Genomic DNA, 112,591 nt, shown 5'->3' with positions numbered 1-112,591 from the left:
GGGAATGAACTGATCCTCGTCGCCGGCCGCGCGCGAATCGGCGATGGCATCCAGCTTGGCGTAACCGCCGATGCGGATCACCGTATCAGTGCCGGGTATGGCAAAGAACCCCTTCAGATCCGGATCGGTCGGGCCCGCCGCACTGTCCGGTCGCGATGCCGCAGTGGACGGATCAGCGACGGAATCGCGCTGCGGCAGTACCGGCTGCGCCACACCCGGCACCTGGGTGCGATGGATCACGTCGGAAGGGGCGGCAGAGGCCATCGGCGCCATTGCAGGCGCGGCTGTTCCCTGCACAGGCGCAGCATCGCGCTGCTCAAGCCGGTCCAGCCGTTGCTGCATGCCTTCCAGCGCCTGGCGCATTGCGGCCATCTCGCGCCGCAATGCCTGCGCATCCTCTGCATCACCCTGTTGAGCGTACGCCGGCGTGATCGCCAGTGCCCCCAGGCATGCCAGACTCAGTACGGCCAAACGCATTGCATCCTCCCCTGACGAACACTCGCATCACGGTTCCGGAGCGCATGCATGCGCCGCCCTGGCTTCGCGTTGCCGTTGCTGGAAATGCGGGTACTGCGTCGACGACATCGGCCAGCCTGCGCACGGCAGGCAACAGGACGATGACACTGCCCCGCCTGCACCCATGTCGACTCCATCAAGGCCGCGCTGCCAGAGAGGTGGCGACCGCAGCGGTCTGGGTAACAAGCACAGAGTGAGAGTGTCGTGAATGGCTGTGCCGGCCAACCCTGATCAGGGCGTGGCGAGCGCGGCATCCATCGCGCATTGACGCTGTATTCCATGCGTCAAAGGCTAGTCCGTTTGTCGCTTTTGGCCTTGATTGGAATCAAGGCACGATGCTTGATCTCAGTCACGATTCAGACGTGACGACGAACAGACAATGCGCAAGCGGTTGTGTTCGCCTGGGGCAGGAACGCAACAGGCCCGCATGTCACCATGCGGGCCTGTGGTCTACATCATCATGCAGGCGTGGATCAGCGCGGACCAAGCACCGTCTGCAGGTCGTCGCCCTGCGGCAATCCGGCCCGGCGCTGCACCTGGCCCTGTGCATCCTGGAACAGGATGCCCGGGGTGCCCTGGAACCCCATCTCCAGCATCAACACCTGGTTGGCGTCGAGCTTGCCGGCGATCTCGCGGCTGATGTTCGGCAGCGCTTTGATGCCGCCACGGTCGAACTGGTGTTCGTTCTCCAGCAGCGCCGCGCTCGGATCACGTGCGGAGAGGATGGCTGCGGCCTTGGCCGGACTGTCCTCGCGGATCACACCCACCATGATGTGGCGCAGCTGTACCTTGCCGGCGTCGACCCACGGACGGGCCGCCTCCCAGAACTTGTGGCAATACGGGCAGTTGGCATCGCTGAAGGTATAGACCACGCGGGGCGCGTCGGCCTTGCCATCACGCACCCAGGCGCTGGCTTCGAGCTTGGTCCACATTTTGGCCGACATCGGTGCGGCAACCAGCTTCTCGACCGCTTCGGCAGCCACATCATTACCTTCGGCATCGAACAGGCTGCCCACCAGTACGTGCTTGCCATCGGCCGTGACATAGGCCGCTGCAGGCTGCTGCCCTCCCACCACGCCAGCAAAACCGCGCAGGCCGTCCGGCGCATCGAATTCGGCAACGACCTCGAAGCCGTGCTTCTCGATGCCCTTCAGCACGGCTGGACGGTCGCCCTTGGCGGCAGATGCCGGAGCAGTCGTCGCCGAAGCCGTAGCGGCCTTGCCCGGCGGCGTCTGTGCCTGGCTGCAGGCGGCCAATGCCAGCATGACCGGCAGCAGGAGCACCGCCGGGGCGGTGCGCAGGGAAATCGACAACATGGGAACTCCGTAGTGAGATGCCCGCGCAGGCTACCGCAGCCGGCGCAGTTTGTGTTCAAGGCCGGCCGCAGTCAGTTCGCCCAGGTGCAGTTCACGCAGGCGCCCATCGGCGTCGAAAAAGAGCGTGGAAGGATATGCCTGAACGCCGAGCACGGTGGAAGCAGCAGCGTCATCATCCAGCAGCACGTTGCCCAGCATCAGTCGTTCGCCGGCCAGGAAACCCTGGACCTCATCCAGGGTTTCAGCCTGGTTGAGGAATACGAACTGCACGTCATCATGTGCCTGTTGTGCCGTCGCCAGCACCGGCATCTCACGCCGGCAGGGCCCGCACCATGTGGCCCACAGATTCAGCACCAGCGGCTTGCCGCGGAACTGCTGCAGATCGATACGATCGCCTTGAAGGTCCGCCACCTGCAGCGCCGGCAACGGCATCTGCCGCTCCTGCCATGCCGACAGCAACTGGCCACCAGCGACCCAGAACAACACGCCTACCAGTGCGCTCGTCAGCACCGGTGCACGCAACTGACGCCACGGCCGCAGACGCCATAATCCCCACGACAGCCCGGCCACCAGCACCACCATCAGGTGATAGCCACCATCGGTGACCTGCAGAATGCTCCAGGGCTCCGAACGATAGAGCGCGAAATTCAGCACAACAAAACTGACACGACCACACAGCAGGCCGATCAGCAGCATGTCCAGCACGATGCCTGCTGCCGACGGCAGCGGCATTCCCACTGCCCTGCGCGGCCAAAGACGGGCAACGGTCATGGCCAGCAACGTGCACATCAGGATCAACACCACCGGCATCGGTACCGGTCCAACACTCGACATCAGCCCACCTGTTCAAGTTCCACTGCCTGCATGGTCAAAGCGTCACGCCCAGCTTGCAAGCGCTCGCCCGCCCCCCATGGTCAGGCCGCACTGCGCCCCAACTGCATTCCGGGGGACGCCTGCAGGCCGCGCAGACTTCCGGCCACCGACGGCATCAACGGTCGCTCCCGCCGCTTGCAGTTGACGTGGCGGCGATAGTTGGCCGGTGTCATGCCCACGATGCGGAGGAACAGTCGCCGGAATGCGCTCTGATCAGCGTAGCCCACCCCCCAGGCCACCTCCTCGATGCCTGCGCCCTGCTGCAGCAGGGTCTGCGCCTTGGCAATGCGCAGCCGTTGGCAGTATTCGATCGGCCGCAGACCGGTCGCTCGGAGGAAGCGCCGCTGCAGGGTGCGCGGTTCCAATCCGGAAACCTCGCAGATTGCGGCCAGAGTGGCTCCTCGTGCGGCAGTGGTATGCAGCCAGCGCTGGGCCTTCAGTACATCGCGGTCACCGTGGGCGAAGTTGGCACTGAAACGCTCAAGATCCTGCTGGATCCCTGCGGGCACGACGATCCCGAGCTGTTGCGCGACCGCGCTCGCCACGCCCTGCCCGTGCAGCCGGTACAGCAAACGCAGCCCGAGGAAACGCCAAGCCTGCGATCCGCCAACCGTCAGCAGATCGCCATCGTCGACCAGCGCCCGCTCACTGGGCACCCAGCTCACCGCCTGCGCCTGCAACCCTGGATGTCGCCCCAGATCGGGGCCGCTGACCGTTCTTCCGGCCAGCAGTCCCGCACGGGCCAGTACACCGACCCCGTCGCTGGCAGCAGCCAGCAGGCTGCCCCCGTCGTAGTGGGCCCGCAACCAGTCCAGCAGGACCTCTTCGGCGCGCAGACAGGCTCCGGGGCTGATCTGGCCGGGAACCGCGATCACCGCGGGAATGGCGGCGTCGAGCATTTCAGCACCCGCGATGCGGTGTACACCGGTCTGGCTGGCGGGAACGATCCAGCGGGTGACAAGCACACGCTTGAAGGGTCGGCGCTGCTGTTGGGCCAGGCGGTTGGCGACGTGGGCCATTTCGGCCAGCACAGAGGCGGCGGAGGGGTCCCCTCCCGGATATTCGACCACCGCAACCTCTACGAATGCTTCGTTCCTGACTCCCTCCACAGACCACCTCCTCGGTTCGTTGCAGGCCATCGAACGGCCGGTTCAGGCGAAGGGTAGGAACAGGCCCATCTGCGGGGCTATGAAGAAAGTTGCAAAGTGGGCTGAATGCGCGCACCGAGCTGAAGCCTTGACTCTCGACCAGACTCCAGGCTTCACAATGGCCGGCAGGATCCGCAGGAAAGCTGCCATGAACATTGGACAACTGGCCCGTCAGGCGGGCGTGCCGATCGATACGGTCCGCTATTACGAACGGCAGCAGCTGCTGCCGACGGCGGCGCGCTCGGCCGGGGGTTACCGCATCTTCGGCGAGCCGGATCTGCGCCGGCTGCGCTTCATCCGCCGCGCCAAGGCACTGGGCTTCAGCCTGGAGGAAATCGGAGAACTGCTCGCGCTCAGTGATCACCACCAGCAGGACATGGGCAGCGTGCGTGACACCGCGCAGGCCCGCCTGCAGGACATCGCACAACGGATGGCCGAACTGCAGCGCATGCACATCGCGCTGTCGCAGCTGGTCGACGCCTGCCCCGGCCATGGCGCGCTGGACCAGTGCCCGATCCTGGCCGCTCTGACCGACGACACCACGGCCGCAGGCGACTGACATCGGCTTCGCAACACGCGTGAAGAAAAGTGCAACAAATGCTTGCCAACCCCCTGGGGCAAGGCTATTATTTCGCTCCTCAGCGACGTGGGGCCATAGCTCAGCTGGGAGAGCGCCTGCATGGCATGCAGGAGGTCAGCGGTTCGATCCCGCTTGGCTCCACCAATCTTTCGGCATTAGGCCGTCGAAAGGTCGCTAAAGAACATTGATGAGAATTGCGTCCCCATCGTCTAGAGGCCTAGGACATCACCCTTTCACGGTGGCGACCGGGGTTCGAATCCCCGTGGGGACGCCACTCATCACGAACAACGAGGACCCGGCCGATAACCGGGTCTTTTTTGTTCACCGCCTACCGGTATTCAGGGTGTGGCGTTGCGGTTCCCCTGCCCTCGTGGCTGCGGTTGAACCGGAACGAAAAAAGTTCAAAAAAGACTTCCACAAACGTGAACACGCAGGTATGATAGGCGGCTCGGTAACACGGGGCCATAGCTCAGCTGGGAGAGCGCCTGCATGGCATGCAGGAGGTCAGCGGTTCGATCCCGCTTGGCTCCACCACTTTCGACATTAGGCCGTCGAAGGTTCTACAACTTGAAGTTTTTCGTGCGTCCCCATCGTCTAGAGGCCTAGGACATCACCCTTTCACGGTGGCGACCGGGGTTCGAATCCCCGTGGGGACGCCAGTTTCAAAACGGACTCTGCTCCCGGCAGATCATCCGGAGTTTCATGGGGCCATAGCTCAGCTGGGAGAGCGCCTGCATGGCATGCAGGAGGTCAGCGGTTCGATCCCGCTTGGCTCCACCACTTCGACATTAGGCCGTCGAAGGATCTACAACTTGAAGTTTTCGTGCGTCCCCATCGTCTAGAGGCCTAGGACATCACCCTTTCACGGTGGCGACCGGGGTTCGAATCCCCGTGGGGACGCCAATTCTTGAAAACCCTGGCTTCGGCCGGGGTTTTTCTTTGCCTGAGATTCCCGGGAAAGCCCTGTCCACGCATGGCGTGGATCTACTGCAGGGCCGGGATGGATCCGGCGGCCGGTTGGCCCAGTAGATCCATGCCACGCATGGATGGCCTCAGCCTGAACACACCTCAGAACCGGCGATACATCCCGATCGATGCAGGTGCGGTGGGTGCGAAACCAAACTGCGCGTACAACCGGTGCGCTTCACCATCGGCCAGAAGGCTGACGTATGCAGACGGCGGCAGGTTCGCCTGCATCCAGCCATCCAGGCGACGCATCACTTCCTTGCCCAGGCCCTGCCCCTGCAGGCGCGGCAGCACGGCGATATCACAGACCTGCAGGTGGCACCCACCATCGCCGACGATGCGGCCCATCGCTACCAGCTCATTGCCCTGGTAGGCGCACACGCCATACAGGGTATTGGGCAGCGCGCGTGCCGCCGCCTCCTGGCTCTTGGCACTGAGGCCCGCCAGCACACGCAGCTGGCAATAGTCTTCGACCGTGGGGACAGCCTCGCGGAACTGGCAGCTGACGGAATCATTCATGCGGTATCTCCCTGTAGGTCGGGCTATCCTGCCGCATCCACGTCGCAACGACTGCGACCCAGGCCTGCAGAGTTCCCATGTGCTATTCCGCCCTGATCCGCGCTGACTACGCCAAGCTGGTCCGCGAGTTCGGTGCCATCCTGTCGCTGGAGGAGTTCGCCGAACTGTACGCGCACGATCCCGGCAAGAAGCGGCCGAAAACCCCCAAGGCCATGGACGACGGCTTTGCCGGCGCGCGCACCGAACAGGGTCGCGACATCGTCGCGAAGATCCAGCAGTGGCATGCGCAGGAACGCCAGGCTCTGGAGGCGGAGCTGGCCCGCCAACGCGAGCGCCGCGATATCGCCCACGCGACGCTCGCCACCCGCCCCACCCAGAAGGCACGCAACGACCTGCGCGTGGCCGGCAACCGCATCGAGCGCGCCCAGGCCCGGCTTGAGGACCTCCACCGGGTACAACTACTGCCGCGCGACAACCGCATTTTTCCCGGCACCTACGCGCCGGTGATGGTCAGCGAGAGCGGCCGACGGGTGATCAAGCCGATGCGCTACCAATGCCGGCTGCCGGACAAGCCGGCACGCAACGACGTGCTCTACCCCGGCACCTACAACGCACGACGCGACAGCCTGGAAGGCTATTGGCGCGGCGCGTTCGGCCTTCGCCACGGCGTTGTCGTGGTGCAGGCGTTCTATGAGCACGTACCACGCCACGCGATCGCAGGGCGCGCGCTTGGCGCCAGTGAAAAGGAACAGGATGTGGTGCTGGAGTTTCGCCCGGACCCGCCCCGCGACCTGCTTCTGGCCTGCCTTTGGGCGGAATGGGAGGGACCGGAAGGACGCCTGCTCTCATTCGCCACGATCACCGACACCCCGCCACGCGATGTCGCCGCGGCAGGTCACGATCGAGGCGTGATACCGATCCGCAGGGAGCATCTCGATGCGTGGCTCAACCCCGATCCGGACAACCTGGCCGGGCAGTACAGCATCCTCGACGACCGCGAGGACATCCGTTACCTGTACGAAGAGGCCGGCTGAAGCGCCGTTCTCACGCCGTTGCGCTGGAACGGCCCACCGCACGGCTCAGCGCCCGGGTCAGGTCCGCCGACAGATACGGCTTGACCAGCAGTACTCCGGACAGCATAGACTCGGGCAGCTGCTCAGCCAGCATTCCGGTGGCAAGCACGAACGGTACGCCTCGCGCCGACAATGCTGCCGCCACCGGCTCGCTGGTCTCGTTGCGGGCCAGGCGATAGTCCAGCAGGGCCACATCGGGAACCGAGTCTTCCAGCACGCGCAATGCTTCAGCCACGCTCGCCGCCAACCCGACCACGGTCGCGCCGGCATGCACCAGCTGCATCTGCAGCAAGGCTGCGCTCATCTCGTCGTTCTCGACCACCAGCACCCTCAGGTCCTGCAACACTGTCATCGGCTATGGCTCCTGGAGGCATTCAAGCCGGCGCAGTATAGCCATCGCAGAGCCGATGCCGACAGGAAACGCCTCGATCTGCCTTGCCCCTATGAAAGCCCTGCCCTCCTCGGTTACACTCACACGCTGCCTGCCGGTGTGGCGGAATGGTATACGCAGCTGACTCAAAATCAGCCGGGGGTGACCCCATGAAGGTTCGAGTCCTTTCACCGGCACCACAGCATCAAAGGCCAGGTCCATGACCTGGCCTTTTGCTTTTCAGGCGATGCAGGCCCATGTAGCCGCTCCGGTGTCACTGTGCTGACGCAGAACTGCGACCGTTGACAGGGTTGCCGCAAGACGTAGTGCACACTTTTCTTGCCAGCCTCACGTACATCTGCCTATCGTGATCCCGCCGGATCCGGGGGTGGGGGACTGCATGACGTTGCGTGCTGCACTGTTTTTTCTCGTCACGCACGCGCTCGTCATTGCCTTTGTCGGCCCGCAGGACCCGGTCGGCTCCTACCTGATGCTGATCACCGCCCCGCTGCTGGCTGCACTGGCCTGCGTACGGCGTGCACGTGTCAGCCAGGCGGCCTGCCAGTGGCGACTGCTCGGCGCGGCCGTCGGCCTGTTCTCTCTCGCGCTGCTGGCCCTGCTGTACCGCAATGTGGCCGGCCTCGCCCCTGCGCAGATGACCGCCTCAACACTGATCCTGTACGTGTTCTACCGGATCCCCCTGACCTACGTCGCTGCAAGCCCGGGCGGCGGGAACCGCTACATCCGTGCGGTGGACCTCGGGATCATTGCCCTGCTTTGGCTGCTGTACTACCTGCATGCGCGGGCGATGGCGCCGCTGAACACCGCCTTGTGGACGCAGTGCCTGAACACCATGAGCGGCGTGCAGAACAGCCTTGTGTTCTGCTTCGCACTGATCCGTTTCCTGGCCGAGGACGATCCGGACCGCCGCGATTTTTTCCGGACGCTGACGATCTACGCGCTGGGCTACTTCCTGCTGGCCTTCTACATCAATACCTATCAGCCGCAGGTGCCCGACGGCAATTGGGGCGACCTGCTGATCAGTGGACTGTTCGTGCTGCTGGCCATCCTGGCGGGCAGCCATCGTCGCTGCCCGGCAGTGGAGGTATCCCGCAGCCTGCGGCGCATCGTCGATGCCGGCGTACCACTGATGCTGCCCTTGCTGCTGATGCTGGTGGCGCTTCTGGTCGCGCGCCTGCAGCCGACCCTGGCCACGGTCGGCTTCATCGGCTCCCTGCTCGGCTATGCGCTGCGCAGCGTGCTGAGCCAGATCGAGATCCAGCGCCAGCGCGATGAACTGGAAACGCTGGCGCGGCGCGATCCGCTGACCGGACTGGGCAACCGGCGCAGCTTCGATGAGTCGCTGGATCGGGCCCACCGCCGCGCGCGCCGCCAGGGCCAGGGCCTGGCGGTACTGATGATCGACATCGACCACTTCAAACGGCTGAACGACACCTACGGCCACCCGGAAGGTGATCGGCGCCTGCGTGCCGTCGCCGGCATCCTCGATGGCTGCCTGCAACGGGGCGACGATCTGCTGGCCCGCTATGGCGGCGAAGAGTTCATCGCCGCCCTGCCCTCGCCCGATGCCACCCACGCCCTGGGCCTGGGCGAACGGCTGCGCGCTTCGGTCGAAGCCGCAGCCCTGCCCGCCCCCGTGGCCACCGTCACCATCAGCATCGGCGTGGCCTGGCAGGCACCCGGCGAAGACGGCGATCCGCGCGGCCTGGTCGAACGCGCCGACCAGGCCCTGTATCGCGCCAAGCATGCCGGTCGCAACTGCGTACGCGGCGACACCGAAACCAAGGAAGAACAGTCCGGTCGCCGCGCCTAGACCGCATGCAGCGCCGCCGCTCCGTGCCGGTGCCCGGCGCCGCCCTGCAAGCGGAAGCTGGCCACCGTCTGCAGCAGCTGCGCCGACTGCTCTTCCATGCTGCGTGCCGCCGCCGACGCCTCCTCGACCAGGGCCGCGTTCTGCTGGGTGCCCTGGTCGATCAGATCGACGGCATGGTTCATCTGCTGGATGTCGTCGCTCTGCTGCTGCGAGGCAGTGCTGATTTCGGTCATCAGGTCGCTCACCCGGCGCACGTTGGTCACGATCTCGTCCATGGTGCGGCCCGCGCTCTCAACCTGCGCCGTACCGGCACCCACATTGGCAACCGACTCATCGATCAGGTGCTTGATCTCCTTCGCTGCGCTGGCCGAACGCTGCGACAGCTCGCGGATCTCGGTGGCAACCACGGCAAATCCACGGCCGTGTTCACCGGCACGCGCCGCCTCCACCGCTGCGTTCAGCGCGAGAATGTTGGTCTGGAAGGCGATGCCGTCGATCACCCCGATGATGTCGACGATGCGCCGCGACGAGGCATTGATCACCGCCATCGTCTCGACCACCTCATGCACCACACTGCCGCCGCGCGCAGCGACATCGGCGGCTCCACCGGCCAGCTGGCTCGCCTGGCGCGCGTTGGTGGCGGTGCGCTGCACGGTCTCGGCCAGGCCCTTCATCGACACCGCGGTTTCCTCGAGCGAAGCCGCCTGCTGCTCGGTGCGCTGCGAGAGGTCGCTGTTGCCCTGTGCGATTTCAGTCGCGCCGACTGCGATGGTGTCCGCGGCGAACTTGATCTGGCCGATGATCGCGGCCATCGCCTCGACCAGCGAATTCACGCCTTCGCACAGTTCGGCGATCGAGCCATTCTTGTCGGCGGTGGCCACGCGCTGGGTCAGATCGCCCTGCTTGGCCGCGGCCACCACCTCGCGGGTCTGCGCCACCGCGCGCTGCATGGCCTGGTTTTCATGCACCTGCACGGTGATGTCGGTGGCGTACTTGACGACCTTGAACGGCTTGCCATTGAGGTCCAGGATCGGGTTGTAGGATGCCTGGATCCAGACCTCACGCCCGCCTTTGCCAAGGCGCCGATACTGGCCGGCGTCGTATTCGCCGCGCCCCAGTTTCTCCCAGAACTGGCGATATTCGATGCTGCTGCGATGCTCGGGCTCGACAAATAACGAATGGTGCTGCCCGCGCACTTCGTCCAGGCTGTAGCCGGTGGCGGCCAGGAAATTGTCGTTGGCCAACAGGATGCGGCCATCCATGCTGAACTCGATCACCGCCTGCGACTTGGCGATCGCGGCCAGTTGCCCCGCCGAGTCGGCCGCCTGCAGCTTCTGCGCGGTGATGTCGGTCGCGAACTTGACCACCTTGTACGGCCGCCCCTGGCGGTCCAGTACCGGGTTGTACGAGGCCTGGATCCAGATCTCGCGCTGGCCCTTGCCGAAGCGGCGGTACTGTCCGGCGTCGTATTCGCCGCGCCCCAAGCGCGCCCAGAAGTCGCGGTATTCGGCGCTGCGCGCCAGCTCGGGGTCGACGAACAGGGAATGATGCTTGCCCTGGATCTCCTCCAGCCGGTAGCCCATCGCCTGCAGGAAATTGTCATTGGCCTGCAGGATGGTGCCGTCGAGCGCGAACTCGATGACGGCCTGCACGCGATGCAGCGCGGCCACCTGCGCTTCCAGCTCGGTGCGGTCGGTCATCGCCTTCTCTGTGCCGGTGCGTTGCTGCGGCGCCAGTACGCCAAGCAGCGCACGCCACGGCGACCAACGGGTGTGCAGCTCGGCCGGCGCCTGCGCGCCTGCCGTGAAGCCTGGAATGAGCATTGTCTGATCCTCGGTGTCCGGTAAGCGGTTGTGACCCGACGGGCGGGATGCCCGGCGGCAACATCAGTTGCCAGGGACTACAGGTGCCAACGGCACCTCTCGAGCGACTGCCAAGAACGTCTGCTGCGGGTGCGATCGGCATCTGGGAGCGGCGGAACACACTGCGCGGACCGCCCATCGGGGGCAGCCTGGGGTCCTGCGGCGGGTGACTGGAGCGGGATCCAGAGGGAGTATCGGCGATGCCGTCGGCCGCTTTAGCGGGATTCCGCGACGTCCGTCGCAACTCCGTGCATTGCAGCCGGAATGCGGTAGACGATTGCCGTGTACTTCACGCCCTGCTCACGTGCTACAGGAAGTCCGCCGAGGGACTCAGCGAGGGAACGGCTGGACCGGTTCTGCTCGGCCACCGGATAGCGGAACGCAGCACAGCGCAGGCGCCCTGAGGCCGCCGACCACACCGCCGCCACGGCTTCGCGACCATAGCCGTGCCCATGCATCATTTCTGCGATCCAGATGCCCAGTTCGGGTTCTGCGTCACGGGCTCGATGCAGGCCTGCCAGGCCAAGGAATACACCGGGGCGTGAATGGCCGGACGTGCAGCCGCGGACTGTCGATGGTCCAGTCGTCGGACGTCATGTTCTGCATTGCCTGGGCGCTGGGTACAGCATCGCTCAGCAGAAGGATGCAGCTCAAGGCAAAAAGGTTTACATGACCAATGCGGGATTCCGCGGCAGGAGAATATGACCAGCATGAAGGTCCCGCAGGATGCTCATCGACATGGAGATCGCATGTTCCCTCGCTTTGCCAGCCTTCTCTTCCTGGCCGTGTGCAGCAGCAGCGCGCTGGCCAACGACACCGCCTATCGACCCGCCTTCCACCCGGACCAGCTGAAGGGACCGCCCGCAGGGCGCCCGAACGAAGTGCTGGTGCTGGGCAGCCCGCACCTGTCCAGCCTGCCGGAGACCTTCATGCCGGCGATGCTGGAACCTCTGCTGCAGCGCCTGGAAGCCTGGCGGCCCACCGCGATCGCGGTAGAGAACCTGTCCGGCCTGCAGTGTGACTTCATGCGCCGCAATCCGGCCCGATACGCCGAGAGCGTAGCGGACTACTGCGTCGATCCGGCACCAGCGCAGGCCGCCACCGGCCTGGACGTGCCAAGCGCCAACGTGGAGATGGAACGCCTGCTTGCGGATTGGCCGAAGGCGCCAACCGCCGCCCAGCGACGCCGACTGGCCGCAGTGTTCCTGGCTGCGGGCGAGAGCAGCTCGGCAGTCGTCCAATGGCTGCGGCTGCCCAGGGAAGAGCGACGTGCCTCGGACAGCCTGACACCGGAGCTGGTGCAGTTCCTCGACACGCGCATGGCACGCCGCAACGAGGCCGGCCTGGTGGCCGGCGTCCTCGCCGCGCGCCTGGGGCTGGAGCGGCTGTGGGCGGTCGACGACCACACTGCGGATTCGCCTACACCGGAATCGCAGCAGAAGGCCTACGCTGCCGCCATACGCGGTGCCTGGGACAATTCCTTCGTCAAAGCGCGCAGGGCGGCCGATGAACGACTGAAAGCCAATCTTGCTCAACCGGATGGGTTGCTCGCGATGTATCGCGCCTACAACGCACCCGAGGCCGCGATGCTGGCCTTCAACAGCGATTTCGGCGCGACGCTCGTCGAACCCTCGCCGGAAGGCTTCGGCCGCAACTACGTGGGCTACTGGGAAACCCGCAACCTGCGCATGGTCGCCAACATGCGCCACGTGCTCGGCCAGCACCCGGGCACCCGCATGCTGACCATCGTCGGTGCCTCGCACAAGGGCTACTACGAGGCCTACCTCAACCAGATGCACGATGTGCAGCTGGTCAGTGCGGACGCAGTATTGCGTTGACGGGATGGGTGCCGGCCACCCGCCGGCACTATCCTGCAGGGCCCCATCCAGAGGTGCCTGCATGCTCAAGGTCATCGCCGAAGACTTCATCCATCCCGATGCCGTGGACACCGTGCTTCCGCTGTACCGGGAACTGGTCGCGTGCACGCAGCGCGAGCCGCTCTGCCTCGGCTATGAACTGTTCGTGGACCAGAAGGATCCCGGGCACTTCGTCTTCATCGAGCAATGGCCGGACCGCGCCGCCCTGGACATCCACTGCGCCAGCGAACATTTCCAGCGGCTGGTGCCGCAGATCAATGCCTTCCAGCGCGCGCCATGCCGGTTCCTGCTGATGGATGCTGCGCCTCTGTAGTACCGGCATCAACGCGACGGTGATCCCGGCGCCTGTGCCGCCACAGCACCAGGCTGGCCGCCACCGTGCACGCCAGGGTGAGGGCCAGCAGCGCCACCACGCTCGCCTGCAGCACCGGCAACATTGCCTGGGCGAGACGGTCCTCACGCACCTCCTCCAGCCGGAGCCCGGCCGCCAGCGCGAGGCACCAGCCGACCAGGGCCGGGGCGAAGGCACGCACCGCCATCGGGTTGCAGACATTCATGGGATCACCTGTAAGAGAGGAGGTGCGCGGAGTATTTGCGCCCGCCCTCTCACAGGCTGAGATCAGCCCTCGACGACCTCGGAATCATCGCCCGGCAGCTCACTGGCCTCGCCCTGCACCTGCACGTTGTTGCGACCCATCGCCTTGGCCCGGTAACACTGGGCATCGGCCGCGGCCACCGCCTGATCCACGCTCATCCCCCCGGCCAGCGGCGCGATGCCGATGCTGGCCCCTACCCGCAACCGGTCCTGGTCCCACGGAATCGACAGCGACGCCAGGGTGTGCAGCAGCTCGCCGCCAATGCGCGCTGCACGACGCGGCGTGCAACCGGACAGGATCACCGCGAACTCATCGCCGCCCAGCCGCGCCACCACATCCGAATCGCGCACCCCGTGACGCAGAACGCTGGCCACCGCCCAGAGCACCGCATCGCCAGCCAGATGGCCCCAGGTATCGTTGATCGGCTTGAACCGGTCCAGATCGATGTACATCAGCGACGCGGCCTGGCCGGTACGTTCGACACGGGTGATCGCCTGCTGCAGATGCACCTCGAAGCCACGGCGGTTGCTCAGTTCGGTCAGCGGATCGATCTCGGCCAGATGACGCGCCTCGCGCTGGCGGGCACGCTGCTGGGTATCGTCGCGCAGCACCCAGACCGCGCCTCGCACGTGGCCCTCGTCATCGCGCAACCAGGCGCGGGTCAGGTCCACCGGCACCGTGGCGGCACCCAGGCGCAGCAGCAGGTCGGCATGCAGGTCGACCGCATTGCTGTCCGGATCCAGCAGTACCGACACGTCCAGCACCGAACCCGGCGCGTATTCGGTAGTCAGCGCCAGCACATCCTGCACCTTGTGTCCGGCCAGCGACAACGCGCCATCGCCGGCCAACATGCGTACTGCAGCGGCATTGGCGTAATCGATACGGCCATCGAGGCTGACGCTCAGCACCAGGTCGGCCACGGCATCCAGGGTGATGCGGCTGCGCTGTTCGCTCTCGAACAGCCGCTGCTCGCTGCTGCGCTGGGCGGTGATGTCCTGGATCTGCGACACGAAATGCAACGGCTCGCCATGCTCGTTGCGCACCAGCGAGACCGACAATCGGGCCCAGATGACCTTGCCATCGCGATCGAGATAGCGCTTTTCCAGGTGGTAGTGGCTGCGACGCCCGGCCAGCAGGTCCTGCACCAGGGCCAGGTCGGTCTGCAGGTCATCAGGATGGGTGAGACGCTGGAAATCCACCTGCAGCAGCTCTTCCCGCGGATAGCCGAGGATCCGGCACAGCGCATCGTTGACGTCCAGCCATCGCCCTTCCAGTGACACCAGCGCCATGCCCAGCGCAGCCGAGGTGAACGCACCGGCGAACTTCTCCGCGGACAAGCGCGCTTCGGCCCTCGCCTGCAGGATCTCGGTGATGTCGATGGCCATCCCGACATAGCCGATGCGTACACCGTCGGCACCGTCCATGCGGCTGATCGAGAGGCGTACCTGGCGTGGCTGGCCGTCCTTGCGCAGCAGCGTCCATTGCCGCGAATAGGTCTGGCCATCGGCACGCGCACTGAGTGCCTCGAACACATCTGGCAGTTGGCCATCGGCATCGGCCAGCGGTCGCAGCCAGGCATTCAGTTCCTGCGGATCGTGGAAGGCATCCAGCCGACGCTGGCCGACCACATCCGCCGCGCTGTAGCCCAGCAGGCGTTGCGCGCCCGTGTTGAACAGGGTGATGGTGCCATCGATATCGGTGGCGATCACCGCCACCTCGTCGGAGGCATCGACCACGGCCTGCAGGCGTTGCCGTGTTTCGGCCGCATCCTGTCGGGCCTGCTGCAGCTCGGTCACGTCGGCATGCGCACCGGCCATCCACAATGGTTTGCCCTGCGCGTCCCATTCGAAGACGCGGCCACGGTCCTGGATCCATATCCACTGGCCATTCTTGTGGCGCATCCGCAGCAGGCACGCGTAGTTGTCGGTGCGCCCCTCGAAATGCTCGTCCAGTGCCGCGTCCGACAGCGCTATGTCATCGGGATGGACCAGCTTCAGGAAGGTCTTCTGGCAGACCGGCTCCAGCTCTTCCAGGCGGTAACCGACAATCTCGGCCCAGCGCGCGTTGACCCGCATCTCGCCGTTCTGCACGTTCCATTCCCAGGTGCCCGCGGCGGTGCCATCGATGATCATCGCCAGCCGCCGACGCTCTTCGGCCAGCGCCTGCAGGCGGCGCTCCAGCAACCCGTTGCCGTTGGTGCCCTGGCCCGCCATCACCGCTGCCCCCGGCCCGCGCAGGCAGGCAGCGGCCGCAGCGCGACGCTGCAGACCTCAACGAAGACGACGGGTCCTGCTGGCGTCATGGCCCTCCCCAGCGACAGCGGGGTGGCCGGACGCCTCCCCTCAAGCGCAAGTGTGCGCAATCACGGGGAAAATCGACAAGTCCCCCGCCACGAATCAAGCGTGACGGGGAACACGGTCCTCAACTACGCTTGGCGCGGGCGAAGGCCTCGGCCAGGGCGTTGTTGGCCGGGGGCGCGGACGCGGCGGGACGGCCGCCATTGCCCTGGCCCCGGATCGGCCCGCGGTTCTGGCCGCCTGCATCCCGGCGCGGACCCTGCCCATGGCCGCGCTCATCACGCTGGCCCGGGCGGCTGGTGGCCTGCCCGGGGGTATCGTCCAGACGCCGGGTCAGGGCAATGCGCTTGCGCGCCACGTCCACCTCCAGCACCTTCACCTTGACGATATCGCCAGCCTTGACCACGTCACGCGGGTCGTTCACGAAGGTGTCGGACAGCGCCGAAATGTGGATCAGGCCGTCCTGGTGCACGCCGATATCGACGAAGGCACCGAAGGCCGCCACGTTGCTCACCACGCCTTCCAGCACCATGCCTTCGCGCAGGTCCTTGATGTCCTCCACGCCTTCGGCGAAGCGCGCAGCCTTGAACTCCGGACGCGGGTCGCGGCCCGGCTTCTCCAGTTCCTTCAGGATGTCGCGCACGGTCGGCAAGCCGAAGGTGTCATCGGTGAACTGCTCGGCCTTCAGGCCACGCAGGAAGCTGCCATCACCGATCAGCGCCTTGATCGGGCGTGCGGTGCTGGCCACGATGCGCTCGACCACCGGATAGGCTTCGGGGTGCACCGCCGAAGCATCCAGCGGCTGGTCGCCGTCGGCGATGCGCAGGAAGCCGGCGCACTGTTCGAAGGTCTTCTCGCCCAGGCGCGCGACCTTCAGCAGATCCTTGCGGCGCTTGAACGGGCCGTTCTCGTCACGATGGCGCACGATGTTCTCGGCCACCGTGGCCGACAGGCCGGACACCCGCGACAGCAGCGCGGCCGATGCGGTGTTCACGTACACGCCCACAGCGTTCACGCAGTCCTCCACGCGCGCATCCAGCGCCCGCGCCAGCCGGTACTGGTCCACATCGTGCTGGTACTGGCCGACACCGATCGCCTTGGGTTCGATCTTGACCAGTTCGGCCAGCGGGTCCTGCAGGCGACGCGCGATCGACACCGCGCCACGCAGCGACACGTCCAGCCCCGGAAACTCCTTGGCCGCGAACTCGGAGGCCGAGTACACCGAGGCGCCCGCCTCGCTGACCACGACCTTCTGCAGCTTCGGATTGGCGGCAGCCTTGATCGCTTCGCCGGCCAGCTTGTCGGTTTCGCGGCTGGCGGTGCCGTTGCCGATCGCGATCAGTTCAACGTTGTGCTTGGCGCACAGTTGCTTGATCGTCTGCACCGACTGGTCCCACTGGCGACGTGGCTCATGCGGGTAGATGGTGTCGGTGGCCACCAGCTTGCCTGTGGCATCGACCACGGCGATCTTGCAGCCGGTGCGGATGCCCGGGTCCAGCCCAAGCACGGTCTTCGGGCCCGCCGGTGCGGCCAGCAGCAGATCCTTCAGGTTGTCGCCAAACACCGCGATGGCCTCGGCCTCGGCCTTCTCGCGGGCCTGGTTGAACAGGTCCAGCAGCAGATGGGTGTGCAGCTTGGCGCGCCAGGTCAGGCGGCAGCCGTCCAGCAGCCAGCGATCGGCGGCGCGGCCCCGGTCGGCGATCCCGGCCCTGCGCGCCACGCGGCCTTCGGCGTACTGGTGGCCGGCCTCGGCATCGCTGCCCGGGTCCAGTTCCAGGAACAGGATCTCTTCGCGGCGCGCGCGGAACAGCGCCAGCAACCGGTGCGAAGGAATCTTCGCCAGAGATTCGGCATGTTCGAAATAGTCGCGGTACTTGGCGCCTTCGGTTTCCTTGCCCTCGGCCACGCGGGCACGGATCACGCCGTTCTCTCCCAGCCAGGTGCGCAGCTCGCCCACCAGCGCGGCGTCCTCGCCCCAGCGCTCCATCAGGATCGCGCGCGCACCTTCCAGCGCGGCCTTGGTGTCGGCCACGCCCTTGTCGGTGTTGACGAAGGCGGCCGCGAAGGCCTGCGGGTCCTGCGTGGGATCGGCTAGAAGGCCATCGGCCAGCGGCTCCAGACCGGCCTCGCGGGCGATCTGGGCGCGGGTACGGCGCTTGGGCTTGTACGGCAGGTACAGGTCTTCCAGCCGGCTCTTGGTGTCGGCGGCCAGGATGTCGTTGCGCAGCTCGTCGCTGAGCTTGCCCTGCTCGCCGATGCTGGCCAGCACCGCCGCACGGCGCTCCTCCAGCTCGCGCAGGTAGGTCAGCCGGGTTTCCAGATTGCGCAGCTGGGTGTCGTCCAGGCCCCCGGTCACTTCCTTGCGGTAGCGCGCGATGAACGGAACGCTGGCGCCCTCGTCGAGCAGGCCGACGGCGGCGCGCACCTGGGCGGACTGGGCACCGATCTCGTCGGCGATGGTCTGGGCGATCTGCTGGGCGAGCGCGCTCTGGGCGTTCTTGGCGTCGTGCATTGCTTCAGGTCTGTGCCGCGGTACGGGAAGATCCCATTCTGGCAATCCACGACGGAGCCGGACAAGGCATTGACAGGGGGCGAGGTTCAGCGGCGGGGCCGGAGTGGACGCCGGCATCCTGGCGGAGAGAGGGCTCGGACTGGCCCTGGGCTGGGATGCCGGCGCGGGCGCGCGATGGTGGGCGCGCCCTGCCGCGTGTTGCGAAGGTCAGCGGTAGTGGCGGGCGGCGCGCTGCATGACGATCTCGTCACGCATGCCTTCCAGGGCCATCAGGCGGACCTTGCCGACACCCTGCAGTTCCATGAACCGCTCCGTGTAGAACTCCGGCCCCAGCGCGGTGTCGGCGCGGGATTTGCTGAAGCCGTAGGGCACCACGCCCTTCTCGCCATCCTTGCTACCACCGACATAAAGAACGATTGCCATGTGATGTATTCCTCCAAATTGCTACTGCGTACTGCACTCGATGAACGATGCTGCGAGCTCATCGAGGGAGAGCTTACCGCGTCGGACCTGACTGGAACGTCAAAAAGGCTAATGACGATCGGTTGCATGCAGATGACTGCGGGATCGCAGCAGAATGCTTACGGATCTTTAACTTCCGACTAACGAATCCGTGGGGGGATTCCCGCCAACGGCGCAGCCCCTCGTGGGTGGTCGTGTAACGCGTTTCATGTGATTGGGCCGGGCGGGGTGGGTGCGCAGGACACGCCGTGAACCCGTCCCTGGGGGCTCGATGGCGCCATCCATGGCGCCAACGGTCCCGCGCACCCACCCCGCCCGGCCCCTGACAGTTTTTCGGGCACGTTCACCCACGGAAAAGAAAAAAGAAGATCAAAAGCAAAAACAGCCTGGCCGGCTGATTTGTTGCTTCCTGTAGAGCCAAGCCAAGCCATGCGCCGCTCGCGAGCAAGCGCAGCGCGCGACCCGCTTCTGCTGTTCTATTTCTTCTCCGTGGCTGGACGCGCACGGAAACTGTCAGGGGCCGGGCGGGGTGGATTCGCGGGACCGTTGGCGCCATGGATGGCGCCATCGAGCCCCCAGGGACGGGTTCACGGCGTGTCCCGCGAACCCACCCCGCCCGGCCCAATCACATGAAACGCATTCCGCGACCACCCACGAGGGGCTGCGCCGTTGGCTGGAAACTACGGCCACCAGCCACGCCCGAACCGGGCGAAATGATCGGCCGCCCGTTCGAACGGATTGCGCGCACTCACCCCGCCGCACAGCAGGTACACCGGCAGGTACAGCGGGCCCAGCACCATGTACTGGTACACGTGCGCCCGTTCGTGATCATCCAGCCGGATCAGCGGCTCCGCGCCCCACCCTGCCTGATGCGCATAGGTGCGGCAGGAAATGCCCAGGTCATGGCCGGTATGCAGGATCACGTTTCCCAGAGTGATCGCCCCACCTGGCCCCCACGGCCAGCGGTCGAACACCAGCGCGCAGTCACGGCCGCTCCACCGCAATGTCGCGCCGCCGAGCATGCCGGCCAGGCCGCCGATCACGCCGAGCAGGGAATTGGGTGACGTCCACACCGCGCCCAGCACCTGCAGCGCGCGCAGCCAGATCGGCCAGGGCGTTGCTCCAGTCTTCAATCGGCCTCGTTGGGGATCAGGAGCCACAGGATCAGGTAGACCAGGATGCCAGGAAAGGCGGCGGAGGCCAGCGAAACCAGCACGTAGATCACCCGCAGCAGGGTTGCATTCCAGCCGAAGCGATGGGCAATGCCGCCCATCACGCCGGCAATCATGCGGTCGTTCAATGAACGCGACAGCGTTTTGGGCGTGGTGTTCATGGCGGCAGCTCCGGGAAACGGACAAGGCAGTCGAACATGGCTCGACTCTACACCGCCCCCATGTCTACGGCGTGCGGTGGCGCAGGGCCTGCAGGCGTGCGCCGAACCAGGCGGCTGCGGTCTGTTCAGGCTGCCCCGGACACTGGATGCGGTAGGGTTTGCCACTCATGCTGCTCTGGCTGGCAGCGCGCTCGATGAACTGCTCGGCGCTGTCCACCATGCCCTTTTTCAGCAGGTAATCGTACTTGCGCTGCAGGTGCGCGCGCGCGTCGCTGCCGTCGTACCAGCTGCCATTGCGCTGGAAACGGCACTGGGAGCCGTCCAGGCTGGCGATCAGCTGGGCGATCTCCCGGCGTGCATCCGTACTGGGTGCGGCGTGGGCAAGTGGTGCTGTCAGCAGTGCCACAAGAATCAACAAAATCCGGTACATCATCACCCCCAAGTCAGTCGAGCATGGCTCGACTCTACAGATCGCGCGCCTTCAACCAGCCATCGATCGTGGCCGGTACTTCGCGCTGCGCGCGGCCGGAAACGTAGATACCAATATGCCCACCACGGAAACTGGACTCGGTGTAGTCGTCCGTGCCCAAACGCCCGCGCATCGCGCGCGAGGCATCCGGCGGCACCAGATGGTCCTGCTCGGCATAGATGTTCAGCACCGGCAGCGTCACCTGCGACAGATCCACCGCTTCCTCGCCGATCCGCACCGTGCCGTTCACCAGCCCATTGCCCTGGTAGAACTGCTTGATGAAATCGCGGAACGCCTCGCCCGCCAGGTCCGGTGAATCGAAGATCCACTTCTCCATGCGCAGGAAATCCTCCAGCGCGGCCTTGTCATCGAGGATGTCGAGCAGGCCGACGTACTTCTGCACGTTCAGGCGGAATGGCTTGAGCATCAGGTAACTGGCATTCATCAGGTCGGCCGGGATGTTGCCCAGCGTGTCGACCAGCAGGTCCACGTCCACCTGCCGCGCCCAATGCGAGAGCATGTTGTCAGCCGTCTGGAAGTCGACCGGGGTGACCATGGTGATCAGCTTGCCCAGCTTCTGCCGGCGCAGCGCGGCGTAGCAGAGTGCGAACACGCCGCCCTGGCAGATACCCAGCAGGTCCACCGGGCCACCACTGCGCGCACGCAGCGCATCGACCGCGCCGTCGATGTAGCGCAGCAGGTAGTCCTCCAGGGTCTGGAAGCGTTCGGACCGGTCCGGGTAGCCCCAGTCCAGCACGTACACGTCCTGGCCCAGCGCCAGCAGCTTCTGCACCAGCGAACGGTCGGCCTGCAGGTCGACCATGTACGGCCGGTTGACCAGCGCGTAGACGATCAGCAGCGGCGTGCGCCGGGTCGGTGCCTGTTCGCCGACGAAGCGGTACAGCACCACCTTGCCGTCACGCCAGACTTCCTCGCGCGCGGTCACGCCATAGTCCACGTCTTCCACCTGCGGCAGCAGCTTCAGCCCTTCCATCAGCTTGCGCTGCATGGCCAGGGTTTCCTGCATCAGGTCATCGGCGTTGAAGCCCAGCGGTCCTTTCATCGGTCACGCGCCCGAGTGGAAGCGCGAGACGCAGCCTTCTTCGCAGACACCTTCTTTGCAGGCGCCTTCTTCGCCGGCGCGGCCTTCTTCGCGGCTTTGCGCGCGGCCGGCTTCACCTTCGCCGGTGCCGGCTGCGACACCGGATCGACCGCGGCGGTCCCCGCCAGCACCGCCACCTGCGCCTGCAGGCGACGCAGGCTGCGCTCCAGTTCGGCAATACGGCGATGCGCGGCGTCCATCTCGCTGCGGGTCGGCAGGCCGATACGCTCACTCATCTGTTCCACCTCGCGCTGCAGGCCGGCGCGCAGGCGCATCTGCGCGTTGCCCAGCGAGGCGTACACCTGCTGGAACGGTTCGGACATGGCGACCTTGGCGTAGGCCTCCTCGGCCACTTCGATCCACAGGTCGAACATCGCGCGGGCGCTGGTCAACTGGCTGCCGGGCTGTTCGTGCTCGGCCAGACGCTGCTCGAACAACGCGAAGGCCTCGTCCAACGCCTGCCTGATCTGATCAACGTAGGCGCGCGAATGCTGCTGGTACTCCTCCTGCGCCCGCAGCAGGGCCTGCCAGCGCGCCTGGTGCTCGCGGCCGGGGCCGAACGCCGGGCTCTGCAGCCACGGGCCCGCCTGCAGCTGGAACTGCTGCAGCCATGCGGCGAAGTCGGGCACGGTGGCGCCGGCGTGGGTGCTGCCACGGGCGCCCTGCAGCATCCACTGCAGCATACCGTCGCCTTGCCCCTGCACCGCCTCGCGCCAGGCCTGGGCCACCTCGGCGCTGCTGGCATCGCGGCCGGCGAAACGCGCGGCCACTTCCTGCATGGTGCCGTACCAGCTGCCGGCCTGTTCGCGGAAACGGCGCACGGCATCTTCCGGCGCGCCCTGCCCCTGTTCGGGCAACAGTTGGCTCCACCAGTCGAACAGCCGTTGCCAGCTGCCGGGGTCGCCGCCGGCCGGTGCACCGGGCGTGCTCGCGTGGCGCAGGGCATCGCCCCAGGCACCGAAGTACTGCCGCGCCAGCGTTTCGAAATCGCTGCTGCCGGCGTCGTGGGCCGAGCTGGTCATCGCAGGCCTCCGCAGGGCTGGCTCATGGCTTGGGGATACGCAGGGTCTTGCTGATCATCAGCGACCCGGACAGGGCGAACAACAGCACCATCGGGTGCAGCTGCCACGGGCCGATCTGCCACTGGCCGAACCAGATGTTCTGGCCGATGGCATCGGTACCGGCGGCAATCGCCAGTACGATCACCAGCACCAGGCTGGTCGGGATCGGGGTGCCCTCGAAATACGTGACCTTGCCCTCGTCGCCGGCCAGCGCCTCGGCAGTGACGTTGTAGCGTGCCAGGCGGCTGACACCGCAGCAGACGAAGTAGCTCAGCACCAGCCAGTCCCAGCCGCCCTGCATGCCGCAGGCATAGGCCAGCGCCGCCGGCGCCACGCCGAAGGAGATCACGTCCGACAGCGAGTCCAGCTCGCGGCCCAGGGTGGAACTGGACTTGCGCCAGCGCGCGATGCGCCCGTCGAGCGCGTCGAAGATGAAGGCCAGCGGGATCAAGGCCATGCCGAACAGCAGGTAGCCACGCTCGCCGTCCTGCAGGAAGCGCATCGCGGCAAAGACCGCACCGGTGCCGCAGAAAGCATTGGCCAGGGTGAACCAGTCGGCCAGCTGGAATTCGCGCAGCATCGAGAAGTGACGTTTCATGGGGTCTCACGGAGCATCAAGGCCCACAGGTTACCGCGAGCGCCGCCGCTGGCGACAGCACTGGCAGGACCCGCCTTCACCGCTCCCTCACCTGCCCTCACCAGCGGTGAATTTTTCGCCACCCATCTTGACAGCCTAGGGGGGTGGCGCCTGTCGCGGCTTATCCACAAAGTTGCCCACGCGTAATCCACACCCCCTGTGGACAACCAGATCTCACCGACTGCGACGCTGGACATTTCCTCATCACCCGGAAGCGGGGTTTCCCTACTTCCCAAGCCACAGGGTCGGCGCTATGGTCACCGGCGGACCCGCCGCCGCCACGTCCGATTCCTGGTGACGGGCGGCGATGGCGCAGCGGCCCTGAAGTGGTAGAGCCGGCCGCTGGCCGGCTGCTCCGGCCATTGCGGATTGCCGGCCAGCGGCCGGCACTACCCGGCCTGCACGCGGCGCCGCCAATGCGCGAAACAGAACACCTGCATCACCAGCATGGCCAGCAACCCCAGCGGCCATGCCCACCACAGCCCGGCCAGACCGTGCCGGGATTGCAGCCACATCGCCAACGGCAGCTCCAGCAGCAACACGGCAGCCATGCCCAGCAACGCCGGCAACAGCACCGTGCCGCTGCCGCGCATCACTCCGACCAGCACCGCACTGCCTCCCATCGCCAGCACGCCCCACACCACGGTGCGCAACTGCAACGCGGCCAGTTCGCGCACGTCGGTCGCCGCCAGGATCAGGCCGGTCAGCCAGGGCGCCAGCGCCACAACCAGCACCACCACCCCGCTCAGCATCGCCAGTCCAAGCAGCACGCCTGTGCGTGCGATGGCCGGCAGCCGTGCCGTACGCCCCGCGCCCATCGCATGCGCCGCGAGGATGGTGGCAGTGATGCCCAGCGACATCGCCGGCAGCTGCACCCAGCTCATCAACTGGTTGACCGCACCGTAGGCGGCCGTGGCCGTGTAGCCATAGCGGTTGATCCAGCCCAGCAGCACGATTTCGGCAATGGCCAGGCTGAGCATCTGCAACGAAGACGGTATGCCGATGTGCAGCATCGAACGGATCAGCGCTCCATCAAAGCGGATGGCTTGCAGCAACTCATGCCCCGGGGCCAACGGGTGCCCCATGCGCTGCCACCGCCACATCAGCCAGGCCAGGGCCAGCAGCGAGGCGAGCGCCGCCGAGACTGCCGCACTGGCCGCGCCCAGCTGCGGCAGGCCGGCCCAGCCCAGGATCAGCAGCGGCGTGCACAGCAGGCCGACCACCGTGGCCAGCAGCAGCGCATGCAGCGGCGTTTTGGCATCGCCCACCGCACGGCTCACCGCAGTGGCCAGCCACAGCAGGAAGAACGCCGGTGCCGCCAGCAGCAGAACACGGGCATAGACGATGGATTCGCCGAGGATCGGCGCTGGCGTGCCCAGTGCCGCCAGCAGCTGTGGCGCGAAACCGCCGCCCACCGCCATCACAAGCACTGACAACAGCAGAATCAGTGCCACCGCACTGCCGGCGACCGCGCGAGCCTGTTGCGGCCGGCCCGCGCCCCAGGCCTGGCCGATCAGCACCATCGCACCGGTGGCCAGACCCATTACCAGGGCCAGCAGCAGGAAGAAGACAGGGAAGAACGCAGCGGCGGCGGCCACCGCCTGCGTACCCAGCAGATGGCCGAGGTAGACGTTGTCCAGCGTGCCTGCAGCCAGCTGCAATGCGTTGGTCAGCAGCATCGGCAGGAGCAGGGTCAGATAGGTGCGCCAGAGGGGCGGCGCGACCGGGGGGATGGGATGTGCGGGGGTGTCCATGGGGTTCTCTGGGCAAGGCGCTGCCCTGCCCGGCGTTTCCGCCAGCAAAGCAAGCACAGGGGAGCGGGCCGTGGCCCGCGATCAGGTGGCGCCGCCGCTCAGTAGCGGCGCGGTGGCTCAGCCGTCTGCGTGGTCCGAAGAATCATCGAAGGCCAGGCGCAGGGCGTGATTGCGCACATCCTCGGGCCAGCTGCGTAACGCCATTTCCAGGCCCGCCCGGTCGTGCGCGAACAGGACACGGATCGCTTCCTCGAAACCCGGCAGGTCTCCGGCGACGGTCTGCAGGAAGTGATAGGCACGCTCGCTGTGGCGGCGCTGCCGGTCCTTGTCGGCACCAGCACGGCTGGCCGCCTCCACCAGCTTGCGCAGCACTACCGAGGCCCCGCCGGGCTGCTCGGCCAGCCACGCCCAGTGGCGCGGCAGCAGGGTCACTTCGCGTGCGACCACGCCCAGCTTGGGGCGGCCGCGGCCACGCGGAGTTGCCGGCGCCTCTTCGGCAGTAACGTCGGCATCCGCCTCGACGGCGGCGGGAAAGGCTTCGACGACCCGCGCCAGCAGTTCTGCGTCACTGCCGCGCGTATCGAAATCACGGGTGCGGCCGGTAGCGTTGTCGAACACAAGCAGCGGACCGGCAGCGTTGCCGGCACGCAGCTGCTTCAGCGCCAGCGCAGCCACTTCCGGGGTACCGGAGGCGACCAGCCGGTGGCCGTCGAAGCAACTGAAGGGAGGGAGTCGGGACGCAGGCATGGCAATGGCATCGGAGGTGATGCGCGAATATTGCCCGGGTAATTTGCGTTCGTCAATATTGCCCGGACATTAATGAACCGGAAGAGCGTGCCAACCAAGGTTGGCACCCACCTGGAAGGTTGATCCCCACTCGAAAGATCGCCCCCCTCCCGATTCGCCGGCTTACAGCCGGCTGTAGGACCAGCTGACCATGCGGCCGTCCTGGTACGGCATCACGCCGTGGAAGGGGCGCGGGTCGGCGTCGAACACCAGTGGCAGGAAGTTGCGGTCGCCCTCCCACATCGGCAGCGTGTCCAGCTTGTCCAGGTCCACCCACTCCAGCGTGCCTTCATGGTTGCCGCCGTGCGGGGTGCCTTCGAAACTGTCGATGACGAACACGAAGCCCAGCCAGTCCTCGCCATGCTTGCCGAATCCCGGCCAGCTGATGGTGCCGCGCAGCCGCATGCCGGTGCAGTCGATGCCGGCTTCCTCGGCGATTTCGCGGCGCATGCCTGCCGCAACGTCTTCGGTCGGTTCGATCTTGCCGCCCAGCCCGTTGTACTTGCCCAGGTGGTGGTCACCGGGCCGGGTGTTGCGGTGGATCATCAGCACCTGGCGACGATCGGGCGACAGCACGTAGCCCAGGGTGGCGACGATCGGGGTGTACGGCATGGGCAGCATCCAGCGGCAGGTCAGCCGTGGATTATGGCCGATCAGCGCACCAGCGACAGGCGGCGTTCGGCAGCCGCAGTGGCGCCATCAGGATCGCGGCGCAGGGTGGCCACGCCGTGGCCGCGCTCGGCGAGGTATTCCAGCCACTTGCCGAGGAAGGTGTTCACGCGCATGCGGTGGCTGATCAGTTCCGCCGGCGGCGGGTACAGGCCCATGGTGTCCTGCCAGCGGCGGCCGACATAGCAATGGGTGGTCTCGGCCTGGCGCGCGTCACGGTACAGGCGCACGTAGGCCGACGGATCAGGCTCGCCGGTGACCGGGTCGGCCAGGTCGTAGGTCAGGCGAAGTTCCACCGTGTAGCGGTGGCACTCGATCACGTCCAGGCGGACATCCAGGCCGTCGCCGATCGAGGAAATGTAGCTGCCCGCCGCCAGTCCGGCCGGTTCGAACAGGCGCACCAGATGGCGATAGTTCTCCGCGTACAGGCCCATGAGCCAGCTCAACCGGCTCAGGCGGGGAATGCGTTCGGTACGGGGCAAGGCTCGGGCCATGGGTCGATCCTACACGTTGGTGCTTCAACGTGGGGGCGGGATCACCCCGACCAAAGGGCTCGGTATCGACCAACGGTCGATACCCACCGTGCAGGAGGGTCGATACCCACCGTGCAGGAGGGTCGATGCCCCCGCGCAGGAGGGGTATTGCCCCGGGAGGTAGGCCACGACCGTTGGTCGTGGCGCACGGATCAATACAACTCGCGCTGCAGCCCCAGCGTGGCCAGCACCTTGCTGGAAATCTCCTCGATCGAGGTATGCGTGGTGCTCAGCGTCGGGATCCGCTCCATCTGGAACATCACCTCGGCCGCGGCCACCTCGCGCTTGCAGGTCTCCAGGTTGGCGTAGCGCGAGTTCGGGCGGCGCTCCTGGCGGATCTGCTGCAGGCGGTCCGGGTCGATGGTCAGGCCGAACAGCTTGCGCCGGTAGTTGCGCAGGCGCGGCGGCAGGCGGTCGCTTTCCAGGTCCTCGTCGGTCAGCGGGTAGTTGGCCGCACGCACGCCGTAATGCAGGGCCAGGTAGATGCAGGTGGGCGTCTTGCCGGCGCGCGACACCGCCACCAGGATCACGTCGGCATCGTCGTAGTTCACCGCGATACCGTCATCGTGGGTCAGGGCGAAGTTCATCGCGTTGATGCGGCGGTGGTAGGTGTCGAAGTCGACCATGCCGTGGGCCTGGCCGACCCGGGCCAGGCGCGGGCTGGCAAGTTCACGCTCCAGCGGCTCGATGAACGGCGCGAACACATCCAGCATCAGCGCCCCGCTGTCGGCCAGGATCAGGCTCAGGCTCTGGTCCACGCAGGAGTTCACCACGATCGGCCGGACCTGGTACCGCTCCCCCGCCGCCTGGATCCGGGCACAGGCTTCACGCGCTTTTTCGGGGTCGTCGACAAACGACATGCGGTCGGTAATGAAGCTGAACCCGGAGAACTGGGTGAGCAGGCTATGCCCAATGGTTTCAGCGGTGATACCGGTTCCATCGGAAACGTAGAACACCGGGCGGATGGTCGACATGCGCGCTTTTACCCCCTACGAAGCTTAAAAAGGCCGCCAGCACAAGCTTGTGCCGACAGTGGTCTGCCCGGCATCATATCGGCTTCTTCCTACGGACGCGGCCACTCAGCCCGCCTCGGGCGATGGCCAAACGGAGCATCGCGCTTGAACGAGAACATCCTGTGGTTGCACGAACTGCGTCTGGCCGATCTGGCCCGCGTAGGCGGCAAGAATTCGTCCCTGGGCGAGATGATCGGCAACCTGGCCGGTCTGGGCGTTTCGGTGCCGGGCGGTTATGCCACCACCGCTGAAGCCTTCAAGGACTTCATCGCGCACAACGATCTGTCCAAGCGCATCTTCGACAAGCTGGCCACGCTGGACGTCGAGGACGTCAACGCGCTGACCGCCGCCGGCAAGGAAATCCGCAGCTGGGTGATCGATGCCCCGCTGCAGCCGCAGCTGGACCAGGACATCCGCACCGCCTACGCCAAGCTCAGCGCCGACAACGGCGGCGGCGACGTGGCTGTGGCCGTGCGTTCCTCGGCCACCGCCGAGGATCTGCCGGATGCCTCCTTCGCCGGCCAGCAGGAAACCTTCCTCAACGTCACCGGTGCCGACGACGTCGTGCACAAGGTCAAGGAAGTGTTCGCCTCGTTGTACAACGACCGTGCCATCGCCTACCGCGTGCACCACGGCTTCAAGCACGAGGACGTGTTCCTGTCCGCCGGCGTGCAGCTGATGGTGCGTTCGGGCGTCGGTTCCTCCGGCGTGCTGTTCACCCTGGACACCGAGTCCGGCTTCCGCGACGTGGTGTTCGTCACCTCCTCGTTCGGCCTGGGCGAAATGGTCGTGCAGGGTGCGGTGAACCCGGACGAGTACTACGTCTACAAGCCCACCCTGCAGGCCGGCAAGCCGGCGATCCTGCGCCGCTCGCTCGGCAGCAAGGCGATCCGCATGGTGTATTCGGATGTCCCCGGTGAGCGCGTGAAGATCGAGGACACCCCGGTCGAACTGCGCAACACCTTCTCGATCAGCGACGAGGACGTGCAGGAACTGTCCAAGCAGGCGCTGGTCATCGAAAAGCACTACGGCCGCCCGATGGACATCGAGTGGGCCAAGGACGGTGTCAGCGGCAAGCTGTTCATCGTGCAGGCACGCCCGGAAACGGTGAAGTCGCGCAGCCACGCCACCCAGATCGAGCGCTTCGCGCTGACCGAAAAGGGCGGCAACGTGCTGGCCGAAGGTCGTGCCGTCGGCGCCAAGATCGGTTCGGGCGTGGCCCGCGTGGTCAAGACGCTGGACGACATGAACCGCGTGCAGCCGGGCGACGTGCTGATCGCCGACATGACCGACCCGGACTGGGAACCGGTGATGAAGCGCGCCTCGGCCATCGTCACCAATCGTGGTGGCCGCACCTGCCACGCCGCGATCATCGCGCGCGAGCTGGGCGTGCCCGCCGTGGTCGGTTCGGGCAATGCCACCAAGGTCATTGAAGATGGCCAGCTGGTCACCGTCAGCTGCGCTGAAGGCGATACCGGCTTCATCTACGAAGGCAAGCTCGGCGTCGAGCGCACCACCACCGATCTGGGCAACATGCCGCCGGCCCCGCTGAAGATCATGATGAACGTGGCCAACCCGGAACGTGCCTTCGACTTCGGCCAGCTGCCGAACGCCGGCATCGGCCTGGCCCGCCTGGAAATGATCATCGCCAGCCACATCGGCATCCACCCGAACGCACTGCTGGAATACGACCGCCAGGACGCGGCGACCAAGAAGAAGATCGATGAGAAGATCGCCGGCTACGGTGATCCGGTCAGCTTCTACGTCGACCGCCTGGCCGAAGGCATCGCCACCCTCACCGCCTCGGTTGCACCGAACCCGGTGATCGTGCGCCTGTCGGACTTCAAGTCCAACGAGTACGCCAACCTGATCGGCGGCAGCAACTACGAGCCGCACGAAGAGAACCCGATGATCGGCTTCCGCGGCGCCAGCCGTTACGTCGACCCGAGCTTCTCGGCCGCCTTCGCGCTGGAGTGCAAGGCCGTGCTGCGCGTGCGCAACGAAATGGGCCTGGACAACCTGTGGGTCATGATTCCGTTCGTGCGCACCCTGGAAGAAGGCCGCAAGGTCGTCGAGGTGCTGGAACAGAACGGCCTGAAGCAGGGCGAGAACGGCCTGAAGATCATCATGATGTGCGAAGTGCCGTCCAACGCACTGCTCGCCGATGAGTTCCTGGAGATCTTCGACGGCTTCTCGATCGGCTCCAACGACCTGACCCAGCTGAGCCTGGGCCTGGACCGCGACTCTTCGATCGTTGCGCACCTGTTCGACGAGCGGAACCCGGCAGTGAAGAAGCTGCTGTCGATGGCGATCAAGGCAGCGCGTGCCAAGGGCAAGTACGTCGGCATCTGCGGCCAGGGCCCGTCCGATCACCCGGATCTGGCCGAATGGCTGATGCAGGAAGGCATCGAGTCGGTGTCGCTGAACCCGGACACCGTGGTCGATACCTGGCTGCGCCTGGCCAAGCTGAAGGCCAACGGCTGATGCCGTGATGGCCACGGGCTGACGTCGTGTTCATCGGCGTCGGCCGATACTGCTGCTGCATGCAAGCCCCGCCTCTGCGGGGCTTCGTGTTTCTGGCGTGCACGCACGCCCTGCCCCACGCAGACACCGTTTCTCAGCAAAGGACTTCCGCATGATCGCCGCAGCAGCACCCGCCGCCCCCGCCGCAACGCCCTGGTTCCACTCGCTCGACTGGGAACGCCTGCTGGAAACCTACGGCGTGCCGTTGCTGGCCGCGATCGTGGTGCTGCTGGTGGGCCTGTGGGTGGCACGTCGCTTGTCCAATGCAATGCCGCGCGCCACTGCGCGCATGGGTGTGGACCCGATGCTGGGAAGCTTCCTGCGCAACGTGGTGTATGCCGCCTCACTGGTGATCGTGGTGGTGCTGGCCATCGGCACGCTGGGCGTGCAGATCACCCCGCTGCTGGCCGTGCTCGGCACCGCTGGCCTGGCGGTCGGTCTGGCATTGAAGGATTCGCTGTCCAACATCGCCTCGGGCGTGATGCTGGTGACGCTGCGTCCGTTCCGCGTGGGCGATGTGGTCACCGTGGCCGGCCAGACCGGCACGGTGCGCGAAGTGCGCATCTTCCAGACCGTGCTTACCGGCGCCGACAACCAGCACACCACCATTCCGAACACGCTGATCACCGCCGCGCCGATCATCAACCTCACCGCCGAGCCGACGCGCCGCGTCGAACTGGTGATCGGCATCGGCTACGAAGACAACATCCAGCTGGCACGCGACACCGCGCTGGCGCTGATGAAGGCCGATCCGCGTGTGCTGCAGACCCCCGCACCGGACGTGGTGGTCTACGAACTGGGCGCACACGCCATCAACCTCGGCATCCGCTGCTACGTGAAGTCGGCCGACTGGTTCGGCACCAAGGTCACGCTACTGGAGCAGCTGAAGCTGGGCTATGACAAGGCCGGCATCAACATTCCGTATCCGCAGCAGGACATGCACCTTTACCTGCATGGCAAGGATGGTGGCGTGGTTGAGGCCGACGCGCTGGTGCGCGACAAGCCGTGATCCGGCAGTGGAATGCCGGCCAGCGGCCGGCACTACCCCTCGCCGCCTGACTGAAATGCCGGCCAGCGGCCGGCACTACCCCCCTCGCCGCCTGACTGAAATGCCGGCCAGCGGCCGGCACTACCCCCCTCGCCGCCTGACTGAAATGCCGGCCAGCGGCCGGCACTACCCCTCGCCCACTGGTAGTGCCGGCCGCTGGCCGGCAGCCTCCAGAATCAGGCAGCGACGCTCTCTTCCAGCGCCGGGTAATCAGTGAAACCCTCCGCACCACCGCCAAAGAACGTGGCGCGATCCGGCGGATTCAGCGTCGCACCCGTACGCAGGCGCTCGGGCAGATCCGGGTTGGCGATGAACGGCCGGCCGAAGCCGATCAGGTCAGCCCAGCCTTCGGCCAGTGCCTGCTCGGCGCGCTCGGCGGTGTACTTGCCGGCGTAGATCAGCGTACCCGGGTAGACCATGCGCAGCGCCTGCTTGAACGCCACCGGCATCGGCGGTGCATCGTCCCAGTCGGCCTCGGCAATGTGCAGGTAGCCCACCCCCATCTCACCGAGCAGGTGTGCGGCAGCCAGATAGGTCGCCTGCGGCGTATCGTCCACCGCCCCCTGCAGCGTAGTCAGCGGCGCCAGGCGCACGCCCACACGCTCGCCACCGGCAACCTCGACCACCGCCTGCACCACCTCGCGCAGGAAACGCAGGCGATTCTGCAGTGAGCCGCCGTAGGCATCGGTGCGCTGGTTGGCCTGCGAATCGATGAACTGGTTGATCAGGTAGCCGTTGGCGCCGTGCAGTTCCACACCATCAAATCCCGCGGCCAGCGCATTGCGCGCAGCCTGCGCGTAATCGGCGACGATGCCCGGAATCTCGTCCTCGCGCAGCGCGCGCGGCATCGAGTGCTGGATCATCTCGCCCACACCGGCTTCGGGACCCGCCCCAGTCGGGTCGACGAACACTTTCACGCCTTCGGCGAGCAATGCCGAGGAAGACACCGGCGCCGCGCCATCGGGCTGCAGGGCCACATGCGAGACACGGCCGACGTGCCACAGCTGGGCGTAGATGCGGCCACCGGCGGCGTGCACCGCATCGGTCACCTGCCGCCAGCCCTGCACCTGCTCGGCACTGTGGATGCCCGGGGTCCAGGCATAGCCCTGGCCCTGCTGGCTGATCTGGGTACCTTCGCTGACGATCAGGCCGGCGCTGGCGCGTTGCGCATAGTAGGCGGCCATTTCCGCGGTGGCGACGTTGCCATCGGCGGCGCGCGAGCGGGTCATCGGCGGCATCACGATGCGGTTGGGCAGCGTCAACGCGCCCAGGCGGTGGGGGGTGAACATCATGGCGGCAATCTCTTGCGGGGGGAGTGCCGCAAAGGATGGGGATGCCGGCTGCCAGGCAACAGGCATGCACTGGCAAAACAATTGTTCCCTCGAGGCAAGGATCACCCGCCACGAGGGCTCATCCACGCATGGCGTGGCTCTACTCCAGCCTTGGCTCGATCCTTACCGCACCATGCGCCACGCGGTCATAGCAGGCGCGCACCACATCCTCACCGTACTTGCGCTCCAGCCGGCGCACGATGAAGTGGCCGCGCGCCATGTCCTGGTAGTAGTCGGTGAACATGGTATTGAGTGTTGCACCGGCGGCAGCACCGACGATCGGCACCGCCTGTGCGGCGAATTTCTCGGTGACCACCACGCCGAAGCGCGCCGCCACCTTTTCCACCATCTTCGCCAGCAGCTTTCCAGCTTCCTTCGGTGCCACGCCCAGGGTCAGGTCGCGGCCGGTCACCACACGCCCAGCCAGTTCGGCCGAAAGATGCCGCATCACGTCGGTGGTGAAGCCTCGGGCCAGGTAGTAGCCGGTCTCGCTGGCGTCGTCGCGCGGCGAGTTGCCACCGAGCGCGAACACCTCCAGGCACGCCTGCCGGGTGCTGAACTCGGACAGGTCGAAGCCCTCGCTGCGGGCCACGTCGGCCACGGCGCGCATCATGATGGTGGTCGACACCGGCAGTTCGATGAACAAGGCCGCGAAACCAAAGGCCCCGCCGACCGCGCCCGAGGTGGCTGCCGCCAGCTTGTGCCAACGGGTCGACGCTCCCTTGCCGGGCGAGTTGTCCATGCTCCACAGCGCCGCCTGTGCGGACTTGGACAGCGCCGCCTGCACCGCACCGTGTATGCGGCCGGAGACCGCCTTGGGCAGCGCCTTCACCGCGAACTCCAGCGGCGTGCCGACCAGATTGGCCATGCGCGCGGTGAGGGTCGGCGCTTCCAGCAGGGCCACCGCCCGCTGCAGGTCGGACCAGTCGCGGGCGTCGTGGGCAATGTCGCGGGGAAGCAGGATGGGCTCGTTCATGGCGCCGATCTTAGCGCCGGGGAGTTGAACGGTTCGTCGCGAGGCACGACAGAGGGGTCAGAGCCCTTGCCGCGGGAAGGGGTTCGGCCCCGACGCCTTGCCGGCCAGCGGCCGGCACTACCAGTTCGCGTGTCACCCGGTAGCGCCGGGCCTTGCCCGGCGTTGTTGTTCAGGCCGTGGGCAAGCCCGACAGCGCGCCCATGAACTGGCGGTAATGGCGCAGCTCGGCGATCGAGTCGTGCACGTCGCTCAGCGCGGTGTGGTTGCTGTTCTTGCCGACGCCGGCGGCCACGCTCGGCGCCCAGCGCTTGGCCAGTTCCTTCACCGTGGACACGTCCAGGTTGCGGTAATGGAAGTACTTCTCCAGGCGCGGCATCTGGCGGTGCAGGAAGCGGCGATCCTGGCAGATCGAGTTGCCGCACATCGGCGAAAGGCCGGCCGGGATCCACTGCGCCAGGAAGTTTACCGTCTGCGCCTCGGCCTGGCCGAGGGTGGTGGTGCTGCCCACCACGCGCTGCCACAGGCCCGAACGACGATGCTGGTTGCGGTTCCACTCGTCCATCGCCTCCAGCGTTTCCAGCGGATGATGGATGGCGAATTCCGGTCCTTCGGCCAGTACGTTCAGCTGGGCGTCGGTGACCACGGTGGCGATCTCGATGATCGAATCGTTGTCGGTGTCCAACCCGGTCATTTCCAGGTCGATCCAGATCAGTCGTTCGTTGGCCGCGCCGGTGTCCGCCATTGTGTCGCCTCGTTGCTGGGCAGGCGCGCGGCCTACCGGTGAAGGAAAGAGGCGCCCATCATACCCGTTCGCCCTTCAGCCCTCGCCGACGTGGTCTTCCAGCAGCAGCGGCGGCTTGCCACGCTTGGCGCGGAAATAATTGGTCAGGCGCGTACTGGCTTCCTTGGCCAGCACCCCGCCGTGGATCTCGACCCGGTGGTTGTGGCGGGCATCGCCGAGCAGGTCGAACACGCTGCCGCACGCACCGGTCTTGGGGTCGCTGGCGCCGTAGACCAGGCGCGAAACGCGCGCATGCACGATCGCCATCGCGCACATCGCGCACGGCTCCAAGGTCACGTACAGCGTGCTGCCAAGCAGGCGATGGTTGGCCAGCAGCTTTCCACCGGCCCGCATGGCCACGATCTCGGCATGCGCACTGGGGTCATGCGAGGCAATGTTGAGGTTCCAGCCCTCGCCCAGCAGCTGGCCGTCGGCGCCCACCAGCACCGCCCCGACCGGAATCTCGTCGAACTCACGCTGCGCGCGCTCGGCCAGGGCTAGTGCATGGCGCATCCAGTGTTCATCGGCGTCGTGCACCGGTACACCCAAGACATCGGTCATGGCGGTTCTCGCTTTTCAACTGGGCCAGGATGGCCGCCGGGGGCGCATTGTACGCCCGGGACCGTGCAGGCGCCGCTAGCGCGCGTCGAAGCGCTCGCGGGCCGCATCGAGCGCCGGGAAGTTGTGCTCGGCCCAGCGATCCAGGGCGGACAGCGTCTCGACCAGGCCGCGCGCGACCTCGGTCAGGCGGTACTCCACATGCAGTGGTTTGCTGCCCCGGTCACACCGCTCGACCAGCCCATTGCGCTCCAGCTGGCGCAGGGTCTGGGTCAGCACCTTCTGCGAGATGCCTTCGATCTTCCGCAGCAACGCGCCGTTGCGAAGCGGGCCCTGCGCCAATGCCGGCAGCAGCAGCATCACCCACTTGCCTGAAATCAGCGCAAGCGCATCGCGTGCCGAACAGTCGGCGGCATAGACATCCCCGGGAAAGGCCATGCTTACCTCAAGGTGCGTAATTGCCGGCGCATGCCGGCACCGCGAGGATGGTCGCACACTCGTCGAACACCTCGCCCCATGCGCGCCCTGATCCTGCTTGCCCACCCCGAGCCCCGCTCCTTCAATGCACATCTGGCCGCTCAGGCCGCCGAGCAGCTGCGGCATGACGCGCTGCAGGTGGACGTGGTCGACCTGTATGCGGAGGGCTTCGATCCGCTGGAAGCGGCTGAACACCATCCGCATCGCCTGCATCCCGGCCACTTCGACGCCCAACGCGAACAGCGGCACAGCGCCGAGCAGGGCCAGCTGCCCGTCGATGTGCAACATCACCTGCAACTGCTGCGGGCCGCAGACCTGCTGATCCTGCAGTTCCCGCTGTGGTGGTTCGCGGCGCCGGCCATCCTGAAGGGCTGGCTGGACCGCGTACTGGTGTACGGGCCGATGTACAACAGCCGCCTGCGTCACGAGCACGGAGCGATGCGCGGCAAGCGTGCGTTGCTGAGCGTCACCACCGGCTCATCGGCACGGGCCTGCGCAGTCGACGGCCGCGAGGGAGATACCCGGTTGCTGCTGTGGCCCTTGATGTACAGCCTGCGCTACGTCGGCTTCGACGTGATGGAACCGCACGTGGTGCACGGCGTGCGTTCCGGGCTGGCAGCGGAGCGCATGCAGGCACACGACGAGGCACTGGCTGCAGCAACCCACCACTACCGCGAACGCCTGGCGCAATGGCCGCAGTGGCCCACCGTGCCCTTCAACGACAGCAGCGATTTCGAGGACGGCGTTGTGCTGCGCGCAGAGGCCACTACCTACAGCCCCTTCATCCGCCATCGCAACGCCGGATGAATCCACATCTGCGCGCTGGATCGGGACGCGCCATACTACGCATTCTTTGCAAGCACCTTGGCGAACCCATGACCACCCTCCGCCCCTCCCGCGCCGACGACGGCGCCGCTCTTGTCGACCTCTGGCGTCGCGCCGTCGACGCCACCCACGACTTCCTCAGTGCCGAAGACCGCATGGCCATCGATGCCGAAGTAGCCGGTTTCCTGCCGCAGGCGCCGATGACCGTTGCTGTCGACGCACAGGATCGCCCCCTCGGATTCATGCTGATCGACGGCACCCACATGGAAGCGCTGTTCATTGACCCGGACGTGCGTGGCACCGGGGTTGGTCGCCAACTGTTGCAGCACGCGTTGACCCTGTGCCCACAGCTGAGCACCGACGTCAACGCACAGAACGCGCAGGCCGTGGGCTTCTATCTGCGCATGGGCTTCGTCGAAACCGGACGTTCACCGCTGGATTCGCAAGGCCGTCCGTATCCGCTGATCCACCTTCGGCACAACGGCTGACATCCGTCGACAGCAGCCACGTGCTAGCGTGGCTGCTTTCGACCAAGGAATGCCGCATGGATGGTGCAAAAGCCCTGTTGACCCTGTTTGCGCTGGGCATCAGCCTGGTCTGGATCCTGGTGCCGTTCGCCATCTTCGCCGTGCGCAACCTGCTGCGTGAAGTACTGGTCGAGCAGCGCCGTACCAATGAACTGCTTGAACACATCGGCGGTTACCGCATTCCGAAGCCGCAACCCGAACCGACCGTCTGGCGCGCGCCCTGAGCAGAAACGTGCCAGGCCCGGATCAGGCCGTCGCCTCGAAGGCCGGTGAGTACTGCACCTCGCCCTGTGCCAACGGAGGCTGCAGGCAAAGTGCCTGGAAGTACTCCGGCGGCACACCCGGCAGCACCAGGCCCGGCTCGGCACAGAAGCCGAAGCGACCGTAATAGGCCGGCTCGCCCAGCAATACACAGCCATGTGCGCCCTGCTGACGCAGTGCTTCAAGTGCGGCATGCATCAGGGCCGCACCGATGCCCTGCCCCTGCCAGGCAGGCAATACCGAAATCGGCCCCAGGCCAAACCAGCCCGTGCTGCCATCGCTGATCGTCACCGGCGACACCGCCACATGGCCGATCACCTTCCCGTCCATCTCGGCCACCAGCGAAACGCTCAGCTCCCCGCGCGCGCGCAGGGCGTCGACGATGAACTGCTCGGTATGGCTGCTGTGCGCAGCGTTCCGGAATGCGGCCTCGGTGAGCGCATGGAGGGTGGCGTGATCATCAATGGCTTCGGCACGGATGGTGTGGTTCATGGCGTAATTCTCGCTTGCGTGAGAGTCGCGTGAATTGGCGACCGTTGTCACAAATTGGCGGCGAAATGTCGAACGCGAAGCGCAATCGCCTGGCCGACCCCGAATCGCCTGTGCCGCAATCGATTCGGCGACGCTCCCGAACGCTGAATGCGTCAAAATTCCGTCGCGGACACCTTGCCGTAGCTGGCGCCAGGTTTCCAGAACACTCCATAATCGATAGACCTGTCACCAGGGAAGGATATATGGACACGGATGCACGATGCAGGATGCCGCCATGGATGTAGCCATGCCGACACGTGAGGGACGCCATCTGGTACCGATGGGCCTCTTGCTGGCGCTGACGGCCTGCTCGCCTTACGCGGACGCAGAGCGTGACGTCGCCGCAGGTGGACGCGGCCTGGCCAAGCTCAACCCGTCACCGCAGCAGGGCTACGAGCTGGTACTGACCCTGAAGGATGCCCCCGGTCCCTTCGCGGTGGTCGAGGGCGTTGCCCAGTACGACGTCAGCAACCACAGGGACTGCGGCCGGGTCCTGTGGGCGACCGGTACCGCCAGCCGTATCACCAGCCAGGAGTTGGTGGAACTACACAAGGTCGACGAGAACGAATACCGCGGTACGTTCTACCTCGACCGCATGCAGGACGAGGATTACTACGGGCGTGGCGTCTGCCATTGGACGTTGACGGGTGTCGGTGCGATGTTGCGCGCTACGACCGGCGAGGCGGATACGCGATTCCTTACGTTCGTCGACAAGGAGCGCATGGAGAGCGACTCACCTCTTACGCTTTATTACCCAAACCTTATCTATCCGCGCGCCGACACTGTCGCCAACTTTGGCGCCAGTGGCGAGGAAGATCCGTCGGGGTACAGCGAAGATCTGCGCGACGCGCTGTTCTCAACCACCACCACTGTGCAGAAGCTCGTGCCATGAGCTGCCAGTTCAACAACCCCTACCCCCAAGGAGGCCGACATTGCGCCACAAGATGATTCCGTGCCTTGCTCTGCTTCTATTGACCGCCTGCAACCCGGAGACCGCCATGAACCAGGAACGTGCCGCTGCTGAAGCCGATGTCGCCCAGGGCGGGCGCGGCCTCGCCAAGCTCAACCCCACCCCGCGCAAGGCCTATGAACTGGTATTGCGCCTGAAGGATGCACCCGGCGACTTCGCACTGGTCAAGGGCGTAGCGCAGTACGACGTCACCAACGAGGATCAGTGCGGCCACATCGAGCCGGCCACCGGCACAGCTGCACGTATCACCAGCCAGGAACCGGTGGAGCTGCGCAAGGTCGCTGAGGGCGAGTACCGCGGCACGCTATATGTGGACCGCATGCTGGATGAGGACTACTACGGTCGTGGCGTCTGCAAGTGGGAGTTCACCGGTGCCGGGGCAATGCTGAAGGCGACGGGTGCCGAAGAAGAGACCCGCTTCCTCACCTTCGTCGACGCCAAGCCGCTGACCGAAGGTGGCGCCCATACGCTCTACTATCCGGATCTGGTCTATCCGAAGGCAGATCGCGTTCCCAACTTCCCAGCCAGTGGCGAGCCCGATCGCAGCAACTACGCCGCTGATCTGCAGGACAAGCTGTTTACGATCACCCTCTCCGCAAGTGAGGTCGCGCCGTGACCATCACCTCTCAGGACTACGCCGCGTTATCCAATGACGCCTACAAGGATCGGGCCGTCGGCCGACGTGAACCCGGCCAAGAAGAAAAAGTCACGTTAAACGGCCATGAGTACAAGATACTTGAGCATGTCAACAATCGTCTTAACGGCTATCAGGGCACCGTCTATCAGCGCGTAGACACCAAAGAGATCGTCATTGCGCATCGTGGCACCGAGCAGATCGCTCGCGATGCGATTCTGACCGACGGCGGCATGGTGGTTGCGCGCACCAACGTGCAGGCGCCTGACGCGATTGCTTTGACACAGAGGACGCTCGAAGGCGCCGCGCTTCAATCCCGCTTGAACGGTGTGCCCGCGCCCCAGGTCACCGTCACCGGTCACTCCCTCGGCGGCGCTCTTGCCCAGATCACCTCGCACCACTTCAACGTCAAGGGCGAAACCTTCAATGCCTACGGCGCGGTCAGCCTAAGCTATCGCATTCCGGAAGGCGGCAACACCATGATCAACCACGTCATGGCCTCCGATCCGGTCAGCGCCGCGTCACCGCATTTCGGCCAGGTACGCATCTATGCCAAGCCCGACGAGATCAAGACGCTCGCGGCAAACGGCTTCAGCAATCACGCCCTGCGTGATCTGATTCCGGACCGCCCGATCATCGCGGCCACCAGCTCGTTCGGTGCGCACAAGCTGGGCAACTTCCTCAACGAAGGCTCGGTGCTGAAGCACCCGGAAACGCAGAAGCTGGCGAAAGACAACGCCAAGATGATCGAGGAGTATCGCGACGACGTCGAGTCACTGCGTCGCGGCGTCACCCGCGCTGCACGCGGCATCCCGGGCGGCGCCATCGATCTGTACGACCACATCCGCGGCCCGCTGCAGCCCGGTGAACCGGCACGCCGCGAAGCGGAGAAGAATGGCCATCACACCAGCATGCTGCGCATGGACGATGCCAACCACCTGGGTAACCCGCTGTTCAACGACGCGATCCGCGGCGTGCACGCACATGACGTGCGCGTTGGCCGCGTGCCGGACGTGATGAGTACGCAGCTGGCGGGCAGCCTGGCGGCGGAGATGCACGCTGCAGGCGGCAAGCGCATCGACGAAGTGGTGATGAACGCCGATGCCTCGCGCAGCTTCGCCGTGCAGGGCCAGGGCGGTGACCCCGCCCACCTTCGCGTGTCGGTGGATACGGCAGTGGCGATGAACACGCCGCTGGAACAGAGCAGCCAGCGCATCGACCAGCAGGCTGCAGGCCAGCGCCTTGCGCTGGAGCGCGACCAACAGCTGGAACAGCAGCAGCATCAGACCCGCAGCCTGCAGGCCTGATGGACAGCGCGGGAGCCGGTCATTCCGGCTCCCGCCTCAGCACCGTGACTCAGGGGCTGGTGGCCGCGACCGGTGCAGATGCACTGGCGGTCACGAACAGATCCGGCCCGGAATCCGGGAAGCCGCCGCAGGCGCGATCGCCCGGCGCGACCGGATCACACGGCCACTGGCTGCGCGGGACCTTGTCGCGCAACTCGAAGTGATCGCCGGTCCAGACCACGAAGGCAAGATGCTCGCGGTTCCAGTCACTGAACGCACGCGCCCCACCCTTCGGCACCGTCTCCGGATACTGCACGAACCAACGCATGGCCGGCCCGAACTGCAGCTTGCTGTGATCCAGCGTGATCCTGCCCCCACGCGCCAGCTGGCGTGCGCGATCCGCCTCGGTCACCTGTGGCATGGCCGGCATCGCTTCGGCGGTAACATCCCTCGGCGGCGCATCGCCACGCACCTGGTACACACGCTGGCCCACATAGGCCTCGCGGCAGCTACCCGCTGGCACACGTACCGGCTCCGCGCTGTAGTCATCGCGGTTGGCGACCTGGTCGCTGCAGGTGAACGGCGCGGACACCAGGTAGAACGTGCTGTCGGCGTCGCGCCCTTCCAGCGAGCGCACCCAGACGTCGCCCATCCGCACGATGAAGTCCGGGCGCTGGCCGTACCCAGGCACCGCCTTGAACCAGGCCTTCTGCTGTACCTCTCGCTCGCGCCAGTTGCGCGGCAGGTGGATGTCCTGCTCGGGCAGCGCAACCAGCAGAGCGGCCAGATGCGCCGGCATGGTGCCCTGGCAGGCGCCGGTCAGCAGGTCGCCCTGGGTCGCCAGTCGCCCGGCCAGATCCACCGGGCAGCGGGCACCGAGCGCCCGCTCGGTCGCCCGCTCGGGCGACAATGGCACGATGGCCAATGCGGGCGGTGCGGGTGATACCGCCGGAACGGTTGGCTCGGCGGTAGCAGGCGGTGCCGTTCCTGCGGGCGCATCAGCGATCGCCTGTGCCGTGGCGTGCGTTTCCGCGACGTGCGACGCTGCCTCCTGAGCCTGTGCCGAGGCTGCGGCAAGTCCAAGTGACAGCAGCCAGAGCAGCGGCAGGCGGCGCGCGGATGCATTGCAGCGGGCAGCGGCCTGCCGGGCATTCAAGGGAACGATTCGCATGTGGTGTCCTTACGAGTGGGTTTCCATGTCGGCGCCACAGGGCGCCACGCGTCGTACGCAAAGCACCGGCGGGCACCCTGCCCGCCAGCATCAAGTGCTACAGGGATCGGGAACGCTGCTCCTGCTCGCGGGCGAGCGCGGCCGTCGGATCCTGCTGCGCAACGCTGGCCGCCAACTGCTGGCTGCTCTGCGCCAGTGGCTGCTGGGAGGCCTGCTCCCGGTCAACAGACGCACGTAGCATGGCCGGATCACCCAGCGCGCCCTGCACTGCAAACAGCGTACGGCCGTCGTTGCCCGCCAGCAGATGATCGATACGCGACAGGCCGGCCTTCTGCGCCCCCAGCGCCAATGCGCCAGCGGTATTGTCGAGCTCCTGTGCACTGCGCAGTCCACTTTGTGGCCCCATCTGCTGCAGGTGCCGGCGCGCATCCTCGAACAATGCGTTGCCGGGCTCACCGGCATGCGACATGTCGCGTGCAACGGTCTGCGCCGGCGCACCGACTTCGCCGCGATCCAGTCGCGCCATCACGTCCGGCGTCAACTTCTGCTGCCAGACCTCAAATCGTTGCCGGCGCGCCTCGATGCCATTGAGCGCGCCGTTGAGCGCATAAGTTGCTTCGCGCACATCATGGCGCGCCCCCTCCGGCACCCGTGTCTGCCACTGCCATACGGCAATACGGCCTGCGTGCTCGGGCTGCGCTGCCAGCTCCGGGTGATTCACCAGGTCCAGATCCAGCGCCTTGCCGGCACGCTCGTAATTCTCCTTGCCGACCAATGGCAGATAGCCGCGGCCGTGGTACTTCAGCGCGTCACCAGGCGCGTCGTTGCCCATGCGCCCGCCGTACATCAGCTCAGCCAGGTTTTCCGGCCGACCACGCAGCGCTTCCTGGCGGGCGCTCTCCAACGCTGCGTTGCCATTGCGCCACGCAGCCTCCACCGGGATCTGCGAGATTCCCCGGGTGAAGTTGAAGCTCTCGTTGAGCCGGCTCAAGCCGCGCGACTCGTGCCCTGCCTGGGCCATGAAATTGGCCAGTTCAAGCGGGGAGTCGATGCCGGCTTTGGTCGCCTGTCGCAACAGCTGCGACTCTCTATCGGTCGACACAGTGCAACTCCTGAATCTTCATCAGCGCGGATTCCCTTCCGCCGGTTGGAGCTTGGCTCATGGAAGCGACACCTCGGCAACACTGGATGGGTCGAAGTCCTCGAACCTCACCCTGCCCAGCTCCGCCGCCGAGTAATCCCGGATGTTGGTCGCTTCGGTCTCGATATCCACGACCTTGCGTCTCACCCCGTCAACCCAGCAGGCCTTGTCCGCGGGCGCATAGCGGAACCGGTAGGTGCTGCTCCAGCGCTCGCGGCTACCGCCATTGGTGATCACGCTGAAGGTGCCCTTCTCGACCATTGCATACGCAAAAGGGTCGCCGGCCAGGCCACCTCGGGTGGAACACGGCACCAGCTTGTCGTTGCGCGCGGCCAGCTGCCAGCGCCCGCGCCCATCACCGCGCAGCAACAGCAGCACCCGGTTTGGCCCGTGCTGGCCGGGCACCAGCCCTTCCGGCGTCGGCTGGTCGATGACCAGCAGCTGATACTCGATGCCATCGCCGTTGAGTTCGCCCCTTACGGCTTCCAGCAGGTTCGCACCGGACGGAACAAATGCCAGGGCATCGTCCATGTGTGCGCCAACCCTGTCTTCCATCCCCTCCCACTCCTTCAATGTGGTCATGCCGATACCCGCCTCCCTGCCCAGCCGGAACGCGTTCCGGCTTATCCGCGCCTGCGCGGACAGGGATCATAGCCTTGCGTACGGCAAGACCGCGATGATGGCGAGCGTTACCCGATGCAGGGGCTGACAGCGTCCTCATTGGACGGAAGAACCCCTGCATTCGGCGGCACTGGCGCGTCATTTTCATGACGCGTGGGGAGCTTACCGCGAGGCGTTCTGCCGCGTCGAAGTGCGAGGAAATCGAAAAGCGGAATTGATCACAGAAAACGGGGCTTAGCGTGAATGGCGCCTTACCTGATGAACAGATCCGCCGTGCAGGCCGTTCTGGCGATCCCGCATTGTCCCTGCGGCAGCTGCTTCCATGCCGCCTTCGCGTTGCATTGCTGCATCGCGACAATGACCGCCCCCTGTTCGGACATGGCGGTGGCGACGCTGGTGGTTTCAGTGCCCAGACCCGCGTGGGCGACCGCCACGCATTGCGCCTGGAACAGGGTCGCCAACGTACATTCGCCTTTCCCGAACTCCCTGCACTCCTTCATGGAAGCACGCTTGGCCTTGCCCCGCGAACGCATCGAGTTGCTGATGAAGGTATCGCCGCGGGCATCCATCGCCACGCCACGCACGGTCTGCGCCCAGTTGGGGCGATTGTTGTACGGGGAGCCTGAGCTGCTCACCGGAATGGGCGCACAGCCCTGTACACCCTGGCCACCGATGGGATACATGCCCTGCGGGCAGTTGCCTTCGGCGAGCGCAGTGAACGGCAGCAGGCCTGCAATCAGCAGACACGGAAGAAAAGCGAGGTGGATTCGTTTCATGGGGAGAATCATTCCTTTGCCCATTGTGAGAGGTGGGACGACCTGAGCGGACGATCGTTGCCCACTGTCGATGCTGGAGCCAAGAGAACAAACGGAGCTGCGCCCAAACACATGAAGCTTTCCGCCGCCATCGCGAGTTGCGCTGACTACCAGTCCGACAATCCGATCAACGGGTCAGAATGACTCATAGACCGGCTTCGTACAGTCCTCGTATGCAACCTGACACGCCCATCCACCGGTGTCGCCGCACGACTGCTGGGCAAACTTCCACGCTTCGGCGGCGTCCTCGGCGCTGGCCAGCAGGTCCGGGTTCGCGGGCAGTTCCCACTGCTCCAGGAACCGGGGCATACCCGCCAACCCCTTGATCGCCGATGGGTACTGGCCTGCAGGGCATTGGCCCTCCGCACAGGCGTTGCTGGCAACAAGTAATGCAGCAAACAGCAGAGCAGAAATTACGAAAGCTGAATCACCGCGCAAAGATCTGAAGTCGGCCCTTGCCTTGAATCTCCGTGTGATGTCACAACCGATCAGTCTTGCTGGAAGAAAGGCTTGGTACAGTCAGAATGGAAAACGGAGCAAGCCTGACTTCCCAAATCCTTGCAGTCCTTGGTTGCCCGCTCCTGCGCCTGTTCTTTCGTCGCCCCGGTGTTGAATCTCATGCCATTTTCCGGTCGTGCAGCCCGGACAACCGCATAGCACTGGTTGTAGTAGGTAAAAACGACTGTGCAGTCGGTAGCTCCGCCCTGCCGGCATCGTTCGACGGCTTGGCGCTCTGCCGAAGCCTTGGCCTGATGCCCAGTGGCGGAACCTGCATCTCCTCCAGGCGAGCTGGCGACAGCACCCCATGTCTTGACCCAGTACCCGGGATTCTCCTCGGGGACGCTCTGAGCCGCGCCGGGTATAGGTGCGCAGCCTCCAACGCCCTGGTCGCCAATCGGGTACTGGCCCCCAGGGCAACGACCTTCGGCATTGGCATTTTCAGTAACGACGAGCACGGCAAACGCCAACGTCAAAAACCCAAGAAATATTACCCAAATGCTTGAATCCGGCCATTGCCAAGACTTTTGGGACATCACTGTTGATCACTCGGTGGTCTGATGCTCCGCACCCGTCATCTTCCTTGAAGCCTTCCGCAGTGCTTCAAGCGACATCCAAAGAACGGGAGGCAACATGAGTCGCCATATCAGCCCTCCTGAAAGAAGGGCTTGGTGCAGTCCGAGTGGACGAACGTGCACTCCTGGCTTCCCGAATTCCGACAATCCTGCGTCGCCCTTTCCAGCGCCTGTTCCTTGGTAGCACCCGCGTTGAACATCGTTCCATTGTCCGGCCGGCCGGTTCTGATGGACGCATAGCACTGGTTGTAATAGGTGTACAGAACCTTGCAATCAGTTGCTCCCCAGTGACCGCAGCGCTCGATCGCCTGTCGCTCGGCCGAGGCCTTGGCCTGATGGCCAGTCGATGCACCCGCATCGCCATTCATGGATCCCGCAACGGCTCCCCACGTCTTAACCCAGTGCCCGGGATTCTCATCAGGCGCGCTCCGGCCTGCCCCAGGGATGGGAGCACAGCCGCCCACTCCCTGATCGCCGATCGGATACTGGCCCGGCGGGCAGCGACCTTCTGCTAACGCAGAATTGATGTATGCAGAACCCATAAACACGAAAGACAAGCAAAGATATTTCAGAAAACCGTTGGCGCTCATCGTCAGTCCAGCCTCTAATTTCCTTGATTGGCGTTCGCCGCGCCACGTTGACCAGGTGTGGTTCCTCCCGCCCCGCCCGTGCCGTCAAACACTCGGCCCAGACTGTTCTGAGGATTTGCTGCATTGTGGCCCGACGCGGCCTCCGGAGCCGCCGGCGGCGGAGCCGACATGCCCGGCGGACGACCATCGGCACTCGGCGAGGCACTGGCACCACCGCCTATCTGCGAATATGCCATGAAGGTGCCCAGGGTGCCCTGGAAGAACATCGCTGCCATTGGGGGTGTAGTCAGGATCAACGCGGTGAGGATCAGGCCCATGCCTCCCTGCTGCATCGCCTGGCTGGTCATGCCGTCGGACATGCTTTCCTTGAGGATGAATTCCTGCACCAGCGCTGTGGTCCAGAAAGTGGCCGCCACACGTACCACCATGTCCAGTGCGATGGAAACCATCGCTGCAAGTACGGCCATGGAGAACATCGTGCCGATGCCGTAGAACAGCCAACGTTGGAACAACTGCTTGGTCTGGTCGAACAACAGGCAGAGGATGAACAGGGGGCCAAAGCCGATGAACAGCGCCATGGCGATTTCATACAGCATCAGCATCGCACCAGCGGTGATGGCTGGACCTGCGGTGCCCATGCCTATGAAGAACAGTGCCCGCTTCTTGTCCTCCAGCAGCTCCCCGTCATTCATGATCTGGATGGCGTCGATACTGGAAAGCGCCACCTGCATCCATGCCAGGCTCTTGTCGATCTGAGCTTCGGGTGACTCGTTCGAGCCTGTCACGACCTTCGTGATTTCTGCCTTGACGTCGTGGGTGAGGAAGCTCTGAAGGTTGGTGCCGAAAGCGCCCATCGTGGTGGCCGCGCTGACGATCAACGCCGCACGCGCCATATTGGTCACCAATACCATCATTGAGTCCCGGCTGCGGCCGGTCACGATGCGGAAGCCCTGCACCAGCACCCACAGGGTCATGAGCGTGAGGGCGATGCCGCCGACCCACTGCATCATTTCCCCCATCATGTCGATGCCGAACTTGTTTATCTTGCTTCGCAGGAAGTCGAAGATGAACTTGAAGAACACGAAATCCCCGATCGACTGGACACGTGCAACGTGCCCCATCAAATCCTGGAATCCGCCATTGAAATCAAAATTGGCAATCGACCTGATCATTTCCGCAATCCCTTGATGTATCCCTACCGGACAACCTCGTGGAGCGGGTGCCTATGCACCTGCCCCAAGCGGCGTCAGTCGACGTGCAAAGCGCGTTCCAATGCAGCCGTCTTGACCAGCTGCGAGATGACGCCCGGCTTGCCCTTCAATGCCACGCGCGCCAGCACGCGCTGATTGGCCATCATTGACTCCTGATAGGCGTCGTAGGACCGCATGCGCGCCTCCCACTCCTGCTGCAGCTTGGAAATATCGTTTGCCGTACGCAGGGAGTCACTGTTCACGGCCGAAAGAGTTCCCGCAAGATTGCCATCGGCGCCGCCTCGCCAACCCATGATCTCAGACAACGACGCGTTGATGCTGGGAATGGTCTTCTCGATGAAATCCACCGTCTCGTTGCGCTTCCGGTTTTCCATCATCTGGATGTTGACGCACAGCTGCTGCTGCTGCGCGTAGAGATCACCGGAGGTATCCAGCACAAACTTCTTCAGCAAGCTGCCAGCGCTGAAGCCCGCCGACGTACGGCAGAGGTCGGCGACCATATAGTCGTCTGGAACCCGCTCCAATGTGGCGCCTGGCGGCAAGCCGAAGTTGTTGATCATGCCCTGGATCTGGACAAGCGCATTTTGGTACTCCTGGAACGTCCTTCTCCACCGAGTTACCTGAGCCGCGTACTCCAGCCCGTCAGCCTTCATTTGCGCCTTCCCTTGGGCAAAGTCCTTCAGCGCCTGCATGAGATTACTGAGGTCGAAGACAGGGTAACCACCGGCCGAAACCGACGTGGTGGAGAACATGACCATGCTCCCCAGCAGGATGGCTGCCAGGCGCTTCTGGCGCAGACCGCGGTGGCGCTTGTGATTTCGGGATGTCATGCTCATGTTCTTCTCCAGGGGAATGGATTTCATTCGGCGCTGTCTGATCCAGGGCTTTCAAGCCGCATCGGTTTCGGCAGAGGCCTTGGCTTTACCAGAGCCCTTTCGGTTCTTGTAGAAGTCCTCCAGCCACTGTTCCGGCGTGAGTTCGTCCACGGTGATCCGATTGCGGACTGCAGCCGTCTGCAGCACCCGATGCATGATGTCGATGTTGTCGGTCGAGGCCGAGATCACCGACAGGATGTCGTCCATGCCACGCAGGTTGAGCTGGCAGACACTGGAAGCATGGCCCTGCTTGACCAGGAAGCAGCGCGAGCGCTCGTCCAGTGCCGTGACCACCTTGAACTCCGCCTCGGTCAACTTCAGGCCATCCATGTAGTCGCTCTTGCTGGCGTTCGGGTTCGGCAGCAGGATGAGCGTGGCGGTCTGCTCGATCAGGGCAGCGGAGATATCACTCTTCAGCGCGTCTTCCGGGCTCTGCGTGGCGAAGATGCCCAAGCCGTTCTGCTTACGGATGGTCTTCTGCTTGTTCTTCGCGAACTCCTTCAGGCCACCCTCGCCGTCCAGGATCTTCCAGAATTCGTCCATTACATAGATCAGCGGTCGACCGTCGATCAGCGATTCCAGGCGGTGCAGCAGGTAATTGATGACCGGCACGCGCACTTCGGGATTGTCGATGATGTCGGTGTAGTCGAAGCCGATGATGTTGGCCTTGCTCAGATCCACCGTATCGATCGGATTGTCGAAGACCCAACCCAGCGAATTGCCCGAAGTCCAACGGCGCATGCGCGCATAGAGGCCGTCGTCGCCCATGTTGGGCAGGCTCTTCTGGAAGTTGGTCATGCTGCGCAGATGCATCGGCGTATCGAGCATGCTCTCCACCGCACGGTAGATGTCCTCTTCCTCGCGGGCGCTGTACTCGCGCTTGCCGGCCAGCACCTTGATCAGGTCGGCCAGGAACTGCACGTTCGCTTCGTTGTTCTCGCACTGGAACGGGTTGAAGCCGGTCGGCGCACCGTTCTCCAGGGCCAGATAATTGCCACCGCAGGCACGCACGAAGATCTCCGCACCGCGGTCCTTGTCGAAGAAGAAGATGGTCGGTGACGGCTCATACTTCTGAACCTGGCTGAGCAGGAAGTTGATCAGCGCGGTCTTGCCGGTACCGGACTTGCCGATCACCATGGTGTTGGCGATCGCCTTCTCACCCAGCGAATTCTCGGATGGATGGGTGGCATGGAAATTGAAGTAGTACGGCTGGCCGTTGGTGGTCTGCAGCGTGGTCACGCAGTCGCCCCACGGGTTGTTGTGCTGCTTGCCCGTGGCGAAGTTGTGCAGCGGCGACAGGCCGAGGAAATTCAGCGAGCTGACGTTGGCCAGCCGCGTGCGGAAGCGCCAGTTGGCCGGCAGCTGCGAATAGAACGACGAGGTGACTGCCAGGTCCTCCTTGGTCGACACAAAACCGGCGTTCGACAGCTCGGCACGGGTCGAGGCCACGTTCTGCGACAGCTTCGCCTGGCTGTCGCCATACACCGCGATGATGAAGTGGTATTCGCCCAGCACGAAGTTGCCTGACGACAGATGATCCATCGCCTGGTCGAGTTCGACGATCTGACTGACCGCCTTGTCGCCCGAGGAGATCATCATGCCCTTGGTCCGGTCCAGCACCTTCAATGCGTCCTGGCGCCCCATCGGGCTGAACGAATGGGTGATGACGTACTCGTAGTCCAGATACTTCAGACCATTGAGGATGCCCGGATAGGTCCCCTCGGCATATTCCTTGATATTCAGGATCGCGCCGAAATGGTTAACGCCATTGGGCGTATTGATCACGAAATCGCCGGTCTTGGCCGAGAACATATGACGGCTGACCGGAAGATAGTCTTTCACAGGCGCCGACAGCACCGGTACCGGCTCATCGATGCGGTTGATCAGGTAGCCGAACAGCTCAAGCGTTTCGGAAAACACCACGCCGTTCTTGGCTTCGTACATACCGAGCCGGTAAGGCGCGTAGTCGCGGATCACAGCCTCGACGTTGCCGGCGAGCTCCATCAGCTTCTCGACGGCCTGCTCCTGCTCTGCGCGCAGCTTGTCCACGTTCGCGGACTTCTCCACGAAGCGCTTTCCCGCCACCACCGGGCGATAGATCATCGTCAGGTACAGCTCGTTCTGCATGATGCGCTGGGAGGACAGCATGCCCATGTACTGGTCGGACACATCCTGGTTGAAGCGCTGCTTGTAGTAGCTCTTTCCCTTCAGGGTGCGACGGCGCCGGATGTCATGCACCCAGAAGGCAACGTTGACGAAATCCGGCGCGCGCAGCGTCTGCAGCAACCGGTTGAAGGTGTTGTGCCGATGCTCAAGCTCCCATTCTTCGCGCCCCACGAACGGCAGCCCTTCCAGGTGCCACGTCAACAGGTAGTCGCCGCCCGTGGTCTTCACCACATTCGGAGCCACGTGCGACGACAAGGGGATGAATTCGCTGATGGAGGTATCTGGGTTGAACATACGACTGCTTCCAAAAGGTACTGCCGACAAAGATGCGGAGTTGGCCAGGCGGGCGCTCAACGCCCGCCTGGCCGGATCCAGCCCTCAATCCCTGGGGGCTGGCTTGTTGCGGTAGTGATTCGGGTTGAACACCCACATGCCATCATGCTCCTGCACGTTGCGCACCTTGAGCTTGAACATCAGGCGCAGGCCCAGCAGGCGGAAGATCATCTCGTCACGCTTGGCCATCTGCCGCATGATGAAAATGGCCACCGGGATGGTCAGCAGAAACCAGAAGTTCGTGTACATGCTCAGCAGCAACAACCCACCCGCCACCATGAAAAATGGCAGGTAGGGAACGCCCAGGAACATCGCTGGGCGCGTGCATCCCCGGAACAGGACGTTCTTATGCACTGTAGTACTGGACGGCGTGCTTGATCATTTCGAACGCCATGCCAGCGCCGTCGCCACCACCGACCTTTTCGCAGCTGCCAGCCTCCTTGCCGAGCAGCATGCGCGCGATCTGGCCTGCCGCGCCGATCAGCACACCGCCGATGAGGATCGGGGCCACGTCACCGATGCGCTTGTGGGCAAACGCAATCTGGTAACCGGCGAAGATCACGGCGATCGTGACCACGGCGATCGAGGCCATGTTCAGCAGACCGTTGATGTTGGAGAAGAAGCCGCAGACCTTGCCATCGGTACCACCGAAGTCAGTGCCGGCCAGGGCCTGCGGAGCGAACACAGCACCGGCGAATGCGACGGCCATCAGCATGGTCTTCAGCGTGCGCTGGGCCTGGACGAGGTCGAGATTGAATCGCTTCATGGATTGATTTCCTTGTTGATGGACTAACACAACTGAATCGACCAGCCGGGGGACCGGTCGCACCACGACTTCGTCAGAACACGAAGGCCGCATCCCCTGCGGGAATCTGCTGCACCGGCGCACGGGGCGCCGGTGCGTTGTAGAAATTCTGGGTGTCCGCTGCCGGCGCGTTACGCTCATTCCACGGGCGCAGCATCACCGGCGCGTTCGCGCCGGCAGCCATTCCGGGAAGCTGTTGCGGCATGGCTGCCCCACCCTGCGCCGCACCAGGCTGCTGATACGGCTGCGGAGCCTGCTGCGGCATATCGTTTCCGCCCTGCGCCTGTGGCTGCATCATTCGATCGACCGAACCCAGCACCACGCGCGACACCGCCTGGTCGGCGATGTTCAGCAGGCTGCCGCGGGCCATCGCACCGGTGGATGGGTAAACGGTGTAGGCCCGGGCCGGGTCATTGGACGGCACGTACACCGGCGCACTGGCCTGGGCGACGATGCGTGCCTGGGCCGGCGAGGCCGTCTGCGGATGATGTTCGACCCTGACCACCCGACGCTCGCCGCGGCTGACCACGTCAATCGGCGCGACGCCGTTGCTTGCGACCTGCTGACCGCGGCGGATCGAGTCATAGATCTTCTGCACGTACCCGTGACGGAAGCCGGTCTCGAAGTTGCCCGAGTAGTAGCAGCTGAACGACTTGCCCCAGTCACCACCGGAGCGCTTGTAGCAATCGGCGAGGATGCGCGAACCAGCCTGCAGGTTCGGGCACTGCTGGAAGGCCTTCTCGTAGGAATCCAGCCCGTACTTGCCCAGGTTGTAACGGTTGACCTGGGCCAGGCCAATGGAGAAGTTGTAGCCCTTCTCCTCCAGCATGCGAACGGTGGCCAGCGCCTCGTCGAGGGCCTTGGGCTGGCGCACCAGGGCGCCGCCGACCACGCCGATGGCATAGGGGTTGCGCGACGATTCCACGTTGATGACGTGCTGCATCACGTCCATCGAGACGGCCATTTCCGGGCACGCCATCATTTCCAGTCCTGGCAGCATTGGTCAGCCCTCCTGCCCCTGGGCACGCCCAGGATTGAAGTCGATGCCGGTGATGTAGCGCGAGCCGGCATGCGCCTTGATATGCACGACGATGTCGATGGTCATCATCAACAGTCGCTTGATCACGTTGAACTCCAGGCCCGAACCCTCGGCCGAGGCCTTCACCATCAGCGCCAGCTGATCCCAGGTCTGCTCCGGGCTACCGGCATGGCAACTGGTGATCGAGCCCGGGTGGCCCGATGCGCAGTTGCGGATGAAGTAGAACGCCTCGTCACCGCGCAGCTCGGCCAGGATGATGCGTTCTGGCTTCATGCGCAGGCAGGCTTCCATGCAACTCTTTGCGCTGACATTGCTGGTGCTCTGCCCTCCCTTGGAGTACAGCAGGTGCACCACATTCGGTTGGGTCAGAAACAGCTCGCGTGCGTCCTCGATCGTGACCAGGCGCTCGTTGTCCGGGATATGATTGACCAGCGCTTTCATGAAGGTGGTCTTGCCGCTACCGGTCGCACCGGAGACCACGATGTTCTTGCGGTACATCACCGCACGACGGAAGAACTCTGCGTACTCGCGCTGCTGGCGCAGTTCCAGCAGCTCGCGGTCCTGCTCGCTCAGACTGCCATCCTGTTCCAGGATCTGGTTGAAGAAACCATCCTCGTGGTACTGGGTGAGCGACTTGGTGTGCTTGGACGGCAGGCGGATCGTGATCGAAACCTTGCCGGCATCACAGGCAGGTGGAATCACGAACTGCGCACGTTGCCCGGTCGGGAAGGTAAGCGAGACGACCGGATCGGCATCGGTGATGCGCTGGCCGGTGTTGCTCTCGTTCACCACTGCCGTGCAGAACTGCCGGGCCCGCTCGAAGGTCAGGCCCGGCACCTCCACCCGCTGCCACCCGGCCCGGGTTTCCAGGTACAGCTCACCGGGACGGTTGATGCAGATTTCCGTCACTTCCGGGGATGTCATGTACTCGGCGATGCCCAGCACTTCGTACTGATAGCGCAGGAAATCGCTGGAAACGAGGGCGAGGGGTGACACTTCGGCGTCCATGGTTGTTCTTCGGGTTACCGGCGCGGGTTGAGCACGTTGGTGAAGTCAACGTCCTTTGCGACGTAGACGTTCACGATGGTGCCCTGGTTGATGGTGACAGTCGGCGGGCGATTCGAACTGGTGAGGGCTTCGTTGGCGAGACGCTCCATCGTGCGCGCAGTGGCGCTTTCATAGGGCGAACGAACGGCGAAACCATTGCTTGAAACCGTCGTCGACTCTGGGCCATGTTCGGCTGCGGCGTACTTGAAGGCGTCGGCGATCAGGCTGATCATCAACGCCGATGCAATGCGACTACCCCAGTGCGCGCTGTACTGGCCAGGATGACCGGCACCACCCAGCTGATCCACGCCCGGGCTGGACATGGCCACGTCGATGCCATTGGGCGTGGTGATGCGATCCCAGATCACTTCCACGCGCTTGCCCTTGGGACCGCCACCGTACGCACCATAGATCTTGGACCCCTTGGGCAGCAGCAGGCTGCGGCCGTTGATCGAGTAGACCGGCTCGGTCAACAGGCACGACGTATAACCTGCAAGATCGGTGATGATGCGGGTCTCGAGTACGCAACGCAGATAGGTGCCACGCACCAGCAGTGCGTCGGGGCTCCGGATGTAGGAAGCGTTGGACACATCCTCCACATCAGGCCCGCGGCGCACCTTTGCCGGCGGAGCATTGCCGTTCTGCGCCTGCAGCGCAGCCAACGTGGCCTGCATGTAGGGATCGTCGTTGTCCCCTGCTGCGGCCTGGCCGCCAGCGTCGCCCGTGCCCACGCCTGCGCCACCACTACCGGCAATGCGGCGATCCAGCAGACTCGGGCCACGCTCTACCTCGCGCTCGGGTTCGGCACGAGGAATGAACGTCGGGCCCATCGTTTCCTGCGGCGGCGGCGGCAGCATCGGAATGGGCTCGGCGGCTTCCCGGGCGGCCTCGCGAATCGCCGAGGGTGCAATGATCGGCAGGTCCGGGGTGCTCGAACGTGCAACCTGCGGCGGCGCCTTGGCTTCTTCAGCGTCTTCCTTGCCCTTGCGCAGCAGCAGGAAGCCCATGGCCAGCAACAACACCAGGATGCCGCCGAGGAACAACAGCGCCTTGCGGTTCAAGCGCTGCTCTTCCGCAGAGCGAAGCTGTGGGGCACTGGCATCCAGATCCGGCGCCGCCTCTGCCTGCGCGTGCCCGTAGTAGGGGTTCGCCGATGGCTCCTGAGCCGCAGGCCCCTGTCCGTACGGAGACGGATTCGGATCGTTTTCGGGAGTGTTCTGCTGGCTCATTTCTTCACGTTCCTTCGCAGGCCGACGACGAAGTCGCCGTGGCGGATGACCAGGTACGGGTACGTCCCGTGCACGATCAGCGTATTGCCCTCAACCGTGGTGTTGACCACGAAATCCTCGCCATACTCCTTCTCGCGACCGAATACGGCCGGGAAGATACCGGTCTTGTACTCGGGCGAGTTGGGCAGTTTCAGATAGGTGAAACGGCCATCGTCGTAGGCGTTGACCGGGACCAGCCATCCCATCTTCTTGGCCTTGCTGGTCGAATAGGAGTAGTTGAAGTTGTATTGGCGATCCTTGGCCAGCTCGGTACTGAGCAGCGGCTGCGCCTCCTCCTCGACCGCCGACTGGGCAGGGCCGAACACAGTGTCATTCGGATAGACGAATGCGATCTTGTACTGCACGCCGGCGCGACGGGCCTGCTCAAGCTGGCGCCAGTCGGTGGCAACGACCTTCAGCTCGAAAATGTACGAATGGGTCTCGGTACGCACCATCATGTTGGTGTCGACATCGACGTTCTTCGGCTTGAGATAGAACACGTTCTCGCGACGGGTGAGTTCCCAGCCGCTGCTGAAGCCGGTGCTGTAGTCGAGGATCTTCTCGTTCGGGCTCAGCTCGATCTGGGTGGTGAGGCCCAGGCCGGTGCGAACCGGGTAGATGCGGTCCTTCTCATACTCGTAGTGGTCAACTGCCTGTGCCATCGCCGCGCTGGAAAACACCAGCGACAGCAACGACAGCAGCGCCCACGCGCTTCCCCTGATTTTTCGACTACTCATCGGTTGCTTGCTCCATCAGCATTTCCGGTGGAATGGTTCGGTGCCGGCATCATTGCCGGCTGTCCCGGCGCGCCCTGCCCCGGCATCGGCTGCCCCTGGACCGGCTGCCCCTGCATGGGCGCACCCTGCATCGGCTGCATCTGCCCATTGGCCGGCACTGCGACGGGCTGACCGGTGGCGGGATCGATCATGGTGGCAGCGGCCGGATTGTTCGGAACGTACATGCCCTGCGCCTGCTGTGCGGCGAGCTGTGCCTGTTGCGCGGCATCCTGGGCCTGCTGCTGCATGGCACCGTCATCCGGCACGGGCACGCCGCGCGCATAGTCGTTGTCGACACGGTACTCCGTGACCTGGAACGCCAATGGGTTGAGCACGCGGTCCTGTTCGGAGAGCGCCAGATTCTGGTTGTACTGGAAGCGCATGGTGACCAACTGGTTGTCCAGATAGGTCGATGCACCGCTGCGCTTGTCGAGCAGGCTGCGCTGGATGCGCACCGACGCGCCACGGAAGCTGCCGTTCGCCTGCACGCCCAGCGGGGTGATGCTGAGGATCTTGACCCTGATCGCCTTGCCCCGGCCGTACATCACGAACGGATTCTGCGGATTATTGCTGGCATAGCGCTGCTTCATGCTTGCGGCCACGGCATCACTGGACATGACGAACACCAGCTCCCAGTCGCGCAACCCCATCACCGCGGAGTCGTACGACTCGCGCGCCAGCACGTACTGGGCGACATTGCTGCGGTTGACCGCTTCATTGGTGGTGATCGTCTCGCCCTGGAACGTGCCCCTCAGGCGCGCCACCGTGGCGGTACCCGTGTAGGCATCAGCCATCACCAGGAACGGCACCTTCTCCTTCAGCGGCAGCATGTAGTAGTAGCCGCCAGCCAGTGCCAGCGACATCAGCAATGAGCCGGTGGCGACCCACCAGGCACGGCGCTCACTGCGACGCGCCATGTCGGCCACGGTGATCTCGTAGCTGACCGCCTTGGCGACCGACTGCTCGACCTTGGGACTATTGCCGGGATCCTTCTTGCGGAACATGGATTCTTCCGTACTGCTGAAACATCAATGGGCGTGGCACCCCTGCGACAGGCGCGGGGAGCGGCACGTTCGATGATTTCGAGGTGGACTCAGGTGCCGCTGTTGGAATCAGCGCCCTGTGCCGACGCGGTCGGCGTCGAGCCAGCGCTCTGCACAACGATCTGGTTGCCAACGATGGAGACGGAGATGCCCTGCGCTGCATAGGCCGCCGTCAGATCGATCACGGCCTGCTGAGCGTTGGTGGTGTCGATGTTGGAGACCGCGCCGTACAGGGTGAAGTCCGAGCTCAGGCGGTAATCCAGCGTGCGTCCGGAATCTTTGGCCCAGCGCTCGAGCATGGCTTTGAGCGTGCCATCCATCGGCGAGGCCTGGTAGACGTAACTGGAGTACAGCGGGATCTCGGTGGTTGCCGCAGCAAAGCGGTTCACCGGCTTCCAGCGGCCTCCGAAATCGGGAGCGGACTTGGTGGCGCAACCGGCCACCATCAACGCCGCCACTGCGGCGATGGACATTTTCGCGATAAACGCCTGATTCATACGGGCTTCACTTTGACGTACGAAAAAGCAGTCCCGAGCATTGGTCCCCTGGTCGTCCGGCGCTGCGTCGCGCACGCCGGAATCGGAGCGACGCACTGACTGGCAGCACACCCACTCCGGCTCCCCTGCAGCCAACGGCTGCCAACCAAGTCGCGGGGCCGCCAGACACTCCCGGCGACACACCCGCATACCTCACCAACGTCGAAACCATCCATGTTTCATGGCACAAACTCCTGGCCACCCTGCTCTACAACATCTGCCATCCATCACACATTTCTGAACGGCATGCACAGGGTCGCACAACCACGCGTCAATTCCATGTCAGACAAGTCTGAAAATCTATGAACAAATGCCGAATTCTTGACTCAACTCACGTTTTCACGTCAGTGAATATGAATCTACGTCACAAATTTAACGACGTGAATTAGACGTTAAGCATTGGAACGTCGACTTTCGGCAGCAGCCGCGAGGTGAAGTAGCGATCCTTGTAGTAGCGGATCTTGTCGCACTTCACCGGATGCGGTATGCCCTCGTACAGGAACACTTCCTTGTCCGGCCCCATCGCCTTCAGCTCCTGCGGCAGCATCAGTGCCCGCCGCTCCTCGGTGAAGCTGTGGGTCTTCTCGCGGGCGTGCGTGACGTTCTTCTTGCGGATGGTGGTGTAGCCCAGCATGTCCGAATAGTCGTTGGCGTCCTGCTGCTCGCGCGGCGCGTACAGGATCTGCAGCGCGTGGTTGGTGATGATCGTGCGCGAGACTTCCCGGCCGTAGGTGGCATCGAGCTGGGACATGCTCTGGATGATCGGCAGCAGGCGGATGTTGTAACCGGCCATGTAGGACACCGCCGAGGCGATGATCTCGACCTTGCCGATCGAGGTGAATTCGTCCATCAGCAGCAGGCACTGGTACTTCAGGTCCGGGTTGGACTTGGGCAGTTCCTTGGTGTTGAGGTTGATCAGCTGGCTGAAGAACAGGTTGATGATCAGCCGGCTCTCGGCCAGCTTGTTCGGCTGGATGCCGATGTAGATGGTCATCTTCTTCTTGCGCACGTCGGTCAGCAGGAAGTCGTTGCTGCTGGTGGCCTTGTCCAGCACCGGGTTGATCCAGGGATTGAGCGGTTCCTTGAAGGTGCCCAGGATCGAGGCGAAGGTCTCGTCGGCCTGGGACAGCATGTTGGCGAACGCCGAACGCGCGTTGGCGCTGAGGAACGCACGCTCCGACAAGGCCTTGAGGTACTTCTTCAGATCGGTGCCATCGCCGGACGACAACCGGTAGACAGAACCCAGCGTCGGCGTGCCCGAGCCGCCCGGGAAGCCACTGCTGCGCTCGTCGTCCCAGTTTTCGAACAGATACAGGGTGAAGGCCATGAACGCGTTGCGCGCCTGGCTGACCCAGAACTTCTGGTCCTCGGCGCCGTCCGGATACAGCATCGCAGCGATGCTCATCAGGTCCGACACCCGGAATGCCGGATCGTCGGAGACATAGCTGAGCGGGTTCCAGCGGTGCGTGCGCCGATCCTCGGCGAAGGGATTGAACAGGTAGATCTCCTGGCCCTGGCTGGCGCGCCAGCCGCTGGTCAGGTCGAAGTTCTCCTGCTTGATGTCCAGCACCACCAGCGATTCGCCGTATTCCAGCAGGTTCGGGATGACCACGCCCACGCCCTTGCCTGAACGGGTGGGTGCCGCAAGGATCACGAACTGCTGGCCGTCCAGCCGCACCAGTTTGCCGCCATGGCTGCCGACCACGATGCTCTGGCCGGTCTTCTTGAACATGCCATGCCTGGACAGGTCGGCGCCGGTGGCGAAACGCGCGTCGCCATGCAGCGAGCGCTTGTCCTTCTTCAGCAGCAGCACCAGACCGGTCACCAGCAGGACCAGCAGCGGCAAGCCGAAGCCCACGTAGCCGGCCCACTTGATCTTGCCCACGAACGGCGCAACCTGCGGTTGGCCGATGGCGTGGTAGTACTGGTAGTACGTGTTCCAGGTGAACAGCTTGGTGTCCAACCCCAGGAACAACAGGGTCAGGTAGCCGGAAAACACGAAACCAAGCAGCAGGGTCGCCAGCGTGACGATGGCGATGAGCAGATACTTCTTACTGGGCAACACCCGAATCCTCCATGATGCGCACGAGGGCGCGACGGCCTAGCGGCGGCGCCAGCGCGACGCCTTCTTCCGCAGGTTGTTTTCGTTCTCCAGCCCGGGCTCTTCGCCCTCTTCACGCACCCGCTGCAACAGCAGTTGGCGCGCTTCGGCCAGTGATACCAGGTCGGTCAGACGATCCCCATCGTCGGCGACGACCGCATGGCCGACCACATCGCCCGGAGCGTACACCGGCTCGTAGGACACTGCTACCAGCTGATAGCGGCCACGGGTTTCCAGCACATGCCTGAATTCCTGCATCGCATTCCTCCTTGTCGGGGCAACACTGCGTCCCCTGCCCCGCCATGATGCCCATCGCAGTGTCATCGGCGTATGCACAAGCGCTACGGTTTCTGCGCGAAACTGTCTGCGGATATCCAAGGAGATTGCAATGGACTGGGTAGCACTTGCACGCACGCTGGCCACCGAGGCCCACACGGGCCAGACGGACAAGGCCGGCCAGCCTTACATCTGCCATGTGGCGCGGGTGGCGGCCGCGGTGCGCGGCGACGATGACGCCGAAGTGGTGGCCTGGCTGCATGACGTAGCCGAAGACTGCCCGGCGTTTGCCGCACGGATCGAGGTCTTTCCCGCCCCGCTGCGCGAGGCGGTGCACCTGCTCAACCGCGACGCGGCCCCCGACGCGGACAGCTACTACGCGCGCATTGCCGCCCACCCGCTGGCACTGAAGGTGAAGCAGGCCGATCTGGATGACAACGCCGATCCGCAGCGCCTGGCGATGCTCGACGCGGCGACGGCCGGGCGCCTGCGCGGCAAGTATGCGCACGCCCGGGCAGCGCTGGGCCTCTGATCGCGCCGCGCGATGGCGGGTGGGCGAACGTGTCACCGATCAAACGCTGATTTACCCTGAGTGCTGCTGCCCTTGTTGCGGTGCAGCAGTACAATGACCGGCTCCCCGCCCCCATCGCGCCCCGCATGAGCCCCAACTCTTCCCTGGCTGCGCGGCTGACGCCCCGTCAGCGCACCCTGATCATCCTTGCCTTGTCGCTGGGCGGCTTCGCCATCGGCACCAGTGAATTCGCCAGCATGGGCCTGATGCTGGAGATCAGCCGCGGCCTGTCGATTTCCGAAACCCAGGTCGGCCACCTGATCAGCGCCTACGCCATCGGCGTGGTCGTCGGCGCCCCGATCCTCGCCTTCGTCGGCGCCAGCTTCCCTCGCCGCAAGCTGCTGCTGGCACTGATGGGCTTCTATGCCGTCGGCAACCTGGCCAGCGCACTGGCGCCGAACTACGGCACGATGCTCATTGCGCGTTTCGTCGCCGGCCTGCCGCATGGCGCCTACTTCGGCGTGGCGATGCTGGTGGCCGCCGCGATCAGCCCTGCCGGCCAGCGCGGCCAGGCGATGTCGCGCGTGTTGCTGGGCCTGTCGATCGCGATCCTGGTCGGCAATCCGCTGACCACCTGGCTGGGCCAGCAGCTGAGCTGGCGCACCGCCTTTGCCCTGGTCAGCGTGCTGGCCATCGCCACCGTGGCGATGATCGCGCGCTTCCTGCTGCCGGACCCGGACGAGGTTCGTACCTCGCCGATGCGCGAACTGCGCGCCTTCAACACCACCCAGGTGTGGCTGGCGCTGGCGATCGGCGCCGTTGGCTTCGCCGGCATGTTCTGCGTGTTCACCTACCTGGCACCGACCCTGGTGCAGGTCACCGGCGTGGCCGAATCGTGGATGCCGCTGGCGGTGGGCGTGTTCGGCATCGGCGCGATCATCGGCAACATCGCCGGTGGCTGGCTGGTCGACAAGTTCCACTTCAAGGCCGCCGCGGTGGTGCTGCTGTGGTCGATCGTGATGCTGCTGCTGTATCCGCTGGCCGCGCAATCGGTGTGGACCATCGGTCCGATGATCATCACCGTCGGCACCATGGGCGCGCTGGCCGCAGTATTGCAGACGCGCTTGATGGACGTGGCCGGCGAAGCACAGACCCTGGCCGCCGCCTCCAACCATGCCGCCTTCAATACCGCCAATGCGCTCGGGCCGTGGCTGGGCGGCATGGCGATCAGTGCCGGCTTCAGCCCGGCCAGCACCGGCTATGTCGGTGCCGCCACTGCCATCGGCGGCCTGCTGCTGTGGTGCGTGGCGGTGATGCTGGACAGGAAGCGCAAGACAGCCGGCGTGGGCAGTCACTGACCTTCGCGCCGGATCGTCAGCTGCTGCCCGCGCGGCGGCGGCGATCCGGCCGCAGCAACGCCGTATCGCCGGCCGCAAGTGTCGGGCGCGCCAGCTCACCGCGCTTGACGCGCTCCAGCACCCGCCGCGAGTTGGCCGCGCAGTCGATGCCCTCCGGCCGCGCCTGGATGTCCTCGATCAGGGCCAGCAGGTGCGCCCGGCTCTCTGCCAGCCGCAACTGCAGCGCCTCGATGTCGGCCACCTTCTGCTGCAGCATCGAGATCAATGCGTCGTGCTGCCACTGGCCCATGTCCGGTGGCAGCAAGGCGCGTATCTCCTCCAGGCTGAAGCCGGCGCGCTGCGCACCGGTAATCAGCTCCAGCAGCAGCACCGCCTGCTCCGGGTAGTCGCGGTAGCCGTTGGCCTGCCGCTGGACGACCAGCAACCCTGCCTCCTCATAGAAGCGGATACGTGACGCCGCCAGGCCCGTGCGGCGGGCCAGCTCACCGATCTTCATCTGCCTGAATCCTCGACATCGGAACCCATTGACCTTCAATAAAACTTGAAGGTTAGCGTAGCGCCATTCCCCTGTCCTGGAGCTGTCCCATGTCGCTGTTCTCGCCCCTGGCGCTGCCTTCCGGCGCCCTCATCCGCAACCGCATCGCCAAGGCGGCGATGGAGGAGAACATGGCCGACGCCGACCACGCCCCCTCCGAAGCGCTGCTGCAGTTGTACCAGCGCTGGGCCGACGGCGGCGCCGGACTGATCATCACCGGCAACGTGATGGTTGATAGCCGCGCCATGACCGGCCCCGGCGGCGTGGTGCTGGAGGACGATCGCCACCTGGAGCGTTTCATCGCCTGGGCCGACACCGCGCGCTCGCGCGGGGTGCAGATGTGGATGCAGATCAACCACCCCGGGCGGCAGATGCCGGCCGCGCTCGGCCAGCCGGCATTGGCGCCTTCGGCGGTCCCCTTGGACATGGGCGCACTGTCCAAACAGTTCGCGCCGCCGCGGGCGATGACCGAGGCGGATATTGAAGACGTGATCGCCCGCTTCATCCGCAGTGCCGAGCTGGCCGAGCGCGCCGGTTTCAGCGGCGTGGAGATCCATGCCGCGCACGGCTACCTGCTCAGCCAGTTCCTGTCGCCGCTGTCGAACCGCCGCGATGACCGCTGGGGTGGCAGCCTGCAGAACCGTGCGCGCCTGCTGCTGGAGATCGTGCAGGGTGTGCGCGCGACGGTGGCGCCCACGTTCGTGGTGGCGGTGAAGCTCAACTCCGCCGATTTCCAGCGCGGCGGCTTCTCGCCCGAGGACGCGCGCGACGTGGTCGAGATGCTGGCGCCCCTCGGCGTGGATCTGGTCGAACTGTCCGGCGGCAGCTATGAAGCACCGGCCATGACCGGCGCCGCACGCGACCAGCGCAGCGTGGCCCGCGAGGCGTACTTCCTCGAATTCGCGCGCGAGATCGCCACGGTGGCAAGGATGCCGCTGATGGTCACCGGCGGCATCCGCCGCCGCGAAGTGGCAGAGCAGGTGCTGGCCAGCGGCGTGGCCATGGTCGGCATCGCCACCGCGCTGGCGATCGAGCCGGATCTGCCGCAGCACTGGCAGCAGGGCCGCGATCCGGTGCCGACACTGCGCGACATCAACTGGCGCAGCAAGCCGCTGGCGGCCAGTGCGCACATGGCCGCAGTGAAGTATCAGCTGGGCCGGTTGAGCCGGCGCCGCCCCACCGCACCCACCGTTTCACCAGTATGGGCCCTGCTGCTGGCACAGGCGGCCGCAAAGTGTCGGACCCGCCGCTACCGGCGCTGGATCGGCGCCCGCGCCCTCGCACACTGAGCCGCGCGGTCTTCTCATCGCCGCAGCGATGCTCCACCATCTGCAGGATCGGCGGCAGTTCCGCCGCCGGTCGCAGCATGGAGACGGAACCCACGTGGCAGCAGGATCGACCAGGAACCGGGAGAAGCTGCTCGATGACCTGCTCTCGCTGGGCCGTAACTGGGCGCTGGCGATTGCCATCGCAGGTGCCGGGGCAGCAGTTCACTACAGCGAGTCGGTGTACGAAGCAGGACTCTGGCGAGGCCTGCTGCCTACCATCTGCTTCCTCGTCGCGATCATCTGGATCGTGCTCAGCATCATCCGCTTCGACCTGACCCTCCAGCAGCACTTCGAGCGCAAGCGCACGCGCTGGCTCAGCCGCCTGCTCTATGTCGTGCTGCTGGGTACCGGCATCACCGCCGTGTTCTTCGTGACCGAACTGGCGTCCAACAACCACATCGCAAGGATGTGCGACGCCGTGGCCAACGAACCGGCCAGCCGGATCCACCGGTCCACCGAGTGCCAGCGCCTGTACCAGCATCGGGCGGCGTACCGGCAGCGGTTGGAATCGGCCGAGGGCGAGTTCGACTGAGCAGATGCATGGGCGAAGGCGCACGAGGACTCACACAGGGGTCCAGCAAGGGTGGATTCGAAATAGTTGTATGGACTTCATTGCAACGCGACGCCACGCTTTCTTGCCAGAATGCCGTGATCGAACGCAGTCCATGAAGTCACCCACCGCCCGCTCCCGTCTCCCCGCCCGGCCGCGGAAAATCGGCAGCGAAGTACGCATCTTCAGGCGCTATCACCAGTACGCCATCGTTGCCGCCGGAGCCGGACCACTGGCAATACTCCTGTTTGCCGTCGCACCCGAACTTGGGCCGCTTCCGGCACTGGGCGCCGCAGCGATTTTCACGCTGTCGCCGCTGATTCTCGGCTTCGTTGTCTATTCCCCACAACGGGACCGGGTGGTACTGGAACAGGATCGTCTGGTATTCCAGCACCGTCCTCCTCTCCCGTTCAAGCAGATCCGGTCCTACAACCTGGACGATCATGTCGATCTGATCCTGATCGATGGACCGAGCGTGCTGCTGCAGCGCACGCGGGCATCGATGCATGATTTCCCAACCTTCCGGGACGCACTGGCAGAGGCGCTCGCAGATCGGCCCGCCAACGCTGCCGCGGCTCCGCAACGTCGCCACTTCTTCGGTGCCTGGCCCGCACGCGTTTGGGGTGCGGGCCTGTTGCTGGCGACGGCGGCACTGGTGATCACGGGCGTACTGCATGGCTGGCCGTTGTACAAAGCACCGATCCTTGGGATCGTGCCCGTGGTGGGCATTGGGCTATTGCTGTCGCGCCGCCGTCACTGATCACGCCGTCGGCGAAGTACACATGGCGTGGATGTGTATTCGGGCACATTACGCGCGCCGCTCACGCTTGCAACCATCCAGCCACCATGCTCCACGCGCCTGCCCCCGCACATCACGATGCCATCGCCCTGCAGGCGGGCGTGCTCGGCAGCGTGTTGGGCGTGGCTCTGTACAAGGCCATCGCGTTGTCGGCGCTGGCGACCGGATCCTTGATCGTGATCGGGCTGTGGCTGCTGGCCTGCGCGCTGCTGGCTGCCTGGGCACTGGCCGCCTGCCTGGCCTGCCTTGCGCTGAGCCGGCGCGTATTCGTGCTGATGCTGGCGCTGAGCATGATCCTGATGATCTGCGTCGCCTGACAGCAGCAGGCGCCGGACTATCGCGCATCTGTTACAGAATAACAAGTGCGATTGGACGGATTGCTCGTGCCCGGGGTCACGTATTTGAATTCCATGGCCAGCCCGGCACCACCCGAGACCCCCCATGACCCTGCAGCCCCTGCTTCGCGCCTCCCTCACCGCCATTGCCCTGGCCACGCTCAGCGCCTGTGCCACGTATGACGACAGCAACATGCACCAGGCCTGCCAGGAGTCGCCGCATCTGAAGGACCTGCCACCCGAAGTGGCTGCCCGCGAGAGCCGCTGCAACAAGAGCATGGAAGTGTGGTCGAGCGAGCGCAAGGGCAGTGACAGGCCGATCGACCTGAGCGGCAAGAAGAAGGATCTCTGAGCCGCCGGGCATGCCGGGCATCTTGATCGTTCCAATGCATGCGGATGACCAGCCCGTCACGATCGGGGGGGCAGGATAAGGCCTCCCCATCACGACGACTTTCCCGATGCCGGCCACTGGTCACCCTGTCATCCATGCCTTTGAAGCTGTGTTCGACCTGTCTGGCGGGGTGGAGCGCATTACGGCGCTCACTGTCATCTGCCGGCATTGCTCTGAAACCCGCTCGGCCAGCGAAGACAATCTGGTCCAGCTGCCGGGCGGCGCCTTGTTCCGCTGCGACGGATGCGGCAGTCATCAGGCGGTGAGCCATGCGCGGGTTGCCGATTGGCAGGTGAATTCGCTTCTGGGTGTCTGAGGCTGCAATACGACGGTGCCACGACGCAGGCCGTTGGCGCAGGGATGATGGTGCAGTCAGAGGCCGCCCCGTGAGCCACCTCGTCCGCCCGAAGGGCCGATGACGGCCGGGGCAAAGGAACTGTGCAGGGCGCAATGACATCACCTCGGCTAAGCTGCGGCACCTTTCTTCGCGCACGGCCATGCATCCCTTCCCCCTTCCTGTCTCGGCACCCGATCAACTCGCCTACCGACTGCTGCAGGACAGCGACTGGGCCCGTTCCGCCGACGCGACCAACGCTCCTCCCGAACTTCGCGCTCTGCTGGCGATGATCCTGGATTCTCCGGAGCCGCTGTGGATCGCATGGGGCCGCGACAACAAGGCGTTCTTCTTCAACGATGCCTACCTGCCGATGCTGGGCGGCAAGCTGCACGGCGCCATGGGCAGCCGATTGGAAGACGTCTGGGCGGACGTCTGGGCCGACGTCGTCGATGCTGTCAACGACGCCTTCGGCGGTACAAGCCGCAGTTTCAAGAACATGCCGTTGATGATGGACCGTGATGGCACGTTGCGCGAGACATTCTGGACGTTCTCCTACTCGCCGCTGCGTGCCGGTTGCGGAGGCGTGGCCGGCATCATCTGCATGGTCAGCGAGCAGACCGAACGGGTGATCGAACGCGACCGGCACACCCGCCAGGTGGCGGCCATCACCGAGCAGGCACGCGAGGCCCATCTTGAACTGGTACGCGCCCGCGAACAGCTGCGGCAGTCGCAGAAGCTGGAGGCCATCGGCCAGCTGACCGGCGGCGTTGCCCACGACTTCAACAATCTGCTGCAGGTCATCACCGGTTCCGTGGACATGCTGCTGCATACCTGGCCGGCCGAAGATGCGCGCCTGCGCTATGTACAGGCGATCGAAACCGCCGCTGACCGCGCCACTCGCCTGACCGCCCAGCTTCTGGCGTTCTCGCGCAGGCAGAGCCTGTCGCCGCAGGTATTCGACCTCTGCGAGAGCGTACGCGCGCTTTCAGACATCATCACCACAGTGCTGGGTGCACGCATCTCCGTGTCGGTGAACCTGCCCGACGCCCCGTTGCCGGTGCTGCTGGACCGGACCCAGCTCGACACCGCACTGATCAACATCGCGGTGAACGCGCGCGACGCCATCGACGGCCACGGCAAGGTGACGATCGATGTGGAACAGCTGACATCGGTGCCTTCCGTGCGGTTCGCGGCGCCGATGAAAGGCAACTTCGCTGCGATCAGCGTCAGCGACACCGGTGCCGGTATCGATCCGTCCGTGGTGGACCGGATCTTCGAGCCATTCTTCACCACCAAGGGAGTGGGCGCGGGCACCGGGCTTGGCCTCAGCCAGGTGTTCGGCTTCGTCAAGCAGTCCGAGGGCGAAGTGGACGTACAGAGCCAGGCCGGTGTCGGTACGCGCTTCACGCTGTATCTGCCGCTGGCGCAGGCTAACGCCTCCATCGAGCTGCCGACCGCGCAACCGGGATTGCTGCATGGTCACGGATTGTGCGTGCTGGTGGTGGAAGACAATGTGGATGTGGCCGAATTTGCAGTCGGTGCGCTGCGCGAGCTTGAGTACAACGTCGTACTCGCGCGCAATGCCGACGAAGCACTGGCGGAGCTCGAGCGCGACGCTGCGCGTTTCCACGTGGTGTTCAGCGACGTGGTCATGCCCGGGACCAATGGGCTGGATCTGGCCCGCACCATCCGCAGCCGCCTGCCCGATCTTCCGATCATTCTCACCAGTGGCTACAGCGAACTGCTGGCCCGCGATCCAGGCCACGGTTTCACGCTGCTGCGCAAGCCCTACTCACTGAAGCAGCTGGCCTTGGTGATGACCGAGGCCAGCTGTCGCTCGCAGACGATGGTGACTGCGCATTAGCGGGCAGATCACCGGATCGGACCGGTCCAAGAAGCAAGCGCTGAATCAAGGCCGGACATATCCCCCCGTGTGCCACAGACCCAGGCAACGATGCCATCCGGGCGCACCAGCACCGCCCCCAGGCCCGATGTCGCATCCCCAGTATCTGCGGCGCAGGCGATGGAAGGCTGCCAGCGTTGGCCATGCTGCGGCGGCGAAGACGCCGGGTCGAAAACAAGCAGCGCCCCCTGCCCCGCTCTCAGCAGTTCGCCCAGGCGGCGGCCATCGACCAACCGGAAATCCGGCGCGTTCCTGCCGACCAGCGGGTGGTCTCCGTCAAGATCCAGCTGCTGCGAAACACCCCAGATCCGCTCGGCCAGATACGTGGCCCCATCGCGGGTGCCGGCCAGGTCGGCCATGATCGCTGCCAGTGCGCGCGAACCGGGCCCGGGTCGCATCAGCGCAACCTGCGCGCGCGACCAGTCCAGCACCTTGGCACCCACCGGATGGCGCTCAGCCTGATAGCTGTCCAGCAGCGCCTCATCGGCCTTGCCCCGCGCCACGGCGGCCAGCTTCCAACCGAGGTTCATCGCATCGCCGATGCCGAGGTTCAGTCCCTGGCCGCCCAACGGCGAATGCATGTGCGCGGCATCACCTGCCAACAGCACACGTCCGCTGCGATAGGCCGTCGCCTGGCGCGCAGCATCGGTCCATGTCGTGGCCAGGTGCAATGCAGTGATCGTTGCCTCGCGGCCAGACACCCGCCGCAGCAACGCTTGCGCGGTGAGCCGGTCCAGTGGCGTGCGATGGCCGGCGCCACCATCGAAATCGGCCAGCGCCAGCATGCCTGGCGGGTTGAAATTGCACATCCCGTGATCGGTGAACTGTCGGCCTGGTGTGAGTACACACCCATCTGCCAGTTCGACCAGCAGCGTGTAACCGGTGAACTCTGGCCCGGTTCCAGCGAAGAGGAAGCCCGATTGTTTGCGTACCGTGCTGCGGGCCCCATCACAACCGACCAGCCAGCGGCCGTGGACCCTGCCGGAGCCGGTGTGCACGGCAACCTGCGCCTCGTGCGCATCCACCGCCTGTACCGCACGCCCGCGTTCGATGCGCACGCCCAGCGCAGCCGCACGTTCGGCAAACACCGCTTCCAGGGCCTGCAACTCCACCGCCATCTGGGTGCCCACCGGTGTCGGCAGGCGCCAGCTCCAGCGCGCCTGGTCCACATCGTCCAGTGCAAATGGAATACCCGCGAAGTGCCCACCCAGCGCACGCGGCTGCGCCAGCCAATGGGCGGTGCCGGGCGGCGGCGCACCCTTGTCGGGCTTGAGCACCTGCGTCGCGGCGACCGCGTCCAACAGGCCGCGCCGATCCAGTGCCTCCAGCGTGGGGGCGTTGAGGCCGCGCAGCCCGAATGGCAGGCGCTTCAACGGCGAACCGGCGGACCCGGCCTGCTCCAGCACCAGCACCGAACACCCGGCCAGGGCCAGTTCGCAGGACAGGAACAGGCCAACCGGGCCAGCACCGGCAATGACGACGTCGTACAGCATCGAGATTCCTTGTGAGCGCCAGGTCGGCGCTCTGGCGGGTCAAATGTTACACTCGGTGTACGTTTCCACAAGTGAACCGCCCATGACCCCGCCTCCTGGCCGCCGCGAACAACGCAAGGCCGTGACCCGACAAACGATTTCGGACGTCGCCACCGAGCTGATCATCCGGCGCGGCTTCGAGGCCGTCTCCATGTCCGAGATCGCCGAAGCCGCGGGCGTCTCACGCAAGACGGTCTTCAACTACTTCGCCAGCAAGGAAGACCTGGTGTTCGACCGGGATGAGGAGGCGCGCACGCTGCTGCGCGAGGGCATGATGGCGCGCAGCGGCCTGACCCCGCTCGCGGCCTTCCAGTCGCTCGTTCGTGAGCTGCTGGAGGCTGGCCATCCGCTGCTGCGCATCAATGCCGGCGCTGTCGCGTTCTGGGGCACCGTGGCGGAGAGCCCGGTACTGGTCGCGCACGCGCGACGGCTGCAGGCGCAGTTGACTGACGATCTGGCGCGATTGATGGCCCACGCTGTCGGCCGGCCCGAACATGACGCCGAAGCGCGACTGGGCGCGGCCATGCTGCTGGCGTCGATGGTGGCGGCCTATGAGAAAGGACTGGCAAGCCAGCTGCAGGGCGAGGACCCGCGTGAGGCCATGCGGCAGCTGATCGTGCGCGGTGCCGCCGGGGTACTGGTGGCCTTGGCGGGCACCCCGTATACGGACCCCGGCGCGCGTCCATAGCGCATCCGGGGAATAGGCGTCGAAGTATCGCAAATGCTAATCTTTCTCATTTGCAGACACGTGACCCTCCCCAATGCCCCTGCCCATGCCCCTGCAACGCACCCTGTGCCTGGCGCTGACCCTGCACGTGGCGACCCTTGCGCATGCAGCTGAGTCCTCCGCTGCCGCACCCAAGGATCTGGACAAGGTCGAAGTCCGCGGACGCGCACAGACACTGTATCGGGTAGACGATGCTGCGGTCGGCACCCGCACCGATACCCCCCTGGAGCTGGTCCCACAGTCGATCCAGGTCATCCCGCGTGAACTGATCGACGACCAGGCCGCGCGCCAGGTGACCGACCTCTATCGCAGCATCAGCGGCATCAGCTATTTCAGCTATGCCGGGGTGACCCTGCGCGGCTTCCGCCAGGAGAACGTGCTGTATGACGGCCTGCGCGGCGACCCGTACGCAGGATTTTCGGTGCCGCAGCTGTTCAACATCGAGCGCGTGGAAGTGCTGAAGGGGCCGGCAGGCGCACTGTATGGCGGGGGTGATGCGGGCGGTGTCATCAACTACGTGACCCGCAAGCCGAAAGCCAGCGACGAACGCCGCATCGAGGTCCAGCTCGGCGACAAGGACTTCCGTGCCGGATCGATCGAGGGTACCGGGCCGTTGAATGCCGCCGGCAGCGTACGCTATCGCGCCGGGCTCTATGCCGACAGTGAACAGGGCGTGCGCTGGAACACCGACAGCGAGAGCGTGATCGGCGACGCCTCGCTGGCCTTCGACGTCGGCCAGACCGGCGAGCTGGTGCTGCAGTTCACCGACATCACCCAGAACCTTGGCGGCAACCGCCTGCGTGGCGTGCCGGTCAACGATGCAGGCACGTTCCTGACCGACCGCCGCTGGAACCACAACGAGGCCAGTGATTTCCTCGACATGCGCGCCAAGGTGGCGCTGGCGCAGTACCGCTTCGCGCCGCTCGATTCTCTGGACCTGGACTTCGCCGCCCGCTGGTTCAGCAACAGCGAACACCAGATGTACCACGAGCCGATGGGCCTGATCGATCGCGACCGCGATGGCGTGGCCGAGTGGATGACCCGCCAGCTGCGCAACCAGATCCGCGACAACGAAGCATTCACTGCCAACGGCAATGCCGTCTGGCGGGTGACCACCGGCGCGGTTGAGCACAAGGTGCTGTTCGGTGCGGACGTGTACCAGCTGGATGCGGATTTCACTGCACAGACCGCCAACAGCGCTGACCTTGCACGTGGTGCGGGGCCGGTGCGCGGCATCGACCTGTTCAATCCCGTGTACGGCGCCAGTACCTGGCACGACTACAACCTGGCGGCCCTGCCCTGGCGCAGCACATCCACCCGCAGCAAGCGCCATGGCGGCTACCTGCAGGACGAACTGGCACTGGGCCCGCGCTGGCATGTGCTGGCCGGGGTGCGCTGGGATGGCTTCAAGGATGAGGATCGCATCACTGGCAACAGTGTGGATGGCAACGATCTCAGCTGGCGGCTGGGCAGCACGTTCACCGTGCGTGAGGGCCTGAACGTCTACGCCAACGTCGCCAGTGGTTTCGTGCCGCAGAGTGCCGCCAACCAGAACCCGGCCGCTGGCGGACCGTTCGATGCCGAGCGCAGCAAGCAGTGGGAAGTAGGCATGAAGTCGCTGCTGGCCGACCGTGTGGCCTTGAACATGGCGGTCTACCGGATCGACCGCAGCAACATCGTGCAGGCCACCGGCGAGGTGATCGGTGGCGTGAACCAGTTGGCCGCGCTGGGCCTGGTACGCAGCACCGGCATGGAGCTTGACCTGCTGGCCGACCTCAGCGAGCGCTGGGTGCTGAATCTGACGTACGCCTACAACGATGCGCGGGTGAAGGACGCCGGACCGAATGGCATCACCAACGCCTCAGGCGACCGATTCGCCAATGCGCCGCGCAACAAGCTGGGGTTGTGGACGCGTTATGACCTGCCGGCGATCAACTCCGCCATCGGTTTTGGCGCCGATCACGTCGGCGAACGCGTCAGCCTGGATGGGCAGACGGTCAAGGCCTACACCGTGTTCGACGTGAGCTGGAAGACCACGTGGAGGCAGTGGCAGTTCCAGGCCAACGTCAAGAACCTGTTCGACAAGGTGTACGCGGCCAGTGGCTTCATTGAACGCAACGGGCATTTCCCCGGCGATCCACGGCGGGTGTATGTGCAGGCGGCCTACAGCTTCTGACCGGAAGCACGTGTAGCGCTGATCCACTGCCGGCAAGCAGATCGTTGCCTGGCACTGGTCCACGCGTGTCCGAAACCGTCGGCACTTCCAGTCACTTGTGCACGATCTCCTCCGCCTGTAGCGTTGCCGTTGCCCAAGGAGGGCTATCAACGGAGTGAAGCATGAAGATTGGATTCAAGCTGTCTGTTGCTATTGCGGCTGCTGCACTGACCCTGGGAATCGGCAGTGCCTCCGCGCAGTCCCGCTGTACCCCTTGCTATACCGCGTATGACGCGTGCCTGGCGGCGGGTAATGGCGAGAAAGTCTGTTACCCGGCGTTTGCTCGTTGCCTGCGGAACAGCGGCTGCACCATCCCGTAAGCCACGCACTGCCGTGATGCGTGCCGGCCCCCATTTCGGGGGCTGGCATTGGCTGGCAGGCGCTGCGCCTTACTACTGAAAAGGTTCCATACGCGACTGGCGGTGTGATTTCATCCCATCCGCATCGCATGGTTCTCGCGCGCCTGCACATCAATTTCCTGCTGGCGTTGCGCGGCAGTCTGCTGGCGATCCAGGTCGACCGCTTTCATCTGCTGCAACGACTGCGCAACCGGCGTCTGTACTGCTATATCCGTGGGCATTGAAGCGCGCAGGTGGGCGGGGTCGGTCATCTCGCCCTGCACCACGAACACGTTCCGCCCTGCGGGAGCGTCGGCCGTCTGGGCGCTCAGCAGCACGTGATCGGCGCGTTCAAGCTGGTTGCGGCGGGCCAAGGCCATCACGCTCGCCACAAGACGCTCGCTGTTCTCATCGTGGGTACGTCCCGCGCTGGCATCGATCGCGGCCACGCCTTCGCGCACCTGCTGCAGCAATGTGTACTCACGGTGGCCAGGACCAATGTCGGCCAGACGGGTCGGCGCCTGTGAGGGATCCGCCACGTCGTCCACGGCTGCGGTAAGCGGGCTGCGGGTAATGGTCCGATATGGGTCGTCCGGGTGGAACTGGGTTCGCTTCTCCAGGCGCTCCAGACGAACCTCGCGCGCGTCGTTGAGTTCGGCGATACGTGAGGGATCGGTGATCTCGCGCAGCGACATGTGACCGCCGCCCGCACTGATGCTGGCCCATTTCCTGTCCGCCTCGAAGTACATCGCGTAGTAGCTGTTGCCACCGATGACGTTCGGATCGACCGCCGAGCGCCCTTCCAGGGCCTGGGTGGCTTCCAGCACGCTCAACCGGGTGAGGTACTGGCCGCCTTTCGTCCATCCCATCTGGCTGATGGCATCGACGCTGGTGTTGCCTACACGCGGGCCTCCGGCGTAGTCATTGTCGAGCATGTTGGTCCAGATCTGTTCCAGCTTCGCGGGGCCGCTCTTCTGCTCAGCCGCCTGCAGCAACACGCGCGGCGTCCAGCAGTTGGGATCGAGTTCATGCCGTTCAAATGCACGGTCGTGAGCCAGCATCACATCCTTGCCGGGAAGATTCAGTGCCAGGTCTGGGCGGCGCTCGTTCATCCACTGCTGCCGCAACTCAAGATCTCTTTCTAGCAGCGTCTGCCCAAAGGACTCCCATTGCCGTTCGGTCAACTGTGCATTTGGAAATCGGGATCCCTCTTCCTGCTGGCTCTTCGCGTAGTCCTGTGCATAGGTGTTCGCGACGCGTCCCGGCAGGCTGTCATTGCGTACAACACCCAGTGCCAGTGTCCCGTATCCATCGGCTCCCGGCAGTTGCGACAGGTAGTTCCAGTAAAGCTCGCGGTTACCGTCTCTGGCATAGCTGCCAAGGACGCTCAGATCTCGCTCGGTCAATCCACTCATACCCTACCCCTTCACTTCCTTGAATCACCGATCACTTGGACCGGGTGCGCGCGATGACGTCCCTGACGGCCTCTTCCATGCGCTTCCAGTCCTTCAGAAACGCTCTTTTGTAGTCCAGGCTGACGGACAGCTTGTTGTCGATGTCCACGAAGTAATGAACGCAGCCCGCTGCCACTTCCCCGGGCTCACTGATCACCTCGCGCCCCTCCAGCCGCACGCCGTCGCGTCGGAATTCCTCGCCGTCACATTTGATGAACGAGCTGATCCGACCATCGCCCTGGCGTGCGATGTACCAGTCTCTCTCGTAGGCGGGATTGCGCACAGGCGGCTTCCCGTACCGCGCCTCATACTTCTTCGCGTACACCACCATCTTCGCTTCATCGATTGCATAGGGCGTCAGGCCCAAGGTCTGCGGCTTTGCAACTCGTTGATCGAGACGGTCCCTGGGGTCCTCCCTTTCCACAGAGCCCTCCTCCGTGATGGCTTCATTTGACGACAGCCTTGAAAGCAGTGTTTCGACGGGAACGCGATCGACGTAGTTGATCCGAATGGGAATCTCCTTCCGGAAATCATTCGTACGCGGATTCGCCCGCGCACCCGGCGCCGTCGGCTTCATGTCCGGCCACTCGATGACCAGCGTCACGCCCTCGCCCGGCCACGGTGCGATCTGGCTGTCCAGGTAGTTGGCTGGAATGCGGAAGGTATTCGGCCCGAGCTTCACGTCCACGGGCGCATCGGTATAGGTGTGGCCGTTGATCGTGCGGCCGGTCTGGGTTGCGCCGGACATGGCGGAATTCCTTTCGTGTTCGTTGGACGGTGGCCGCGCACAGGCGCCGGCACTCACTGCAACGGCAAGTGCAAGCGTCAGACACCGGCTGGGGGACATCACGTGCATGGGCATTCCATTGCAGGGTTCCAGCGCCACTATAGGCAACCGGGCGTCCACGGAACAGGAACCGCATCGCAGCCCTTCATGAAACCAGGCTGCGCGCCACATACGCTGCCTGCAGTACTGCGGATACTGCTTCGGCACTCCACTCCAGGTCTCAGCCGTTGCTGTCCGTGCCTTTATGGCCGCGATAGGTTTCACCCCACTCGCGCATGGCAAGCAGCACCGGCACCAACGTGCGACCGAATTCGGAAAGCTCGTACTCCACCTTCGGCGGCACTTCCGGGTACACGTGGCGGATCACCACCCCGTCAGCCTCCAGTTCCCGCAGCTGGCTGGTCAGCATGGACTGGGTGGCGTTGGGCACACGCCGGGTCAGCTCCATGAAACGTCGCTTGCCTGTCATCAGGTGAAACAGAATGATCGGCTTCCACACGCCGCCCATCACCGACAGCGTGACTTCCACCGCGCAACCGCTCTTGCCATCCCAACGCCTGCTACGCATGCATACTCCGGAAAACCATAGTACCTACGGAAATTCATCGTTCTTGTTGCGATAACGGTGCGAGCCTAGCATGGCCCCATTCCTTGAATGTGAGGCCCAGCATGACGTTCAAAGCACTGCTCACCCGCAAGACGAACAACCAGGTTTCGACCGAGCTGGTCGATTTTGATGAAGCCGATCTGATGGACGGCGACGTTCTGGTGGACGTCGAGTACTCCACGCTGAACTACAAGGATGCGCTCGCCCTGACCGGCAAGAGTCCGGTCATCCGGACGTTCCCGCTCATTCCCGGCATCGATCTGGCAGGTGTGGTGCTGGAATCCAGCAGAGCCGACTTCCAGCCAGGCGACCGCGTTGTGCTCAATGGCTGGGACCTGAGCATGGGACATCACGGCGGGCTGGCCCAGCGCGCGCGCGTGCGGGGCGAATGGCTCAACCGGATTCCCGGCAACTTCAGCACCCGCGACGCCATGGCCATCGGTACCGCAGGCTATACCGCCATGCTGTGCGTACTGGCCCTCGAACATGCGGGGCTGACGCCCGAAAAGGGCGATGTGCTGGTGACCGGCGCCAACGGTGGCGTCGGTTCGATCGCGGTGGCGATCCTCTCAAAGCTGGGCTATCGCGTGGTGGCCGCCACCGGGCGCCCGGAACACGCCGAGTATCTGCACAGCCTGGGTGCCGCCGAGATCATCGACCGCGCGCAGCTTTCAGAACCGCGCGAGCGGCCGGTGAGTGCCGAGCGCTGGGCCGGGGTGGTGGATGTGGCCGGTGGCCCTACCCTCGTCAACGCCATTGCCGAGACGAAATACCGAGGCACCGTGGCCGCCTGCGGGCTGGCGCAGAGTGATGAGCTGCATGGCTCGGTGCTGCCCTTCATTCTCCGCAACGTGACGCTTGCCGGCGTGGATTCGGTGAATGCGCCGCAGGAGGTTCGCCAGCGCGCCTGGGATCGGCTTGCGACTGACCTGGACCCGCAGAAGCTGGAAAGCACCGTGCAGCAGATCGGCCTCGCCGAGGTGCTGGATGTCTATGAGCAGATCATTCCGGGCAAGGTGCGTGGGCGGATTGTCGTGGATGTGAATGCGTGAGCAGATCGTCTGGATCAACTGCATCTGATGCAGCTTCCATGCTGCGGCGAATGGTGAACATGCAGTAAAACGACGCGGGCGGTGGTGTCCCCAAGCCACTGCCGCTCGCATACGCTCGGGTTCCCATCGCTGCCTGGACACCCGACATGCCAATGACCGCGTTCGCACTTGCCGCTGCGCTTTCGGGCCTGCCCGACATCACCTGGGAGCGCGAGCGCGCCGAGGATGCGCACCAGCTCATGCTGTGCCAGATCTATCGCGATGCGCTGAAGCAGAACGAGGGCAAGGACGATGCCTATCCACGTGCCAAAGCGGTCTGCGACCTGCTGGCACGCGAGTACAAGGACAAGTGGGATTTCAATGCGCAGGATGCCCTGGCCGCTTCGGCGGTGGATCTGGACGAGCTGATCCGACGCGGTGATGTGGTGGAAGTACCGCCGACGAAGCAGGAGCGCGCCTACGAGTGATGGCGTGCCCGCGGGCAAGGCCGCACGCATCTTCAAGGGCCCTTATCATGTGGGCCTGGGGGCGCTGTACGCCCCACTGAGGCTTGCGGGGCAGTATCTGGATGTCTATGGAATGGCGCCCTTCGGGCTGGGGCCGACGCTTGACCCGTTCGCCCCATTGGTCGCTGCGGCTTGATGGCGAGTACGTTGAACTCAGTGTCTCCGGCCAGCAGTACCGGCTGCGCGTGGATGATGATCAGCAGGTGCAGGTCCATCGAGGGGTCTTCTGGTCACGGGTCGAACTGCAGACCGGCGATGCTGCCGGGCTGTGCGTGGACGGGCTCCCCAACGGACCAGCGTCCCGGCTTGCGGGGGCCCTGCAGCACCTGCTCTTTGCGCGAACCACGCGTGGACGCAAGGCCCTGTTCGACACGATTCTGGAGCAGATCCAGTCCTGGTTGAGCGACGCGGATGCCCTCATCGATCGTGGCGGTGCCGGCCGCCGCTGGATCACCCATGAGCAGCAGCAGGCGCTGCTGGCGAAGCGCTCAGACCTGCCCCTGCAGCCGCCTGAGCTGGAGCAGCTGTTCCGCGATGAAGACGTGCATGAAGATCTGCATGCGGACAGCCATCGCGCAGCGCTGGACGCCCTGCGCGACTGGAACCTGGATTGGCCCGCTGCCTGGGCCGAAGCCAATGAGGCCATGACCCTGCGCGAGCTGGTGTTGGCCAGGGGCTTCCTGGGCCGTGTCGAGAGCAAGCCGCTGACCGAGGAACAGGCCCGCGCCGTCATCTGCTTCGACAATCGGGTGCAGGTCGTGGCCGCGGCCGGCTCCGGCAAGACCTCCACGATGGTCGCCAAGGCCGCTTATGCCATTGACCGCGGCTTTGTCGAGCCCGAACGCATCGTGATGCTCGCCTTCAACAAGGATGCGGCCAAGGAACTGGAGGAGCGTGCGCAGCGAACCTTCGATCGACTCGGCATGGGCAACACCGTGGTTGAGGCCCGGACCTTCCACGCCCTGGGCCTGGCCATCATCGCCAGCGCCACCGGCCGCAAGCCCGACATCCCCGAATGGGCCATTGACGCCACGCTGGGCTTCAACAAGCTGGCCGAACTGGTGGACGACCTGAAGGATCGCTCGATCCACTTCCGCACCCAATGGGACATGTTCCGCCTGGTGTTCGGGCGCGACCTGCCGGCATTCGGCGCGGAAATGGAGGCCGATGGCTACGACCGCGATGGCACGCCCTACATCCGCACCCTGCAGGGTGAGCGGGTGAAGAGCCTGGAAGAATGCGTGATCGCCGACTGGCTGTTCTACAACGGCGTGACGTACGACTACGAGCGACGCTACGAATTCGATACGGCAACCGACACCCATCGCCAGTATCGCCCCGACTTCTATTACCCGGACGCCGGCCTGTATCACGAGCACTTTGCGCTGGATGCCGATGGCCAACCGCCGCCGCACTTCGCCCATTACGCCGATGGCATGCACTGGAAGCGCCAGCAGCATGCGGCACGCGGCACCGCCCTTGTCGAAACCACTTCGTTTGGTCTGCGCAGTGGACATGCCCTGCAGGATCTTGCGGAGAGGCTTGGCGAGTCCGGTGTCGAACTCGACCCCAACCCCGACCGCGAGCTGCCCGAGCAGGGCGCAAAGCCCATGCCGGACGCGGATCTGATCGGGCTGATGCGCACCTTCATTGCCCATGCCAAGAGCAACTGCCTGACGCTGGACGATATGGCGGAGCGCCTGCGACAGATGCCCGAAGACCAGTTCAAGGAACGGCATCGGCGCTTCCTGGAAATCGCCAGCCCTGTTTTCCAGGCCTGGGACAACGCACTGGCTGACGAGCACGGCATCGATTTCGAAGACATGCTCAACATGGCGGCCGACCTGCTCGAACAGGGCCGCTATGAATCGCCCTACGAACTGGTGATGGCCGACGAATTCCAGGATGCCTCGCGCGCCCGCGCCCGGCTCTGCCGAGCATTGGTAAGTAAACCAGGACGCTACCTGTTTGCAGTAGGCGATGACTGGCAGTCGATCAATCGCTTCGCCGGCGCCGACGTTTCGGTGATGACCGGATTCCGCGAATGGATGGGGCATGGCCAGGTGCTGAAACTGGAGCAGACATTCCGCTGCCCGCAGGCGCTCTGCGATGCGTCCAGCCGCTTCATCAGCCGGAATCCAGCGCAGATTGCCAAGGCGGTTCGTTCTGCCTCACCGGCAATGGGGCCAGTGCTGCAAGCGTTCCAGATGAATCGTCGCGAGGAGCTGCAGGATGGCGTTCGCCAGTACCTCGCCAGGCTGCATCAGCAGCTGTTGTCAGGCGCGGTGCCGCAGGGCCGCAATGGGCGCGTGACTGTATTCATCCTGGGGCGGTATCGCGCCGATCGCAGCGCGGTACCACCGGATTGGAAGACTGCCTTCGGCAGCACGATGGACGTGGAGTTCCTCACGGTCCATCGGTCGAAGGGATGCGAGGCGGACTACGTGATTCTGCCGGGCATGATCAACCGCAGCTTCCCGAGCCTGCGCTCGGATGACCCGGTGCTTTCCCTGGCAATGCCGGAGGGTGATACCTACCCGCTGAGCGAAGAGCGGCGGTTGTTCTATGTCGCGCTGACGCGTGCGCGACGCTCGGTGGCCATGTTCACCCTACAGGGGAAGCGTTCGCCGTTCCTGGACGAGCTGGTGAAGGACGGAGCAGTGGAAGTGACCGCGATTTCAGGCGCAGCCATCCACGAAGAGCGCTGTCCGGTGTGCAAGGTCGGCGTGTTCGTGGACCGCAATGGGCCGCATGGGGCCTTCCGGTCGTGCTCGAGTTACCCGTTGTGCCATAACAAGCCGAGGGGTGGGCGGCCTGGGTGAATACACCCTGCTCCATCCACATGCGCCTGACTCAGGGTGCCGGCCCTGAGCCATGGCACCTCCGGAAAAGAAAAAGCCCCTCCTGGGCCGAAGCTTTCGTCTGAATGGAGGCGGAGTTGCGAGGCATCGCAAAGACCCCGCACGTCCTCACGACGTCTTCTTACGGGATCATGCAACCTCCGTACTGCAGATAATGGTGAACACACAGCGAAGCTCCACGAGCGGCGGTGACCTCAAGCCACTGCCCCGCTCATACGCTTCCGCGCGGACACCCGAAATGTCAATGACTGCATTCGCGCGTGCCACAGCGCTTTCAAGCCGGTCCGGCATCACCTGGGAGCGCGATCGCGCCGAGCATGCACACCTGCTCATACTGCGAGGAACCCATTGAGATGCGCTGAAACAGAATGTGGGGAAAGACGATACCTGTCCCCGAGTCAGCGCGGTCGGTGACCTGCTTGCGCGAGGCACAAGAACAAGTGAGAGTTCGAGGCGCAGGTTGGGCTCAATGCATCAGCAGTCGATATGAACGAGCTGATCCAGCCTAGCGCGCCAGTGGAAGTGTCGCCGACGAAACACGATGGCACCTACGAGCAATCACGCGCCATCCTGACGCCGCGATCCTCTCAGGCCGCCGAGAACTGCAGAGTCAAGAGCGCGCTCCATTACCCACACCTCATCGACCTCGAACCTTCCCCGGCGACCCGCTCTCGATCTGCTCGACCAGCTCATTGAAGACGGGCCTCCTCTTCATTATTTCCAGCACAGAATCGCCCACCTCATCCAAGATCATGGGGTCCGCACCACAGGAAAGAAGATAGACAACGGCCTCGAAACCTTCATTAATCACCGCATTCGCCATCGGCGTCAGCCCAATATCTCCGAGCACGTCAATATTCGTCACGAACGGCATCAGCCCCTTCAGCAGCTCCACGTCATTGTTGAACGCCGCTACATGCAGCGGTGTATCGTCATCGATCCCATGGCTTTCAGGGCACGTCAGCTCGCAGCCTTCGAAGGTGTGGTAATCATCGAACCTCGCAAGCAGCCTCTTCAGTTCCGGATCAGTTGCACTCATCGGGGCACTCCCTCCGAAGTCTCTCTTCAAGGATCTTCAGCTCCGCCCAATCTCTGGCATTCACCGCAGCATGGCGCCCTCCAGGGTACTTTGGCGTCATCCATCGCATGTCCCATGAATGCCGCGCCAAGGCAAGCTTCTTCATGTACTCGATTCTATTCCTAAGATTTCTGCATGGATCCTCATCCCGCTTATATCCCTGCTGATTCAACTCTTTGTACTTCCGGTACTCGAGATCCCTTCGTTCCTTATCGGTCAACCACGCCGAATTCATCAGCGCCCCCAACAGCGACGCGTTGCCGCTTGTCGGATCGAGCCACGCACCGAGATCCATGAACTGCGCTGCCGTTGCACTCGATGCCACAACGCCTGCGGTATCCATCTCCGAGCTCCGCCCTGTATCGGCCAGCTGTCCAGCCAAGCGCTGCAGCTCGCGAAGACCCTTTGGGTCAACGCGCTGGACAGGCCGAGCACTTACATAACTGAATGTTGAAATACCCCCAGCGAGCCCAATCGGATCGCTTTGGGAGTAGCGCCCCACTACTGGGTCATACTCGCGTTGATAGTTGTAGAACAACCCGGTCGCTTCCGTCGCCTGCTGCCCCGGGAAACGAAGTGAAAGGTCGAATGCCACGCCATCTCCATCTGGATCCGTATTCGGCATCTGATTGCCGAATACTTCGCTCTTGCTGCTCCATTCCCATATGGCAGTGTTGCGGACAGGATCGACCACGACGCGCGGCGTTCCGAGGTGATCGGGCTGGATGTAGACCAACTCCGGAGAACCAGCGTCTGCAGAGCTGATCAATGCCACTGGATAGTCTTCAAGCCAGATCGCCTGCTGCGACCGACCTGATTCAAAGTGGTCGCCCAGCCATTGCCCGGCTTCGTCATAGAGGGTGATCTGCTTATCACCGCCGAACGGAACGCGAAGAATGCGCTCCCCTAGGTGATTGTATGCGTAGCCCTCAAGCAAATTCCCGTCCTGCTTCACCGCTGCCATGCGATTGGCGTCGTTGTACACGTATTCCTTGCCTTCCACGCGAACGGTGTTGCCGGAGGCATCATGATCGCGCCCCACACCATCCACAGCCGTCAGGTGATGACTCGTCGCGGGATAGGTGTAGAGCGAGGCGCCACCCGCGGTCTTCAGCGACGTGCGGTTACCAGTGGAATCGTATGCATAGGTTTCGATGGGCGTTGCGGTGAGCCCATCCTGAGTCTGCGTGAGGCGCCCCAAGGCATCATAGGCATAGCGGGCCATCACCTGCGAGCCACTGCCATTCTTCAGCGCCACGATGGAGCCAACGGGATCGTAGCTGTAGCTCTGGGAGAGCCCCCCGGGAGTCGGATCATTCACAGCCTGTGCGCGATAGTCGAGATCCAGAGAACGATCCAGCCGCCGACCATTGCCATACGTCCAGCCGATCGCCGGACCGAAGGCGGCGTAGGCTACGTCCTTCACCACGACCTGCCGGGCCTGACCAAGCCGGGTCAGGCCAATTTGATTCACACGATCAAAGCCATCCCGGACGTAGTCGACAATGCTCCCGTCCGGGTACACCAATGTCGCAAGGTTTCCGGATGGACTGTAGGAGTATCGCACTGTCCGTGTCAGACCATTGATCGTCTGCACCTTCCGGGTGATCTGGCCAAGCCGACCGTAGCAATACAGCGTGCTGCCGCCAGCATGCTGCACCTCGCCGAGCCTCCCCTTTGCAAACCGCTCGTCGGCAGGGCACGACTCTGGCGCCAGGTCATAGCTGTAGCTCACGTCAAGACTGGTATCCGGGTAGGCAATTCCAATCACCCGATCCAGAGCATCGTACCGATACGAAGCAGTAACACCACGGGCATCGGTGAACGTCCGACGGTTACCACCGGAGTCAACCGTGTACAGACTGGCACCGCTGTCTGGACTGACTTGCCCAGTCAGGTCGCCGTAGCCGTTGTAGGAATAGGTTGTAGACAGCCCCTTGGGATCAGTTACCCGGGTCACCTGATCCATGGCGTTGTAGTGCGTACGGACTTCCACATTCAAACCGCCGACATCCTGAAGGGACAGCACAAGGCGATTCAATGGATCGTATTGCTGTCGGTTCTTGCGGCCCAGAGCATCGGTCGTGGAAGCGATGTTACCGTTGGCATCGTAGGAGAAATCAGTGGGATTGGCGCCGGCATCCGCCTCTGTCGCCAATTGCCCGAACTGGTTGTAGATCCGGCTGAGCGCTCGCTTCAGTTCGCCATTTACATCCCGCGTCTCTTCCGCGACGCGATTCCCCGCATTGTCCAGGATGAAGGTGATTGAGTTTCCTTGGCTATCGGAAATCGCCGTCAATCGGTGAGCTACGTCGTAGGAGTAGGAAATAGATGATCCATCTGGCTGTGTCACCTGCCTGACTAGGCCTGTGGGCCAGTAGTCGAGACTGATCGCGCGCGCACCGGCGCCGGATGCGGAATCAAATCTGACAATGGCTGGCCAGCCACGTGGATGGTACGCAATCTCGGTAACGATGCCATTGGGGTCTTTGACAGACGTCGGTCTTCCAGCCCCGTCATAGGCAAGCACCTCGGAGATGTGACCCGCTGCGTTAACGACTTTCCACAGGTCGCCTTTCCTGTAGAGGCATGAGCCGGAGCCCGCAGCGCAGCCCGCATCGCTGCTGGGATAGTAGACATAGGAGGTCGTGTCAGTGACATCCAATCGGGGTCCGTCGACCTGAGTAAGCAGACCAAGCAATGGGCACCGCGCTGCAGCCACATCGTCCGCTTCGCAGTAGGTGCTTGTCGTGGTTCGCGTCTCGCCCGTCGCCGGATCGACCTGCGTGGCAGCCAGCGCTTGCCCGCGTGCGTTATAGGTCCAGGTGGACTTGGATACCAATACGTTCGCCGCATCAAGAATGCGGCGCTCGACCGGCACCCTTAAACTGGAATGCCAGTCGGTCTGCACGGTTCGCCGCAGACCCGTTGCATCGTTGGCAGCTTCGACACGCTGGACTTCGAGCAGGCGCGCGTTGTGACTGAATGTTGTCTCGTTACCGGCAAAGTCCACCGATGACTGCACCATGCCATTCCCATCATAGGTCTTGGCCCTGGCGGTGTTGCTACACCCCAGACACAGCTCATCGAGGGACGCGAGCCGGGCGACACGATGCTTCACATCGAAGCCATAGTGGCGCACCTTCCCCAAGCTGTCGGTGACAGTCGTCGTGCCATCGTCATTGAACGCTAGCAAGGTTCTATCGATGGTACCCGTCGCGTAGTCACCGTGGACACTCAAAACACCACGCCGATAGCCATCGTAACCCCAGCTCGCGTAGCGCTGACCACTTTCATCGGTGATGCCCGTCAACGTGTGGGGCTGGGAAACACCAGTCGTCTGATCCAATTCGTTGTAGTGGTAGCGACGGACGGACTCACCGGCTGGCGCTTCCGGATAGGAAACGCTGACCAGATCCCCATCGGCGTAGCCATATCGGATAGCACGCCCGGTTGGCAACGTAACCGATGCGACCATTCGATCCTTGTACGTGAAGACCAGACTTCGCCCTTCGGGGTCGGTTACCTTCTCCAGCCTCTTGATGCCATCCGCATAAGCATTGGACAGTACCTGTCGATGACCGCCAAGATCGGTGATCGATGTGAGCAGACCATCACGATCATAGGTTTCTACGGTGCCGTCGCCGCGCGAATAGGTGAACGAGCTGAGTGCCCCTCCACTCATGAAAACACTGATCCTACCTGCAACATCTGCATCGCTCAGCCACTCATCGCCAACGCGAGTGAAGCTCTGCCGCGCTCCATTTGAGCGCCGCGCAATGATCCGATACATCACATAGTTGCCATCCGTCACCGGATAAAGGCGTGCTGAGTACGAATGCGTCCAACCCGCCCCCATCGGCAGAGGATCACCTTCAAGCGCCCGACCGCTGTTGTATGTCCTCTCCAGGCTCAGCGGGAAGACGCCCGCACCAACAAAGTCGACTTCATGCTGCCGCTTGTTGCCGGTGGCGCTGTCAATGGGATTGCTTCCGTTGCCTCCCGCAATGAGACAATTGCTGTCGCATTTCGGTGAGCCGTACTCGCCAGTTTCAGGATCCTCGAGACCGGGAAGCGGATACTCGGGTGGGCCGTCTTTCTGAACGCATCGCCCTGCGCGCCTGCTCCACTTCTCCTCGGAAGGACACCCAAACCCCCAAGCTGCCACATGCAATCGTGACTGCCCCACAGGACGCATGAAAGCGTGAGGTCCAGGCGGGTTTCCGATCCAACCGACCCCATATCCAGGTGCGCAATAGTTGTGCCCAGCGTATGCAGGCAGTGTTGCCTGGCATGTAGCCATTGCCTGCTGCATAGACGTGTATGCACGCGCTGCAGGGGACATCGCACAGCCCGCCACAAAGAGAAGCGTAATCATCAGCCGAGCGGCAAGCCAGCTGATACCTGCTTCAGAAAGAAATGTACCCGGACTTCCCCGTCGGATCTTCCTCATGACCTTACCTCTTCCTTGAAATTGCCGATCGAACTTGCCTAGCAACAGCATTTCGCAGCGGGTACGGAGGCTTCGACATGTACATAGGACCATATCGATGCAGCGCTGCCCGTCGCTCCGATCCAACTGTGCTGCTATCCATTGCTAACCATCAGCCGATGCTTCCAGTCGGCAGGCGGGGCAACAAGCTTCTTGAGGAAGCTACACGATGCCCGCATCAATGACATTGCCCATAAGCGTCAACTGAGACAATTGGCAGCGAATCTGGGCATAGCCGAACGAGATCGACCCACCAGTTCGTGCAGCAATATCCGGCACAACCGGAGTCAGACTGATGACACGAGCCCTCAACTGACGGCATTCGCCCACGAGATCCTTCTCGCACTGTCCGGAAAAACAAAAGAGCCCCTGTTTCCAGGGGCTCTTCTGAACCTCTTGGCGGAGAGAGTGTCATCCAAACCAGAATACAAATTTTTTCCAGCCAGTCCACACAACTCACTTGAAAACTTATAAATCAGACACTTGCAGGCCATGAAATACAAATAGAGTCTAGACCGTTCCCGCCCAGCCAGGCTACTATGTAGGGAACAAAGATGGGAACGAAACCAAGCAATGCTCACAGCGGTGGCAGTCAAAAACGCAGGCCCCGGCAGGCATAGTGACGGCGGCAACCTGTATCTGTACGTCAAGAAGGACAGTGGTCGTAAGACTTGGGTTTTCCGCTACCGAGACCGGCTCACGGGGAAGCTGAAGGACTTGGGACTAGGCTCGGTCAGAGATGTAAGCCTTGCGCAAGCGAGGCATCGCGCCCAGCAGCTCCGAGCCAAACTCGCGACAGGCATAGACCCCTTGCGCGCAAAAAGAGACGCACTGAAAGCGGCGCGGCGCGGCCTAGCAAGACAAATAACCTTTGGAGAGTGCGCACTGCACTGCATTGCGACACATGAGCACGAATGGCGGAACGCAAAGCACAAAGCGCAATGGACCTCGACCCTCAAAACACACTGCGCCTCGATTGAGGACATACCCGTTTCAGAAGTCAATGTGGACCATGTATACGAGGTACTGAAAAAAATCTGGCTCGATAAGACCGAGACCGCGACCAGAGTCAGGGCACGAATGGAACGAGTCCTTGATTGGGCGAAGGCCAACAATTATCGCGAGGGTGACAACCCTGCTGCGTGGCGCGGCAATCTTCGCAGCCTCCTCCCCTCCCCCGCGAGGGTAAAAAAGGTCGCGCACAGACCTGCATTAGGCTACACAGAAGTGCCAGCCCTGATGCGCGAGCTGGCGTCCAAGACTGACCTGTCCGCAGCCTGCCTGCGCCTCCAAATTCTTACAGCGACTCGTCCAGGCGAAGCTTCGGCCGCTCGATGGGAGGAGTTCAACTTGACCAATAGAACCTGGAAAATTCCAGGGTCACGCACAAAGACCGGAACGGAACACGCTATCCCCCTATCCGTCCAAGCCATTGCATTGCTGACCAGCCTTTCGACATCGGGGGGCGCTTTCCTGTTTCCTGGGAAGCCAGGTAAGTCCATCACAACTGCGGCCCCCTTGAAGCTCCTGAAGTCGCTAAGAGCGGGACAGACATGCCACGGCTTCCGAAGCTCCTTCAGAGATTGGGCTGCCGAGGTCACCCATCACAGTAGAGAAGCGGCAGAGCTATCGCTTGGACACGTCATCAAATCCAAGACCGAGGCAGCCTACTTCCGTTCTGATATGTTCAAAAAGCGAGTTCCACTCATGCAAGACTGGGCGGACTACTGCCACGCCAAGCCGTAGCGGCTAGGCCAAGACCAGCGCAGCCCTGGCCAAGCTACCGCTGCCGCGCAAAGCGACCATTTGCGTAAGTCCATACCACCCTCCCCGGAAGGCTTCTCAGTACCGGCCTTCCGTTGCTGCTATCCAAGTAGAAATTGGTCCCTTTGAACTGCTTGGCGCTCTCGGTGTATCCAGGCAGCACATCACTACTCGCATTGTGCCACCGGCCCCCTTCATACCGATAGACGCCCAGCTCATGCAAACCGGAGTTGCCTTCGTAGTACGTCACCAGCATGCTTGAGGCCCCTCGCGGCAACCACATCTGCGTGCTCGCATCAAGCTCAGCGTAGCCATTGCTGGCATCTATACGCGCGAAATCTGATGCCGACACACCCGCATAGCTTGGATGAGTTCCTAGTGCAGCGATGGCCTCGTGGATAGAGACGAATCCCTGCGAGGTGATGGGGCGGTCACAGTCAGTGCCGAGCGGGGATGTCACACGATTCACCCGTACCTGCATGAGGCGGGCCTCAATGCGCTCGTCATACATTTCATCTTCGGGAAGCAACCTTACATTGGCGAGCACAACGGTAGCTGTCCCTTTTGCTACATCCTTGCATCCCGGCCTCCGGGCGTTCGGCACGACCCCAAGGAGCTTGGCGCCCTCCGAAGGGTTTGACAGGCAAAGAGCACCGCCCAACTCCTGTAGCTGCGGATTCCGAGCTAAAGAAGCCGCGTCCAGCTGGAAGCAGACATTGAGTCCTTCGTCCGTCTCAATTCGGGATGCGTCGTGGTATTCCCACTGGCCGGTAACGGTGAGATAGCTTTGCGCCTGGGAGCAAAGCGGAACGAATGCGAGGGATGCCGCGATGACAAGCCGATTCAACATGTGCTCTTTCCTTAAAGTGTAATGTCCGAAGAGACGAGGGGTTTGGGTCTCTCAGAGCGCTACGCCGGAGGCAGGAAGGAGTCCCTGTCTGCGCGAACCCAAAGAAGGCCAAACTTGTTGTCTCTTCAGCCTGGTTGCTGTGTGGACTTTCTAATCTCTCCAGCCATCTACAGAGCAAGCACGGAAGTGATGTCCCGCGCGTTGGGGTCGGCGATCAACTCCTGCACCCTATTGAACGCCGGAATGCTGTCCTTTACGTCAACACATACAAGGCTTTCGACCCCCTTCTCGTAGAAGATGGTGGCAACGCGCTCCTCTCCCGGCATCAGGGTAACGCCCATCATTGCGTGCACGTTCTTGGGCCTGCCCACCATGCGCTTTTGACCGTCAAAGCCCGCACACTCCATGTTGGCCTCCCTGGGAGCGCTCATGTGATTGCGCATCACGCAGTTGAAGCTGACTGGTCCACGCCGTTCGCATGACACGGGTCTGACGAACCCGAATGAAACCATCTCACTCGGGCCAGTCATGGCCGTGAGCTGGTCACAGCCAGCAAAGACATGGGTAACTAGCACTACGCATAGAAGGCGGATGAAGCGCATGATTCTCCTTTGGCTCAGACGGATTTCTTAAGGGAAAAACAGGTCCGACTAGCGGCGCTGAAGGTCTACTTCGCAGTTCGGGCACGAATAGATGTCGCGGCATCCGGACATAGCCACTCCACTGACCAACGCGCCAACAACGAATGCAGTCAGCACTCCGATACCTCCGAACATTGCAAACGCGACGCACGCCGCGACGCTAGAGAGAAGAGTGCTTCCCCACCAGGTCGCATACCAGGGCTTGTAGCTAGCCTTGACGCCCATGAGACCGGCGTATCCGCATTCCAGGCAAGTCAATCCCGGCACGTGGCTACGGTGCTTCTTCAGGTTCTTCCGGACATGCTCTGGCAACGGAGGCGGGACAGAGACCGGGTTCAGATTTGGAGTCGTCATGTAGTTCTCTCATCTCCTTTTTCTATGGCTCGCACGGTAGGTGTCAGGCACTAACTCACTTGCACCTTGTGCGGCCGGAAATCCCACGGAATCCCCTGTCGCACAAGGCTCGCAGCCGCTTTCTTGCCTCAAGATGCGCGCGCAACAAACAATGGGTCATCAGCGCCAAGCTACAGATAATGTAGCATACGTAATGAGCCGGGAGAGCCATTCTGTAGAGCGCTACAGAACGGTCCCTCCCAGCATATGGCGCCCCCTAAGCCACGCAGCATGTTCACCAAGCGCCTCAAGGAGGCGCGCCTATCACTAGGCATTTCGCAGCGAGAGTTGGGCCGCCGCATTGGGCTATCGGAGGACGTTGTGTCTAGCAGGGTGACAAGGTATGAGCTGGGGACGTCGGAGCCGGATTTCGATACAGCTGCTCGACTAGCTAGAGAGCTAGGAGTTCCACTTGCCTACCTCCTCGCAGATAGTGATGCCCTAGCAGACGTCATCCTCTTAGTCAGCAGGCTGCCTTTGGCTGAGCAAAAGAAGTTAGTAGCGAGCCTTAGAGCCAGAGCATCTGGTCCGCCCAACGGTGGCGATTGATGCCTACCTTCAGTTCCATTCATCACTAACCCGATAGAACTAGGTGACACATTGCTTATCAGGGTGCCTCAAAACTTGTCTCTTCGGGAGGCTCTAAATTTCTGCACACGCCTATGGTCACTGGAGGCTTGCGAGGAAATCACGTTTGATTTCGGCCGAATGGGTAGAATCGAGCCATTCACAATGGCCCTGCTTGCTTCTGAATTGAAGCGATTTCGGACTTCCAGGCCCGAAACTCGCTTCCGCGCGGAGAATCATGCAGAGTCCACTTACGCAGCGCACATGGGATTTTTCCAAGCCTTTGGTCTAGAGCACGGGAATCGGCCAGGCGAAGCTCAAGGCAGCGGCAACTATCTACCCCTGACCTATTTGAATGTGGAAGAGATTAGGCAGCAAGCCGCCCAGAGCTACGAACCCGTTGGTGAGTTCCTTGACCGCGAGTCGGGACGACTGGCCCACGTTCTCACTAGGCTGCATGAAGGCCAGCTAGTTGATACGCTAACCTACTCATTGCGAGAAATACTCAGAAATGCGGTAGAGCACTCACAGTCAGAGAAGCTTGCCTATTGCGCGCAATACTGGCCGACACGGCATCGTGTTGAGATTGCGGTACTGGACACAGGCATGGGAGTGCGCGCCTCTCTCGCGGCAAATCCCTACATTGAGGTTGACTCCGACAGAACGGCTTTGCAGCTGTCACTGATGCCAAGTATATCGGGCAAGATGTATCGCGGGGTCCGTAGAAGACCGGGGGACCACTGGCAAAACTCGGGCTACGGCCTCTATATGACCAGTAGACTTTGCCGGAACGGAGGGAGCTTCTTCATTGCTAGCGGTCAATCCGGGGTTCTACTCACTCCCGGGCAAAAGACAGACTTTGCATGTAACCTACCCGGTACCGCACTTCGGCTGGTGATGGACACCAACCTAACCCTAAGCCTGCAGGACCGCCTGGGCCAGTTTAGGTCTGAAGGATACGCGGTCGCACAGCGGTTCTCCGGCGAGCACGCCATCTCTCCCTCATCAGCATCCACTATGCTGGCGAGAGACTTCGCGGGCGAATGAGTCCACGCATTGCCAATAGCGACGCTGCATGCTGCTCATGCCTTCATCCCCCAATGCCCCCAATGCCGGCACGGGATTCATCCAGTCGCAGCAAGGGCTCTGTATACGCTGCTTCTACTGATGGAAAAGTGGTCAGCTAATTGCTCAATACTGAACCCTTCTTCGGCTCGAAGCCTACGGATGCGCTCCCCCTGCTCACTCGTGAGCGCCCTCTTGCGGCCAAACTGGACGCCCTTCTGCTGAGCGAGCGCGATGCCATCTCGCTGGCGCTCGGCGCGGATATCCGCCTCAAACTCTGCGAAGGCTCCTAGCAGGTTGAACATCAGTTTGCCTTCTGACGTGGTCGTATCCAGACCTTGGTCGAGCACCCGAAGACTGACACCCTTCCGCTTGAGTAGCTCGGCAATTTTGGCGAGGTCCAGCACTGACCGGGCCATGCGGTCCAAGCGACACACGACCAACGTGTCCCCGTCGCGGAGATACTCCAACGCCGCTTGTAGCTCCGGCCGATTCTCAGCTTGACGACCAGAACGCTTCTCCTGATAGACCCGGCTACACCCTGCCCTGTGCAGCTTATCTAGTTGAACGTCCAGCGATTGCCCCGCTGAACTCACGCGCGCGTAGCCGATGACCTGCATGAGCCGCCTCAAAACCTCTAGATGTTACGAGAATACCATTCTGGAATGGTTTTTTGTACAGAGACCGAGCCGTCTCAAGTTGTATAGATTCTGGGATTCCAACGCCTTCAGTGAACTGTTAGCCTCTACTGATACATCGGCAGTCACATGCAATGAACTGAAGGAACAGTCCGTGCCAGAGCTACCCACCGCAGTGCGACAAGATATGGAACACCGACTCCGCCTTCATCTTGCTACCAAGATTGGCTATAGCGCTCCTTGCTATCTTGCATCTGGAGGGTCGGCAGCGACGTATGCAGTAACCACTCCATTCGGCAAGCGTGCCGTAAAGGTCTACGACCCTAGGTTCCTCACCGGTCCAGCTGCTCCGGCAGAACAAAGGCGTCTTGCCCTGCAGCGAAGTCTCATTGGTCACTCTTGTGACCAGCTAGTCACCGTGTATGCCGTAGATGAAAGCGAGGGCACGGCTTTCATTGAAATGGAGTTTATTGAGTGGCCACAACTGAAGAGTGTTGCTGCCCGCGTCCCCGATGAGGCGGTGTCAATCTTGATACAAGAGTTAGTGAGCGCAGTTACGTATCTAGAGAGGTTGCAGATTGTTCATCGCGACATCAAGCCCGAGAACATTCATGTCTCACCAGATTTTACGCACCTCAAGCTTCTTGACTTGGGAGTCGCAAGAGCTATTGATGCTCATGAGGATGATTCCGGGCAGGGGACAGACCATGGCGACGCTCGTCCCTTCATCGCCACCGCGCAGTACAGCTCCCCTGAATATTTGTTCCGATTGGATGAGCCATCTCCTGCTCTATGGAAGGCGCTTAACATCTACCAGGTAGGTGCTGTTCTGCATGACCTCATTAACAAACGGCCTCTATTTCAGGACGAAGTTGATAAGCAGAATCGTTGGCTCGTAGCTCGGGCTGTGCTGGAAAAGCCGCCCTCATTTCCAGACCCCGACCCTTCCCGCCTGGTCCGGCAGAAAGCACTCGCCGCGCGATGCCTAGCAAAAGACGGGAACATTCGGCTACAAATTGCTAGCTGGAGCGACTTTAATCTTGATGCTCCAGCTGACGGAATCGCAACGTTGCAAGCGAGAGTTAGCAAGCAGAGGGGCTCCCTGGGGGCAATATCGCTTGCAGCTTCGAGCGGACGGCTGGAGTTTGAGCGCCGTGGCTTTATGAAGCGGCTATGTGATTCAGTAAGGCTGGAGCTAATCGCGGCGTGCAACCAGCAGATTCGGCTAAACATGTACGCCGAGGAGCACACCTCCCCAGTAGTTTATGTATACGACTTCTCTCTTGCAAATGGACTCACTGTCGTATGCAAAGTTTCGTCCATCTGGAATGATGGAATCCACGCGAGGACAGCAACGATAATGCTCGAGGCCGCGCTAGGGCTGGCTGGCCGCCCTCTTCCGCAGACGAGCGTCTCTGCTCTTACGTCGGCGACAATTGGGGAGTCGGAAGAGCTTGCAATGAACGACGTTGCCAACGCGCTGGGAAATATAGTCGCTGGAGCTATCGACCTTTCTGAAGCTGGAGCCGAACCCGATAGCCTTCATGGCACGGATTTGATGTTTGCATTCAATAGTAGGGGGACTCATTGAGCACAACATGGTGGAAGAACAAAAGTGAGCTGGACCCGACGCAGATTGAGTTCATCAACCTTCCTGCTAAAGGTCGCTATCAGTTGGAAGGACCAGCAGGTTCAGGCAAGACGAACCTCCTGCTCCTGCGAGCACAGTTTGTGGCCGGACAAGGGGATAAGAATGTTCTTGTAGTAACCTACACCAATGCGCTTTGCCACTTCCTGCGAAGTGGCCTAGTGGACTCAGGGTACCTAGAGGCAGACCAAGTTAGAACCTTCCACTCCTGGGCACGCCACCATGTGAAGCTCTACCTCAATAAAGATATCGCTGATGGCGGCGACTTTGACGAGAAGAAGCGCAACGAAGCAATAGAGATGCTTCGAGAGGCAAATAAAAGGGCACCCAATACGAAGCTAATTGGCTCTGTCTTTATTGATGAGGCACAGGACCTCACAATTGATGAAATTTCCTGTCTGTCTGAAATTGCCGAGAACATCTGCATCTGTGGAGACCTGAATCAAGGCATCTATCATCGAGATGGGCTGGATGCTGCGGGAGCACTCGGCCTAAAGAAGTACGCCCTACAGGGCCACTATCGTATCGGTCATCGCATTGCTCATGTGGCAGACCGGCTATTGCCGCCTGCTACGCCTGAAGAGTCGCTTGAGGCAACGTCGAACTACGACGAGCAAAAGCTCGGAAAATCTAGCGCGAAGCTACACACGCTCTCAAGCAGGGACGAGCAGTTTGAAAAGATGCTAGAGATACTGAACGTCCAAGCGGCAGCCTTCGCCGGCGAACGAATCGGCATTCTTTGTGGAAAACGGAGCACGGTGCAGTACGTCTACGACCGGCTACTGGAAACGGAATTGGGAGCGAGCACTTGCTGCCACCTTGCCGAGGGAGCGGACTTCGCCGACGACTTGCAGATTCATGTTATGACGATGCACTCATCCAAAGGGATTGAGTTTAGAGCAGTCCACATGTTTGGCATCGAGGAATTGAAGTATGGACATCTGAACAACCCCACGTTGTCCTACACAGCAGTGACACGCGCCAAGACGGCATTGAATGCGTATAGCACCGGGACAACAAACCCTGAGCTGGAACATGCTTTTGCAGAACCTAAGCATATGACTATCGATGAATTATTTCCGGGCGCGCACTGAATGAATAACTCCAAGCTTGCTTGGTATCAACTAAGCAGAGATGAGATTCCGGATACAGTTCTAGGCACTGCGTCCCTTGCATCCAGGGAACAACAGATTTCACCCACCCCATTAACTGGCACCGACAACGTTGGCTGTGCAGGTTTCGCTTGGGAGGGAGCCAGTCCCCTTGAGCACCATGCACCAACGGCCTTTGTTCTAGATGAACGGACCATTGCCGAGACTCTCTCATGGCTTCGAGTATATGCCGGGGACACCTTCCCATTGAGCCAGTTCTCTCGGGTCCTATCATCTGATGATTGGGAGATGCTTTCGGGGAACGAGGGCACTAGTCGCTCATTCCGCGATGACCGCTGGTCAAGCGTCGTTCTTGGTGAGCTGCTTGCCCAGAGTGAACAAGATGTCACACTGGACAACCTTTCTCTGTCCAGAGTCCAAGCATGCTTCTCAATTGCTGTCGCTCGCGCGCATAAGTTCTATGATTCTTACAAAGTAACCAGGGCTTGCACCGAGCGCCTAAGGGCAATCGAAGCTGACCCCAGGTTTCTGAGGCGCAGCGTCAATATCGATTCACTGGTACCGGTGTGGTCGCTCGCATCTGCGGAGTTTGGACATATTTCCGACCTGAGAGAGCTGTCTGACTTTATCCTTACTGCCGCATTTTCTTATGACGACCCGAAACAGCAGCGCCTAATTAAACCAACCAGCTACCTCCCTGATGCGCTTTATAGTGATTCCATTGAAGAGCGCGTCGTGGCTTTTCAGAAGGTGGCCATGGAAGCTACTGAAAGATTTATTTCCATGCCGAACTCATACTTTCGCTCAGCTGCTACAGTAGCAGTCGCAGCTTTCTTGGTCGGGAAAGGAACAGGTCACGCCTTTCTGATAAAGAGGCAGGGAAGACTGGCCCCCATGGCTCATGTATGGTTCGGACTCATTGCCGGCCTTGCAGGCCCCGCCTTCTGGGACCCGCTGTGGGCTAAGGCCCTAAAGGGCGTTGAGAAGCACGTCAGAGTTTCATTCTCGTGGGCGGACCCGCCGCTGTCAGATATATCATGGGCTGAACACAAGTGGGTTAGCGGCGCGATTCGTGGTGCCCAAGCTCTCCAGGGCATCCCTCGCCAGGTGCAAACAGCACTCTCCATTGAGATATTTCCTGGCGTCTCATGTCAGATGCGCCTACACACTGATGATAATCGAAGTCAAGTGAAATCATCCGTTTCGCACAACGTGGCGCCTCCTCAGCAAGAGCGTGCCTCCCTGCCTCCTGAATTGATTGCAGCCATCGAAGACCTGTATCGATACTCAGAGAAGGCAAGAAATCTTGTCCGAAAGAACGCCAAATTGACCGATGACCTTTTTAAGCCATCGGAGTCTTCGAAAGCAAAGAAGACAAGTAGGAAACCGAAGGCCTGATGGCGCACCTGTCATACAATAGATAAATCAGGGGAGAGCTGACTCCCCTGAGCTATTAGATAGCGATATGCCTGAGGCGCTCGCCTCCCGCGAAGTGAGTCCAGCTCTTAAATCGCGGGTCGAATGGGCATAAACATAACAAGCACTCCATCGAGATTTTCGCCGCACTTCTTCAGGACGTAGTTGGTCATCTCGCCCCTGTCGCGTGCATCATTCAGCTCGATGAACCAATCGTCCCTATTCGGACAGTTCACTTTTGGGTCTCCACACAGTTTTCCTGAAGACCTCCACAGCGTCCGGACTACTTCCATGTAATCCATCGGACAGCCGGGGAGGCGCATGAAGCAATGGATGTGCGTTCCTTGTCGAGTCCCGGCAGCCGATGTATTCCACATCATTTCCCCGCCAAACCCCTCAACTATCGGACACATGGGTATTCTTTTCTTGGAATTTTTGCCAAATAAGTGGCATTTGAACTTGTGCGCAAAACGCCCAAATGCCTCTTCAGCCAGCTTATAGCTGACTCCCATGTCACCACTGAATGTCAACGTCACCATAGCGTTGTGCTCGGCGCTAAGGAGCCAGTCTGCAGCCTGCCTTTGAAATTCAGTTCTCGAATACGTTGTGTCGTCCACTACTTTTACCTTCAAGAGCATTGTGCGTTTGTGCTCTCACAGGTATCTTCCAATGGCGGGACACTTCGCAAGTAGGGGCTATGGCAAATCCGAGGGGCAACCCAGAATTCCTGCGTATCCGTAACTCAGATACTGCTGCGGCGAATCTTGCAAGACAGCGGGCGGCTGATGAGCAGGCACTAAAAGTTTTCGCCCTAGTCATGGAAGCGCTGGAGAACGGCTGCACGGATATGTCGCAGTGCATGCAATGGCTGAATGCGCAAGGTCACTTTACGCGCGGAAAAAACCCTAGGCCCTGGTCCAACAAGACGTTCAAACGGGTCTTAGGGAGGCTTGCAAAGCGCCAGCTAATTTCACTGCAGGATGCCCGGCGTGTCCTTGGACTTCGTCGTTGACGCCTACTCCATGTCGTCTGACGATTCGCGACAGACTGCTCCCAGTCTTTCTGGAAGAGTATGTACGCTCTTCACGTAGACATACGTGCGATTCCCCATCGGGAACGTTTCAAGCAGCCCTTGACTCGCATACTGGAACGCCCTTGTCCGCGATATCCCATGTGCCTTGCACACATCGACCAACGGTCCGTACGCGACCTCAAATGTCGGCTGCTTTGCCATGCCCTTCCCCTTTCGTCGTTGTCCAATTGTAGTCAGTGACTAGCTTGGGAACAAAGTAGGGAACAAAATGAAAGGCCGCAGTTTGTGACCTTTACTTTCAAGAACTTACGTCAGAACTTGGCGGAGAGAGTGGGATTCGAACCCACGGAAGGTTTGACCCTTCGCCGGTTTTCAAGACCGGTGCCTTAAACCGCTCGGCCACCTCTCCAATCTGGTCCCGGTCGCCCGGGCAGCGGCGTATTCTCGCACGTGAAGGCCATTTGCCCAAGACCACCCTTGCTCCCGCCCTTCGCATCCGGCACGGTGGGGCCTCCACTGCAATCGGATCCCCCATGGCCCACCTCGATCTGGCCAACCTGCGCACCACCCTGCTGGACGACACCCAGCTGGCCGCAATGGCCCTGCATCGCACCTTCGCCGGGCACCTGCCGGTCAGCAGCGGGCATCTGGTGGTCTGCGATCCGCTGGTCCAGGCCGAGGCGCCCGCGCTGGCCGACTACACCGCCCCGCTGGGCCGGCATCCGGTCGAAATCATCGTGCACAGCGGCCGCCCGGCGTTGGCCGTGGTCTGGTTCAAACCCCGCGAAGCCCTCACTGCGTCTGCCCTGCACTGGCAGATGGCGCGCTGGACCACGCAGGATCTGACCGGTCTGGATGAAGACAGCTTCATCGGCTATCCGGTCGACGCTGGCATCGGCTGCTTCATGGATACAGACACCCAGCGGGCGCTGCTGGCCCTGATCGAACAGGCCGATGGCGACGAAGACAACGCGTGGTCGGATGCGCTGATCGACCATGACGGCCTGGATGAAGGCGCCGAGTACCGCCCCTGGGGCGAGGACTCACCGCACGGCCTGGTCGTATTCACCAGCGGCTGGGGCGACGGCGTCTATCCGAGCTACTGGGGGCTGGATACGTCCGGCATTCCGGTCGCTCTGGTCACCGATTTCCTGTGCATCCAAGGCGGTGATGGGCGCGACGATCGCGAGATCGCCGACCAGGCCTATCGCGACAGCCTTCCGCCCGAAGAGGCTGAAGCGCTGGCACGGCTTGTAGCGGCCGTGAACCACGATGACCCGGATGCGCTGCGAGAGCTGCTGAAGGATGCGCCACAGCGCGCCAACCAGATTGAGCCCGGATGCGGTGGCACCGCCCTGTTCGAGGCGATCCGTCTGGACCGCCCAGAGGCGTTGCGGGTACTGCTGCAGGGCGGCGCCTTGCCGGCCATGCCCGAGCGCCTGCACATGAGCAAGGTGACCAGCTATCTGGACTACGCGCGCTTCCTGAAGAAGCCGCGCAGCGCGGAACTGATGGCGGTGCTGGAAGCGCCGGTCATTGCCGAGCCCACACCGGCCGCACCCCCGCGGCGCAGCTTCTGGGACCGGCTGTTCGGCCGGAACTGACCGGGGCCGGAAAGCAGCAACGCCGGGCATGGCCCGGCGCTACCGTTTCACAGATCGGCGGTGCAGTTGCGGGTAGGTACCTCAGCCCGCGTCCACCGCCAGCGCACCCAGTGCACTGGCCTTGATCCGCTCCTTGGCCTTTTCACAGGCGCCACCGCAATCCAGGCGCGAGGCCTCCAGCTGCGGCGGCAGGTGCTCGGCCAGGAAGTCGATGAACACGCGCACTGCCGGCAACAGGCCGCGGCGCGAGGCGAACACGGCGTGGCACACGCCCTGCGGCAGCGACCAGTCCGGCAGCACCACTTCCAGTTCGCCGTTGCGCACCGCATCGGCGCACACGGTCTCCGGCAGCATGGTGATGCCAAAACCGTCCTTCACCATGCTCTGCAGCAACGGGAAGTCGAAACCGGCTACGCGCGGCTGCAGGTCAACCCGGCGAACCTCGCCTTCCGGGCCGTGCAGCTCCCAGCGCTGGCGGGCTTCGTCTTCGCTGATGCTGAGGGTGACATGCTGGGTCAGCTCTTCCGGATCCTTCGGCCGGCCGGCGCGGTCCAGGTACTTCGGGCTGGCCACCAGCAGTTCCTGCACCTGGCCAAAGCTGCGCATCACCAGGCTGCCATCGTCGTCCAGGCGCGAACGCACGCGCAGGGCCACGTCGTAGCCTTCGTTGATGATGTCCACGCGACGATTGCTGATGTTCAGCTGCAGGCGCACCTTCGGGTACTGCTCGAGGAACTTGGGCAGCAGCTTGGGCAGCTGCATCTGCGCCAGCGACACCGGCACGCTGGCGCGCACCACGCCGCGCGGCTCCGCGCTGAGCCGGTCCACAACTTCGCGCGCGGCCTGGGCCTCGGCCAGCATCGTCTGCGCATGGCGGTGCACGCTGGTGCCGACATCGGTGACCGCGAAACGGCGCGTGGAGCGCTGCAGCAGACGCACGCCCAGGTCGGTTTCCAGCTGGCTGATGCGGCGGCTCAGTCGCGACTTGGGGATACCCAAGGCGCGCTCGGCAGCGGCGAAGCCGCCGTGGTCGACCACCATCGCGAAGTAGTACAGATCATTCAGGTCATGCATGCCCGAGTTCCATATCTAGAACAATACGTGGCATTCAATCACCTTTATTCCGCCTTTGCAACAACCTATCGTTCTCTCCGTCGGCGGGGCCACCCCGCCCCTTCCCTCCAGAACATAGGTGACTGCCATGAAGCTTCTGCATCTCGACGCCAGCGTGCTTGGCGACAATTCCGTCTCGCGCCAGCTGTCGGCCGCCGTGGTCGCCCGCTTCACGGGCCAGATCGATGGCCTGCAGGTCGATTATCGCGATCTTGACGCCAATCCGGTACCGCATCTGCGCAGCAGCTCGCTGGCCAGGACCGATGCCGCCGAGGCGACCGATGCTGAACAGGTGATGCAGCAGTTCCTGGACGCCGACATCGTGGTGATCGGCGCGCCGATGTACAACTTCAGCATTCCTTCCACGCTGAAGGCCTGGATCGACCGCGTGGCCGTGGCCGGCCGCACCTTCAAGTACACCGAGAACGGCCCGGTGGGCCTGGCCGGTGGCAAGCGGGTGATCATCGCCAGCAGCCGCGGCGGCATCTACACCGACTCGCCGGCCGACTTCCAAGAGCCGTTCCTGCGCCAGGTGTTCGCCTTCATGGGCATCAACGAGGTCGAGTTCGTGCGCGCCGAGGGCATCGCCTACTCGCCGCAGCACCGTGAAGACGCCATTGCCGGTGCACTGGCAGCTCTGCCGTCGCACGAAGTGGTCGAAGCTGTCGCTGCATAAGCGTTCCAGCGTTCGGCGCCGCTCTCTCCTCGTCGAGGCGCTGAACGCGGGCCGTGGATCCCCTCCCCCATCCCGGCCCACCCTGGCGGCCCCGCTTTGCGGGGCCGTTTTTTTGCGTCAGTAGATCCACGCCATGCGTGGATTCGGTGCCATGCAAGCATGGCACCCACCCGAGCCGAAGCAGTGCCATGCAAGCATGGCACCCGCCCGATCAGGGAATCAGGCGATGGTTTCCAGGCCGCCCATGTACGGGCGCAGGGCTTCCGGCACGGTGATGCTGCCGTCGGCGTTCTGGTAGTTCTCCATCACCGCGATCATCGCGCGGCCGACGGCCACGCCCGAGCCGTTCAGCGTGTGCGCCAGCTCCGGCTTGCCGGTGGCCGGGTTGCGCCAGCGGGCCTGCATGCGGCGGGCCTGGAAATCACCACAGTTCGAGCACGAGGAGATCTCGCGGTAGGTCTCCTGCGACGGCAGCCAGACTTCCAGGTCGTAGGTCTTCACCGCCGAGAAGCCCATGTCGCCGGTGCACAGCAGCACCTTGCGGTACGGCAGGCCCAGCTTTTCCAGCACTACTTCGGCGCAGCGGGTCATGCGCTGGTGTTCGGCATCGCTGTCTTCCGGGCGGCTGATCGAGACCAGCTCGACCTTCTCGAACTGGTGCTGGCGGATCATGCCGCGCACGTCGCGACCACCGCTGCCAGCCTCGGCACGGAAGCACATCGAGTGGGCGGTCATGCGCAACGGCAGACGTTCGGCATCGACGATCTCGTCGCGCACGATGTTCGTCAGCGGTACTTCCGAGGTCGGGATCAGGTAGCGCGTGGAATCGCCCACGGCCGTCTTGAACAGGTCGTCCTCGAACTTCGGCAGCTGGCTGGTGCCGCGCAACGAATCGGCGTTGACCAGCAGCGGCACGTTGGTTTCCTCATAGCCGTGCTCGCCGGTGTGCAGGTCGACCATGAACTGGGCCAGCGCACGGTGCAGGCGCGCGATCGGGCCGCGCAGCACGGTGAAGCGCGAGCCGGACAGCTTGGCCGCGGTCTCGCCGTCCAGCCAGCCGTTGCGGGCGCCCAGTTCGACGTGGTCGAGCACCTTGAAATCGAACTGGCGCGGGGTTCCCCAGCGCGACTGCTCGACGTTGTCGTTCTCGTCGGCACCGGCCGGCACGTCATCGGCCGGCAGGTTCGGGATGCCCATCGAGATCGCTTCGATCTTCTCGCGCAGCTCGTCCAGCGCCACTTCCGAGGCCTTCAGCTCGTCGGCGAAGGCTGCGACCTCGGCCATGATGGCCGAGACGTCCTCGCCCTTGGCCTTGGCCTGGCCGATGGCCTTGGAACGGCTGTTGCGCAGGCTCTGCAGCTCCTGGGTCCGCACCTGGATGCGCTTGCGATCAGCCTCCAGGGACTCCAGGGCAGACACGTCGAGCTCGAAGCCGCGGCTGGTGCGCAGGCGTTCGGCGAGGTCGGCGGGCTGGTGGCGGAGCAGGGCTGGATCAAGCATGGCAGGTGTCGTGGTGGGTATCAGGGATGGGATTATCGCTTGTTATACGGATTTCTGCCGCCCGGTTCATTCCCGCCGTGGCAGAATCGAGCCATTCCGTACTGGTCCGGTCCATGTCTGCACCCCGCTCGTCGTCCGCCAAGTCGTTCACTGTGCATATCCCGCGCAACGCCCTGAAGATCGCCGGCATCGCCTTCGGCGTGGGCGTACTGCTGTTCGTGCTGGTCTGGCTGACCGGCCGCGACAAGGAGTTCTTCCGCGCCGATCCGGCTGCCCAGACCCCGCAGGAAACCGCCCAGATCGAGCCCCTGCCGGAACCACTGGCCGCTGCCGCCGGTTCCAGCGACATGCCCGATGCCAAGCCGGCACCGGTGGAGGAAGAAGCGCCGAAGCTGGTGGAAACGGCCCCGCCGCCGCCCGCGCCCGTGGCTGAAGCGGCCCCGGCTGCACCGGGCCCTGCGCCGGCGGCCACCGGCAACAGCCAGCCGATGCCGATTGCCGGACAGTCGCCGCCACCGTCCTATCCCGCCGCCGCCCTGCGCGCCGGTGAAACCGGTACGGTGGTGGTACGCGTGGACGTGGACGCCACCGGCTATCCGAACAACGCCACGGTGATCCAGCGCAGCGGTTCACGCGAGCTCGACCGTGCCGCCACCGACGCTGTGCGCCGCTGGCGCTTCACTCCGGCGCAGAGCAACGGCCAGGCCGTACCCGGCAGCATTGAAGTGCCGTTCGACTTCAAGACGCAGTAACTGAACACTTCCCGGCAGGCAAACTGAACCCTGCCGGTGGCGTTGACGCAACGCTGACACTTCCCGTCCGTGGCTCGGGCAACACTGCCCACGTCGTCCATTGACGGAAGGAGTTTGCGATGACCGCCACCACCCATGAAGACCTTCATTCGCCGCAGCTGCCGCAGGATTCAAGCGCGCAGCACAAGCCCACGTCGCTCTGGATGTGGATCGCGCTGATCGTGGCGATGTTTGCCGGCGCCCTGCTCTGGCTGCGTCATTCGAACCAGGAAGACGTGGCACCGGCGCCGGTCGGTGAGCGCATGCTGCCGGCCCCTGAGCAGCCCGCGGTGACGGATGCAGCGGCCCCTGCCGCGCGCCAGGCAACCCCGGCTACTGCTTCGCGGAAGGCCGCGCCGGTAGTGCGCAATCGTGAAGCCCGCCCGCTGGCCAGCAACCGCATGCCCACCTACCCCGCCGCCGCGCTGCGTAGCGGCGTGCAGGGCAGCGTGATCGCCAGCCTCAATGTCGATACCCGCGGCAATGTCGCTAGCGCTGCGATCGTCTCGCGCAGCGGCGAGCGCAGTCGCGATCTGGATCGTGCGGTGCTCAATACCGTGCAGAACTGGAAGTTCCAGCCGGCGGTGCATGACGGCCGCGCAGTAGCAAGCGTAGTGCGAGTCCCGGTGGATTTCCGTACCGAGCAGCGTTGATCGCGGACGAGGGGTTCGTGATGTTTAGACGGAGGCTTCGGCCTCCGTCCTTTTATGCGGGAAAGCGTGCCAACCAAGGTTGGCACCTACCGGGAGATGTGAGCGTGCAACCAAGGTCGGCACCCACCGGGCAATGCGATCCGCCGGGCATGACCCGACGGATGCAGTGACGATCAGATCAGGTTGAATCCGGCGCTGCGGGCTAGACCGTCGAAGTCCGGGAAGGACGTGGCGACATTGGCGATGTCGTTGATGCGCACTTCGCCGTCACTGATCTGGCCGGCAATGGCGAACGCCATGGCGATGCGGTGGTCGCCGTGGCTTTCGATGGTGCCGCTGCCCAGGCGCACGCCACCATGCAGGGTGGCACCGTCGTCGGTTTCGTCCACCTGCATGCCCAGCGCGCGCAGGCCGGTGGCCATCGCTGCGAGACGATCGGATTCCTTCACCCGCAGCTCGGCGGCGCCGGTCACCACGGTCTGGCCTTCTGCAGCAGCTGCCGCCACGAACAGCGCCGGGAACTCGTCGATCATGTCCGGCACCAGTTCTTCCGGAATGCGTGCACCCTTCAGCGGGGCATAGCGCGCCACCAGGTCCGCCACCGGTTCACCGCCCTGCTCGGCCGGATTCTCTTCAGTGATGTCGGCACCCATCAGGCGCAGCGCGTGCAACAGACCGGTGCGGCGCGGGTTCAGGCCGACCTGTTTCAGGCGCAGCTCGGAGCCCGGAATGATGCTGGCAGCCACCAGATAGAACGCCGCAGACGAGAAGTCGGCCGGCACCACGATATCCGTGGCACGAAGGCGTTGGCCGCCGCGCAGGCGCGCCTTGCCCGGCGAGAATTCGATGTCCACGCCGAACGCGGACAGCATGCGTTCGGTGTAGTCGCGGGTCGGGTGCGGCTCGACAACGCTGGTTTCGCCCTGTGCGTACAGGCCTGCCAGCAACACCGCCGACTTGATCTGCGCGCTGGCCACCGGCGAGGCGAAGTCGATGCCATGCAGCGTCTGGCCGCCATGCACGTGCAGCGGCGGCGTGCCGTCATCCTGGGTGTCGATCTTCGCGCCCATCTGCGACAGCGGGCCGGTGACGCGGCGCATCGGTCGGCCCGACAGCGACTCGTCGCCGATCAGCGTGCAGTCGAACGCCTGGCCCGCCAGCAGGCCGGCCAGCAGGCGCATGCCGGTACCGGCGTTGCCGCAGTCCAGCGGCGCATCCGGCGCCTTCAGGCCGTCGATGCCGACGCCGTGCACGATGCGCTGCGACGGGCTGGGGGTTTCGATGCGCACGCCCAGCTGGCTGAAGATGCGCGCGGTAGCGCGGGTGTCTTCGCCTTCCAGGAAGCCTTCGATATGCGAGGTGCCATCGGCCAGCGCGGCGAACATCACCGAGCGGTGCGAGACCGATTTGTCGCCGGGAATGGTCAGGCTGCCCTGCAGCGGCTGGCCCTTGCGGGCGATCCAGTGTTGCGCGTTGCTCATCGTTCGATCATTCCGTAAACACCGGCAGCGCCGGCGATGCATCAGGGAGCGGCGGCCATGGCCGCCGCAGCAGCACTCAGGGCACGGCCACCGGATAGGAGCCCAGCACCTTGATCTGCGCCGAGTGCGCTTCCAGTTCGGCCAGTGCGGCCTGCATCGGCGCGTCGTCGATGTGGCCGGCCAGGTCGATGAAGAAGCCGTACTCCCACTTGCCGTGGTGCGACGGCCGCGACTCGATGCGGTTCATGCTGATGCCGTGGCGGGCGAACGGGCTGAGCACGTCGAACAGCGCACCGGGCTTGTCATGGATGAACACCAGCACCGAGGTGCGGTCGTGGCCGGAGGTCGGGAAGATGTTGCGGCCCACCACCAGGAAGCGGGTGGTGTTGTCGGCATCGTTCTGGATCGGCTTGGTGACCACCTTCTTCAGGCCGTAAACGTGGCCGGCGCTCTCGCCACCGATGGCCGCTGCGTCATCGGCGTTGCGCGCACGGCGCGCACCTTCGGCGTTGCTGGATACCGGAATCTTCTCGGCCTTCGGCAGGTTGGCGCGCAGCCACGCCGAGGTCTGCATGAACGACTGCGGGTGTGCGTAGATGCGCTCGATGTCCTCGATGCGGCCGCTGCGCGACATCAGGTACTGCTGCACGCGCAGTTCCACTTCGCCACAGATCTTCAGGTTGGAGGTCAGGAACATGTCCAGGGTGATCTGGATGGTGCCCTGCCCCGAATTTTCCACCGGCACCACACCGAAATCGGCGTTGCCCGCTTCCACTTCCTGGAACACTTCCTCGATGCTGGCCATCGGCAGGCCCAGCGCGGAGCGGCCGAAATGCTTGAGCACCGCCTGCTGGCTGAAGGTGCCTTCCGGGCCGAGGTAGCCGATCTTCAGCGGCTCCTGCTGCGCCAGGCAGGCCGACATGATCTCGCGGTAGACGTGCACCAGCAGCTCATCGCTGAGCGGGCCTTCATTGCGATCGACCACCATGCGCAGCACCTGCGCTTCGCGCTCGGGGCGGTAGTAGTCGACGGCAGCGGCCAGCTTGCCCTTGGCCTTGCCGACCTGGTGGGCGAAACGGGCGCGCTCGGCGATCAGGCTCTGGATGTCGCGGTCGATCTGGTCGATCTTCGAACGCACATCGGCCAGCGCCAGCGGCGCCAGGGTGGGCGCCGGGTTCGACGCAGCCTTGGACGTGCTCTTGCCCTTGGCCTTGGTGGAGGCGCTGTCCTTGGCCGGTTCGGCCTTCTTCGGCGCCTTCTTGCTGGATTTGCTGCTTGCCATCGGAATTCCCTGTTGCGGGGCACGCACCCGACGGTGCGCGCCGTTCATTGCTCAACCGTGACGCTGCTGGAAATCGGCCATGAAGGCGACCAGCGCCTCGGCCCCGGCCAGCGGCATGGCGTTGTACAGCGAAGCCCGGATGCCGCCGACCACCTTGTGACCCTTCAGCGCCAGCAGGCCAGCGGCCTTGGCTTCGGCGACGAAGCGGGCGTCGAGTTCGGCATCGGGCAGGAAGAACGGAATGTTCATGCGCGAACGGGCCGCATGTGCGACTTCATTGCGGTAGAAGCCGCCGGAGCCGTCGATGACGCCGTACACCAGCGCGGCCTTGGCGGCGTTGCGCTTGGCGAACTCGGTCACGCCGCCCTCGGCCAGCATCCACTTGAACACCAGGCCGGCCAGATACCAGTTCCAGGTCGGCGGGGTGTTGAGCATCGAATCGCGGGCGACGTGCGAGCGGTAATCGAAGATGTCCGCGCGCGGCTGGCCACTGCGCTCGAGCAGGTCGCGGCGGATGATCATCACCGCGATGCCGACCGGGCCCAGGTTCTTCTGCGCGCCGGCGTAGATCACGCCATAGCGGCGCACATCCAGCGGTTCGCTGGCGATGGACGAGCTGAAGTCGGCGATCAGCGGGACGTTGCCGGTATCGGGCACATCACGGAATTCGACGCCGTGGATGGTCTCGTTGGCGGTGATGTGCACGTAGGCGGCATCGCGCGACAGCTGCCAGTCGGCACGCGCCGGCAGCTCGCGGTAGCCGTGGGCCTCGCTGCTGGCGGCGATGTTGACGTCGACGTAGACCCCGGCCTGCTTGACCGCGGTCCTGCCCCAGTGACCACTGACCACGTAGTCGGCACGCTGGCCGGGGCTGGCGAAGTTGAGCGGGATCAGCGCCTGCTGGGTGGTGGCGCCACCGGACAGGAACAGCACCGCATAGTCGTCGGGGATGTCGAGCAGGCGACGCAGGTCGGCCTCGGCTTCGGCAGCCACGGACATGAATTCCGCGCCGCGATGGCTCATTTCCACGATCGAAGCGCCGGACCCGTGCCAGTCCAGCATTTCCGCCTGCGCCTGGCGCAGGACCGATTCCGGCAAGGTCGCAGGGCCGGCACTGAAGTTGAACGCGCGCGTCATGTCACACCTGTGGGGCAAGACCCCTAGTATGCCGCAGTGCACCAGCCTTGCGGCCTTGTGGCGCAAGGGAAATTTGGTTTCATTGGAATCCATTGGCGACGCGACCGGGTAGTGCCGGCCGCTGGCCGGCAACCTCATGGATTCAGGGCGGCGGTTGCCGGCCAGCGGCCGGCACTACCGTCACCGCGCGACCGTCAGCGCGCGCCGAACCAGAGCAGCAGGCTGAGCACTGCCGCCAGCAACAAGGCGCTGGCCAGCAGCCACGGCCAGCGCCGGACCCTGCGCGGCGTCACCGGCAGCACCGGCGCCTGTTCCGCGTCCTCGCCGGACTCGTCCTCGGCCGGCAACGGCCGCCGACGTGGATCATGCGGCACTTCCAGCACAAAACGATGCTGGCCATCGAACACCACCTGGTCGCCGGCCTGCAGCCAGCAGTGGCGCACGGCTACGCCGTTGACCCGGGTGCCGTCGGCACTGCCGAGGTCGCGCAGCAGCACACGATCACCGTGCACTTCCACGCGGGCGTGCTGTTCGGCGAAGGCCGGATCGTCGATGGCGATGTCGGCGTCGCTGCCGCGGCCGATCAACCGTGCCCGCGACAGCGTATAGCTGCGGCCATGATGCAGGCCGCCGACACCGCGCAGCAGGCGCTGCTGCTCATCGGTGCCATCGTCGTTCTTCGGCGCGGGTGCCTGCAGCAGGCTCTCGACCTCGCCCTGCAGCACCATCTCCACGCCGTCCACATAGACCGCATCGCCTGCACGCAGCAGCGCCATGCGGCGCACCGGCCGACCATTCACGTGGATGCCACGGATACCGTTGCCGACCTGCAGCCACAGGCCGCGATCGTCCATGCAGAACTGCGCCAGCAGCAGGGCGCCGTGGCCGGCGTCGCCGAGCCGCACGCTGCCGTTGGCCTGGCGCACGATGCGTTGCACCCCGGGCCGCAGCGGCTGGTCGGGCTGTTGTTGTTGACTGAAGTGAACAAGCAGGTTCTGCACGCGGCGCAGCCTAGCAGGTTGGCCGCCAACGAAGAAGAACCTGCGATGAGTGCTTGGCGCGACGGCCCTCGATGCGCACAATGCTCGCCCTCATTGATCATCCCCGCCCTGCGCCAGGAGCCTGCATGTCCACCATCGATGTCCGCCACGCCCACGCCCTGCCCGACGCACAGGCACGCGCCGCGATCGAACAGGTCGCCGCCAAGCTGTCCGAGCGCTTCGGCCTGAAGTCGTCCTGGGCCGCCGACGTGCTGAACTTCTCTGGCAGCGGCGTGGACGGTGCGATCGAACTGCAGCCGGGCGCCGTGCGCGTGACCGCCAAGCTGGGCTTCCTGCTGTCGGCGATGAAGGGCATGGTCGAGGGCGAGATCCAGCGCGTCCTGAAGGAAAAGCTGGGCTGAACCCCGGCGGCGGCCGTCACGGCCGTGCAACGCCAGTGCGCGCTACTCTCGGGGCAGGCCCAACTCCCACGGGAAGTGCGATGAACCAGTACGAAAACGATGACCGCCGCAACGACGACGCCTCGTTCGGTGACCAGGCCGAGCGCTTCTCGCGCAAGCTGAGTGACTCGGCGCAGCAGGTCTGGCTGGCCGGCCTGGGCGCTCTTGGCCGTGCACAGGCCGAAGGCAGCCGCTTCTTCGACGGCCTGGTGAAGGAAGGCGAAGCCTGGGAGGCCCGCCGCCGTGAACGCCACGGCGAACAGGGTCCGGGCTGGCGCGACAACGTGGAATCCTCGCTGGATGAGGCCCGCGAGAAGGCCTCTGGCACCTGGAACAAGGTCGAAAAGGCCTTCGATGACCAGGTGCAGGGCGTGCTCAAGCGCCTGCATGTCCCAACTGCGGACGAGGTGACCGCGCTGGAAGCCCGTATCGACGCCCTGCACGCGCGGCTGGCCAAGCTGGAAAACCGTGCGGCCTCGGGCGCCGATGCTCCCGCCCCGGGCAGCCATCAGTCGCCAGGCAGCGTGCCCTGACCGGCCATTGTTGCAATGCAATAAAATTTGATTGACAATCGCGAGCAACCCGCCAATCGCTTCGGCTGCCGTTTGTTCCCTCCCCTCACGGCTTCAGGATTGGCGGGTTTTTCGTGCTCGCCGTATGCCGATCTGAGCGTTCCATCACGCTTCCTGTCAGGAACGTCCTGACCCAGCCGGATAGTACGACCTTTACACTGTCGTCTTCCGCATTCGCCCCTTCCGCGCACCTCCTGCATGCTCCCTTGGATCCTGGCCCTGCTGTCGGCCCTGCTTACCTGTTCCCTGGCTGTTGTCTATCTGTGGTGGATCAAGCGGCGGCAGAAGGAGATGCAACTCGGCCTGCAAGCGCTGGCCGGCATGCACTGGCGCGAGTTCTCGGTACTGGTCAAGCGCATGCTGCGCGAACAGCGCGGCCTGCGTGAACTGAATGACCCGGCGGAGGAGTCCCGCGAGCCAAGCAGCGACTTCCTGCTCAGCGATGGCCCCAACCAGTGGCTGGTGTCCTGCAAGCATGGCCTTGCCTACCGTATCGGCACCGCCGCAGTAAACGAGCTGGGGGCTGCTGCGCGCCTGGCCGGCGCCAAGGGCGGCGTGCTGCTGACCGAAGGCCGGATGGAACGCGACGGGCGCAGCGCTGCCGAGAAGCAGGCGGTAGAAGTACTGGACGGTCCGCGCCTATGGCCGCTGCTCCAGCCCTACCTGCCGGCGGAAATCGAAACCCGTGTGCGTGCCAGCGCCCGCCATGAAGCCCTGCGCCGGATCGCCATTGCCGCGCTCGGCGCGGTCACGCTGGGCCTGCTGGTGGGATTGAGCCTGCAAGGCTTGCATGTGCAGGACACCGCGCCTGTTGCCGAGGTGGCGGACACCCCCGCGCCGGTTGCACCTGCGGTTGAAGCGGCGCCCGAACCGGCGCCGGCCCCCGCCACCACGCCGCCGGCCGCTGCGCCTGCACCGGCCGCGCCCTCAGCCGACGCGCGCAGCAACCCCAACCCGGATGCCGCCACCCTGGAGCGCTTCCAGGCCGATCTGTCCCGCGCCTTGGCCGGCAAGCCCGGCATCGCCAGCGGTGTCTGGCTGACCCGGCAGACACTGGCGATCAACCGCACCGGCGAGCTGGAAAAGGTCTGGCCGCAGGTCTGTGAGGAAGTGCTGCACTATCCCGCCCTGCGCAACGTGCGCATCCAGCTCAATGCCCGCCCCGGTGTGGATGAGCCGGTGCGCTGGCGGCAGTGCGCCACGTATTGATTGGGACCAGCATCCACGCATGGCGTGGATCTACTGAATCCCGATGCGCGCCCCCTTGGTAGATCCACGCCACGCGTGGATGCCTTTGCAGAGTTGAGCCACGCGCGAACAGCAGCCGAGCATCGGCTCGGCTCCACATGGCGACTGCTCAGCCCAATGCCGCGAGATGGGCGATGTAACTGGAGCGCGATTCACCCGCCGCTCTGGCCTGCGCATCCAGCCTCGCCAGGATCCGGCGTGGCAGGCTGATATTGACCCGCTCGATGGTGTCGTCCAGCAGAGCCGGATCAATGCAGATGTATGCAAGAATCCAACGGATGTCCTTGGATGCCTCGGCGGCGATCTTCTGTGGCGCGGAAGGTGTCGGAATCGAACGCCCCTCATCCAGGGCCGCATCAATCCAGGCGAGTGCAGCTTCCTCGGCAGCGCTGAGCGCATCATCAAGCGTATCGGCCGCCGAGAAGCACCCCGGCAGATCTGGAACGACCACACCCCACGCGGTGCGCTCATCGCCTGCCTCGATCAGGACTGGATATCGCATGGGCCCTCCTACGTCAGTCCTGCGGGCTTCCGCAACGCCTGCACCAGCCCTTCCCCAGGTCCTTCCTTGGGTGAGGAACGGTGATGATGTGAGGGTGCTGCGGGTGCACGAATACATGATGGGATCCGCGGATCCGACGACAGATCCAACCTGCCGCTTCCAGATCCCGGATGAGGTCCCTGCTCTTCATGCAGGGACGATACACATCGCACACACGCCCCGACAGAGTTCAAGGCGACAGTCGTTCCGGCCCAGTAGATCCACGCCATGCGTGGATGGAATCCCTATCGCGCGCCCGGCGCGAAGCGCGCCACCAGGTCCCAGGCATCCCCCAGGAACACCTGGCGCACGCGGGTGATCGGCTGTTCGCCACGCCAGGTCAGGCGTTCGATCACCAGGCAGGCGGTACCCGGCTTCACCTCCAGCAGCTTGGCGGTGGCGGTATCTGCCCCCCAGGCACTGATGCGGTGCTGGGCACGGGTCCACGACACGTTCTGCAGCAGCCAGCTGCCCGGTGCGGTAGTGCTGAAGTCGACCTCCAGTACCTCCGGCACCCCCACCGGGCTGATCAGGCGGTGCTCCAGCGCCAGCGGGCGACCATCGGCCAGATGCAGGCAGCGCATCGCCAGCAGGTTTTCCTGACCGGCCAGCTCGACTTCACCGGCATTGCCGGCATCGGCAAGGCGCAGGTCGCGCTGCAGCAGGCGATAGGCGTACTGGTGGCCGCGCGAGCCAACCTCCATCGCGATATCGGGGATCTCCAGCGCCACCTGCTCCAGGTGCGGGGGTTGCCGCGCCACGAACGAACCGGCACGGCGGCGACGCTCGATCATGCCGCTCTCGGCCAACGCGGTCAGCACCTTGTTCACCGTCATCCGCGAGCAGCCGTACTGCTCCATCAGCTCGTGTTCGTACGGAATCCGAAAGCCCGGCGCCCACTCTCCACTGAGGATGCGGCTTTCCAGATCGCTGCGGATACGCTGGTTGAGCGTGGCGGACTTGCTGACCTTCACGTAATGGGGTCTCGGTGGCGGGAGGCGATCAGCCCAGCACGCCACGCAGGGCGGCGGTAAAGGCGGTGGTGATCGCCTCGCGCTGCAGGTGGCGGCCCTCGGCCACGCATTGGCGGCCATGGCGCCAGACCGATCGCAGCGCGCCATTACGTGCGGCGAACACCCAGCTGTCAAGCCATGCGTCATCCTGTCGCGCCTGCAGCGCCGGGTGCCCGGCATCCAGTTCGACCAGGTCGGCACTGGCGCCGACCTGCAGGCCAGCGGGCACGCCCAGCGCCTGTGCACCACCGTGCAGTGCGCCTTCGAACAGGAAGCGGCCGGTACTGCGGGTGGCATCCGGGGCCAGCACGTTGCGACCGCGCAGGGTCAGGCGCTGGCCGTATTCGAGCAGGCGCAGTTCTTCGGCCGCATCAATCAGCACATTGGAATCGGAGCCGACACCGAAGCGCCCGCCCTCGCGCGCGAACGCCTGCATCGGGAACAGGCCGTCACCCAGGTTGGCTTCGGTGATCGGGCACAGGCCGGCCACGGCCTGGCTGGCCACGATGGCGACGCGCTCATCGTCGGTGATGTGGGTGGCGTGCACCAGGCACCAGCGCGCATCCACCGGTGCATGGTCGTACAGCCACTGCACCGGACGCTGGCCGCTCCAGGCCAGGCAGGCCTCGACTTCACGCACCTGCTCGGCGATATGGATGTGCACCGGGCCGTCGGTCAGCGGCAGCAACGCACTCAATTCCTCGCCGGTGACTGCACGCAGGCTGTGCGGCGCGATGCCGAGCACCGCATCCGGCAGCGCGGCCAGTGCCGGCTTGGCGGCGTCCAGCAACTGCGCGAAACCGTTCACGTCGTGGATCAGGCGCCGCTGCGCTGGATTCGGCGCCGCCCCGCCGAAATCGGCATGCGCATAGAACACCGGCAGCAGGGTCAGGCCGATGCCGGTCTGCTCGGCGGCGGCAGCAATCCGTGCACTCATCTCGGC

General features: G+C 63.9%; 110 protein-coding genes and 8 tRNA genes (2 of these 118 cut by a window edge). 47 read left to right on the top strand and 71 right to left on the bottom strand.

Translation table 11 applies throughout. The features are described from left to right. The 4 genes from AC5P9N_RS04305 to AC5P9N_RS04290 form a co-directional block, all read right to left on the bottom strand. A protein-coding gene (locus AC5P9N_RS04305) for a DcaP family trimeric outer membrane transporter (protein WP_099485019.1) crosses the window boundary here: on the bottom strand, positions 1–477 show its start. 957 nt of this gene lie to the left of the window's left edge; 477 of the gene's 1,434 nt are visible here — the first part of the coding sequence; its start codon is at positions 475–477; the stop codon falls past the left edge of the window. A 512-nt stretch (positions 478–989) separates the two neighbouring features. After that, entirely contained in the window at positions 990–1,832 is an 843-nt protein-coding gene (dsbG, locus tag AC5P9N_RS04300; protein WP_005410070.1) for a thiol:disulfide interchange protein DsbG, read from the bottom strand. Positions 1,833–1,862: 30 nt separating this feature from the next. Next, complete coding sequence (locus AC5P9N_RS04295) at positions 1,863–2,666, bottom strand: TlpA disulfide reductase family protein (RefSeq protein ID WP_043034672.1); 804 nt, start codon at positions 2,664–2,666, stop codon at positions 1,863–1,865. Positions 2,667–2,746: 80 nt separating this feature from the next. Then, on the bottom strand, positions 2,747–3,814 hold the full coding sequence (locus tag AC5P9N_RS04290; RefSeq protein ID WP_005410072.1) for a GlxA family transcriptional regulator: 1,068 nt from the start codon (positions 3,812–3,814) through the stop codon (positions 2,747–2,749). Between the two features lie 187 nt (positions 3,815–4,001). On the opposite strand from AC5P9N_RS04290, the gene AC5P9N_RS04285 reads away from it, so the two are divergent. From AC5P9N_RS04285 to AC5P9N_RS04255, 7 genes are all read left to right on the top strand, one after another. Continuing rightward, entirely contained in the window at positions 4,002–4,412 is a 411-nt protein-coding gene (locus AC5P9N_RS04285) for a heavy metal-responsive transcriptional regulator (protein WP_005410073.1), read from the top strand. A gap of 89 nt (positions 4,413–4,501) precedes the next feature. Then, positions 4,502–4,577, top strand: a tRNA-Ala gene (locus AC5P9N_RS04280). A gap of 54 nt (positions 4,578–4,631) precedes the next feature. Continuing rightward, positions 4,632–4,707 (top strand) — tRNA-Glu (locus tag AC5P9N_RS04275). A gap of 184 nt (positions 4,708–4,891) precedes the next feature. Continuing rightward, a tRNA-Ala gene (locus AC5P9N_RS04270) sits at positions 4,892–4,967 on the top strand. A 49-nt stretch (positions 4,968–5,016) separates the two neighbouring features. Then, positions 5,017–5,092, top strand: a tRNA-Glu gene (locus AC5P9N_RS04265). Positions 5,093–5,137: 45 nt separating this feature from the next. Beyond that, positions 5,138–5,213, top strand: a tRNA-Ala gene (locus tag AC5P9N_RS04260). 47 nt (positions 5,214–5,260) lie between these two features. Beyond that, positions 5,261–5,336: transfer RNA gene (locus AC5P9N_RS04255), tRNA-Glu, on the top strand. A 165-nt stretch (positions 5,337–5,501) separates the two neighbouring features. Here the strand turns inward: AC5P9N_RS04255 and AC5P9N_RS04250 are convergent. After that, a complete protein-coding gene (locus AC5P9N_RS04250) occupies positions 5,502–5,918 on the bottom strand; it encodes a GNAT family N-acetyltransferase (protein WP_005410074.1) in 417 nt (138 codons plus the stop codon). A 77-nt stretch (positions 5,919–5,995) separates the two neighbouring features. Between AC5P9N_RS04250 and AC5P9N_RS04245 the strand changes: the two genes are divergently transcribed. Continuing rightward, positions 5,996–6,952: an SOS response-associated peptidase family protein gene (locus tag AC5P9N_RS04245; protein WP_033833934.1), complete on the top strand. Its 957-nt coding sequence runs from the start codon at positions 5,996–5,998 to the stop codon at positions 6,950–6,952. 10 nt (positions 6,953–6,962) lie between these two features. On the opposite strand, the gene AC5P9N_RS04240 is transcribed toward AC5P9N_RS04245, so the two are convergent. Next, the gene (locus tag AC5P9N_RS04240; RefSeq protein WP_005410076.1) at positions 6,963–7,343 is read right to left on the bottom strand and encodes a response regulator; all 381 of its coding nucleotides are present in this window, start codon (positions 7,341–7,343) and stop codon (positions 6,963–6,965) included. A gap of 132 nt (positions 7,344–7,475) precedes the next feature. On the opposite strand from AC5P9N_RS04240, the gene AC5P9N_RS04235 reads away from it, so the two are divergent. Further along, positions 7,476–7,561, top strand: a tRNA-Leu gene (locus tag AC5P9N_RS04235). A gap of 200 nt (positions 7,562–7,761) precedes the next feature. Beyond that, positions 7,762–9,195: a GGDEF domain-containing protein gene (locus AC5P9N_RS04230; protein ID WP_060380301.1), complete on the top strand. Its 1,434-nt coding sequence runs from the start codon at positions 7,762–7,764 to the stop codon at positions 9,193–9,195. On the opposite strand, the gene AC5P9N_RS04225 is transcribed toward AC5P9N_RS04230, so the two are convergent. Together AC5P9N_RS04225 and AC5P9N_RS04220 are read right to left on the bottom strand one after the other, a co-directional pair. Continuing rightward, positions 9,192–11,018 carry a methyl-accepting chemotaxis protein gene (locus tag AC5P9N_RS04225; protein ID WP_099485020.1) on the bottom strand — a complete coding sequence of 609 codons (1,827 nt, stop codon included), beginning with the start codon at positions 11,016–11,018 and terminating at the stop codon, positions 9,192–9,194. The genes AC5P9N_RS04230 and AC5P9N_RS04225 overlap by 4 nt on opposite strands. A 254-nt stretch (positions 11,019–11,272) precedes the next feature. After that, entirely contained in the window at positions 11,273–11,533 is a 261-nt protein-coding gene (locus tag AC5P9N_RS04220; protein WP_322888701.1) for a GNAT family N-acetyltransferase, read from the bottom strand. Positions 11,534–11,806: 273 nt separating this feature from the next. Here AC5P9N_RS04220 and AC5P9N_RS04215 point away from each other — a divergent pair, with 273 nt between their 5' ends. Together AC5P9N_RS04215 and AC5P9N_RS04210 are read left to right on the top strand one after the other, a co-directional pair. Beyond that, entirely contained in the window at positions 11,807–12,895 is a 1,089-nt protein-coding gene (locus AC5P9N_RS04215; RefSeq protein ID WP_099485021.1) for a DUF5694 domain-containing protein, read from the top strand. 61 nt (positions 12,896–12,956) lie between these two features. After that, complete coding sequence (locus AC5P9N_RS04210) at positions 12,957–13,247, top strand: putative quinol monooxygenase (RefSeq protein ID WP_005410081.1); 291 nt, start codon at positions 12,957–12,959, stop codon at positions 13,245–13,247. Here the strand turns inward: AC5P9N_RS04210 and AC5P9N_RS04205 are convergent. The 15 genes from AC5P9N_RS04205 to ppsR all read right to left on the bottom strand — a co-directional run bounded on the left by AC5P9N_RS04205 (position 13,189) and on the right by ppsR (position 28,119). Next, positions 13,189–13,491 carry a hypothetical protein gene (locus tag AC5P9N_RS04205; protein ID WP_012480609.1) on the bottom strand — a complete coding sequence of 101 codons (303 nt, stop codon included), beginning with the start codon at positions 13,489–13,491 and terminating at the stop codon, positions 13,189–13,191. The two genes, AC5P9N_RS04210 and AC5P9N_RS04205, sit on opposite strands and share 59 nt — an antisense overlap. A 62-nt stretch (positions 13,492–13,553) precedes the next feature. Beyond that, entirely contained in the window at positions 13,554–15,743 is a 2,190-nt protein-coding gene (locus tag AC5P9N_RS04200; protein ID WP_005410083.1) for a PAS domain S-box protein, read from the bottom strand. A 208-nt stretch (positions 15,744–15,951) separates the two neighbouring features. Beyond that, complete coding sequence (locus AC5P9N_RS04195; protein WP_099485022.1) at positions 15,952–18,339, bottom strand: Tex family protein; 2,388 nt, start codon at positions 18,337–18,339, stop codon at positions 15,952–15,954. A 207-nt stretch (positions 18,340–18,546) separates the two neighbouring features. Next, complete coding sequence (locus AC5P9N_RS04190; RefSeq protein WP_005410085.1) at positions 18,547–18,762, bottom strand: hypothetical protein; 216 nt, start codon at positions 18,760–18,762, stop codon at positions 18,547–18,549. 719 nt (positions 18,763–19,481) lie between these two features. Beyond that, positions 19,482–19,934, bottom strand: coding sequence for a hypothetical protein (locus AC5P9N_RS04185; RefSeq protein ID WP_043034666.1), 453 nt, complete (start codon positions 19,932–19,934; stop codon positions 19,482–19,484). After that, positions 19,931–20,134, bottom strand: coding sequence for a PspC domain-containing protein (locus AC5P9N_RS04180; protein WP_005410087.1), 204 nt, complete (start codon positions 20,132–20,134; stop codon positions 19,931–19,933). The genes AC5P9N_RS04185 and AC5P9N_RS04180 overlap by 4 nt, the downstream gene beginning before the upstream one ends. A 64-nt stretch (positions 20,135–20,198) precedes the next feature. Continuing rightward, positions 20,199–20,567 carry a YfeK family protein gene (locus AC5P9N_RS04175; RefSeq protein WP_049449953.1) on the bottom strand — a complete coding sequence of 123 codons (369 nt, stop codon included), beginning with the start codon at positions 20,565–20,567 and terminating at the stop codon, positions 20,199–20,201. A gap of 31 nt (positions 20,568–20,598) precedes the next feature. Further along, positions 20,599–21,666, bottom strand: a complete 1,068-nt coding sequence (phaC, locus tag AC5P9N_RS04170) for a class III poly(R)-hydroxyalkanoic acid synthase subunit PhaC (protein WP_005410089.1) — start codon at positions 21,664–21,666, stop codon at positions 20,599–20,601. Next, positions 21,663–22,727: a class III poly(R)-hydroxyalkanoic acid synthase subunit PhaE gene (phaE, locus tag AC5P9N_RS04165; RefSeq protein ID WP_049449955.1), complete on the bottom strand. Its 1,065-nt coding sequence runs from the start codon at positions 22,725–22,727 to the stop codon at positions 21,663–21,665. Before phaE ends, phaC begins: the two co-directional genes overlap by 4 nt. A gap of 22 nt (positions 22,728–22,749) precedes the next feature. After that, the gene (locus AC5P9N_RS04160; protein WP_014647547.1) at positions 22,750–23,364 is read right to left on the bottom strand and encodes a CDP-alcohol phosphatidyltransferase family protein; all 615 of its coding nucleotides are present in this window, start codon (positions 23,362–23,364) and stop codon (positions 22,750–22,752) included. A 428-nt stretch (positions 23,365–23,792) separates the two neighbouring features. After that, complete coding sequence (locus tag AC5P9N_RS04155) at positions 23,793–25,157, bottom strand: MATE family efflux transporter (RefSeq protein WP_111189443.1); 1,365 nt, start codon at positions 25,155–25,157, stop codon at positions 23,793–23,795. 117 nt (positions 25,158–25,274) lie between these two features. Further along, positions 25,275–25,904, bottom strand: a complete 630-nt coding sequence (locus AC5P9N_RS04150; protein WP_033833148.1) for a DUF2239 family protein — start codon at positions 25,902–25,904, stop codon at positions 25,275–25,277. 162 nt (positions 25,905–26,066) lie between these two features. After that, a complete protein-coding gene (locus AC5P9N_RS04145) occupies positions 26,067–26,555 on the bottom strand; it encodes an NUDIX hydrolase (protein WP_005413820.1) in 489 nt (162 codons plus the stop codon). 41 nt (positions 26,556–26,596) lie between these two features. Next, the gene (locus AC5P9N_RS04140; RefSeq protein ID WP_099484043.1) at positions 26,597–27,106 is read right to left on the bottom strand and encodes a DUF1249 domain-containing protein; all 510 of its coding nucleotides are present in this window, start codon (positions 27,104–27,106) and stop codon (positions 26,597–26,599) included. Between the two features lie 191 nt (positions 27,107–27,297). After that, positions 27,298–28,119: a posphoenolpyruvate synthetase regulatory kinase/phosphorylase PpsR gene (ppsR, locus tag AC5P9N_RS04135; protein ID WP_005410097.1), complete on the bottom strand. Its 822-nt coding sequence runs from the start codon at positions 28,117–28,119 to the stop codon at positions 27,298–27,300. A 144-nt stretch (positions 28,120–28,263) separates the two neighbouring features. On the opposite strand from ppsR, the gene ppsA reads away from it, so the two are divergent. Together ppsA and AC5P9N_RS04125 are read left to right on the top strand one after the other, a co-directional pair. Then, positions 28,264–30,642 carry a phosphoenolpyruvate synthase gene (gene ppsA / locus AC5P9N_RS04130; RefSeq protein WP_099484042.1) on the top strand — a complete coding sequence of 793 codons (2,379 nt, stop codon included), beginning with the start codon at positions 28,264–28,266 and terminating at the stop codon, positions 30,640–30,642. A 151-nt stretch (positions 30,643–30,793) separates the two neighbouring features. Beyond that, entirely contained in the window at positions 30,794–31,690 is an 897-nt protein-coding gene (locus tag AC5P9N_RS04125; protein ID WP_005410099.1) for a mechanosensitive ion channel family protein, read from the top strand. 215 nt (positions 31,691–31,905) lie between these two features. Here AC5P9N_RS04125 and AC5P9N_RS04120 read toward each other — a convergent pair whose 3' ends face one another. The 5 genes from AC5P9N_RS04120 to AC5P9N_RS04100 form a co-directional block, all read right to left on the bottom strand. Next, positions 31,906–33,021 carry an alkene reductase gene (locus tag AC5P9N_RS04120; protein WP_012480623.1) on the bottom strand — a complete coding sequence of 372 codons (1,116 nt, stop codon included), beginning with the start codon at positions 33,019–33,021 and terminating at the stop codon, positions 31,906–31,908. 139 nt (positions 33,022–33,160) lie between these two features. Beyond that, on the bottom strand, positions 33,161–34,036 hold the full coding sequence (locus AC5P9N_RS04115) for an EcsC family protein (protein ID WP_005413826.1): 876 nt from the start codon (positions 34,034–34,036) through the stop codon (positions 33,161–33,163). A 169-nt stretch (positions 34,037–34,205) separates the two neighbouring features. After that, on the bottom strand, positions 34,206–34,778 hold the full coding sequence (gene orn / locus AC5P9N_RS04110) for an oligoribonuclease (RefSeq protein WP_012480624.1): 573 nt from the start codon (positions 34,776–34,778) through the stop codon (positions 34,206–34,208). A gap of 75 nt (positions 34,779–34,853) precedes the next feature. Then, positions 34,854–35,378 carry a tRNA adenosine(34) deaminase TadA gene (gene tadA / locus AC5P9N_RS04105; protein ID WP_005410103.1) on the bottom strand — a complete coding sequence of 175 codons (525 nt, stop codon included), beginning with the start codon at positions 35,376–35,378 and terminating at the stop codon, positions 34,854–34,856. A gap of 75 nt (positions 35,379–35,453) precedes the next feature. Continuing rightward, entirely contained in the window at positions 35,454–35,813 is a 360-nt protein-coding gene (locus tag AC5P9N_RS04100) for a winged helix-turn-helix transcriptional regulator (protein WP_005410104.1), read from the bottom strand. Between the two features lie 78 nt (positions 35,814–35,891). Between AC5P9N_RS04100 and AC5P9N_RS04095 the strand changes: the two genes are divergently transcribed. The 3 genes from AC5P9N_RS04095 to AC5P9N_RS04085 all read left to right on the top strand — a co-directional run bounded on the left by AC5P9N_RS04095 (position 35,892) and on the right by AC5P9N_RS04085 (position 37,428). Beyond that, on the top strand, positions 35,892–36,659 hold the full coding sequence (locus AC5P9N_RS04095) for an NAD(P)H-dependent oxidoreductase (protein ID WP_060380223.1): 768 nt from the start codon (positions 35,892–35,894) through the stop codon (positions 36,657–36,659). 68 nt (positions 36,660–36,727) lie between these two features. Next, positions 36,728–37,165, top strand: coding sequence for an acetyltransferase (locus AC5P9N_RS04090; protein WP_060380224.1), 438 nt, complete (start codon positions 36,728–36,730; stop codon positions 37,163–37,165). Positions 37,166–37,221: 56 nt separating this feature from the next. After that, positions 37,222–37,428: a hypothetical protein gene (locus AC5P9N_RS04085; protein WP_005410107.1), complete on the top strand. Its 207-nt coding sequence runs from the start codon at positions 37,222–37,224 to the stop codon at positions 37,426–37,428. A gap of 22 nt (positions 37,429–37,450) precedes the next feature. Here AC5P9N_RS04085 and AC5P9N_RS04080 read toward each other — a convergent pair whose 3' ends face one another. Beyond that, the gene (locus AC5P9N_RS04080) at positions 37,451–37,957 is read right to left on the bottom strand and encodes a GNAT family N-acetyltransferase (protein ID WP_060380226.1); all 507 of its coding nucleotides are present in this window, start codon (positions 37,955–37,957) and stop codon (positions 37,451–37,453) included. 274 nt (positions 37,958–38,231) lie between these two features. Here AC5P9N_RS04080 and AC5P9N_RS04075 point away from each other — a divergent pair, with 274 nt between their 5' ends. Genes AC5P9N_RS04075 through AC5P9N_RS04065 form a run of 3 tightly spaced genes read left to right on the top strand, consistent with a single transcriptional unit; the run spans position 38,232 to position 40,907 of the window. Further along, positions 38,232–38,888, top strand: coding sequence for a hypothetical protein (locus AC5P9N_RS04075; protein WP_060381224.1), 657 nt, complete (start codon positions 38,232–38,234; stop codon positions 38,886–38,888). Between the two features lie 40 nt (positions 38,889–38,928). Further along, positions 38,929–39,582: a hypothetical protein gene (locus AC5P9N_RS04070; protein ID WP_012480629.1), complete on the top strand. Its 654-nt coding sequence runs from the start codon at positions 38,929–38,931 to the stop codon at positions 39,580–39,582. Next, positions 39,579–40,907: an XVIPCD domain-containing protein gene (locus AC5P9N_RS04065; RefSeq protein WP_005410111.1), complete on the top strand. Its 1,329-nt coding sequence runs from the start codon at positions 39,579–39,581 to the stop codon at positions 40,905–40,907. Before AC5P9N_RS04070 ends, AC5P9N_RS04065 begins: the two co-directional genes overlap by 4 nt. A 49-nt stretch (positions 40,908–40,956) precedes the next feature. Here the strand turns inward: AC5P9N_RS04065 and AC5P9N_RS04060 are convergent, their stop codons facing one another. The 20 genes from AC5P9N_RS04060 to AC5P9N_RS03965 all read right to left on the bottom strand — a co-directional run bounded on the left by AC5P9N_RS04060 (position 40,957) and on the right by AC5P9N_RS03965 (position 59,755). Beyond that, positions 40,957–42,057, bottom strand: a complete 1,101-nt coding sequence (locus tag AC5P9N_RS04060) for a hypothetical protein (RefSeq protein ID WP_099484040.1) — start codon at positions 42,055–42,057, stop codon at positions 40,957–40,959. Between the two features lie 97 nt (positions 42,058–42,154). Further along, positions 42,155–43,159, bottom strand: a complete 1,005-nt coding sequence (locus AC5P9N_RS04055; protein ID WP_099484039.1) for an XVIPCD domain-containing protein — start codon at positions 43,157–43,159, stop codon at positions 42,155–42,157. A 57-nt stretch (positions 43,160–43,216) separates the two neighbouring features. Beyond that, a complete protein-coding gene (locus tag AC5P9N_RS04050) occupies positions 43,217–43,753 on the bottom strand; it encodes a hypothetical protein (protein ID WP_005410114.1) in 537 nt (178 codons plus the stop codon). Positions 43,754–44,070: 317 nt separating this feature from the next. Further along, complete coding sequence (locus AC5P9N_RS04045) at positions 44,071–44,607, bottom strand: DUF4189 domain-containing protein (RefSeq protein ID WP_223846427.1); 537 nt, start codon at positions 44,605–44,607, stop codon at positions 44,071–44,073. A gap of 162 nt (positions 44,608–44,769) precedes the next feature. Further along, on the bottom strand, positions 44,770–44,943 hold the full coding sequence (locus tag AC5P9N_RS04040) for a hypothetical protein (protein WP_154329493.1): 174 nt from the start codon (positions 44,941–44,943) through the stop codon (positions 44,770–44,772). A gap of 179 nt (positions 44,944–45,122) precedes the next feature. After that, positions 45,123–45,668 carry a DUF4189 domain-containing protein gene (locus AC5P9N_RS04035; RefSeq protein ID WP_164212582.1) on the bottom strand — a complete coding sequence of 182 codons (546 nt, stop codon included), beginning with the start codon at positions 45,666–45,668 and terminating at the stop codon, positions 45,123–45,125. A 110-nt stretch (positions 45,669–45,778) separates the two neighbouring features. Then, positions 45,779–46,297, bottom strand: coding sequence for a DUF4189 domain-containing protein (locus AC5P9N_RS04030; RefSeq protein ID WP_223846428.1), 519 nt, complete (start codon positions 46,295–46,297; stop codon positions 45,779–45,781). Between the two features lie 14 nt (positions 46,298–46,311). Further along, positions 46,312–47,469, bottom strand: a complete 1,158-nt coding sequence (locus tag AC5P9N_RS04025) for a TrbL/VirB6 family protein (RefSeq protein WP_099484038.1) — start codon at positions 47,467–47,469, stop codon at positions 46,312–46,314. Between the two features lie 74 nt (positions 47,470–47,543). Further along, positions 47,544–48,371: a hypothetical protein gene (locus AC5P9N_RS04020; RefSeq protein WP_024958425.1), complete on the bottom strand. Its 828-nt coding sequence runs from the start codon at positions 48,369–48,371 to the stop codon at positions 47,544–47,546. 24 nt (positions 48,372–48,395) lie between these two features. Continuing rightward, positions 48,396–50,843: a VirB4 family type IV secretion/conjugal transfer ATPase gene (locus AC5P9N_RS04015; RefSeq protein ID WP_024958424.1), complete on the bottom strand. Its 2,448-nt coding sequence runs from the start codon at positions 50,841–50,843 to the stop codon at positions 48,396–48,398. 84 nt (positions 50,844–50,927) lie between these two features. Further along, the gene (locus AC5P9N_RS04010) at positions 50,928–51,236 is read right to left on the bottom strand and encodes a VirB3 family type IV secretion system protein (protein WP_012480639.1); all 309 of its coding nucleotides are present in this window, start codon (positions 51,234–51,236) and stop codon (positions 50,928–50,930) included. Then, positions 51,229–51,648, bottom strand: coding sequence for a TrbC/VirB2 family protein (locus AC5P9N_RS04005; protein ID WP_012480640.1), 420 nt, complete (start codon positions 51,646–51,648; stop codon positions 51,229–51,231). The genes AC5P9N_RS04010 and AC5P9N_RS04005 overlap by 8 nt, the downstream gene beginning before the upstream one ends. Before the next feature lie 73 nt (positions 51,649–51,721). Further along, positions 51,722–52,687: a lytic transglycosylase domain-containing protein gene (locus AC5P9N_RS04000; protein WP_024958422.1), complete on the bottom strand. Its 966-nt coding sequence runs from the start codon at positions 52,685–52,687 to the stop codon at positions 51,722–51,724. A gap of 3 nt (positions 52,688–52,690) precedes the next feature. Further along, on the bottom strand, positions 52,691–53,734 hold the full coding sequence (gene virB11 / locus AC5P9N_RS03995) for a P-type DNA transfer ATPase VirB11 (protein WP_033833165.1): 1,044 nt from the start codon (positions 53,732–53,734) through the stop codon (positions 52,691–52,693). Between the two features lie 14 nt (positions 53,735–53,748). Then, complete coding sequence (locus AC5P9N_RS03990) at positions 53,749–55,002, bottom strand: TrbI/VirB10 family protein (RefSeq protein ID WP_012480643.1); 1,254 nt, start codon at positions 55,000–55,002, stop codon at positions 53,749–53,751. Then, a complete protein-coding gene (locus AC5P9N_RS03985) occupies positions 54,999–55,778 on the bottom strand; it encodes a TrbG/VirB9 family P-type conjugative transfer protein (RefSeq protein ID WP_012480644.1) in 780 nt (259 codons plus the stop codon). Before AC5P9N_RS03985 ends, AC5P9N_RS03990 begins: the two co-directional genes overlap by 4 nt. Then, entirely contained in the window at positions 55,775–56,821 is a 1,047-nt protein-coding gene (locus AC5P9N_RS03980) for a VirB8 family type IV secretion system protein (protein ID WP_043034645.1), read from the bottom strand. The genes AC5P9N_RS03985 and AC5P9N_RS03980 overlap by 4 nt, the downstream gene beginning before the upstream one ends. A gap of 89 nt (positions 56,822–56,910) precedes the next feature. Beyond that, entirely contained in the window at positions 56,911–57,357 is a 447-nt protein-coding gene (locus tag AC5P9N_RS03975) for a hypothetical protein (RefSeq protein WP_012480646.1), read from the bottom strand. A 424-nt stretch (positions 57,358–57,781) separates the two neighbouring features. Continuing rightward, a complete protein-coding gene (locus AC5P9N_RS03970; protein WP_043034644.1) occupies positions 57,782–59,461 on the bottom strand; it encodes a type IV secretory system conjugative DNA transfer family protein in 1,680 nt (559 codons plus the stop codon). 36 nt (positions 59,462–59,497) lie between these two features. Continuing rightward, entirely contained in the window at positions 59,498–59,755 is a 258-nt protein-coding gene (locus AC5P9N_RS03965) for a hypothetical protein (RefSeq protein WP_005410128.1), read from the bottom strand. Positions 59,756–59,885: 130 nt separating this feature from the next. Here AC5P9N_RS03965 and AC5P9N_RS03960 point away from each other — a divergent pair, with 130 nt between their 5' ends. Both AC5P9N_RS03960 and AC5P9N_RS03955 read left to right on the top strand, forming a co-directional pair. Further along, positions 59,886–60,305 (top strand): HD domain-containing protein, encoded by a 420-nt coding sequence (locus AC5P9N_RS03960; RefSeq protein WP_049449078.1) that lies wholly within the window; start codon positions 59,886–59,888, stop codon positions 60,303–60,305. Positions 60,306–60,430: 125 nt separating this feature from the next. Beyond that, the gene (locus AC5P9N_RS03955; RefSeq protein ID WP_005410130.1) at positions 60,431–61,642 is read left to right on the top strand and encodes an MFS transporter; all 1,212 of its coding nucleotides are present in this window, start codon (positions 60,431–60,433) and stop codon (positions 61,640–61,642) included. Positions 61,643–61,658: 16 nt separating this feature from the next. Here the strand turns inward: AC5P9N_RS03955 and AC5P9N_RS03950 are convergent, their stop codons facing one another. Then, positions 61,659–62,138 (bottom strand): MerR family transcriptional regulator, encoded by a 480-nt coding sequence (locus AC5P9N_RS03950; RefSeq protein ID WP_005410131.1) that lies wholly within the window; start codon positions 62,136–62,138, stop codon positions 61,659–61,661. An 89-nt stretch (positions 62,139–62,227) separates the two neighbouring features. Here AC5P9N_RS03950 and AC5P9N_RS03945 point away from each other — a divergent pair, with 89 nt between their 5' ends. The 7 genes from AC5P9N_RS03945 to AC5P9N_RS03915 all read left to right on the top strand — a co-directional run bounded on the left by AC5P9N_RS03945 (position 62,228) and on the right by AC5P9N_RS03915 (position 67,781). Then, the gene (locus AC5P9N_RS03945; protein WP_060380630.1) at positions 62,228–63,466 is read left to right on the top strand and encodes an NADH:flavin oxidoreductase/NADH oxidase family protein; all 1,239 of its coding nucleotides are present in this window, start codon (positions 62,228–62,230) and stop codon (positions 63,464–63,466) included. A 94-nt stretch (positions 63,467–63,560) separates the two neighbouring features. After that, complete coding sequence (locus AC5P9N_RS03940; RefSeq protein ID WP_060380631.1) at positions 63,561–64,037, top strand: hypothetical protein; 477 nt, start codon at positions 63,561–63,563, stop codon at positions 64,035–64,037. Positions 64,038–64,170: 133 nt separating this feature from the next. Beyond that, complete coding sequence (locus tag AC5P9N_RS03935) at positions 64,171–64,815, top strand: hypothetical protein (RefSeq protein WP_012480650.1); 645 nt, start codon at positions 64,171–64,173, stop codon at positions 64,813–64,815. Positions 64,816–64,901: 86 nt separating this feature from the next. Further along, on the top strand, positions 64,902–65,171 hold the full coding sequence (locus tag AC5P9N_RS03930; RefSeq protein ID WP_005410135.1) for a hypothetical protein: 270 nt from the start codon (positions 64,902–64,904) through the stop codon (positions 65,169–65,171). A 124-nt stretch (positions 65,172–65,295) separates the two neighbouring features. Then, positions 65,296–65,541: a hypothetical protein gene (locus AC5P9N_RS03925; protein ID WP_044570470.1), complete on the top strand. Its 246-nt coding sequence runs from the start codon at positions 65,296–65,298 to the stop codon at positions 65,539–65,541. A gap of 106 nt (positions 65,542–65,647) precedes the next feature. Then, on the top strand, positions 65,648–65,896 hold the full coding sequence (locus tag AC5P9N_RS03920; protein WP_005410137.1) for a hypothetical protein: 249 nt from the start codon (positions 65,648–65,650) through the stop codon (positions 65,894–65,896). 181 nt (positions 65,897–66,077) lie between these two features. Continuing rightward, positions 66,078–67,781 carry an ATP-binding protein gene (locus AC5P9N_RS03915; RefSeq protein ID WP_062607313.1) on the top strand — a complete coding sequence of 568 codons (1,704 nt, stop codon included), beginning with the start codon at positions 66,078–66,080 and terminating at the stop codon, positions 67,779–67,781. Between the two features lie 8 nt (positions 67,782–67,789). On the opposite strand, the gene AC5P9N_RS03910 is transcribed toward AC5P9N_RS03915, so the two are convergent. Next, positions 67,790–69,313: an FAD-dependent monooxygenase gene (locus AC5P9N_RS03910; protein WP_062607315.1), complete on the bottom strand. Its 1,524-nt coding sequence runs from the start codon at positions 69,311–69,313 to the stop codon at positions 67,790–67,792. 82 nt (positions 69,314–69,395) lie between these two features. Here AC5P9N_RS03910 and AC5P9N_RS03905 point away from each other — a divergent pair, with 82 nt between their 5' ends. The 3 genes from AC5P9N_RS03905 to AC5P9N_RS03895 all read left to right on the top strand — a co-directional run bounded on the left by AC5P9N_RS03905 (position 69,396) and on the right by AC5P9N_RS03895 (position 72,614). Then, positions 69,396–70,040, top strand: coding sequence for a TetR/AcrR family transcriptional regulator (locus AC5P9N_RS03905; RefSeq protein WP_062607318.1), 645 nt, complete (start codon positions 69,396–69,398; stop codon positions 70,038–70,040). Positions 70,041–70,113: 73 nt separating this feature from the next. Continuing rightward, complete coding sequence (locus tag AC5P9N_RS03900) at positions 70,114–72,255, top strand: TonB-dependent siderophore receptor (RefSeq protein WP_012480656.1); 2,142 nt, start codon at positions 70,114–70,116, stop codon at positions 72,253–72,255. Between the two features lie 161 nt (positions 72,256–72,416). Beyond that, entirely contained in the window at positions 72,417–72,614 is a 198-nt protein-coding gene (locus AC5P9N_RS03895) for a hypothetical protein (protein WP_005410142.1), read from the top strand. Between the two features lie 110 nt (positions 72,615–72,724). Here AC5P9N_RS03895 and AC5P9N_RS03890 read toward each other — a convergent pair whose 3' ends face one another. The 3 genes from AC5P9N_RS03890 to AC5P9N_RS03880 form a co-directional block, all read right to left on the bottom strand. Beyond that, a complete protein-coding gene (locus tag AC5P9N_RS03890; RefSeq protein WP_164212580.1) occupies positions 72,725–74,047 on the bottom strand; it encodes a Smlt3024 family type IV secretion system effector in 1,323 nt (440 codons plus the stop codon). A 31-nt stretch (positions 74,048–74,078) separates the two neighbouring features. Further along, positions 74,079–74,942, bottom strand: coding sequence for a Smlt3025 familytype IV secretion system inhibitor (locus AC5P9N_RS03885; protein WP_099484037.1), 864 nt, complete (start codon positions 74,940–74,942; stop codon positions 74,079–74,081). Positions 74,943–75,093: 151 nt separating this feature from the next. Further along, positions 75,094–75,441: a winged helix-turn-helix transcriptional regulator gene (locus tag AC5P9N_RS03880; protein ID WP_005410145.1), complete on the bottom strand. Its 348-nt coding sequence runs from the start codon at positions 75,439–75,441 to the stop codon at positions 75,094–75,096. A 101-nt stretch (positions 75,442–75,542) separates the two neighbouring features. On the opposite strand from AC5P9N_RS03880, the gene acuI reads away from it, so the two are divergent. The 3 genes from acuI to AC5P9N_RS03865 all read left to right on the top strand — a co-directional run bounded on the left by acuI (position 75,543) and on the right by AC5P9N_RS03865 (position 79,860). Beyond that, positions 75,543–76,532 (top strand): acrylyl-CoA reductase (NADPH), encoded by a 990-nt coding sequence (gene acuI / locus AC5P9N_RS03875; RefSeq protein ID WP_049396600.1) that lies wholly within the window; start codon positions 75,543–75,545, stop codon positions 76,530–76,532. A gap of 146 nt (positions 76,533–76,678) precedes the next feature. Continuing rightward, positions 76,679–76,999: a hypothetical protein gene (locus AC5P9N_RS03870; protein WP_049396598.1), complete on the top strand. Its 321-nt coding sequence runs from the start codon at positions 76,679–76,681 to the stop codon at positions 76,997–76,999. A 107-nt stretch (positions 77,000–77,106) separates the two neighbouring features. After that, positions 77,107–79,860 carry a UvrD-helicase domain-containing protein gene (locus AC5P9N_RS03865; protein ID WP_049396596.1) on the top strand — a complete coding sequence of 918 codons (2,754 nt, stop codon included), beginning with the start codon at positions 77,107–77,109 and terminating at the stop codon, positions 79,858–79,860. A 676-nt stretch (positions 79,861–80,536) separates the two neighbouring features. On the opposite strand, the gene AC5P9N_RS03860 is transcribed toward AC5P9N_RS03865, so the two are convergent. Both AC5P9N_RS03860 and AC5P9N_RS03855 read right to left on the bottom strand, forming a co-directional pair. Further along, positions 80,537–80,938, bottom strand: coding sequence for an ankyrin repeat domain-containing protein (locus tag AC5P9N_RS03860; RefSeq protein ID WP_043034632.1), 402 nt, complete (start codon positions 80,936–80,938; stop codon positions 80,537–80,539). Beyond that, positions 80,925–85,430, bottom strand: coding sequence for an RHS repeat-associated core domain-containing protein (locus AC5P9N_RS03855; RefSeq protein ID WP_164212579.1), 4,506 nt, complete (start codon positions 85,428–85,430; stop codon positions 80,925–80,927). Before AC5P9N_RS03855 ends, AC5P9N_RS03860 begins: the two co-directional genes overlap by 14 nt. A gap of 612 nt (positions 85,431–86,042) precedes the next feature. Between AC5P9N_RS03855 and AC5P9N_RS03850 the strand changes: the two genes are divergently transcribed. After that, entirely contained in the window at positions 86,043–87,215 is a 1,173-nt protein-coding gene (locus AC5P9N_RS03850; protein ID WP_164212578.1) for a tyrosine-type recombinase/integrase, read from the top strand. 34 nt (positions 87,216–87,249) lie between these two features. Here AC5P9N_RS03850 and AC5P9N_RS03845 read toward each other — a convergent pair whose 3' ends face one another. Both AC5P9N_RS03845 and AC5P9N_RS03840 read right to left on the bottom strand, forming a co-directional pair. Then, positions 87,250–88,083 carry a hypothetical protein gene (locus AC5P9N_RS03845; RefSeq protein ID WP_164212577.1) on the bottom strand — a complete coding sequence of 278 codons (834 nt, stop codon included), beginning with the start codon at positions 88,081–88,083 and terminating at the stop codon, positions 87,250–87,252. A 167-nt stretch (positions 88,084–88,250) separates the two neighbouring features. After that, positions 88,251–88,685, bottom strand: coding sequence for a hypothetical protein (locus tag AC5P9N_RS03840; protein WP_180863497.1), 435 nt, complete (start codon positions 88,683–88,685; stop codon positions 88,251–88,253). 639 nt (positions 88,686–89,324) lie between these two features. Here AC5P9N_RS03840 and AC5P9N_RS03835 point away from each other — a divergent pair. Next, positions 89,325–89,666 carry a helix-turn-helix domain-containing protein gene (locus AC5P9N_RS03835; RefSeq protein WP_315974216.1) on the top strand — a complete coding sequence of 114 codons (342 nt, stop codon included), beginning with the start codon at positions 89,325–89,327 and terminating at the stop codon, positions 89,664–89,666. A 1,142-nt stretch (positions 89,667–90,808) separates the two neighbouring features. Here AC5P9N_RS03835 and AC5P9N_RS03830 read toward each other — a convergent pair. Beyond that, positions 90,809–91,369 (bottom strand): recombinase family protein, encoded by a 561-nt coding sequence (locus AC5P9N_RS03830; protein ID WP_164212574.1) that lies wholly within the window; start codon positions 91,367–91,369, stop codon positions 90,809–90,811. Between AC5P9N_RS03830 and AC5P9N_RS03825 the strand changes: the two genes are divergently transcribed. Genes AC5P9N_RS03825 through AC5P9N_RS03815 form a run of 3 tightly spaced genes read left to right on the top strand, consistent with a single transcriptional unit; the run spans position 91,368 to position 95,545 of the window. After that, complete coding sequence (locus AC5P9N_RS03825; RefSeq protein ID WP_164212573.1) at positions 91,368–92,978, top strand: protein kinase domain-containing protein; 1,611 nt, start codon at positions 91,368–91,370, stop codon at positions 92,976–92,978. The genes AC5P9N_RS03830 and AC5P9N_RS03825 overlap by 2 nt on opposite strands. Next, complete coding sequence (locus AC5P9N_RS03820; RefSeq protein WP_164212572.1) at positions 92,975–94,129, top strand: UvrD-helicase domain-containing protein; 1,155 nt, start codon at positions 92,975–92,977, stop codon at positions 94,127–94,129. The genes AC5P9N_RS03825 and AC5P9N_RS03820 overlap by 4 nt, the downstream gene beginning before the upstream one ends. After that, a complete protein-coding gene (locus tag AC5P9N_RS03815) occupies positions 94,130–95,545 on the top strand; it encodes a hypothetical protein (protein WP_164212571.1) in 1,416 nt (471 codons plus the stop codon). A 107-nt stretch (positions 95,546–95,652) separates the two neighbouring features. Here the strand turns inward: AC5P9N_RS03815 and AC5P9N_RS03810 are convergent, their stop codons facing one another. Together AC5P9N_RS03810 and AC5P9N_RS03805 are read right to left on the bottom strand one after the other, a co-directional pair. Further along, a complete protein-coding gene (locus AC5P9N_RS03810) occupies positions 95,653–96,201 on the bottom strand; it encodes a hypothetical protein (protein WP_164212570.1) in 549 nt (182 codons plus the stop codon). A 714-nt stretch (positions 96,202–96,915) separates the two neighbouring features. Beyond that, a tRNA-Ser gene (locus AC5P9N_RS03805) sits at positions 96,916–97,005 on the bottom strand. Positions 97,006–97,129: 124 nt separating this feature from the next. Between AC5P9N_RS03805 and AC5P9N_RS03800 the strand changes: the two genes are divergently transcribed. Then, on the top strand, positions 97,130–98,200 hold the full coding sequence (locus AC5P9N_RS03800; RefSeq protein WP_099484032.1) for a DUF4241 domain-containing protein: 1,071 nt from the start codon (positions 97,130–97,132) through the stop codon (positions 98,198–98,200). Positions 98,201–98,281: 81 nt separating this feature from the next. Here AC5P9N_RS03800 and AC5P9N_RS03795 read toward each other — a convergent pair whose 3' ends face one another. Then, positions 98,282–99,274, bottom strand: coding sequence for a LysR family transcriptional regulator (locus AC5P9N_RS03795; protein WP_005410175.1), 993 nt, complete (start codon positions 99,272–99,274; stop codon positions 98,282–98,284). Between the two features lie 127 nt (positions 99,275–99,401). Here AC5P9N_RS03795 and AC5P9N_RS03790 point away from each other — a divergent pair, with 127 nt between their 5' ends. Beyond that, the gene (locus tag AC5P9N_RS03790) at positions 99,402–99,989 is read left to right on the top strand and encodes an FMN-dependent NADH-azoreductase (RefSeq protein WP_060380481.1); all 588 of its coding nucleotides are present in this window, start codon (positions 99,402–99,404) and stop codon (positions 99,987–99,989) included. A 219-nt stretch (positions 99,990–100,208) separates the two neighbouring features. On the opposite strand, the gene serS is transcribed toward AC5P9N_RS03790, so the two are convergent. Then, positions 100,209–101,489, bottom strand: coding sequence for a serine--tRNA ligase (gene serS, locus AC5P9N_RS03785; RefSeq protein ID WP_005410178.1), 1,281 nt, complete (start codon positions 101,487–101,489; stop codon positions 100,209–100,211). A 113-nt stretch (positions 101,490–101,602) separates the two neighbouring features. Here serS and AC5P9N_RS03780 point away from each other — a divergent pair, with 113 nt between their 5' ends. Continuing rightward, on the top strand, positions 101,603–102,241 hold the full coding sequence (locus tag AC5P9N_RS03780) for an energy transducer TonB (protein WP_005410179.1): 639 nt from the start codon (positions 101,603–101,605) through the stop codon (positions 102,239–102,241). Between the two features lie 119 nt (positions 102,242–102,360). Further along, the gene (locus tag AC5P9N_RS03775; RefSeq protein WP_060380783.1) at positions 102,361–102,933 is read left to right on the top strand and encodes an energy transducer TonB; all 573 of its coding nucleotides are present in this window, start codon (positions 102,361–102,363) and stop codon (positions 102,931–102,933) included. A gap of 173 nt (positions 102,934–103,106) precedes the next feature. Here the strand turns inward: AC5P9N_RS03775 and aroA are convergent, their stop codons facing one another. From aroA to AC5P9N_RS03755, 4 genes are all read right to left on the bottom strand, one after another. Then, positions 103,107–104,414 (bottom strand): 3-phosphoshikimate 1-carboxyvinyltransferase, encoded by a 1,308-nt coding sequence (aroA, locus tag AC5P9N_RS03770; RefSeq protein WP_060380784.1) that lies wholly within the window; start codon positions 104,412–104,414, stop codon positions 103,107–103,109. 76 nt (positions 104,415–104,490) lie between these two features. Then, positions 104,491–105,696, bottom strand: a complete 1,206-nt coding sequence (gene pheA, locus AC5P9N_RS03765; protein ID WP_005410182.1) for a prephenate dehydratase — start codon at positions 105,694–105,696, stop codon at positions 104,491–104,493. Between the two features lie 51 nt (positions 105,697–105,747). Beyond that, positions 105,748–106,833, bottom strand: a complete 1,086-nt coding sequence (serC, locus tag AC5P9N_RS03760; protein WP_005413868.1) for a 3-phosphoserine/phosphohydroxythreonine transaminase — start codon at positions 106,831–106,833, stop codon at positions 105,748–105,750. A 194-nt stretch (positions 106,834–107,027) separates the two neighbouring features. Beyond that, the gene (locus tag AC5P9N_RS03755; protein WP_005410184.1) at positions 107,028–107,834 is read right to left on the bottom strand and encodes an FHA domain-containing protein; all 807 of its coding nucleotides are present in this window, start codon (positions 107,832–107,834) and stop codon (positions 107,028–107,030) included. A 125-nt stretch (positions 107,835–107,959) separates the two neighbouring features. On the opposite strand from AC5P9N_RS03755, the gene AC5P9N_RS03750 reads away from it, so the two are divergent. The 3 genes from AC5P9N_RS03750 (at position 107,960) to AC5P9N_RS03740 (ending at position 110,055) form a co-directional block, all read left to right on the top strand. Then, positions 107,960–108,235 carry a polyhydroxyalkanoic acid system family protein gene (locus AC5P9N_RS03750; RefSeq protein ID WP_005410185.1) on the top strand — a complete coding sequence of 92 codons (276 nt, stop codon included), beginning with the start codon at positions 107,960–107,962 and terminating at the stop codon, positions 108,233–108,235. Between the two features lie 80 nt (positions 108,236–108,315). Beyond that, positions 108,316–108,807: a phasin family protein gene (locus tag AC5P9N_RS03745; protein WP_024956383.1), complete on the top strand. Its 492-nt coding sequence runs from the start codon at positions 108,316–108,318 to the stop codon at positions 108,805–108,807. Positions 108,808–109,044: 237 nt separating this feature from the next. Continuing rightward, positions 109,045–110,055: a restriction endonuclease gene (locus tag AC5P9N_RS03740; protein WP_099484031.1), complete on the top strand. Its 1,011-nt coding sequence runs from the start codon at positions 109,045–109,047 to the stop codon at positions 110,053–110,055. 148 nt (positions 110,056–110,203) lie between these two features. On the opposite strand, the gene AC5P9N_RS03735 is transcribed toward AC5P9N_RS03740, so the two are convergent. The 4 genes from AC5P9N_RS03735 to AC5P9N_RS03720 form a co-directional block, all read right to left on the bottom strand. Then, the gene (locus AC5P9N_RS03735) at positions 110,204–110,596 is read right to left on the bottom strand and encodes a type II toxin-antitoxin system HicB family antitoxin (RefSeq protein ID WP_005410188.1); all 393 of its coding nucleotides are present in this window, start codon (positions 110,594–110,596) and stop codon (positions 110,204–110,206) included. Between the two features lie 13 nt (positions 110,597–110,609). Continuing rightward, the gene (locus tag AC5P9N_RS03730) at positions 110,610–110,786 is read right to left on the bottom strand and encodes a type II toxin-antitoxin system HicA family toxin (RefSeq protein WP_229298679.1); all 177 of its coding nucleotides are present in this window, start codon (positions 110,784–110,786) and stop codon (positions 110,610–110,612) included. A gap of 94 nt (positions 110,787–110,880) precedes the next feature. Next, positions 110,881–111,609 carry a histidine utilization transcriptional repressor HutC gene (gene hutC, locus AC5P9N_RS03725; protein ID WP_005413872.1) on the bottom strand — a complete coding sequence of 243 codons (729 nt, stop codon included), beginning with the start codon at positions 111,607–111,609 and terminating at the stop codon, positions 110,881–110,883. A 28-nt stretch (positions 111,610–111,637) separates the two neighbouring features. Then, a protein-coding gene (locus tag AC5P9N_RS03720; RefSeq protein ID WP_005413873.1) for a formimidoylglutamate deiminase crosses the window boundary here: on the bottom strand, positions 111,638–112,591 show its 3' portion. 417 nt of this gene lie beyond the right edge of the window; the window shows 954 of its 1,371 coding nt (coding positions 418–1,371); its start codon lies off the right edge, out of view; it ends in the stop codon at positions 111,638–111,640.

This window comes from Stenotrophomonas sp. YJH_SMC_6 (assembly GCF_059371335.1).
Note: the sequence above shows the minus strand (reverse complement) of the source record. Positions and strands in the feature narration are given on the sequence as shown.

Coding starts and splice junctions, on each gene's coding strand:
- tadA (WP_005410103.1), bottom strand. CDS start 35,378: ATGACCGATGTCTTGGGTGTACCGGTGCACGACGCCGATGAACACTGG.
- AC5P9N_RS04085 (WP_005410107.1), top strand. CDS start 37,222: ATGGATGGTGCAAAAGCCCTGTTGACCCTGTTTGCGCTGGGCATCAGC.
- AC5P9N_RS03975 (WP_012480646.1), bottom strand. CDS start 57,357: ATGAATCAGGCGTTTATCGCGAAAATGTCCATCGCCGCAGTGGCGGCG.
- AC5P9N_RS04195 (WP_099485022.1), bottom strand. CDS start 18,339: ATGCACGACGCCAAGAACGCCCAGAGCGCGCTCGCCCAGCAGATCGCC.
- serS (WP_005410178.1), bottom strand. CDS start 101,489: ATGCTTGATCCAGCCCTGCTCCGCCACCAGCCCGCCGACCTCGCCGAA.
- AC5P9N_RS04025 (WP_099484038.1), bottom strand. CDS start 47,469: ATGATCAGGTCGATTGCCAATTTTGATTTCAATGGCGGATTCCAGGAT.
- AC5P9N_RS03745 (WP_024956383.1), top strand. CDS start 108,316: ATGAACCAGTACGAAAACGATGACCGCCGCAACGACGACGCCTCGTTC.
- AC5P9N_RS03830 (WP_164212574.1), bottom strand. CDS start 91,369: ATGCAGGTCATCGGCTACGCGCGCGTGAGTTCAGCGGGGCAATCGCTG.
- AC5P9N_RS04020 (WP_024958425.1), bottom strand. CDS start 48,371: ATGAAATCCATTCCCCTGGAGAAGAACATGAGCATGACATCCCGAAAT.
- AC5P9N_RS04155 (WP_111189443.1), bottom strand. CDS start 25,157: ATGGACACCCCCGCACATCCCATCCCCCCGGTCGCGCCGCCCCTCTGG.
- AC5P9N_RS04150 (WP_033833148.1), bottom strand. CDS start 25,904: ATGCCTGCGTCCCGACTCCCTCCCTTCAGTTGCTTCGACGGCCACCGG.
- AC5P9N_RS03955 (WP_005410130.1), top strand. CDS start 60,431: ATGAGCCCCAACTCTTCCCTGGCTGCGCGGCTGACGCCCCGTCAGCGC.
- AC5P9N_RS04125 (WP_005410099.1), top strand. CDS start 30,794: ATGATCGCCGCAGCAGCACCCGCCGCCCCCGCCGCAACGCCCTGGTTC.
- phaE (WP_049449955.1), bottom strand. CDS start 22,727: ATGACCAGCTCGGCCCACGACGCCGGCAGCAGCGATTTCGAAACGCTG.
- AC5P9N_RS03825 (WP_164212573.1), top strand. CDS start 91,368: ATGAGCCGCCTCAAAACCTCTAGATGTTACGAGAATACCATTCTGGAA.
- AC5P9N_RS04250 (WP_005410074.1), bottom strand. CDS start 5,918: ATGAATGATTCCGTCAGCTGCCAGTTCCGCGAGGCTGTCCCCACGGTC.
- AC5P9N_RS03930 (WP_005410135.1), top strand. CDS start 64,902: ATGCTCCACGCGCCTGCCCCCGCACATCACGATGCCATCGCCCTGCAG.
- AC5P9N_RS04140 (WP_099484043.1), bottom strand. CDS start 27,106: ATGGCCCGAGCCTTGCCCCGTACCGAACGCATTCCCCGCCTGAGCCGG.
- AC5P9N_RS04245 (WP_033833934.1), top strand. CDS start 5,996: ATGTGCTATTCCGCCCTGATCCGCGCTGACTACGCCAAGCTGGTCCGC.
- AC5P9N_RS03905 (WP_062607318.1), top strand. CDS start 69,396: ATGACCCCGCCTCCTGGCCGCCGCGAACAACGCAAGGCCGTGACCCGA.
- aroA (WP_060380784.1), bottom strand. CDS start 104,414: ATGAGCAACGCGCAACACTGGATCGCCCGCAAGGGCCAGCCGCTGCAG.
- AC5P9N_RS04210 (WP_005410081.1), top strand. CDS start 12,957: ATGCTCAAGGTCATCGCCGAAGACTTCATCCATCCCGATGCCGTGGAC.
- AC5P9N_RS03850 (WP_164212578.1), top strand. CDS start 86,043: ATGCTCACAGCGGTGGCAGTCAAAAACGCAGGCCCCGGCAGGCATAGT.
- AC5P9N_RS04000 (WP_024958422.1), bottom strand. CDS start 52,687: ATGCTGCCAGGACTGGAAATGATGGCGTGCCCGGAAATGGCCGTCTCG.
- AC5P9N_RS03775 (WP_060380783.1), top strand. CDS start 102,361: ATGACCGCCACCACCCATGAAGACCTTCATTCGCCGCAGCTGCCGCAG.
- AC5P9N_RS04200 (WP_005410083.1), bottom strand. CDS start 15,743: ATGGCGGGCCAGGGCACCAACGGCAACGGGTTGCTGGAGCGCCGCCTG.
- AC5P9N_RS03915 (WP_062607313.1), top strand. CDS start 66,078: ATGCATCCCTTCCCCCTTCCTGTCTCGGCACCCGATCAACTCGCCTAC.
- phaC (WP_005410089.1), bottom strand. CDS start 21,666: ATGAAAGGACCGCTGGGCTTCAACGCCGATGACCTGATGCAGGAAACC.
- AC5P9N_RS03935 (WP_012480650.1), top strand. CDS start 64,171: ATGAAGTCACCCACCGCCCGCTCCCGTCTCCCCGCCCGGCCGCGGAAA.
- AC5P9N_RS03730 (WP_229298679.1), bottom strand. CDS start 110,786: ATGAAGAGCAGGGACCTCATCCGGGATCTGGAAGCGGCAGGTTGGATC.
- AC5P9N_RS03835 (WP_315974216.1), top strand. CDS start 89,325: ATGGCGCCCCCTAAGCCACGCAGCATGTTCACCAAGCGCCTCAAGGAG.
- AC5P9N_RS04090 (WP_060380224.1), top strand. CDS start 36,728: ATGACCACCCTCCGCCCCTCCCGCGCCGACGACGGCGCCGCTCTTGTC.
- AC5P9N_RS03910 (WP_062607315.1), bottom strand. CDS start 69,313: ATGCTGTACGACGTCGTCATTGCCGGTGCTGGCCCGGTTGGCCTGTTC.
- AC5P9N_RS04295 (WP_043034672.1), bottom strand. CDS start 2,666: ATGTCGAGTGTTGGACCGGTACCGATGCCGGTGGTGTTGATCCTGATG.
- AC5P9N_RS04035 (WP_164212582.1), bottom strand. CDS start 45,668: ATGTCCCAAAAGTCTTGGCAATGGCCGGATTCAAGCATTTGGGTAATA.
- AC5P9N_RS04160 (WP_014647547.1), bottom strand. CDS start 23,364: ATGAAACGTCACTTCTCGATGCTGCGCGAATTCCAGCTGGCCGACTGG.
- AC5P9N_RS03780 (WP_005410179.1), top strand. CDS start 101,603: ATGTCTGCACCCCGCTCGTCGTCCGCCAAGTCGTTCACTGTGCATATC.
- AC5P9N_RS03990 (WP_012480643.1), bottom strand. CDS start 55,002: ATGAGCCAGCAGAACACTCCCGAAAACGATCCGAATCCGTCTCCGTAC.
- AC5P9N_RS03840 (WP_180863497.1), bottom strand. CDS start 88,685: ATGCGCTTCATCCGCCTTCTATGCGTAGTGCTAGTTACCCATGTCTTT.
- AC5P9N_RS03885 (WP_099484037.1), bottom strand. CDS start 74,942: ATGCACGTGATGTCCCCCAGCCGGTGTCTGACGCTTGCACTTGCCGTT.
- AC5P9N_RS03960 (WP_049449078.1), top strand. CDS start 59,886: ATGGACTGGGTAGCACTTGCACGCACGCTGGCCACCGAGGCCCACACG.
- AC5P9N_RS04040 (WP_154329493.1), bottom strand. CDS start 44,943: ATGCCCCGGTTCCTGGAGCAGTGGGAACTGCCCGCGAACCCGGACCTG.
- AC5P9N_RS04015 (WP_024958424.1), bottom strand. CDS start 50,843: ATGTTCAACCCAGATACCTCCATCAGCGAATTCATCCCCTTGTCGTCG.
- AC5P9N_RS03800 (WP_099484032.1), top strand. CDS start 97,130: ATGGCCCACCTCGATCTGGCCAACCTGCGCACCACCCTGCTGGACGAC.
- AC5P9N_RS03790 (WP_060380481.1), top strand. CDS start 99,402: ATGAAGCTTCTGCATCTCGACGCCAGCGTGCTTGGCGACAATTCCGTC.
- AC5P9N_RS03795 (WP_005410175.1), bottom strand. CDS start 99,274: ATGCATGACCTGAATGATCTGTACTACTTCGCGATGGTGGTCGACCAC.
- AC5P9N_RS04205 (WP_012480609.1), bottom strand. CDS start 13,491: ATGAATGTCTGCAACCCGATGGCGGTGCGTGCCTTCGCCCCGGCCCTG.
- AC5P9N_RS04080 (WP_060380226.1), bottom strand. CDS start 37,957: ATGAACCACACCATCCGTGCCGAAGCCATTGATGATCACGCCACCCTC.
- AC5P9N_RS04050 (WP_005410114.1), bottom strand. CDS start 43,753: ATGGAAGACAGGGTTGGCGCACACATGGACGATGCCCTGGCATTTGTT.
- AC5P9N_RS04240 (WP_005410076.1), bottom strand. CDS start 7,343: ATGACAGTGTTGCAGGACCTGAGGGTGCTGGTGGTCGAGAACGACGAG.
- orn (WP_012480624.1), bottom strand. CDS start 34,778: ATGGCGGACACCGGCGCGGCCAACGAACGACTGATCTGGATCGACCTG.
- ppsR (WP_005410097.1), bottom strand. CDS start 28,119: ATGTCGACCATCCGCCCGGTGTTCTACGTTTCCGATGGAACCGGTATC.
- AC5P9N_RS04230 (WP_060380301.1), top strand. CDS start 7,762: ATGACGTTGCGTGCTGCACTGTTTTTTCTCGTCACGCACGCGCTCGTC.
- AC5P9N_RS03855 (WP_164212579.1), bottom strand. CDS start 85,430: ATGAGGAAGATCCGACGGGGAAGTCCGGGTACATTTCTTTCTGAAGCA.
- AC5P9N_RS04095 (WP_060380223.1), top strand. CDS start 35,892: ATGCGCGCCCTGATCCTGCTTGCCCACCCCGAGCCCCGCTCCTTCAAT.
- AC5P9N_RS04285 (WP_005410073.1), top strand. CDS start 4,002: ATGAACATTGGACAACTGGCCCGTCAGGCGGGCGTGCCGATCGATACG.
- AC5P9N_RS03810 (WP_164212570.1), bottom strand. CDS start 96,201: ATGCTCTTGAAGGTAAAAGTAGTGGACGACACAACGTATTCGAGAACT.
- AC5P9N_RS03865 (WP_049396596.1), top strand. CDS start 77,107: ATGGAATGGCGCCCTTCGGGCTGGGGCCGACGCTTGACCCGTTCGCCC.
- AC5P9N_RS04190 (WP_005410085.1), bottom strand. CDS start 18,762: ATGGCAATCGTTCTTTATGTCGGTGGTAGCAAGGATGGCGAGAAGGGC.
- AC5P9N_RS04060 (WP_099484040.1), bottom strand. CDS start 42,057: ATGCGAATCGTTCCCTTGAATGCCCGGCAGGCCGCTGCCCGCTGCAAT.
- serC (WP_005413868.1), bottom strand. CDS start 106,833: ATGACGCGCGCGTTCAACTTCAGTGCCGGCCCTGCGACCTTGCCGGAA.
- AC5P9N_RS03870 (WP_049396598.1), top strand. CDS start 76,679: ATGCCAATGACCGCGTTCGCACTTGCCGCTGCGCTTTCGGGCCTGCCC.
- AC5P9N_RS03860 (WP_043034632.1), bottom strand. CDS start 80,938: ATGAGTGCAACTGATCCGGAACTGAAGAGGCTGCTTGCGAGGTTCGAT.
- AC5P9N_RS03920 (WP_005410137.1), top strand. CDS start 65,648: ATGCCGGCCACTGGTCACCCTGTCATCCATGCCTTTGAAGCTGTGTTC.
- AC5P9N_RS03945 (WP_060380630.1), top strand. CDS start 62,228: ATGTCGCTGTTCTCGCCCCTGGCGCTGCCTTCCGGCGCCCTCATCCGC.
- AC5P9N_RS03880 (WP_005410145.1), bottom strand. CDS start 75,441: ATGCGTAGCAGGCGTTGGGATGGCAAGAGCGGTTGCGCGGTGGAAGTC.
- AC5P9N_RS04115 (WP_005413826.1), bottom strand. CDS start 34,036: ATGAACGAGCCCATCCTGCTTCCCCGCGACATTGCCCACGACGCCCGC.
- AC5P9N_RS03815 (WP_164212571.1), top strand. CDS start 94,130: ATGAATAACTCCAAGCTTGCTTGGTATCAACTAAGCAGAGATGAGATT.
- AC5P9N_RS03890 (WP_164212580.1), bottom strand. CDS start 74,047: ATGAGTGGATTGACCGAGCGAGATCTGAGCGTCCTTGGCAGCTATGCC.
- AC5P9N_RS03925 (WP_044570470.1), top strand. CDS start 65,296: ATGACCCTGCAGCCCCTGCTTCGCGCCTCCCTCACCGCCATTGCCCTG.
- AC5P9N_RS03985 (WP_012480644.1), bottom strand. CDS start 55,778: ATGAGTAGTCGAAAAATCAGGGGAAGCGCGTGGGCGCTGCTGTCGTTG.
- AC5P9N_RS03980 (WP_043034645.1), bottom strand. CDS start 56,821: ATGTTCCGCAAGAAGGATCCCGGCAATAGTCCCAAGGTCGAGCAGTCG.
- AC5P9N_RS04175 (WP_049449953.1), bottom strand. CDS start 20,567: ATGATGTACCGGATTTTGTTGATTCTTGTGGCACTGCTGACAGCACCA.
- AC5P9N_RS03950 (WP_005410131.1), bottom strand. CDS start 62,138: ATGAAGATCGGTGAGCTGGCCCGCCGCACGGGCCTGGCGGCGTCACGT.
- AC5P9N_RS04180 (WP_005410087.1), bottom strand. CDS start 20,134: ATGAACACCACGCCCAAAACGCTGTCGCGTTCATTGAACGACCGCATG.
- AC5P9N_RS04075 (WP_060381224.1), top strand. CDS start 38,232: ATGGATGTAGCCATGCCGACACGTGAGGGACGCCATCTGGTACCGATG.
- AC5P9N_RS03750 (WP_005410185.1), top strand. CDS start 107,960: ATGTCCACCATCGATGTCCGCCACGCCCACGCCCTGCCCGACGCACAG.
- dsbG (WP_005410070.1), bottom strand. CDS start 1,832: ATGTTGTCGATTTCCCTGCGCACCGCCCCGGCGGTGCTCCTGCTGCCG.
- AC5P9N_RS03845 (WP_164212577.1), bottom strand. CDS start 88,083: ATGTTGAATCGGCTTGTCATCGCGGCATCCCTCGCATTCGTTCCGCTT.
- AC5P9N_RS04045 (WP_223846427.1), bottom strand. CDS start 44,607: ATGATTCTCCCCATGAAACGAATCCACCTCGCTTTTCTTCCGTGTCTG.
- virB11 (WP_033833165.1), bottom strand. CDS start 53,734: ATGGACGCCGAAGTGTCACCCCTCGCCCTCGTTTCCAGCGATTTCCTG.
- AC5P9N_RS04120 (WP_012480623.1), bottom strand. CDS start 33,021: ATGATGTTCACCCCCCACCGCCTGGGCGCGTTGACGCTGCCCAACCGC.
- AC5P9N_RS03735 (WP_005410188.1), bottom strand. CDS start 110,596: ATGCGATATCCAGTCCTGATCGAGGCAGGCGATGAGCGCACCGCGTGG.
- AC5P9N_RS04030 (WP_223846428.1), bottom strand. CDS start 46,297: ATGAGCGCCAACGGTTTTCTGAAATATCTTTGCTTGTCTTTCGTGTTT.
- acuI (WP_049396600.1), top strand. CDS start 75,543: ATGACGTTCAAAGCACTGCTCACCCGCAAGACGAACAACCAGGTTTCG.
- AC5P9N_RS04145 (WP_005413820.1), bottom strand. CDS start 26,555: ATGCCGTACACCCCGATCGTCGCCACCCTGGGCTACGTGCTGTCGCCC.
- AC5P9N_RS04225 (WP_099485020.1), bottom strand. CDS start 11,018: ATGCTCATTCCAGGCTTCACGGCAGGCGCGCAGGCGCCGGCCGAGCTG.
- AC5P9N_RS03900 (WP_012480656.1), top strand. CDS start 70,114: ATGCCCCTGCCCATGCCCCTGCAACGCACCCTGTGCCTGGCGCTGACC.
- AC5P9N_RS04215 (WP_099485021.1), top strand. CDS start 11,807: ATGTTCCCTCGCTTTGCCAGCCTTCTCTTCCTGGCCGTGTGCAGCAGC.
- AC5P9N_RS04005 (WP_012480640.1), bottom strand. CDS start 51,648: ATGAAGCGATTCAATCTCGACCTCGTCCAGGCCCAGCGCACGCTGAAG.
- AC5P9N_RS03895 (WP_005410142.1), top strand. CDS start 72,417: ATGAAGATTGGATTCAAGCTGTCTGTTGCTATTGCGGCTGCTGCACTG.
- AC5P9N_RS03965 (WP_005410128.1), bottom strand. CDS start 59,755: ATGCAGGAATTCAGGCATGTGCTGGAAACCCGTGGCCGCTATCAGCTG.
- AC5P9N_RS03740 (WP_099484031.1), top strand. CDS start 109,045: ATGCTCCCTTGGATCCTGGCCCTGCTGTCGGCCCTGCTTACCTGTTCC.
- pheA (WP_005410182.1), bottom strand. CDS start 105,696: ATGGCAAGCAGCAAATCCAGCAAGAAGGCGCCGAAGAAGGCCGAACCG.
- AC5P9N_RS04100 (WP_005410104.1), bottom strand. CDS start 35,813: ATGGCCTTTCCCGGGGATGTCTATGCCGCCGACTGTTCGGCACGCGAT.